Raw genomic sequence first — 115,343 nt, forward strand, 5'->3', positions numbered from 1 at the left:
CTGCGGGCCCGGCACGGCGGCGCCTGGAGCCGCGGCCGGGCTTGCAGCAGTACCCTCCCGCGGTGACGCCGGGAGGCCGTCGCAGGCGGTGAGCCACAGCGGAAGCGCCAGGGCGGCAGCGACCGCCACCCACCCAATCCGCCGCCCCCCGGTTGCCGTTTCTCTTGGCATGCTGCACCGCAATTCCATCCGGTTATTCCAGTGGATTAACGTTACGGCGGCCCTCCCCGGCGGAGATGTCCGTGCGGTACCGGTTGGGACAAGAGTTGGTCACGGCGGAGTGCGCCAGCAGGGCTTCGGCCCGGCGCCACCCGGACACAGCTGCGCCCGGCACACGAGGATGCGTGCCGGGCGCGGCCGGAGTTGCGCGGATGGCCCGCGCAGAAGGCTAGGCTGCCGGGGCTGCTGCTGACAGTGCGTCGAAGACGCCCTTGATCTGCTCCACAACTTCAGCGTCGTCCTTGGGGTGGATCTCGGCGAAGCGCACCATGGAGCCGGGGACGGCCAGCTTGACGTCCTCAATGACCTGCGCGCCGGCAATGCCGGCGGCCTTGCGGGCCTCGTCCTGCGCCCAGACTCCGCCGAACTGGCCAAAGGCGGTGCCGACGACGGCGGTGGGCTTGCCGGCAAGGGCGCCGGCGCCGAAGGGACGGGACAGCCAGTCGATGGCGTTCTTCAGCGGAGCGGGGACGGTGCCGTTGTACTCCGGGGTGACCAGCAGGATGGTGTCGGCTTCGCCGGCGGCGGCGCGCAGTGCGGCGGCAGCGGCGGGAACCTGGCCCTCGACGTCGATGTCCTCGTTGTAGAACGGGATGTTGCCCAGGCTGTCGTGGATCACGACGTCCACCTGGTCGGGGGCGTTGAGCTGGATGGCCTCGGCCAGCTGCTGGTTGGTGGACCCGGCACGCAGGCTGCCAACGAGGGTAAGGATGGTGCTCTTCGTCATAAAAACTCCTTGGTAGGGGCCGCGGGAGGGCCGCAGGCCTTGTCAAAGCTGGGGCATGTGATGCCTTCACCAGACTAAACGGACCATGGTCCGTTTATTATTCCCGGGGTCTAAACTGGGTCCTGTGACCTCCATCCCACTGCGCCCCGAGCCGACTCCCGCAGCGGCCGAACGCAGCGATGCCGCGCGGAACCGGGAGCGGCTCCTGCTCGCTGCAAGGGAGCTGATTGCCGACTGCGGCACCGAGGGGCTCACCATGGACCGCCTCGCGGAGCGGGCCGGGGTGGGCAAGGGGACGGTATTCCGCCGCTTCGGCAGCCGGGCCGGCCTGATGCTGACACTGCTCAACGACTCCGAGGCGGACTTCCAGGCGCGGTTCATGTTCGGCCCGCCGCCCCTTGGGCCCGGAGCTTCGGGCCTGGAGCGGCTCATCGCCTTCGGTGCTGAACGCATTGCCTACGTGGTGGAGTTCGGCGACTTGGTCCTGGCCGCCGAAAATGCCTCGCGGGGGAGGTTTGAAGTGCCCGCCGCGGCGCTTTGGCTCCGGCACATCGAGGTGCTGCTGAGGGATGAGGGGTTCGACGCCGACCCTTGGCTCATGGCGGGGTCGCTCAGCGCCGCCCTGGACCCCGAGCGCCTCCTCGACCTGGTCCGCCGGCACGGCGTTCCGCCGGAGCGGCTGGTGGATTCCTGGCGGGATCTTGTCACACGCGTGGTGGCGGCCGCCTAGGTTAGCGTCCGGGGCGGGATCAGTCCAGTCAAATCAACTTCACAGAGTTATTCATAACGATCTGATACGGGCGTGTCCTTTTCCGGGCATTGGCGGGCATCTTGCGTTTACGGCTGTGATAGTTTCCTCTGGAATGTGACCCGCAACATAGTCCATCAGGACCAGCCTGCAAGGGCTGCGGGAGCCAGCTACCCGCTGGCAACGAACTCCGGCGACGCGGCACAACCCCCGCCCAGCCGGGGAAGACGGAAGGACCATCGCGTGATTGTTGTTTTGCCCCGCATTCCGGCACACCGGCGGGCCTGGCTGTGTCCGCCGCAGCAGCACGTGGCGGCGAAGCAAAAGTAGCCGTCCCATGCTCAAGTACCTTGCCAAGCGCGGCATCACGTATGTGGTGATGATCTTCCTGACCACGTCCGCCGGATATTTCCTGGCCGTCAGCTCCCTCAAGCCGGCGCTGCTGGAGCAGGAACGCATCCCCCGGCCCACGCCTGAACAGGTGGCCAACTCGATGCGCCTGAAGGGCCTCGACCCGGACCTCAACGCCTGGGAGCGTTACGTCCAGTGGCTTACCGGCGTAGTCACCCGCTGGGACTGGGGCAGGAGCCCCAACGGCGCATTCATCAACGCCGAATTTGGTGACCGAGTGTGGATTTCCACCCGACTCTTCCTGGCCTCCATCATCCTCACGCTCGTTATTGGCGTTGCCCTCGGTGTGTACTCGGCCGCCCGGCAGTACAAATTCCAGGACCGCGTCATCACGTCCTACAGCTACCTCGCCTACATCGTCCCTGCGCCCATCGCCTACTTCCTGGTGCAGCTGGGGGCCATCAACATCAACGAGACGGTGGGCCAGCGCATCTTCTTCGTCACCGGCATCTCCACCCCGGGGATGGAGCCTGGCTGGGCGCAGATAGTGGACATGGCGGCCCACTATGCCGTCCCCACGGTGGCCATCACGCTGGTGGGCTGGGGCGCGTACCAGATTGCCCAGCGCCAATACCTCCTGGACAACGTCAACGCCGACTTCGTCCGGACCGCCCGCGCCAAGGGGCTCAGCAGGAACCAGGCCATTGCCCGGCACGCCCTCCGTGTCTCGTTCATCCCGGTGGCCCAGAGCATCGCCTTCACCATCCCGGCCATCTTCGCCGGCGGTTTCTTTGCCGAAAAGATCTTCGCCTGGCCCGGCGTCGGTTCCTGGAGCATTGACGCCATTTCCCTCCAGGACGTCAACGCCGCCACCGCCACCCTGGCGTACGGCTCGGTCATCTTCGCCCTGGGCGCCATCCTGGCCGACTTCGCAACCACCCTGGTTGACCCGAGAGTGCGGGTGCAGTAACCATGACAAACCTCAACGCAGTGGACCCAGCCGCAGTAGCGCAGGACGCGCACCTGGAGAGCGCCGACGTCGTCATCGGCAAGTCCACCATCATCTTCCGGCGCTTCATGCGGAACAAGACCGCCGTGGCCGGCCTGGTCATCTTCGTCGCGCTCACCGTTTTTTCCTTCGTGGGTGGCTTCTTTACCACCTGGGACAAGGAAACCATCGACCCCTTCAACATCGGCATGCCGCCATCGGCCGAGCACTTCCTGGGCACCTCACAGGCGGGAATCGACCTGTATGCGATGACCGTTGAAGGCACCCGCATCTCCATCCTGATCGGCCTGATCGTGGGACTGGTCTCGGTGCTGATCGCCGCGGTCTACGGCTGCACCATGGCCTACTTCGGGGGCAAGGTGGACAAGGTGATGCTCTTCATCCTCGAAGCGCTCATCATGATGCCGGCACTGCTCGTGGTTGCAGTCGCCACCAGCGGGGGCGGAGCCGGCCTCAAGCGCGACCTGCCGTCCTGGCTGCTGCTGATCATCGTCCTGCTCGTCTTCAGCTGGATGGGAACCGCCAGGCTGATCCGGTCCCTGTCCATGTCCCTGATGCAGCGCGACTTCGTGAAGGCGGCCCAGTACATGGGGGTCCCGCCGCGGCGGATCGTCTGGCGGCACCTGGTCCCCAACATCGGCTCCCTGCTGGTACTGGACATCACCCGCGGCGTCACCGGCGCCATCCTCGCCGAGGTGGCCTTCTCGTTCATCGGCATCGGCATCAAGGTTCCGGACGTCAGCCTGGGTGTCCTGATCGGCGGTGCCACCTCGCAGGTGCAGACCTTCCCGTGGATGTTCTGGGTGCCGCTGACGGTGATGTTCCTGCTCACCGGATCCCTGGCCATGATGAACGACGGCCTGCGGGACGCGTTCGACCCAAGTTCCAGTTCCACGGGCAAGGCCCGAAAGGCCAGGAAGATCCGTGCGGAGATGAGCAAATGAGCAGCGAAACCACTACCGGATCCGGAACCACCGCATCGGTCAACTCCACCGCAGACGCCGTCGAGCGGCTGCACATAGCTGGGCTCCACGCGCCCACTGACGCCGTGCTCTCCGTGCGGGACCTCAACGTCCGGTTCAACTCGGAGAACGGGGTGGTCCATGCCGTGCGTGGCGTGGACTTCGACCTGCTGCCGGGCAAGACGCTGGGCATCGTAGGCGAATCAGGCTCGGGGAAGTCCGTGACCTCGCTGGCTATCATGGGCCTGCTTCCGGAGACCGCCGAGGTCACCGGTTCGGTCCGGCTCAAGGGCCGCGAACTGCTGGGGCTCAGCGACAAGGCCATGTGCGAATACCGCGGCAATGAGCTGGCCATGGTCTTCCAGGACCCGCTGTCCTCCCTGACGCCCGTGTACACCGTGGGCACCCAGATCATCGAAGCGCTGACCATCCACAATCCCACCATGAGCAAGCAGGCCAAAGAAGCCCGCGCCGTCGAGCTCCTGGCCATGGTGGGGATCCCCAGCCCGAAGGACCGGCTGAAGGCCTTCCCGCACGAATTCTCCGGCGGCATGCGCCAGCGCGTAATGATCGCCATCGCCATTGCCAACAACCCCCGCGTGCTTATTGCGGATGAGCCGACGACGGCCCTGGACGTCACCATCCAGGCCCAGGTCCTCGAGGTGCTGCACACCGCGCAGGAGGAAACCGGTGCCGCCGTCGTGATGATCACGCACGACCTTGGCGTGGTGGCGGGCATGGCCGACGACATCATGGTGATGTACGCCGGAAAGCCCGTGGAAACCGGCGCGGTGGACGATATCTACTACAACCCCCGGATGCCCTACACGCTGGGCCTGCTCGGCGCCGTCCCCCGCGTGGACGTCTCGGAAAAGTCATCCCTGGTGCCCATCGACGGCATACCGCCGAACCTCCTGCACACCCCCACGGGATGCTCCTTCGCACCGCGCTGCCCGCTCGCCACAGAGGCCTGCCTGGAAGGGGAACCCGCCCTGGCGCCCGTCCCCGGCGTCGCCCTCCACCACGCCGCCTGCATCAAGTCGGAGGCCCTCGGCGGGGACGTGGACGTCCACGATATTTTCTCCGCTCCACCCGTTCCGGAATCCCGCTTCGACGCCATCCCGCGGGAAAACCGCTCAACAGTCCTCGAGCTCAAGGACGTGCGCAAGCACTTCCCGCTGACCAAGGGTGCGCTGCTCAAGAAGCGAATCGGCACCGTCAAGGCCGTGGACGGACTGAGCTTCGATGTCCGTGAAGGTGAATGCTTCTCCATCGTGGGCGAATCGGGTTCCGGAAAGACCACCACGCTGCTGGAAATCATGGAGTTCCACAAGGACCAGGACGGCGAGGTGGTGATCGGCGGCATCAGCAACAAGCAGGCCGCCGACACCAAGACCAAGAACGCCATGCGGCGCGAACTGCAGATGGTGTTCCAGGACCCCACCGGCGCCCTGGACCCGCGGTTCACCGTCTACGAGGTCCTCGCGGAACCGCTGCAGAACGCCGGCCTGGACCGCCAGGCCATCCGGAAACGGATCATGGAGCTGATGAAGCTCGTGGGCCTGCAGCCGGACCACGTGAACCGGTTCCCCAACCAGTTCTCCGGCGGCCAGCGCCAGCGCATCGGCATCGCCCGCGCGCTTGCGGTGAACCCCAAGCTGGTGGTGCTGGACGAGCCGGTCTCTGCGCTGGACGTTTCGGTACAGGCCGGGGTCATCAACCTGCTGGACAAGCTCCGCGCGGAACTGGGGCTGAGCTACCTCCTGGTGGCCCACGATCTCTCGGTTGTCCGGCACATCTCCAACCGCGTGGCGGTAATGTACCTGGGCAAGATCGTGGAGATCGGCGAGGTGGACCGCGTGTTCGACAACCCGCGGCACCCGTACACCCGCGCACTGCTCTCCGCCATCCCGGTGCCGGACCCCCACGTGGAACGCACCCGGGAACGCATCATCCTCAAGGGCGACCTCCCCTCGCCGCTGGATGCCCCCAAGGGCTGCAACTTTGCCACCCGCTGCCCGGTGTTTGCCGCCCTCCCCGCCGCGAAACAGGAAAAGTGCCTCACCCTGGAACCGCCGCTGGAAGCCGTGGCCCCGTCGTCGGCGGCCCAGGCGCTGGAACCTGCGGCACCTTCGCCGGATCAGCGTTTCGCCTGCTTCTTCCCTGACGGAGAACTGGACGAAGACATGCTGGTGAGCCACGACCAGGCGGAACACCATGCACCCTAGATTTAGCCGACCCACCCGCACCACTCGCATCAACGAAGGGAAAACCATGAGGAATCTGAACAGGATCGGCGGAGCTGCAGCCATTGCTGCTGCTCTGGCGCTGACGGCCTGCGGCAGTGGCGGCTCCACGGGGCCGGAGACAGCCAAGGGGCAGGAGGCGGGCAGCGACCTGTCCAAGCTGATCAGCATCAACGAAAAGCCGGCAGCAGATCTTGAGCAGGGCGGCAAGGTCACCCTTCCGCTGGGCAACATCGGCCCGGACTTCAACGGCTTCTCCAACAACGGCAACAGCGCGGACAACTCCGCCCTGCAGGTCCCCATCAACCCGGTTGCCATGAACAGCGGCGGCATGGGTGGCTGCTGGAAGGTCGACTTCACCGGAAAGGTCACGCCCAACACGGACTTCTGCGAGTCCGTAGAGAGCGAGGTCAAGGACGGCAAGCAGACCATCACCATCAAGGTCAATGACAAGGCCACTTACAACGACGGCACCCCCATCGATGTGAAGGCTTTCCAGAACACCTGGAACATCCTCAAGAGCCCGGACAACGGCTACGACATCGTCAGCTCCGGCGCCTACCAGTTCGTCGAGTCGGTAGAGGCCGGCAGCAGCGACAAGGAAGTCATCGTCAAGACCACGCAGCCGGTCTACCCCATTGACTCGCTCTTCTTCGGCCTGATCCACCCGGCCGTGAACACCCCGGAGATCTTCAACGAAGGCTTCAACGGCAACATGCACGCCGAGTGGATGGCCGGCCCGTTCAAGCTTGACCAGTACGACTCCGCTGCCAAGACGGTGACCCTTGTGCCCAACGACAAGTGGTGGGGCAAGAAGCCGGTCCTGGCCAACGTCACCTTCCGCCAGCTGGAGAGCAGCGCCCAGATCGCCGCCTTCAAGAACGGTGAAATCGACGCCGTCTCGGCCAACACCATCACGCCCTACAAGCAGCTGGAAGGCACCAAGGACGCAGACATCCGCCGCGGCCAGCGCCTGTTCGCCGGCGGCATGAACATCAATGCCCAGAAGGTCACCGACGTCGCCATCCGCGAAGCCATCTTCGCCGCCGTGGACCGCGAAGCCCTCCGCAAGGTCCGCTTCAACGGCCTCAACTGGGAAGAGCCCAGCTCCGGCTCCATGATGCTCCTGCCGTTCTCCGAGTACTACCAGGACAACTACCCCGTGAAGGAAACAGGTCCGGACGCTGCCAAGAAGGTCCTGACTGATGCCGGCTACACGGCCAACGCCAACGGCATCATGGAGAAGGACGGCAAGCCTGCCGCCTTCAAGATCAGCAACTTCGGTGACGATCCCACCACCCTGGCCTTCACCCAGACCCTGCAGAAGCAGCTGCAGGCCGGCGGCATGGACGTCGGAATCGACCAGCGTGCTTCCGCCGACTTCGGCAAGGTCATCGGCGGCCGCGACTTCGACATGAGCGTCTCGGGCTACACCGTAGGCCCGGACGCCACCGACGCCGTGAAGCAGTACTACGATTCCAAGACCAACGAGAACCAGCTGGGCGACGCCGAGCTGGACAAGAAGATCGCCGACCTCGCCTCCATCGAGGACAACGCCGAGCGCAACAAGGCGGCCATGGAGGTCGAAAAGGAGCACATGGCGAAGTACTTCTCCATGGGCGTGGTCATGAACGGCCCACAGATCTCCTTCGTCCGCACGGGCCTCGCCAACTACGGCCCGTCGCTGTTCCAGAGCCTGTCCCAGGTTCCGGACTGGACCACCCTGGGCTGGGAAAAGAAGTAATCCCGCCCGCCGCTTAGCCGCAGCCGGGGCCGGCGCCTCCCGAAAGGGGGACGCCGGCCCCGGCCGTTTAACCGACAGCGTTTAACCGATAGCCGGATTGCCGGTAGGCGGCGGTGCAGGACCCCGCAGCGGTGACACGCGCGCCGGAGTAGCGTTGGTGGCATGAGCGGAACTGAAGCTGAGCCACGCACCATCCGTACCGCCGTCGTCGGCTTTGGACTCTCCGGCAGCGTCTTTCACGCCCCCCTGCTGGACGCGGACAAGAGGTATTCGCTGGACATCGTGGCCACCTCAAACGCCGACCGCCAGGAGGCGGCGAAAGGCCGCTACCCGGGGGTCAAGACCGTCCGCGACGGCGAGGCGGTCCTGGAGCTGTCCGACGCCCTGGACCTGGTGGTGCTGGGAACCCCGCCGGCCACGCATTACCCGCTGGCCAAAGCGGCGCTGGAGGCCGGGCTGGACGTGGTGGTGGACAAACCGTTCGCCATCTCCAGCGAAGAAGGGCAGGAGTTGACCGGGCTGGCCCGCAAACTCGGGAGGGTCCTCACCGTCTTCCACAACCGGCGCTGGGACGGCGACTTCCTGACCCTGCGGAAACTGCTCGCCGCTGAGGCTGTGGGCGAAGTGACTCGGTTCGAATCACGTTTCGAGCGGTGGTCGCCCAACATCGCGAAGGCCTGGAAGGCGCGGGCCACGGCTGCCGAAGGCGGCGGTGCCCTGTTCGACCTTGGCAGCCACCTGATCGACCAGGCGCTGCAGCTCTTCGGCCCGGCCGACGTAGCCCACGCCGATCTGCAGGCCCGCCGCTCCGACGAGCGGGCCGACGACGACGTCTTCCTGGTGCTCCGCCACCACTCGGGGGTGGCCAGCCACCTCAGCATGAACATGCTCTGCGCGCAGCAGGCCCCGCGGTTCCGTGTGCTGGGCTCGGTGGGCGGCTTCACCAAGCACGGCGTGGACCCGCAGGAACCATTCATCGTGGCCGGCGGCAGCCCCCTGGACCAGGAGTACGGCGTGGAGGCACCCGAGTGGGCGGGCCTCCTGGGGCGCGACGGCCACCTGGACCGGCTTCCCACCGAACGCGGCAACTACCCCGGGTTCTACCGCCTCCTGGCAGACAAGATCCTCGACGGCGGAGCAGAGTCATCCCTGCCCCTCCCTGTAGACCCGGAGGACGCGTTGGAGGTCCTCAAAATCATCGAGAGCGCGAGGAAAGTGGCCGCGCCCAAGGCTTAACCACGAAAGCTGGGCGACAGACATCCGGCAGCGTGCGTCAGAGCGACGAAGGAGCAGCACGCAGAGGATGTGTGTCGCCCAGTGCAGCGGGCGAGGAGACTTAGGCCGAGACGAGCTCGTGCCAGTCGGAAACCAGGGGCAGGTTGTGTGCCTCGGACACGGAGTGGTGGGCCACGTGTCCGGCGGCGATGTTGAGGCCGGCCGCGAGGGCGGGATCGCGGTCGAAGGCTGCCTTGACGCCCAGGTTCGCGAGGGACACGGCGTAGCGCAGCGTGACGTTGGTCAGCGCGTAGGTGGAGGTGTTCGGGACGGCACCGGGCATGTTGGCCACGCAGTAGAAGATCGTGTTGTGGACCTTGTACGTGGGTTCCTGGTGCGTGGTGGGGTGGGTGTCCTCGAAGCAGCCGCCCTGGTCCACGGCGATGTCCACCAGGACCGAGCCGGGCTTCATGCGGGCAACGAGGTCGTTCGTGACCAGCTTGGGGGCCTTGGCGCCGGGGATCAGCACGGAGCCGATCACCAGGTCGGCGTCCACTACGGACTTTTCGATCTCGTAGGCGTTGGAGGCCACGGTCTTCAGCCGGCCCTGGTACTGGGCGTCCAGTTCGCGGAGGCGGTTGATGTTGATGTCCAGGATAGTGACATCGGCACCCAGGCCCAGGGCCATGGCGGCGGCGTTGGTGCCGGCCACACCTGCGCCGAGGACAACAACCTTGGCGGGGCGGACGCCGGGAACGCCGCCCAGCAGGACGCCCTTGCCGCCGGCGGGAGCCATCAGGGAGGAGGCGCCCACCTGGACGGACAGCCGGCCGGCAACCTCGGACATGGGGGCGAGCAGCGGGAGGGTGCGGCCCTCCTGGACGGTCTCGTAGGCAATGGCGGTGACGCCGGAGTTGATCAGCTCCTGGGTGAGCTCGGGCTCGGCGGCCAGGTGCAGGTACGTGAAGAGGATCAGGCCCTTGCGGAACCGGTGGTACTCAGCCTTGACGGGCTCCTTGACCTTCATCACCATGTCCGCGCGGGACCAGACGTCATCGGCTTCGGTGACGATCTCGGCGCCGGCGATGGCGTATTCCTCATCGGTGATGCCGGAGCCCAGGCCCGCGCCGCGCTCCACCAGCACCGAGTGGCCGTGGGTGCGGAATTCGTGCACGCCGGCTGCGGTGATGGCGACGCGGAACTCGTTGTTCTTGATTTCTTTCGGGACACCGATGATCATCGTGGGCTCCAGGTTCTCGGCGGGTAAGCCGGAAAGTGCGGAAGGTTTTCGTGTTTCCACGATAAATCCGCTGTGAGCCAGCCGACATTGGCCGCGGTAGGGCCTGGTGGCGGGATCCCCGGAATTCCGGGAAATCCGCTCCTCTGAGATAGACATTTGTCGAGGGTGGGAGCGTCAGGTGTCGCCTGTTGTCCGTTCGTGCCCACGGGCTGGCGGGCAGTAATGTTGGCGCATGCAGCAGCAGGGTGTGGAACAGCTCGTGGAGCAGGTGGCGCAGAAGCTGGGCCGCGGCCTTTCGCTGGAGGACCTGGACGGCCTGCTCCTCGCGTACAGCTCCAACCAGTCCCATGCGGACCGGGTTCGCGTGAACTTCCTGCTCAGCAAAAAGGTGCCGGCGGACGTGAGCGCATGGCAGCTCTCGCAGGGCATCGCCACTGCCGTGCGGCCGGTGGTGGTGCCGGCTAATCCGGACCTGGGCATGCTGGGCCGCGTCTGCGTCCCCCTGATGGTGCGCGGCTTCCGCGTGGGCTATTTGTGGGTGCAGCAGGATTCGGCGGAGGAGAGCCCGACGGCGATCCTCACCCAGCTGCCGGCGGTGAACCATGAGCTGGAGCTGCTGTCCGGGCTCCTGCTGGACTCCAACACGGCCGAGTCCGAGTTCCGGCGCAGCCGTGAACGCGAGTTCCTGTCCGCCTGCTCCGGCGAACCGAATGCCGTGGCCGCAGTCGCCGGCTGGAAGGAAGTCCAGGGCCGCGGGCCGTGGCAGATGGTCACCGTGCTGGACGCCGATGGCTGGGCCAGCGGCCCGGACCCCATCGCCTCCACCCTGATCCACCGGTCCACTGCACTGCAGGCCACCGTGGGCGTGGACGCAGCACTGTTCAGTGCCGGCACGGAGACCCATTCGGTGGTGCTGTTCCGCGAGCTGTCCGGCCGGGCCAACCATGCGCAGGTCCTGGTGCACTACCAGCTGGAGCTGGCCAAGCGGTCCGGCCGGCCGGTGCACCGCATCATCCTTGGCATCAGTGAAGGGTTCACCCGGACCCGCCAGCTGGGCGAGGCGTACCGGCAGTCGAAGCTCGCAGCCCAGGCGGCCGCCGTCGACCCCCAACTGGGTGAGCTGGTGGACTGCCGGTCCACCGGCGTTTACCAGCTGCTGGCCTCCGCCGGAGGCGGGGTGGGTGCCTGGGCCGATTCGGGGTCCGTGTACTTCCGGATGCTCGAAGACCATGACCGGAACAGCGAACTCATTCCGGTGCTGGAACTCCTTTACGACAACGATGGTTCCGTCCAGGACGTGGCCACGAAGCTCCATCTGCACCGGAGCAGCATCTACAACCGGCTGGGCAGGATCCGCCAACTCCTGGGCGTGGACCCGCTAAGGGGGCTGCCCCGGTTGGAGCTGCACGCCGCCCTGAAGATGCGCCGGTGGGCTGCCCGGCCCAGGATCTAGCGGCGGGCCCGCCCGGAGGTCGCCGCCACGAAGGAGGTGATCGCCTCTGCCACCTGCCGGGACCGGAGGTGCTGGACCACATGGCCCGCTCCCGGGATTTCCACGAAGTGCCCATGCGGCGCCGCAGCAGACAACCGGCGTGACCATTCAGGGCCGGCAACCTGGTCCTGCCCGCCGCGCAGCACCAGGACGGGAATGTCGATGCCGGCCACGCACTTCTCGGTGGGGTAGTCCATCATCACCGGAACTTCGGTGAAGTACCAGCGCGGGCCGCAGCGGAAGTAGTCAGACATAACTGTCCAGTTGGACGCCGCCGATTCGCGCAGGAGCGCATCCAGCAGCAGGGCGACACCCTGGCGTGTGACAGTCCTGTGGCGTTCGTCGACCACGGGGCCCATCAGCACCAGCTGCCGCACCCGGTCCGGCGCGTGACGGGCCGCCTCAATGCTGAACTGAACGCCCATTGAATGGCCCACCAGGATGTAGGATTCGATGCCGCTGGATTCGAGGGTTTCGGCAATGAAGGCGCCGTAGTCCTCCACGGGCAGCTGCCGCGCGGGCCGGGGCGTTCCGCCGAACCCGGGCAGATCCATGGAATACGTGGGCGCGGTGGCGGCCAGCAGATGGTGCAACCGCCGAAGGTAGCGGTGCGAAGCGCCGATTCCGTGGATCAGGATATATGCCGGCCCTCCGTTGGCCGGCACTGCGCCGTGCGAGGGCGGCGGCGTGCCGTCCGCCCAGAAGATCCGGCCGGACAGGCCGCGTGCTTCAACTGCCGAGGACCGCAGGGGGACCGTCATCGGTGCCCTGCGCTGCCGTCGGCAACACCGGACGCGCCGGAACCGCCGGCGCTGCCTGTGGCCACGCTGTCCGGCGCCGGGCCGTCCGCACGTGCACTGTTGGTGCCGGCGGCATGTGTGCCGCCGTCCGCCGCGGCCTCGCGTTCCTTCCGCCGCTGGGTCTCCAGCCAGGCCAGGATGGCGCTCTGCCGGATCCGCCGGTGGGTACCCCGGTATTCCACGGGGATTTCGCCGCGGTCCGTCATGTTGCGCAGGTACGTGTGGGAAATGCCGGCCAGTTCAGCGGCCCGGGAGGTGGTCAGCATTTCCTCCACGCTGCTGACGGTCACCGCCTCGCCGCGGCTGAGCCGTGCCAGGAGGTCCACGACGGCGTCCCTTGCCTGGGCGGGCAGACGGTGGACGGTGCCGTCCACAAAGACGGTGATGTCGTCGCTGTCCCGCAGGGCGCGGGCGAGGCCGCCGGCATCTTCTGCGGGCAGTCCGGCTGTCACGCGGGGGGCTATCAGTGCCATACAGGAAGCCTAACGCTCCGTTGCAGCGGTTCCCTGCCGGGCACAGGGCCGGCCTCGCGGGGTTGGGTGTGGAACCCATCGAAAAAGGAAGTGGGGGGCGGCCAAAAGAAAGCGTTGACACGGCGTTAGTAACGCGCGTAACCTCAATCACACGATCCAAGTAACGCGCGTTACCCACAAGGTGGCCGCGGTACAGGAAACACCTCACCACGCAGAAGCTGGCACGGCCCAGTCGACGAAGACCCGGAGCATTCAATGGCGAAAAGCACCACACCCCAGCAGTCCGCCGCCGTGCGGCAGCGGGGCGTCACCATGAATGACGTCGCCAAGCACGCCGGCGTTTCCCGGACAGCCGTTTCGTTCGTCCTGAGCAACCGCGAAAACGCCAGCATTTCCGAGGAAACCCGCACCCGGATCAACGAGGCCGTCCAGGAACTGGGTTACCGGCCCAACGCCGGCGCCCGTGCACTGGCATCCCAGCGCAGCGGCTGGTACGGCATTGTCACCGAGATCGTCACGGCCCCGTTCGCCGTCGACATCATCAAAGGTGCCCAGGACCAGGCCTGGCTTGACCGCCGGTTCCTGCTCATCGCGCCCTCCGACCAGGCCGATGCCGTAGGACCCAACCAGGGCCTGGAAGATGCTGCGACGGAGAAGCTGTTGGAACAACGAGTGGAGGGACTTCTGTACGCAGCCACCTTCCACCGGGGCGTCCACGTTCCGGAAAGCGCCAATGAAGTACCCACTGTCCTGATCAACTGTTTCGACGCTGATGGAAAGCTGCCCTCGATCGTCCCTGACGAGCGTGCGGGTGGCCGGGTGGCCGTCGAACGGTTGCTCAAGGCCGGCCACACGCGGATAGGAGTTATCAACCTTGACCCGGTGATTCCTGCTGCAGTGGGGCGGTTGGAAGGTGCACGCGAAGCACTGGCCGCCGCCGGACTGGACCTGGATCCGGAACTGGTGGTGTCCGGATACGCGACGGCCGACGGCGGCTACGAGGCCGCCGGCCGGATCCTGGACCGGTACCAGGGGGAGCGCAGGCCAACGGCACTGTTCTGCCTCAACGACCGCATGGCGATGGGCGCCTATGACGCCATCAAGGAACGGGGCCTGACCATCCCCGGAGACATCGCCGTGATCGGCTTCGACAACCAGGAACTGATTGCGGCCTACCTGCGGCCCAAACTGACCACCGTTGCGTTGCCGTTCGAAAAAATGGGAGCCCTGGGAGTCCAGACGCTCGCCGCCCTTACAGCAGGACAGCCGATCATTGCCGACCAGCAACTGGTCGACTGTCCGCTGCTAGAACGCTCTTCGGTCTGACCGCGAAATCAAGTTCCGAAGAGCAAAACCCCTAACCCACCCTTCACCTCGCTGATGAAGACAGGAAAGAGACATCCATCATGACACAACCCCGATTCTTCCGGGCTGCCCGGATCACGGCTGCTGGCCTGGCCGTGGGAGCGATGCTGCTGACCGGCTGCGCGGCCAACACCAACAAGGCAAACAGCACCGACGCCGGCTCCAACGCGAGTGCGCTGCTCACCATCCCGCGTGAGGACATGGGCACGTTCGTGCAGAACTTCAACCCCTTCGCCCCCACCGTGAACCCCATGGTCCAGCAGTCCATCTACGAATCGCTGCTGATCTTCAACCCGGCCAACGGGGACACGGTGCCGTGGCTCGCCACCGAGTGGAAAGCCGCCGACGACGGCAAGTCCGTCACGTTCACGCTGCGCGACGGCGTGAAGTGGTCCGACGGGCAGCCCCTGGTGGCCCACGACGTGGCCTACACGTTCGAGCTGCAGAAGAAGATCAAGGGCGGGTTCGAATACCTCGACGGCGTCACCGCCGAAGGCAACAAGGTCACGTTCAACTTCAACAAGCCGTGGTCCCCGGCGCTTTACGACGTCGGCCAGCTCACCATCCTGCCCAAGCACATCTGGTCCACGCTCGCCGACCCCGAAAAGGAGGCGAACGCCAAGCCCGTGGGAACCGGTCCCTACACCGAGGTGGACAGCTTCCAGGCGCAGTCCTTCGTGCTGAAGAAGAACCCCAACTACTGGCAGCCGGAGAAACAGAAGATCGCCGGCATCAAGATGCTCGCCTTCGCCGGCAACGACGGCGCCAACCTTGCCGCGGCCAACGGCGATGTGGACTGGGCACCGCAGTACATCCCGAACATTGAAAAGACGTTCGTCTCCAAGGACAAGGACCACCGCCAGTACTGGTTCCCGCCCACGGGCGCCATGATCAACTGGCAGCTCAACACCACCAAGGCACCGTTCAACGACGTTGACGTCCGCAAGGCACTGAGCATGGCCGTGGACCGGGACCAGGTCACCAAGATCGGCATGAGCGGCTACGCCCAGCCGGCCGACTGCACGGGCCTGTCCGGCAACTACGAGACCTGGAAGAGCAGCGAGGTCAAGGACAACTGCACCTGGACCAACCACGACGTGCAAAAGGCCAACGAGCTGCTGGACAAGGCCGGCTACGCCAAGGGCGCGGACGGCAAGCGCACCCTCAAGGACGGCAAGCCGTTCGAGTTCAAGATCTCCGTGGGAGCCTCCTCCTCCGACTGGCTGTCCGTAGCCAACGTGATCGCCCAGAACCTTGCAGAGGTGGGGGTGACCGCCAAGGTGGATTCCCCTGACTGGGCCGCCGTGGTGGCAGGCTACGAAACGGGCACCTTCGATTCCGGCATCGTCTGGAGCGCCAACGATCCCAGCCCGTACAAGTACTTCAACACCGCCATGGGCTCGGCAACCGTGAAGCCGGTGGGCACCAAGACGTTCGACAACTACCACCGCTTCGGCGACGCGAAGGCCGACGCCCTGCTGGCCCAGTTCGCCGCGGAATCCGACGAGTCCAAGCAGAAGGACCTCGCCAACAAGCTCCAGGAAGAGTACAGCGACGCCGCTCCGCTGGTGCCGCTCTTCTCCGGCCCGGAGTGGGGCGCCTTCAACGACACCCGCTTCACCGGCTGGCCCACCCAGGACAACCCCTACGCCACCCTCTCGGTCCGCGCCCCCACCACGGTGCTGGTGCTGACCTCGCTGGAACCGCGTAAGTAGTCCCTACCGCCGCCCTAACCTCGCTTCGCTTCGGCCAGGGAACCCAGGCGGCGTGGGCCCATCCACCGCCCTAACCTCGCTTCGTGACACCGCTGGCCGCCGGAATCTCCGGCGGCCAGCCCCCCAAACCTTTCACCACTCCCGAATTGGAGGGAACCCGTGCGCTTCATCCTGCGCCGGCTGGGTTTCTACCTGGTCGCCTTCTGGGCATCCATCACCCTGAATTTCCTGCTCCCGCGCTTCATGCCGGGGGACCCCGTTTCCCGCATGTTCGCCCGCTCCCAGGACAGGATGCAGCCCGAGCAGATCGAAGCCCTGCGCCGGTTGCTGGGTGTGGATGACCGGCCCCTGTGGGAGCAGTACGCCGGCTACCTGCAGAACATCTTCACCGGCCAGATGGGCGTTTCCATCTCACGTTTCCCGGCGCCGGTCACGGAGGTCATCTCGTCCCAGATCGGCTGGACCCTCCTGCTGGGCGGAACCGCCCTGGTGATTGCCGCCGTCGTGGGTAACCTGCTGGGCATCGTGGCCGCGTGGCGCCGCGGCGGCGCGATCGATTCGGCGCTGCCTCCCGTGCTGGTGTTCATCGGATCGTTCCCCTACTTCTGGCTGGCGATGGGTGCCCTGTACCTGTTCGGCGTGGTGCTGGGCTGGTTCCCCATCCGGCATGCGTTCACGGACGGACTGGAGCCCGCGTTCACCTGGGAGTTCATCGGCGACGTCGGCGCGCACCTGGTGCTCCCGGCGCTGACCATCGTGCTGGTGTCCATCGGCGGCTGGATGCTGGGCATGCGCAACACCATGATCGCCACCAACTCCGAGGACTACATCACCATGGCCGAGGCCAAGGGCCTGCGCCCGGGACGCATCATGCTCCGCTACGCGGCACGCAACGCCATGCTGCCGTCCGTAACCAGCTTCGGCATGGGACTGGGCTTTGTGGTGGGTGGGGCACTGCTCACCGAAGTGGTGTTCGCCTACCCCGGTGTTGGCTACCAGCTCCTCAACGCCGTCCAGGGACTGGACTATCCGCTCATGCAGGGCCTGTTCCTCACCATCACCGCCGCCGTGCTGCTGGCGAACTTCCTGGTGGACATCCTGTACGTCCGCCTCGACCCGCGCGTGCGCAGCAACTGACCGGCCGCAGACAAAGGACCCACCATGGCAACCGCAATCCTCCAGCAACCCGGCACCACGGCAGGCAAAACCCCCGCCGCGAAACCCAAAACCAAACCCAACCGCAGCTTTATCCACGGGCTGCTGACCAACAGGAAGGCCCTGGTGGGCATGGCCGTGATGGCCCTGTTCATCGTGGTGGCGCTCCTGGCCCCGGTGCTGTTCCCCGGCGACCCCTCCCGGATCACCGCCATGGCGTCCCTGGAACCGGATGCCGAGCACTGGCTGGGCACCACGGCAAAAGGCCAGGACGTGCTGGCACTGACCGTGCACGGCGCCCGGAGTTCGCTGCTGGTGGGCCTCACGGTGGGTTTCGCCTCCACGTTCATCGGCATCCTCGTGGGCCTGGCTTCGGCCTACTTCGGCCGGTTCATCGACGAGGCTCTGTCCCTTGTCACCAACGTCTTCCTCCTCCTGCCCGGGCTGCCGCTCCTGGTCATCCTGGCCGCGTTCCTTCCGCCGGGGCTGGGAACCGTGATCCTGGTGCTCGTTGTCACCGGCTGGGCGGGCTCCGCCCGTGTCCTGCGCTCGCAGGCCCTCTCCATCCGGTCCAAGGATTTCGTGGCCGCCGCGGTGGTGTCCGGCGAACGGGCGGGCCGGATCATGTTCCGGGAAATCCTCCCCAACATGGCCTCGATCGTGATGGGCACCCTGCTGGCCTGCGTGATCTACGGAATCGGCGCCCAGGCGGGCCTTGAGTTCCTTGGACTAGGGGACGTCAGCACCGTCTCCTGGGGCAACAACCTCTTCTGGGCCGGCAACGAGGGCGCGCTGCTCACCGGAAGCTGGTGGGTCTTCGTGCCGTCGGGCGTGTGCATCGCACTGGTGGCGTTCGCTTTGGCCCTCATCAACTACGCCGTGGATGAGGTCACCAACCCCCGCCTGCGGAAGATCAAGACCCCCAAAACCGCCACGGCCGGAACGCCTGCACCCATTGAAAGGAGCGCCGCCAAATGACAGTTTCCCAGACCTCCTTCGGGTCCCACGAACCCATCCTGGACGTGCGGGACCTCACCGTGAAGTACATCGGGGATACCCGCTCCACCACCGCCGTGGACCGCGTCTCCTTCAGCATCGGCACCGGCGAGGTCTTCGGCCTGGCCGGGGAATCGGGCTGCGGCAAGTCCACCATCGCCAACTCGATCATGCGCCTGCTCAAGGACCCCGCGAAGATCGCCGGCGGCAGCATCTCCTTCGGCGGCAGGGATGTGCTGGCCATGAGCACGGAGGAACTGCGGCGCTTCCGCTGGCAGGACGTGGCCATGGTGTTCCAGTCGGCAATGAACTCGCTCAACCCGGTGCTGACCATCGGCGAGCAGATCGTGGACATCTTCACCACCCACGCCGGGCTGTCCCGCAAGGAATCGCTGCGGCGGGCCGGGGAGCTGCTGGAGCTGGTCCGGATCGACCCCGCCCGGCTGAAGTCCTACCCGCACCAGCTCTCCGGCGGCATGCGGCAGCGCGCCGTCATCGCCATGGCCGTGGCGCTCAAGCCCTCCCTCCTGATCCTGGATGAGCCCACCACCGCCCTGGACGTGGTGGTGCAGCAGGAGATCATGGCCCAGATCAAGGAACTCCAGCGCGAGCTGGGCTTCTCCGTCCTGTTCATCACCCACGACATGTCCCTCATGGTGGAACTGTCGCACCGGATGGCCGTGATGTACGGCGGGCGCATCGTGGAAACCGCCAGGGCCCACGACGTCTACGCCGATCCCCGCCACCCGTATACGCAGGCGCTGATGGGCGCGTTCCCGCCGCTCACCGGTCCGCGGGTTCCGCTTTCGGGATTGCCCGACGGCGTGAAGTTCCGGAACATCCCGGACCTCGCCGAGGTGTCGCCCGGCCACCTCGTGGCACCGTTCGGTGCCGACGACCTGTCCATCGCGCACGGAGCCGGCACCCTCGAGGGCGCGGCCGAATCGCTGCAAGGAGCTGTCAGATGAGCCATTCAACGCTTTCCACCCACACCGGTCCGGGCTCCGCCGGCCCAGGGCCCGCCCGGACGGACACCCCGGCCCTGGAGGTCCGCGGCCTCGGCAAATCGTTCCCCGTTGGCGGGCTGTTCTCGCGGGACTCTGTGCGTGCCCTCCACGGCGTGGACCTGGCCATCGGCCGCGGCGAAATTGTTGCGCTGGTGGGCGAATCCGGCTCCGGCAAGAGCACCCTGGCCCGCTGCGTTGCCCGGCTCGAACGGCCCAGCGAAGGCTCCATCCTGCTGGACGGCGCCGATGTGCTCAAGCGGGACCGCTTCCAGGCCTCGCGGGCGTTCCGCTCCCAGCTGCAGATGGTGTTCCAGGACCCCTTCGGGTCGCTGAACCCGGCACACAGGATCGGGCACTTCCTGCGGCGTTCCCTGGCGATCCACGGGAAGGGCGGCCGTTCGGAAACGGAAACCCAGGCCCGCCTCGAGCAGCTTATGGACACCGTGGGGCTGCAGGCGGACATGCTGGACTCGTACCCGCATGAACTCTCAGGCGGACAGCGCCAGCGCGTGGCAATCGCCCGTGCGCTCGCCGTGGAACCGCAGGTGATCCTGGCCGACGAGCCCACTTCAATGCTGGATGTGTCCGTCCGGATCGGCGTGCTGAACCTGATGCGCAGGCTCCGGGACGAGCAGGGCATCTCGATGCTCTACATCACCCACGACCTCGCCTCTGCCCGCTACCTCGCGGACCGCACGGCCGTGATGTTCGCCGGCGAGCTCGTGGAAGAGGGCGAGTCGCTGGACCTGCTGGCCAACCCGGCCCACCCCTACACGCAACTCCTGGTCTCCGCCGTGCCGGATCCGGCCCGGGCAGGTTCCTACGATCCCGTCCGGCGGGCGGAACTGCGGCAGGCCGTCATGGCCTCCACCGGCTGCGCGTTCGACGGCGACCCGGACCAGGCCTGCTCCGCGGACCGTCCCGTCCGGCACCAGGTAGGCGCCCCCGAAAACCGGCACTGGGTCCGCTGCCACCTCTACCGGCCCCGTGCCGGCGCAGGCGGCCACGCCCTCGCTGCAGACCCCGCAGCCGGCGCCCCCGCACCCGCGGGCCCGCCGGCGTCGAACATTTCCCGGAAGGCCTCCGCATGACTGAACTGACCCACCCGCTCGCCACCGTCCCGCGCGGTGAGCTGGTTGCCCGCGCCGAAGCCGATCCCCTGCGGCCCCGCTTCCATTTCGTCTCTCCCGCCGGCTGGCTCAACGATCCCAACGGTGTGGCCCAATGGGACGGCACCTACCACCTCTTCTACCAGTACAACCCCGAGGGTGCCTTCCACCACCGCATCCAATGGGGCCACGCCACCAGCACGGACCTCGTGACCTGGACGGACCAGCCCGTGGCGCTGGAACCTTCGGCCGGACCGGATGCGGACGGCTGCTGGTCCGGCGTCCTGGTGAACGATGGCGGCACGCCCACCCTGGTCTACTCAGGCCGCCTCGGGGAGCGCGAACTACCCTGCGTCGCCGTGGGCTCCCCGGACCTGTCCACCTGGACCAAGGCCCCGGAGAACCCCGTCATCGCAGCCCCGCCGGCCGGCGTCGACATCACCGCCTACCGCGACCACTGCGTGTGGCGCGAAGGCAAGAGGTGGCGGCAACTGGTGGGCTCCGGCGTGCGCGGCCGCGGCGGAACGGCCTTTCTGTACGAGTCGGCGGACCTTCGCTCCTGGGACTACGTGGGGCCGCTCTTCATCGGCGACGCCTCGCAGGGTGACCCCGCCGGGACGGACTGGACCGGCACCATGTGGGAATGCGTGGACCTGTTCCGGGCAGGCACCGGGACCCTGGGTACGGAACCGGCGGACGGTTCACCGGACGTGCTGGTCTTCTCCGCCTGGAACGACGGCGACACGCGCCACCCGCTGTACTGGATGGGCCGGTACTCCGGCGACTCGTTCGAACCGGCTGCGCTGCACCGCCTGGACTACGGCGGCAGGTACTTCTACGCGCCGCAGTCCTTCCTGGACGACACCGGCCGGCGCATCATGTTCGGCTGGCTGCAGGAAGGCCGCACGGACGCCGCGATGGTGGAAGCCGGCTGGTCCGGCGTGATGAGCCTGCCGCGCGTCACCACCCTGGCGGAGGACGGGACGCTGCGGTTCGCTCCGGTCCCCGAACTGGAGAAGCTTCGCGGCAACCACACCAGCTTGCCGGCGCGGGAGCTGGCGGCGACGCTGGATACTGGCGTCCACGGCAACCAGCTGGACCTCGAACTGGACCTCCACCTGGCACCGGGGGCCGTGCTGCGGCTGGGCGTGCTGGGATCAGGCGACGGCGCGGAGGACACCGTCATCGAAGTGGGTCGCCCTGCACGTAATGCCGGTGGCACCGAGGGAATCCTCCGCCTCGACCGCACCCGCAGCTCCCTGGACTCGTCCGTGGACGCGGAGGACCGGTCCGGGCCCGTCCCGATGACCGGCGGGCACGTGCACCTGCGCGTCCTGGTGGACCGGTCCGCCGTCGAGGTCTTCGCCAACGGCAAGCCGCTCACCGCCCGCGTCTACCCCACCCGCGGAGGCGGCAACGTCACCCTCTCCGGGGTGGGAGCCGTGCACCTGGACGCCTTCGATGCGTGGACCATGGCCGACATCCGGGGAGGTGGCCGCACCCTCTTCCCGTAGCGCCAATCCCAAACCTCCGAGATCAAAGGCGATCTGCATGCATAAGAGATTAGCCGCGGGCCTCACGGCAGCGGTCCTTGGTGCCGGCCTCGCAGGAACGGGGGCCGCCGTTCCGGCGGCGGCCCTCGGCACCGCACCCGCCACCCTCAACAGCACCACCAGCCCCATCCCGGACGTTGCCGGCACCAGCGGCACCTGGACCCGGACGGCCCAGGGCGGGTACACCGCCGTCGCGCCCCCAGGCCAGAACGCCGCGGCTACCAGCGAGCAGGTCATTGCGGGCACTGCCCGCTACACGGCCAGCGTGACGGTCGATTCCGGAAGCCCCTACGGTGTGGGCGCCCTGGTGTTCCGGGCAACCCCGGACGCCGGCGCCGGCTATGCAGCCACCATCGACCCCAACCTGGACCGGGTGCGGCTGTTCGACCTCGCCACTGGCCAGGACGTGGTGGCCCCGGTGTCACTCGCGCTGAACACGGGACAGCCATACAACATGGAAGTCCACGTTGACGGACCGCGGATCTACGTCGCCGTAGACGGCACCTCCCGCATTGACGCCACGGACTACCGCTACGAATCCGGCCGCGTGGGGCTGCACGCGTTCAACGGAACCGTGGCCTTTGGAACCCCCGGCGTCCGCATCATCGATGCGAACGTCTCAGGCTGGAGCACCGGCGCCGGCTGGTCCGCCACAGCCACCGGGTTCCGCGGCACCGCCCCGGCAAACGCCAACAGCCGCGCCATCGCCACCGGGCAGCAACCCACCGACGTCGATTTCTCCACCGACATCCAGGTGGCATCCCCCTTCGGCGTAGGAACTGTCCTTTTCCGGACCAATGCCGCCGGGACCGCCGGGTACGCCGCCGAAGTGGACCCCAACGCCGGCAGGCTGCGGCTCTACCGGGTGTCCGATAACGCCACGCTCGGCACGTTCCCCGCAACCATCACGCTCAACCAGGTCTACCGCCTCCGGGTCACAGCCCTTGGCAGCGCACTTGCCGTCTACTGGCAAACGGACTTCCTGGACCCCAACGGTGCCACGCCCGCTATCACGGCCACCGACTCGACGGCCGGTTCAGGGCATATTGGCCTTGGCTCATACAACGGCACCGCCGTGTTCCAAAGCATGACCCTCCGGGGCCTGGAGAGTTCCCTGCAGGGCTGGCGCACGGCGTCCGGCTCCTGGGAGCCGGACGCTGCCGGCCTGCGCGCAACACCGGCAGGCGGCACCGCGGCGAGGTTCATCCCGGCGGTGGCGTCCGACGTCGTCGCCTCCCTGGACCTGACCGCCACCGCACCGGCAACAGCCTCGGTGGTGGTCCGCAGCGGTGCAGACGGTTCCGGTGGCCTCGAACTGAGGATCGATCCCGGCGCCGGCACGGCGAACCTGTACAACCGGTCCGCGTCCACTCTGCTGCACAGCGGCACCCTGCCCGCCACCGGCTTCAAGGCCGGGCAGCTCAACCGCGTCCAGTTCACGGTGCGGGGCACGGAAGCGTCCGTCCTGGTCAACGGCACGCCGGTCCTGAACGGCACCGTACCCGCCGCCACCGGACCCGGGTTCGCCCTCCTTGCCACCGGCACGGCCTGGTTCCAGAACGTCCGGGCGGACAGCGTGGACCAGTACATGAATGGCACCTACCAGCCCGGCTATCACTACACGCAGAACTCGGGGAACAGCTCGGACCCCAACGGCCTGGTGTTCTACGACGGCGAGTACCACCTCTTCCACCAGGACCGCGGCTGCTGGGCGCACGCCGTCAGCACCGACCTGCTGCACTGGAAGCAACTGCCCATCGCCCTGCCGCACATGGCCGCGGGGGAGTCATGGTCCGGCTCGGCGGTGGTGGACGCCACCAACGCCAGCGGACTGTTCCCCGGCGGCTCCGGGCTGATCGCGTACTACACCAGCTTCAACCATGACGCCCCGAACGGAAACCAGTCCGTCCGGGCGGCGTACAGCAAGGATAAGGGCCGCAGCTGGCAGACCGTGCAAGCCGCTCCTGTGGTGGAAAACCCCGGCGGCCCGGACGGCGGCTGGGACTTCCGCGACCCCAAAGTCACCCGGGACGCCGGTTCCGGCAAGTGGACCATGGTGGTGGCGGGTGGAGACCATCTCCGCTTCTACACCTCCGCGGACCTCCTGCACTGGACGTTCGCCAGCACCTTCGGCTACGGGAGCTGGGTCCGCGGCGGGGTGTGGGAGTGCCCGGACTTCTTCGAGCTGCCCGTCGAGGGGCAGCCCGGGGTGAAACGCTGGGTGCTGTGGTGGAGCACCGGAGCCGTGCGCGCCACCAACGGTTCGGCGGCGCAGTACGTCACGGGCACCTGGAACGGCACCTCGTTCACCCCCGATACGCCCGCCTCAACGGTGCTGCAGGCGGACCACGGGCGCGACTACTACGCGGCCATGAGCTTCTACGGCACCCCGGACGGCCGGCGGATCATGCTTGGCTGGATGAGCAACTGGGATTACGCCTTCAGCCCGCCCACCGGCCGGTGGAACGGCCAGCTGTCGGTGCCCCGCGAGATCAAGCTCATTGACGTTCCGGGTGCCGGGCTGAGGCTGACGCAGGCCCCGGTGGTGGAGGCAGAATCACTACGGACCTCCACATGGCAGGCCTCGGACGTCCCGGTTTCGCCAACCTCCGGCAACCCGCTGGCCTCAGTCTCGGGGCGCTCGTTCGAGCTGGAAGCAGAGGTGGGGATTCCGTCGTCGGGCGGGGCTTCCTCCTTCGCTTTCGGGGTACGGAAAGGGAACGGCTCCACCGGCGCGCAGCAGACACTTGTGAAGTACGACGCCGGTGCTGCCGCGCTCACGGTGGACCGGGGCGCCGCCGGGCGCAGGGACTTCACCCGCTACTTCGCCGGTTCAGCCGCGGACAATGCCACGGCTCCGTGGAGTTCCACCGTGGCGGGCACTGAGCGGCGCGTGAAGGTCCGGATCCTGGTGGATGCGTCCTCGGTGGAGGTATTCGGGGGCGACGGGACGGCCGCCATCACCTCACTGGTCTTCCCGGACCACTCCTCCACGGGGCTGTCCTTCACGGCCGCCGGAGGAACTGCCCGGCTGGTGTCCGTCAAAGTACACCAGCTCGGCGACACCGCTCGCCTGACCGGCGCTCCGCCGTCGGCCGTCCTTCCGCCGGCGGCCGGCACCGCCAGGCACAATTTGGGCGGCTTCGCGGTGGTTCCGGGCGGACGCTGGGAGGGCACGGGCGCAGGCCTGGCTGGCACGTTCGACAAGGACTCCACCGCCATGGGGCCCGCCACCTACGGCAACGTCCGGCTGCAGGCCACCGTGCGGTTCGGCGGCGAGCCCTTCGCGGGTGAGCTCCTGAACCGGGACCTGGCGCCCGAAAAGGGGTACGGCGGCGCCGGCTCGGTGCTGCTGAGGTCCTCGGCCGACGGTTCAACCGCCTACTACGTGAACCTGGACCCGAACCTGCGGGTGGTGCGGGTGTTCAAGTTGTCCGGAGGCGCATTCACCGTCCTGGCCAGTGTGCCCTCGAACCTGGGCCACGGGGTCGGCTATGCCCTGGACGCCGCCGTCAGCGGCAGCCGGATCACGGTAGCGGTGGACGGGACGCAGCTGATAGATGTGGCCGACAGTGCGCCCCTGGCCGCCGGGCGGGTGGGCGTCAACGTGTTCGACGGCAGGGCCGCGTACCAGGATGTGCTGGTGACGGCCCTGCCGTAGGGCTAGTTTGCCGGACTGGCGGGGCTGGTTACAGGCCCAGTTCCGCCAGGACCGGCAGCTTCTCCCGCACCCGGTCCCGGGCCTCCGTAGCGCTCGGGGCGGAGAGCGCCAGCTTGGCCAGTTCCTGGGCTTCCTGGAGGGTCACGGTCTTCAGGACAGCGGCGACGGCGGCGAGTGAGCGGGCGGTCATGGACAGCGTGTTCACACCCAGGCCGGTCAGGACGACGGCAAGGGCGGGATCCGCCGCAGCCTCGCCGCACACGCCCACGGGCTTGCTGTTGCCTTCCGCCCGGGAGCCCTCCACCGTCAGGCCCACCAGGCGCAGGACGGCCGGCTGCCACGGGGTGTTCAGGTTTGCCAGCGGGCCGAGCTGGCGGTCCGCCGCCATGGCGTACTGGGTGAGGTCGTTAGTGCCGAGGCTGGCGAAGCCCACCTCGCGGAGGATGGCCTCGGCGGTCAGGGCAGCCGACGGGACTTCCACCATCACGCCCGGCGTCTGCAGGCCGGCGTCCGCACACATTGAGGCGAACCGGGCGGCCTCTTCGGCCGTGGAAATCATCGGTGCCATCACCCAGACGTCCGCCTCGGACTGGTTGGCGGCCAGGGCGATGGCTTCCAGCTGCCGGTCCAGTACCCCCGGGGTGGTGAAGTCGGTGCGGTACCCGCGGACGCCGAGGGCCGGGTTGGGCTCGGTGGAGTCGGTGAGGAACGGCAGCGGCTTGTCGGCGCCGGCATCCAGCGTGCGGAGCACCACCTTCTTGCCGGGGAAGGCATCGAAGACGCTCTTGTACGCGGCGGCCTGCTCTTCCACGGAGGGCTCGGTGTCGCGTTCCAGGAAGCAGAACTCGGTGCGGAACAGTCCCACGCCCTGGGCGCCCAGCTTCGCGGCAGCAGCCGCGTCCTTGCCGCCGCCCACGTTGGCGAGCAGCGGCACCTGGTGGCCGTCCGCCGTCGCGCCCGTGCCGGTGAATTCTGCCAGCAGCGAGGCCGTTGCGGCCCAGCCTTCCGCAGCCTCGCGCAGGGACCCGTCAGGTTCGGACGTGACAGAGCCTGCGGCGCCGTCCACGTAGACCTCGGTTCCGTCTGCGATGTGGTCCACCCCGACGGCGGCCACGACGGCTGGAAGGCCGAGCGAGCGGGCGATGATGGCGGTGTGCGACTGCGGGCCGCCGCCGGACGTCACCAGGGCGAGGACCTTGTTCGGGTCCAGCGTGGCGGTATCGGCGGGGGCGAGGTCATCGGCCACCAGGACGAAGGGATTCTCGGATGCGGGGATGCCGGGCGCGGCCACGCCGCGGAGCTCGGCCACGATGCGGGCGCGTACGTCCAGGACATCGGTGGCCCGCTCTGCCATGTAGCCGCCCAGGTTGTGGAGCATCTCCGAAACAGAGGAGCCCGATTCCCAAATGGCCCGCTCGGCGGACGTACCGCGGGCCACCAGCTTGGCTGCACCCTTGATCAGCATGGTGTCCTTGGCCATCAGCGCTGTGGCCTCCAGGACGGCCTTGCCATCGCCGCTGGCGTGGGCCGCGCGCGCCTTAAGTTCGTCATGCACGGCCTGCGACGCCGCCTTCAGTGCTGCGGTGGCTTCCTCGGCAGTGGTGCCCGGCGCCAGCTGGTCACCGGCAGGAGGTTCGCTGATCGGTTTGGGCATCTGCCGTACGGTGCCGATGACGCGGCCTGGACTGACGCCTACTCCTGGGAAGTTCTGCACTGAAGGTCCTCGTTCTCTGCCGGTAGCCAGGCCCGCCAAACAATCCCGGCGCCATGCCGGGACATCCCCGCACCGCCGCAACACGTCACGTCAGGAGATGGAAACGAGCCTGAAAAAATTGTATGTGATTCAGTTCATATAGCAACGCTATAGGTGCTAGGGTAGCGGTTATGAGTTTGGATGGCCAGCTTCCCCCCAAAATGCGGCTGCTCCGTGCAGCGGCGGAGCTGCTGGCAAAATCCGCGGGAGCGCCGGTTTCCACCCGCCAGATCACGCAGCTGGCAGGGGTTTCTGCACCCACCCTGTACCACCACTTCGGCGACAAGGAAGGTCTTTTCGACGCCGTGGTGGCTGCGGGATTCGAAGAATATGTCGCAGGCGAAAGGGATTTCGCCCCCTCCGGGCAGCCTCTCGAGGACATCCGGAGAATGTGGGACAACCACGTGCAGTTCGGGCTGAACCAGCCGGAGCTGTACCTGGTGATGTTCGGCAATATCCGCCCGGAAAGCCGCCCCGCCATCGTGGCCGATGCTGAGGCGCTGATGGAGGAGATGCTGAACAAGGCCGCGGCGGCGGGCCAGCTCAACGTCCAGCCCAGGGAGGCGGCCAGGTCCATCCTGGCGGCCAACGTTGGCGTGACGCTGATGCTGATCGCGGAACCCGCCCCGGACCGGAACCTCGAACTGTCCACCATGACCCGGGATGCCATGATCTTCGCGGTATCCGCCGAGCCCGCCAGTGGCGCGGCCCCGGGGAACGCCGGAAAGTCCTCGGTGGTGGTGGCAGCGATTGCCCTGAACGCCGCGCTTCAGGCCTCGCACTCAGACCAGCTCTCGAGCTCCGAGCTCAAGCTCTTCCTCGAGTGGCTGCACCGGATCTCCACCACCCCTGCCGGTTAGGCCGGCACCAACCTGCCCCACCCGGTTCCACCAGCAGTACGTCGTCGTCAGTATCGGACCATCCTGCGGAGCAGCAGGACGAACGGTTAGGAAATCACATGGCAACAGAAACAGTTGCAAAGCCCCGTACCAGCGCTCGGGTACATGTCCAGAAATTCGGGACGTTCCTGTCCGGAATGATCATGCCCAACATCGGTGCGTTCATTGCCTGGGGCCTCATCACAGCCCTCTTCATTGAAAAGGGCTGGCTGCCGGTTCCCCAGCTTGGCGGCTTCGGTGAGACCGACGGGAAGCCGAACATCGGCCTCGTCGGCCCGATGATCACCTACCTGCTGCCGCTGCTGATCGGTTACACCGGCGGCAAGATGGTCTACGACGTCCGCGGCGGCGTGGTGGGCGCCATCGGCACCATGGGCGTGATTGTGGGCGCCGGCATCCCGATGTTCATCGGCGCCATGATCATGGGCCCGCTGGGCGGCTGGACCATGAAGAAGATCGACTCACTCTGGGACGGCAAGATCCGGCCCGGCTTCGAGATGCTGGTCAACAACTTCTCCGCCGGTATCTGGGGCGCGCTGCTGGCCATGCTTGGCTTCTATGCTGTCGCTCCGGTGGTCTCAGGATTCAGCGCAGGCGCCGGCAACGTGGTGCAGTTCCTGGTCAACAACGGCCTCCTGCCGCTCACCAGCATCTTCATTGAGCCCGCCAAGATCCTCTTCCTGAACAATGCCATCAACCACGGCGTGCTCACCCCGCTGGGCGTCCAGCAGTCGCTGGAGCAGGGCAAGTCAATCCTCTTCCTGCTCGAAGCCAACCCCGGCCCGGGCCTGGGCATCCTGCTGGCCTACATGTTCTTCGGCAAGGGCGCGGCCAAGGCCTCCGCCCCGGGCGCCGCAATCATCCACTTCCTCGGCGGCATCCACGAGATCTACTTCCCGTACGTCCTGATGCGCCCGCTGCTCGTCCTGGCCGCCATTGCCGGCGGCATGACCGGCATCGCCACCCTCGCGGTCACCGGTGCCGGCCTTGTGGCACCGGCAGCTCCGGGTTCCATCTTTGCCGTACTCGCCCAGACCTCCCGTGACAGCTACCTCGGGGTGATCCTCGCGGTCCTGCTTGCCACGGCTGCATCCTTCCTGGTGGCTTCAATCATCATGAAGACCACCAAGCACAGCGACGAGGGCGACCTCAACGCCGCAACGTCACGCATGGAGGAGATGAAGGGCAAGAAGAGCTCCGTTTCTTCGACACTGACCGGCGCGGGCGCCGGCGTGGGCACCGCCGTCCTGGCCGGACCCATCCGGAACATTGTGTTCGCGTGCGATGCCGGGATGGGCTCGAGCGCCATGGGCGCATCAGTGCTCCGGAACAAGATCAAGGCGGCCGGGTTCCCGGACGTCAAGGTCACCAACTCGGCCATCGCCAACCTCAGCGACACGTACGACGTTGTGGTCACGCACCAGGACCTCACCGAGCGCGCCAAGCCCGTCACGTCCAGTGCCGCGCACTTCTCGGTGGACAACTTCATGAACAGCCCGCGCTACGACGAGATCGTTGACCTGGTCAGGGAAAGTAACACCGAAAGCGGAACGTCCGACGCCGGCGCCACGGCCGAGCCGGGTGCCGGAACCTCCGGAGGGGCCGCCGCAGCAGGAGCCGCGGGAGTTGGCGCCGCGGCTGGTACAACCGCAGGCCAGGGCGCTCACGCCGCCGACGCCCCAGCGCCGGGCCAGGCGGAGATCCTGTCCCGTGAGAGCGTGGTCCTGACCGGGACCGCCACGACGCGCGACGACGCCATCGACGAAGCCGGCCGGCTCCTGCTGGCCCGCGGTGCCGTTGACCAGGGCTACATCGACGCCATGCACGAGCGCGAAGAGTCCGTGTCCACCTACATGGGCAGCTTCCTGGCCATCCCGCACGGCACCAACGCGGCCAAGGACCACATCCGGAAGTCGGCAGTTTCGGTGATCCGCTACCCGCAGGGCATCGACTGGAACGGCAAGGAGGTCAAGTTCGTGGTGGGCGTCGCCGGCGTCAACAACGAACACCTGCACATCCTGTCCTCCATCGCCAAGGTCTTCACCAACAAGGAGCAGGTGGCCCGCCTTGAGGCGGCCAGCACCGTGGATGAAGTCCTGGAGCTCTTCGGGAAGGTCAACGCATAGTGAAGGCTGTACATTTTGGTGCCGGCAACATCGGCCGCGGCTTCGTGGGGCTGCTCCTGCACAACGCCGGCTACGAGGTGGTGTTCGCAGACGTCGCGGAAGGGCTGATCGCCCAGCTGGCGGACGCGGACAGCTACGCCGTCCATGAAGTGGGGGAAAACCCCGCCGTGCAAACCGTGGACAACTTCCGTGCCCTGAACTCCAACACCCAGGAAGCGGAACTGATCACGGAAATCGCGACCGCGGACATCGTCACCACCGCGGTGGGCCCGCACATCTTGAAGTTCGTGGCACCGGTGATCGCCCGAGGCATTGCCGCGCGCGGGGCCGGAATGGCGCCGCTGCAGGTCATGGCCTGCGAGAACGCCATCAACGCCACGGACGTCCTGGCCCGGGAGGTGGCCTCCCGCCCGGAGGCCGCCGGCGGGGCGCTGGACGGCCAGGCGGTGTTCGCCAACACCGCCGTAGACCGGATCGTGCCCAACCAGGAGGCCGGGCAGGGCCTGGACGTCACCGTGGAATCCTTCTATGAGTGGGTCATCGACCGGACGGCGTTCGCCGGATCGGAACCGGAGATCCCCGGTGCCACCTTCGTGGACGAGCTCGCGCCCTACATCGAGCGCAAGCTGTTCACGGTGAACACCGGCCATGCCTCTGCCGCCTATTTCGGGTTTGAAGCCGGGCTGGAGAAGATCTCCGACGCCATGGCGGACCAGGATGTAGCGGAAGACGTCCGGGCAGTGCTGGAGGAAACCAAGCAGCTCCTGGTGGCCAAGCACGGGTTCAGCAACGAGGCGCAGGAAGCCTACGTGCAGAAGATCCTGGTCCGGTTCACCAACCCGCACCTGCCGGACACCGTGAACCGGGTAGGGCGCGCCCCGCTGCGCAAGCTCAGCCGGCACGAGCGGTTCATCGGACCTGCGGCCGAGCTGGCCGAGCGCGGCGTGGTGCCCGAGGCTCTGCTCGGAGCCATCTCAGCGGCCCTGCGTTTCACTGATCCCGCCGACGCCGAGGCCACCGAACTGGCCGGCATCCTCGCGTCGGGCAGTGCGGCGGACGCCACCGCCAGGATCACCGGCCTGGACCCGGACCACCCGCTCTTCAGCGCGGTCTCTACCCTTGTGGAGGAACGGCAGGCAGAATTGGCCACCACCTCCGCCTGATGTCCGCAGCGGCTCCACCGCCGCACCATCCGACGTATGACTGCACCGACGTAATGCACAAGGACGACGCCGGCACTGGACCCCAGTGCCGGCGTCGTTCTTCTGTGATGTCGCACACAAACTGCCCGAAAGTGCATTGGTTAGCCTGCCCTTACTTATAGGCTCGGCTCTATTAGGCAACGAAGTTGTGACGTTATTACCGAGTGGAGTAGATCGTGAAGAAGAGGCTGTCGAGCTATCTGGGGGCACTGGCGGCAGGGGCGGCCCTCTTAACCGTGTCAGCGTGCGGCGGGAACGCTACCGCCACACCCGCCGCGGAAACCTCCACCATTACCGTCGAGCACGCCCAGGGGAGCACCGCCAACGTCCCGGTCAACCCCGAAAAGGTCTTCACGTTCGATCTCGGCGTCCTGGACACCATGGATGCCCTGGGCGTCGAACCTGCCGGCGTGCCCGAGGCCGCCTACCCCGACGCGCTGAAGAAGTACGCCGACGCCAAATACACCAAGATCGGTTCCCTGAAGGAGCCCGACTTCGAAGCCGTCAGCGCGGGCGATCCGGACCTCATCATCGTCTCCGGCCGCACCGCCGGCGCTTACGAAGAGCTGAGCAAGATCGCCCCCACCATCGATCTCTCCATTGATGCCGCCAAGCCCATGGACAGCTTCAAGGAGCAGGCCGGAAAGCTGGGGACCATCTTCAACAAGTCAGCCGAGGTTGAGGAGAAGCTCGCCGCCGTGGACACCACCGTGGCCGATACCAAGGCCAAGGCTGCTACGGCCGGCAAGGGCCTGATCGTCCTCACCTCTGGCGGCGAAGTCACCGCCTACGGCGCAGGATCCCGCTTCGGCATCATCCACGACGTCCTGGGCGTCCCCACGGCGGCGGATGTGAAGGCCGAGGGATCCCATGGCGAGGCCATCTCCTTCGAGTACATCAAGCAGGCCAACCCGGACCTCCTCTACGTGATCAACCGCGATACCGCCATCGGAACCGAAGGCACCGCCAACGCCATCCTGGACAACGAGCTGGTCCAGTCCACCAATGCCGCCAAGACCGGCAAGGTCATCAATCTGGACCCCGCCGGCTGGTACATCGTTGGATACGGCCTGAACAACGTCAAGGCCATGGTGGACGCCGTGGCCGGCTCCGTCGCCTAAACCCCCGCCGGGCTACAGCATGACCATCACCGCCGCGCGCCCCCAGGCGCCGGCAACCCGCAGCCAGGCCCGCCACTACGCGGGCCTGGCTGCGGCCGCAGTTGCCGTCCTGGTCCTCGCCGCAGGAAGCATGTTCGTGGGCGTCAGCGACGTCTCGCTCCCGGCGCTTCTCGCGGGAGACGCTGACACCGTGGACATCTTCTGGATCTCCCGGGTGCCCCGCACCCTGGCGGTGCTCCTGGCAGGCATGGCGGTGGCCGTGGCCGGGCTGATCATGCAGCTCATGGCACGGAACCGCTTCGTGGAACCCTCCACCGTGGGTACCGTCGAATCCGCCACGCTGGGCATCCTGGTGGTCACGGTCCTGGCCCCGGGCGCACCCATTTTGGCCAAGATGCTGGTGGCCAGCGCTTTCGCGATGCTGGGCACCGCCCTGTTCCTGGCCATCCTGCGGCGGCTGCCCGCCAGGAACACCCTGCTCATCCCGCTGGTGGGCATCATGCTGGGCGGCATAATCGCCGCCGTCACCACCTTCTTCGCCTACCGGTACGACCTGCTGCAGACGCTCAGCAACTGGATGATCGGCGACTTCTCGGGCGTCCTCCGAGGCCGGTACGAGCTGCTGTGGATCGTCGCCGCACTCATGCTGGTGGGCCTGCTCGCCGCGGACCGGTTCACCGTCGCCGGGATGGGGCAGGACTTCACCACCAACCTGGGCCTGAACTATGCCCGCACCATGAGGCTGGGATTGCTGATCGTCTCGCTGATCTCCGCCGTGGTGGTCACCACAGTGGGTGCCGTACCGTTCCTGGGCCTGGTGGTGCCCAACATCGTCTCCCTCATCTTCGGCGACAACCTCCGCCGCGCCGTCCCCTGGACTGCCCTGTTCGGTGCCGCGTTCGTGCTGGTGTGCGACATCATCGGCCGGACCATCCGGTACCCCTACGAGGTTCCCGTGGGGATGGTGATGTCCGTGCTGGGCGCCATCCTCTTCCTCGCCCTGATCCTGAGGAAACGCAATGCCTAAGGCCCCCGCCCTGACCTCCCCGGCTCCTGCGGCGTCCGCCGAAGCCCCGTCCCGCGGCCCCGCCCGGCGGCGGCTCCGGAACGCCCCACCCCAACTCGTGCTCGGCGTCCTGCTCGCGGCGGCAGCCGCCGCGGTCCTCTTCTTCCTGTTCTTCGAGCTCAAGGGCAACGTGGGCTACATCCTGCCCCGCCGCGCCATCAAGGTGGCCGCCATGCTGCTGGTGGCCGTCGCCGTGGGCGTGTCCACGCTCCTGTTCCAGACCGTGACGGCCAACCGCATCCTGACGCCGTCCATCATGGGCTTCGACTCGCTGTACATCCTGGTGCAGACCGTCATGGCCTTCGCCTTGGGCGCCGCCGCGGTGTTGACCGCTCCGCCCACGCTGCAGTTCGGCGTCGAGGTGGTGCTGATGGTGGCCTTCAGTGCACTGCTCTACCGCTGGATGTTCACCGGCGCCACCCGCTCGCTGCACCTGCTCCTGCTGGTTGGCGTCATCCTGGGCGGCCTGTTCCGTGGATTCTCCTCACTGCTGCAGCGGCTGATGGAACCCAGCGAGTTCATCATCCTGCAGGACCTGTTCTTCGCGTCCTTCAACAATGTGGATCCTGCCCTGCTGGGCGTCGCCGCGGTCATTGTCGCAGCCGTCTGCGCTGCCGTCTGGCGGGCCCGGCACACCCTTGACGTCCTGGCGCTGGGCCGGGACGTGGCCATCAACGTGGGCGTGGACCACCGGAAGGTGGTGATGCGCGTGCTGCTGGCGTGCTCGCTGCTGGTGGCCGTCTCCACCGCCCTGGTGGGCCCGGTGACCTTCTTCGGACTCCTGGTGGTGAGCCTTGGCTACCAGCTGTGCCGCGGGTTCAGCCACACCTGGTTGCTGCCCATCGTTGTGCTGATCGGTGCCATCGCGCTGGTGGGCGGCCAGCTGGTCCTGGAGAAGGTCTTCGGCTTCGGCACGGCGCTCAGCGTGGTCATCGAGTTCACGGGCGGCATCCTCTTCCTCTACCTCCTGCTGAAAGGCTCGCTCAAATGACCATCGCGGTCCGCAACGTCTCCAAAAGCTACGGCGGCCAGACGGTCCTCGACGATGTCAGCTGCGAGATCCCGCAGGGTGGCATCACCTCGATCATCGGACCCAATGGCGCCGGCAAATCCACCCTGCTCTCCTTGATCAGCCGTCTGCAGCCGCTGGGCTCCGGAGACGTGTCAGTGGGTGGCCTGGACATCGCCTCCACGGACAGCCGGCAGCTGGCCCGGACCATGGCCATCCTCCGCCAGGAGAACCACCTCACCATGCGGCTCACAGTCCGCGACCTGGTGGCCTTCGGCCGGTTCCCGCACTCCGGCGGCCGGCCCACGGTGGAGGACCTGGCCAAGGTGGAGGAGGCCATCGCGCACCTGGACCTGGCGCCCATGGCGGACAAGTTCGTGGACGAGCTCTCCGGCGGCCAGCGGCAGCGGGCATTCATCGCCATGGTGCTGGCCCAGGACACGCAGTACCTGCTCCTGGACGAGCCCCTGAACAACCTGGACATGAAGCACTCCGTGGAGATGATGCGGCTCCTGCGCCGCCTGGCTGACGAATTCGGCAAGACCATCGTGATCGTGGTCCATGACATCAACTTCGCCTCCTGCTACTCGGACACCATCCTGGCCATGAAGGACGGCAGGCTCATCCACCAGGGCAGTCCGCGGCAGATCATGCAGCAGGCCATGCTCCGCGACGTCTACGACATCGATATCCGCATTGAGGAAATCGGCGCGCACCGCATTGGCGTCTACTTCACCTGACGCGTGCTCACTCGCGGTGGTTATTCCGGCAACGCGCGCTCACCCGTGAAAGGCTGGGCAGGTGAGTGAAACCGCTGGTGCCCCGGAACCTTTGCTGACCGCCGACGTCGAACGCGGGGCTTTCCGCCTCCGCCACGCCACGCGGGCGGACCTGCCCGCCGTCGTCCAGCTGCTCGCCGACGACGCCCTGGGCGCGGGCCGCGAGGCGGGCCAGGACATGGAACCTTACGAGCGGGCCTTTGACGCGATCGACGCCGACCCGCGGCACTTGCTGGTGGTCGGCGAGCTGGTGCCGCCCGGGGAAGCCAAAGGGCCGGTGGTTGCCACGTTCCAGCTGAGCTTCCTTCCCGGCATTTCGCGGCAGGGCGCCTGGCGCTCTCAGATCGAGGGCGTGCGCGTGGCTGACACCCTCAGGGGCCAGGGCATCGGCAACCTGATGATCCAGTGGGCCATTGACGAGTCCAGGCGGAGGGGGTGTTCGCTGGTACAGCTGACCACGCACAAGACGCGGACGGCGGCCCAGCGGTTCTACCAGCGGCTCGGGTTTGAGGGCTCGCACGAGGGCATGAAACTCACGCTTTGACGACATTTCTTTGACTGTTAGGTACCCTAAATGTTAGGGTACCTAATGATGAACGAGAACAAGCTCCAGGAACTCGCCGCAGGCTTCCGCGAAGCCCTGCGCCACAGCGTCTACCTGGTCCGCCGCCTCGACGCGGACGGAGACCTCAGCGCCGCCCAGCTCAGCACCCTGAAGATGCTGCTGGATGACGGCGTCCGGGTAGGTGAGATTGCCCGCAACCTCGGCGTCCGGGTACCCAGCGCCACCGAGCAGATCATCAAGCTCGAACGCGCCGGGCTGGCCCGCCGCGAACCCGACCCCGCTGACTCCCGCGCCGTCTGCGTCATCCTGACCGCCGAAGGCCGCGCCGCCGTCGAGTCCGCAAACCAGCGGCGCAACGCCGTCATGGCCGAACTCCTCGGCGAACTCACCGAGCAGGACCGGGAAGCACTGGCGGCGGCGCTGCCCGTCATCGACAAAATCAACGCGTCCCTCCAGAACTGACGCACCGCACCCCCTTAGGAGTACCCTCCATGAACCGCCCAGCAGACACCCTGCCGGCACCCGGGAACACCCTCCAGGCCGAAAAGGCCTCTTTCCTCAGACAGCCAAAAGCTGTGTGGGCTACCGCCCTGGCCGCGGTCTTCGCGTTCATGGGCATCGGCCTGGTGGACCCCATCCTCCCCGCGATCGCCACCAACCTGGACGCCAGCCCCAGCGAGGTTTCGCTGCTGTTCACCAGCTACTTCCTGGTCACCGCCCTGGCAATGCTGATCACCGGCTTCGTCTCGTCCCGGATCGGCGGCAAGAAAACCCTGCTGATCGGGTTGGCCATCATCGTGGTGTTCTCTTCGCTCTCCGGCCTGTCCGGCAGCGTCGGCGAACTGGTGGGCTTCCGCGCCGGCTGGGGCCTGGGCAACGCCCTCTTCGTCGCCACTGCCCTCGCGGTCATCGTGGGCGTGGCCAGCGGCGGCGCCGGCATCGCCATCATCCTCTATGAGGCCGCACTGGGCCTGGGCATCTCGCTTGGCCCGCTCCTGGGTGCCCTGCTGGGCGGCTGGCAGTGGCGCGCCCCGTTCTTCGGCACGGCCGTCCTGATGGCCGCCGCGTTCATCGCCCTGCTGACGCTGCTTCCCAAGACGCCGCTGCCTGAACGAAAGGTCCGCCTCCGCGACCCGCTGCTGGCGCTGGGACACAAGGGATTGCGCACGACGGCGGCCAGCGGCTTGTTCTACAACTACGGCTTCTTCACCATCCTGGCTTTCACCCCGTTCATCCTGGGCATGGACGCGTACGGAATCGGCGCCGTCTTCTTCGGCTGGGGCGTGGCGGTAGCCGTGTTCTCCGTGTTTGTCGCCCCGGTCCTGCAGCGCCGCTTCGGTGCCGTCAAGGTGCTGACCGGCACCCTGTTCGTCCTGCTGCTGGACCTCGCCGGGCTGGGACTGGCGGCCGGGCACTCGGTTCCTGCCGTCGTCGTACTGGTTATAGTGGCGGGCGCCCTGCTGGGCATCAACAACACCGTCTACACCGAGCTGGCCATGGGCGTCTCGGACTCCCCGCGGCCGGTGGCTTCCTCCGGCTACAACTTCGTCCGCTGGATGGGCGGCGCGCTGGCTCCGTTCCTGGCCGCGCAACTGGGTGAGCACTTCGGCCCCCAGGTGCCGTTCTACGCCGGTGCCGTTGCCATGGCAATCGCCATCCTGGTGGCGTTCAGCGGCCGGAAGTACCTCACGGCCCACGAGCCGCACCTGGTCTAGACGTTCAGCGTTGCCCGCGCCCCGTTCCGGCTGGGGCCAGCAGCACCGCCAGTACCGCCACCAGGCTCACCACGGCCTGCATCAGGACCAGCACCGGAACGGCCTGCCCCACAAAGAGGGCCAGTCCCACCGGCAGCATTGACAGGACAGTGACGTCGAGTCCACGCAACAACGCGGACAGCTGGGCCCGGGGAACCGGGCCCATTGGCGTATCCACCGGCGGCAAGGTCCAGTCCGCCGGGGGACGGGTTGCGCCGCGGAGGCAGCCCGCGCCCATTCCTGCTCCGGCGAGTATCCCCATCACGGGCAACATCGGCCCACCTGCCCCCAACACTGCGAGGGTTCCGGTCAGCAGGGCCATCCACAGGGCAAGGGCCGCGGCGGGCATGAGGAGCCGGCTGGTGCGGACGGACGCGGGGGAGAGCGGCAGCAACGTGTCCAGTTCCGGCAACAGCGCAGTCCGGCGGGCCACGGCGCCCATTCCGCTCGCCACAACGCAGCCAGCCAGCGCGATGAAGGCCAGTTGCATCCAGGCGGGGAGGCCGGCGTCGGACACCAGCACCGCCAGGCACGCAGCCAGCCACAGCAGCGGGACCACCACCGGCGGCTGGAGGCGCAGGAACGCCGCCACATCGGCTTTGACCAGGCCAGCAAAGGGGCTGCCGGCGGGCCGTGCGTAGAAACGGCGTGCCCTGGACGCGGCGACCGGGCGGGGCGGGCCGGCAAAAGACCGAAGCAGCTCGTTGGTGTCCAGGAAGAACACCGACGCTCCGGCGTGACCGGAAACATTGCCTCCACGGATGAGATCGGTGCCCGGGACCGCGCCCGCCCGGTGTAGCGCGCGGCGAAGAATGACGGCGGCGGCCAGGGCGGACACAGCCAGCGGCCACATCCTGCCGGCCAGCGCCGGCAGCGCAGCCAGCGGGGCCAGGGCCAGGAAGGCGCCGGCGAGGGCCCGCCGGGGCGTCCCGCCGCCAGGTTGGAGCAGCGCGGCGATACCCAGTACGGCGAGGCAGCAGGCTCCAAAAGTCACGGCCGCCAATGCATGTTCAACCGTAGCCAGGCCCAGGCCCGTCAGGATACTGAACGGAACGTAGGCGGCCGTGGACCCCAGGCCTACCCAGACAATCCTGCGCCGGAAGGTGGGCAGCACCATCGGTCCCCGGTCCAGAGGCAGCGGCAGCCACCAGGCACCTTGCGCTCCCGTCACCGCGACCGGGCCGAGCCGCCGGGCTGCCATCAGGATGCCGGTCAGGACACCGTAGGTGAGCAGCACCCACAGGAGCCCGGCCGGCATCGCCACCGGGCTATGCACCGCCACGCCCGAGCTCAGGGGATCGGCACGGACCATTTCGCCCCGCAGGGCAGCAACGAATGAAACGGCGATGGCGGCGGCGCATCCCAACGCCAGAACGGATGTGTAGACGTCAGCAAATGCATCACCAAATGACGTGAGGGAGCGGTTGTACGCCCTGGACTGGCGGCGGGTGAATGACACCAGCTGGCGTGACAGGTTCCTTCCTGCCACGGGAATTGTCCCCACGGACTGCTCAGAGGCCGGCAATGAACGCCGCTCCGTCCCCGGGTTCCACCAGCTCCACCTCGTCCTTGATCAGTAGGCAGGAGCCGGCCGTCTCGACGAGTAGTCCGGGATCATGGGTTACCAGTACGGCCGCTCCACCCGCCTCGGCGTGGTCCTTGATGCGCCTGGCCAGGGCGTCGCGCATCACCGGGTCCAGCCGCTGTTCCGGCTCATCGAGAATCAGCAGCGACGCCGGGCGGATAAAGCCGGCTGCCAGCAGGAGCCTGCGCCGCTGGCCTGAGGACAGGGCATCGGGAACGGCATCGGCCCGGCCGTCCAGGCCGAAGAACTCCAGTTCGGCCGCGACGCGCAACTCGGGGTTGGGCAGCGAGTGGCCTCGGGCTACCAGGAGCAGGTGCTCGGTGACGCTCAGCGACGGAAAGAAGAGGTCGTCGTCGAACACGGCGGCAACCTGTCGCCTGAACGGGACCGTATCCGGGTCCACCAGGAGGCCCTGGATCCGGGCTTCGCCGCTGATGGCGGGCTGCCGTCCGGCGAGCGTTTGCAGGACGGTGGACTTGCCGGCGCCGTTGACCCCGACAACACCCAGCACCTGGCCGGAATACACCGCTGCGGTCACTTCACCGCAAACGGCGGCACCGCCATAGCCCACCACAAGCTGCTCGGCCTCCAGGACCGCCCCCGTTTCAGTCACGGGTCCAATCTATGCGCTTGGCGGGCTTCCTAGGATTTTGCGGATCCCTTGGCCACGAACAGCGTCTCGGCCTGCTCCAGTGACATGCCGTTGGTTTCCGGCACCTTGAACATCACGAAGAAGAAGGACGCCGCGGCAAACAGCGCGTACATGGCGTAGGTCAGCGGCAGGGAACCGGCCGCCATGACCGGGAAGCTGAGCGTGATGGCGAAGTTGGCCACCCACTGCGCCGCGGCGGCCAGGCCCAGCGCCCGGGCGCGGATTTTGGACGGGAAGATCTCGCCCAGCAGCACCCACACCAGGGGACCCCAAGAGGCGCCGAAGCTGACCACGAACACATTGGCGGCCACCAGGGCAACCGGGCCCCAGGCGCCCGGAAGGGTGATGTCCTCGCCGGACCCCGTGGCCGAGGAAAACGCCAGGGCCATGGCTCCAAGGGAGACGGCCATGCCCACGGAGCCGGTCAGCAGGATGGGCCGGCGGCCCACCCGGTCCACGAGGGCGATGGCCACCAGGGTCACCAGGATGTTGGTAACCGCCGTGGCCACGGAGATGGTGAGCGAATCCTCCTCCCGGAAGCCCACGGCCTTCCACAGGGTGGTGGAGTAGTAGAAGATCACGTTGATGCCAACGAACTGCTGCAGGACGGACAGGATGATGCCGATCCAGACCACGGCCTGCAGGCCAAACGTGCCGCCGCGCAGCGAGCCCTTTTGCCCGGCAATCTTGTCTTCCTCGATGGCGTCCCGGATTTCGCGGATGTGGCGCTCGGTGTCGTCGGCCGGGGCAATGGTGTCGAAGATTTTCCGTGCTTCCTCTTCCTTGCCCTGGAACACCAGGAAGCGCGGGGATTCGGGCAGCGTGAAGGCAATCCAGCCGTACGCAACGGCGGGAACGGCGGCGGCCAGGAACATCCAGCGCCACGCCTCGATACCCAGCCAGAAGGACTGGTCCGCGCCACCGGCGCTGGTGGCGAGGAGCGCGTCCGACAGGAGGGCCGCGAAAATACCGGTGGTGATGGCCAGCTGCTGCAGGGACGCGAGCCGCCCGCGGACCTGCCGCGGCGAGATCTCGGAGATATAGGCGGGGGCAATCACGGAGGCGAGGCCGATGCCCAGCCCGCCTACCAGCCGCCAGAAAATCAGGTCCCACACGCTGAACGCGAAGCCCGTGCCGATGGCGCTGACCAGGAAGAGCAGCGCCCCGATTTTCATGGCGGGGATGCGGCCGTATTTGTCGGCTACCTTCCCGGCCAGGTAGGCGCCGGCAGCGCAGCCCAGCAGTGCAACGGCAACGGCGAACCCGGTCACTGCTTCGGAGAGCGCAAACTCGCCCTTCATGGCGTCCACGGCTCCGTTCACCACGGATGAGTCGAAGCCGAAGAGGAAGCCGCCAACCGCCCCTGCCAGCGCCAGCCAGATCACCCGCTGCGGTATCCGGTCCTTGGTCTGCTCCTGTGCAGTGGGCATGGTTCTCCCTGGGTTTGGGGTGTGGTTGATTCGCGCGGACGTCGTCGGCTGCGGACCGGCTGAATGGCCAGTGTACTTACGGTAGTGTTCCATGCCACGGCGAACCGTTCCAGTTGGACCGGGCTCCGCGCCGGCTCCCCTCCGCAGCGGACGCGGACGACGACGGCGCGCTCCGCCGTCGTACACCCCGCCCCGGCGCGCAGCACCTTGCGGGAGAAACGCCGAAACCCTCCCGCACGGTGTGCGAAAGGGTTCCGGTTAATGCCGCAACAGGTGAGCGCCCGTTTAGTGGGCGGGCACCTGCAGGGTGTCGTTGTCCTGCGGGGGAGTGGCGTTGGGATCCGTCAGCTTCTTCTTCGGCAGTGCGAGGCTGATCAGGAACGCGATTCCGGTGAGCACCGCAGCGGTCAGCATCACGGCGTCGATCGAGCCGGCGAAGCCTTCGGTGATGGGCCGGGTCAGGGTGCCGTTGGCCGTATGCAGCCAGCTGGTGTCGTTGAGCGAATCGTTTGACGCACCGTTCTTGAAGAAGTCGTACAGCTTGGTGTTGGCCGGGTCCGCCGCCACTGCCGGGTCTTTCAGGACGGCCAGGTACGCGGCGTCGGTGGTGGCGGCCTTCATGCCGTCGGCAATCTTGTCCGCGGCCAGGCTGAACAGCATGGAGATGAAGACGGCGGTTCCCACGGCGCCGCCCATGGAGCGGAAGAAGGCGGCCGAGGACGTTCCCACACCCATGTCACGCGGCGGCACGGAGGTCTGCATGGCCAGGGTGAGCGGCTGCATGCAGAAGCCCAGGCCCACGCCGAAGAACACCGCAATCACGCCCGGGACCCACAGGGCCGTGTCCACACGAAGCGACAACCCCATGACCAGTGCTGCGGCCGTGAGGATTCCGGTGCCCATGATGGGGAAGATCCGGAAAGTGCCGGAGGCGGAAATGGTCCGCCCGGCGGTGATGGACCCGAACAGGATGCCCACGGTGAAGGTGATCATCATCAGGCCGGCCTCGGTGGGAGTCAGGCCCTTCACGAGCTGGAGGTACATGGGAAGCATGGCAATGGCGCCGAACATGCCGATGCCGATGATGAAGTTCAGCAGCGAGGACAGCCCGAACGTGATGTTGCTGAAGAGCCGCAGCGGGATCAGGGCGTAGTCCCCGGCGCGCTTCTCGGCCAGCAGGAACCAGGCGATGCCCACCACGCCCAGGCCGTAGCAGAGGAAGGAGTTGGTGGACGTCCAGCCCCAGGAGCGGCCCTGCTCGGCCACCAGCAGCAGCGGGACGATGGCCACGGTGATGGCTGCAGCGCCCCAGTAGTCGATCTTCTGCTTCAGGTGCTTGGCGGGCAGGTGCAGGAACAGGAACACCACCACCAGGGCGGCGAGGCCGATAGGTACGTTGATGAAGAACACCCAGCGCCAGCCGTCGAAGCCCAGGATGTTGGACGTTCCGGCGAAGGCACCGCCCACCACGGGGCCCAGCACCGAGGAGATGCCGAACACGGACATGAAATAGCCCTGGTACTTGGCCCGGTCCTTGAGCGAGACAATGTCGCCAATGATGGTCAGCGCCAGGGCCAGCAGGCCGCCGGCGCCGAGGCCCTGGACGCCGCGGGCCAGGGCCAGTTCCGTCATGGAGTGGACGGAGCCGGCATAGATGGAGCCCGCCAGGAAGATCACGATGGCGCTCAGGTAGAGGGGGCGGCGGCCGAAAATGTCGCTCAGCTTGCCGTACAGCGGGGTGCTGACCGTGGATGTGATCAGGTACGCCGTGGTGGCCCACGCCTGGAGCGAGAGGCCGTCCAGGTCGTTGGCGATGGTGTAGATGGACGTGGACACGATGGTCTGGTCCAGCGAGGCCAGGAACATGCCCAGCATCAGGCCCACCATCACGGTGACGATCTGGCGCTGCGTCAGGGTATCTCCGGCGCCGGGCGCGGCAGTGGCTTTGGACATAGGTGCTCCAAGGGGAAGAAAAGGGAAGTAAGCATTTGATAGTTGCTTTCAGTAACTATCTTACCTGCACTTCCATTCCCGGCGCAGGAAACTTTTTTGTGGTGCCGGGTTACGGCTCCACGAGGATGCCGTCCGGGTCGCACCAGATCCGGGCGCCCGTGCGGATGGTCACGCCATCGATCACCACGTCAACGTCCACTTCGCCCGCCCCGGCCTTGGCACTCTTCCGGGGGTTGCTGCCCAGCGCCTTCACGCCGAGGTCGAGCTTGGCGATGGCCTCGCGGTCCCGGATGGCTCCATTGATCACGACGCCGGCCCAACCGTTCGCCACAGCGCTTTCGGCGATCATGTCCCCCATCAGGGCCGTCCCCAGCGAGCCGCCGCCGTCCACCACCAGCACACTGCCGTTGCCGGGGGTTGCCAGGGTGGACTTCACCAGCGCGTTGTCCTGGAAGCAGCGGATGGTCCGGGCCTGCCCGGAGAAATGCGTGCGGCCGCCCAGCGACTGGAACTGCAGGGCCACGGACGCCAGCTCATCGCCACGCTCGTCGTAGAGGTCCGCCGTGTTGATGGCAGGGGTGGAAGCAGCGTTCATGTGGTTCTCCTTCGAGCCTCGGATGCCGCGCGTCCACAAATGCTCCCGGCGTGCGGCACAGACGCCGGGCAAGGCCCACGATAGTCTGATTTCCAGCATCAGCACCTGCCCCGGGGGGAACCAGTAATGAGCATGTCCAACACACCGGTCCCGCCGGACGTTCCGCGGACGGCGACCGCGGCGCTCGCCGAACCCACGCAAAGGGTCACCGCGCGCTGGATCACCGGACTGGTGCTGGTCAATGTTGGTATCAACGCCGGGTTCTTCGGACCCATCAACGTCTTTATCGCCCAGCAGGCCACTGGCATCGACGAACCCAACAAGGAGGCCATAGCCTCGCTCGTCCTTGGGTGCGGGGCCGCCGTGTCCCTGGTTGCCAATCCGCTCTTCGGTGCGCTGTCCGACCGGACGGTCTCAGGGTTCGGCCGGCGTTCCCCTTGGGTCCTTGCCGGTGCCATCCTGGCCACGGCCGCGTTGCTGGCCATGTCCGGGGCAACGGCCGTCGCCCTGCTGGTTCTGTTCTGGTGCCTGGTCCAACTTGGCGCCAACGCGGCCTACGCGGCCATCACCGCCGCTATACCGGACCGGGTGCCGGTGCTGCAGCGCGGCGGCGTCGGGGGACTGGCCGCCCTTGGCCAGACGGCGGGGATCCTCCTCGGCGCGGTCTTCGGCGCTGTGGTTTCCGGCAACTTCATGGTGGGTTACTGGCTGTGCGCGGCCGCCCTGCTGGTCTCAGTGCTGCCGTACCTTTTCCACCGCAATGACCCGCCGCTGCCCAAAGAGCTCCGCCCGCCGTTCTCTCTGGGCAGCTTCCTCCGCGGCTTCTGGATCAGCCCGGCACGCCACCCGGACTTCGCATGGGCCTGGCTCACCCGCTTCCTGGTCAACGTCTGCAACCAGCTGACCATTGTGTACCTGATCTTCTTCCTTACGGACGTCATCAAGCATGAGAACCCCGCGCTGGGGGTCCTGACCCTTACCGGCATTTATGCGGTGCTGGTGATGGTTACTGCCGTGATCGCGGGGCCGTGGAGCGACAGGGTGGGCAAGCGCAAGCCATTCGTGATCGCTTCCTCCGCCATGATCGCCATGGCAGGGCTGACCATGGCCTTCTTCCCCGTGTGGACCGGCGCCCTGATTGGGGCAGCCATCCTGGGCATCGGCTTCGGCGCGTACCAGGCCGTCGATTTCGCGCTGCTGACGCAAGTGCTCCCGCAGGCCGCGGACCGTGGCAAGGATATGGGGGTCATTAACGTGGCCGCTTCGCTGCCGCAGGTCTTTGCAACCTACCTGGCTTATCTCGCGGTGACGCAGTTCGGCGGGTACGGCACCCTCTTCACCACAGCGGCGGTTATCGGGCTGCTGGGAGCTGTTTTCGTCGTCAAGATCAAGGGCGTGGACTGACCCTTCCGGCAGCCTTTTGCTAAGGCCACTGACGAGTTGCGCCGCTGGCTGGTGCCGTATAGTTGAGCCGGCTGCGGGGCTGTATGGATGGGGGAGCTCCGGCAGCAGCAACCCCAGAACACAACCCCGGAAAATGCTGATGACCGAGACTGTTTCAGACCATCCGCCCATGGCCCCCCGGCCCACCGCACCACGCCAGCGCCTTCGCTACGCACGCATGCTCGAAGCCGCTGCTTCCTTTGCCCGGAAGGGCCTGGACTCCGTGGACCTGTCCGAAATCGCCGCGAAGGCAGACGTTCCGCTGGGGACGGTGTACCGCTACTTTCCGTCCTCCACGCACCTGGTGCTGGCCCTGTACCGCCACCAGCTCGAAGAGCTGGAGGCCGCTGCCCGGCGCGGGCAGGACCGGTTCCGCGGCCGCGCCCTCCCCGGCGTCGTGATGGAAATCTTCCACATGCGGGTGATGCAGCCGGCCGTGGAACAGTGCCTGAGCCGCGGCGTCTACCTTCCCGACCGGGACACCACGGCCCTGCTGCGCGACATTGACGCCCTGGGTGAGAGGGCCGTGGAGGCAGCTGCCGGCGATGCCGTGGCCGCCAGGGTCCTGCTGCTGGCCGTCACTGGTCTGGTCCAGTCCGTCCGGAACCGCCGCCTGTCCCTCTTCGAGGCCGAAGAGGACTTGAAAAAGGCCTGCGCCCGGCTCTCCGCGGCGGCGGATTCACGGTTCACACTCCATCAGTCGGCGTAACCGGTCTAGACCAATTCGGCATTAAATACGCCTTTATAGCGTGGCGTGAGTCACACGACGCATTGAATAAACGATTTGGCATACGATTTCGCTGTCAAGAACGCCGTTTCGTGCTCAGCCGCTTGCCTACCATGGTTCCAGCGGAGCAGCAGGGAGCGAACATCCCCGGGGGCTCCTCCTACGGACCCGCCACCCCTGGGTTTCCTGTCGCACCATCTTCCCTGCCGGCCCGCACGGGTCCGGCCCAATGTGCCGTGCGTGCACGGCGAGCACCAGGAGACAACGACGTGTCCATTGACGCAGCCACAGCCACTGACAATTCCGCAGCCACCGCACTGACCGAAGCTGAGATCTTCGACGCCCACCAGGGCGGGAAGCTCTCCATCGCCAGCACCGTCCCGCTGTCCAACAAGCGCGACCTGTCCATCGCCTACACCCCCGGGGTGGCCGAGGTCAGCCGCGCCATCCACAAGCAGCCGGAGCTCGCCCGCACCCTGACCTGGGCCGAGCGCCTGGTGGTCGTGGTCAGCGACGGCACCGCAGTGCTGGGCCTGGGCAACATCGGTGCCAGCGCCTCCCTGCCCGTGATGGAGGGCAAGTCCGCACTCTTCAAAAGCTTCGGTGACCTTGACTCCATCCCCCTGGTCCTGAACACCAGCGACGTCGACGAAATCGTGGAGACCCTGGTCCGGCTGCGTCCCAGCTTCGGCGCCGTCAACCTCGAGGACATCGCCGCTCCGCGCTGCTTCGAGCTCGAGGAAAAGCTGATCGAGGCCCTGGACTGCCCGGTCATGCATGACGACCAGCACGGCACCGCCGTGGTGGCACTGGCCGCGCTGACCAACGCCGCCAAGGTCACCGGCCGCAGCCTGGACAGCCTGAAGGTTGTGGTTTCCGGTGCCGGCGCCGCGGGCATCGCCGTCGCAGAAATCCTGCTGGCAGCCGGCATCCCGGATGTTGTCCTGCTGGATTCCCGCGGCGTCATCAACAGCACCCGCGCCGATCTCGCCGCTGACGCGTCCAGCAAGAAGGCGGACATCGCCGGCCGCAGCAACCCCCGCGGTGTGGAAGGCGGCCCGGCCGAGGCCCTCGCCGGAGCCGACGTCTTCATCGGGGTTTCCTCCTCCAAGCTGGACGAAGCGCACCTTGCCCTGATGAACCAGGACGCCATCGTGTTCGCCCTCTCCAACCCGGACCCCGAGGTCCTGCCGGAGGTCGCCGTCAAGTACGCCGCCGTGGTGGCCACCGGCCGCAGCGACTTCCCCAACCAGATCAACAACGTCCTGGCATTCCCCGGCATCTTCCGGGGTGCCCTGGACGCCGGCGCCCGCCGGATCACCCCGGCCATGAAACTGGCGGCGGCCAACGCCATCGCCGAGCTCGCCGCCGAGGACCTGGCCGCCGACTACATCGTGCCCAGCCCGCTGGACCCCCGCGTTGCGCCGGCCGTGACCGCAGCCGTCGCCGCGGCGGTGGAAGCCGAGTAGTCAGCCTTCGCAGTTACGCACGACGGCGGTGCCTCCTTCCCCGAAAAGGAGGCACCGCCGTCGTGCGTTAAAGCGGTCCGGCGCGCCTGACGCGCCACCCTAGACTGGGTGCCATGACTTCCGAGACCGTGGTGACCATCCTGTGCGGCCTTGCGATCCTGGTGGGTGTGGCGGGGACCATCATCCCGGTCCTGCCCGGCAGCATCCTGATCGGGGCCAGCCTGCTGGCGTGGGCCATTTGGGGCGGCGCCGGACCCGCAGGGTGGGTGGTGTTCGCCATCGGCGTCGTCTTCGTGGCCGTCGGGATGGCCGCCAGCGCCATCCTTACCGGGCGCAAGCTCAAGGAGCATGCCATTCCCAGCCGCAGCATCGTGGTGGGCCTGGTAGCCGGTGTGGTGGGGATGTTCATCATCCCGGTAGTGGGATTGTTCGTCGGGTTCGCCGCAGGCCTGCTCCTTAGCGAAGTCCTGCGCACCCGCAACCTGCCCGCCGCTGCCCGGTCCAGCTGGGCCGCCCTCAAAGCCACCGGCATCGGCATGCTCGCCGAATTCGGGCTGGCCTGCCTGGCCGCCAGCGCCTGGGTGATCGGGGTGTGGATTGCGGCGGTGAACGGGTAGGTTCCCTTGCGCCGTCCGGCACGGACGCGTACAACGGTGGGATGACCGAGCCTTCGGAAGCAGCCGCCCACATCGACGCGTGGATGGAAAAGTACCAAACCGCGTGGGCCAGCAACCAGCCGGACGATATCCGTGTGCTCTTCACGGAAGATGCGCGGTATGAAACCCGGCCGCACGACCCCGATGCGTGGACGGGGCAGGACGGGATTGTGGACGGCTGGGTGGCGGCCCGTGACGAGCCGCAGGACTGGACCTTCAGCTGGGAGCTCCTCGGAACCGACGGACCAACGGCCTTCGTCCAGGGCGTCACCCTTTATGCGGGCGACCAGCCAAGCTACGACAACCTGTGGGTGATCCGTTTTGACGGCTCGGGCCGTGCCGCCTCCTTCACGGAATGGTTCATGGCCCGTCCCTGACCTGGCCGGCAGCGGAAAACCTGCCCCGCGTGGGCAGCGGCCGGTCTTTCGTTAGCATGGAAAGATGACTGCCGGGGACAGCGCACCGATCTACTGGGACAGCCGTGACCTGACGCCGTTCGGCCAGGCACACTTGCGCACGCCGGTCCACGACCTTGCCGGCGGAGTGGGCGGCCTGCTGACCGGAGTGCTGGGCGCCCGCAACCCGTCGCTGCTCGCGATCAACGGCGAGGTGCCGCGGCTCCGACGGATGCCCCGGCCGGCCAAGGAAGTGCACGACGCCGTCTTCTCCAGCCGGGAACCCGAGCGGCTGATCGCCCTCGCGCGCACCTACCCGGGCTGGGCGGGCCTGTGCTACCTGATGTCCGGGCTGCTGGTGTACCAGCACGGCGGCTACCTCCGCGCTTCGGAACTGCTGCAGCGCGGGCTCACCACCCGGAACGACGAGGACGCGAACCGCTACTCCGCCACCTACCTGCGGCGCATCGTCACCCGGATCGAACTGGCGGAACGGGTGGAGGTTCCCGTCCTGTTCAGCGAGGAATCAGTGTTCCTGGCCCTTGCCCACGCGCTTCGCGAGACCGGCCGCACCGAGGCGGCGCTGGACGCCCTCACCGGGCTGCCGCCGTCGCTCCCCATGGCCCTGGCACGGTGCTCGCTGGCGCTCAGCCTGGGCCGGAGCCGCACCGTGATCGACTGGACCGAGGGTCTCCTGAACGCCGACGACCTGTCCGCCGCGCTGCTGCTGGTCCGCGCCCGCGCCCTGCGCCGGGAAGGCCGGCTCGACGCCGCGCAGCAGGCCATCACCGAAGTGCTGCGGCGGCGCAAGACGCACCTCGCGCTCAGGAACGATGCCCTGACGGACAAGGCCCTGCTCCTGCTGGACTCCAGCCGGCGCTCGCTCAATCCGCGGGACTGGGGCAGGCGGCACGAGGACCCGGTGCCGCAGCGGGAGATCGCCGCGCCGGTTCCCATCCGCAAGGACGAGGAGATGCGCCGCATCTGGGAACAGGACTGGAAAAACCTCAGCGAGGACTAGGCGCGGCCCGCCACCAGGGGAACCAGTTGTTCACCGAGCAGCACGGTCCCCAGCAGGACCATGATGACTCCGCTGGCCAGGGTCACAGCCCGCGCCGCACCGGGCCTGCTTTGCAGCAGCGTGCGGGACAGCAGCGCCACGGCCGTGTAGACCAGCCCCGCCAGCGCCACGAAGGTCATGCCCAGCAGCCCGGACTGCACCGGCACCGGCAGTGAGGCGTCTGCGCTGACGAACTGCGGGATCAGGGCAACGTAGAACAGCAGGCCCTTCGGGTTGATGCCGCTGGTGCCCATGCCCTGCAGGAAGGTACGCAGCCGCGTTGCGCCGGGACGTCCGACGGCGCCTGCCGCACTGAAGGAGGCCCCGCGCCACGAGCGGAGCGTGCTGATGCCCAGCCACATCAGGTAGCCGGCGCCCACCAGCGTCAGCCAGCCCAGTACGCCGGGCATACCGGTCAGTACCGCAGCGAGGCCGGCCACCAGCAGGGCGGTGTGCAGGACGTACCCGCCGCACAGTCCGGCCACGGCGGGTACGAAACTGCGCTGACCAAGCCCGGCCGTGATGGAGTAGGCCCAGTCCACGCCGGGAGTGCAGGCTAGGGCCGCGGCCACCAGCATAAAGGCCAGGAACAGCTCCGGATTCATGGTTTCTCCTGTCAGGGGTCTTTCAGGAGTAACTGTAGGAACTTTCAGCCCGGAAGTGCTGTCCGGTTTTCGCGCGGCACGCTCGCAGGGCAGTAGGATTTTTGCGTGATAGACGCCATTGACAGGAATATCTTGCGCCACCTCAAAGAGGATGGTCGGATGACCGCCACGGCCCTTGCTGCCAAGGTGGGGCTGACGGTGGCCCCTTGCCACCGCCGGCTGCGCGACCTGGAGCAGTCAGGGGTCATCCGGGGCTACAAAGCGGACATCGATCCAGCGGCGGTGGGACTCGGGTTTGAGGCGATTGTCTTCGTCACGCTGCGGCAGGTGGACAGGCCCACCATGGAGATCTTCGAGAGCCGGGTGGGGGACAACCCGAACATCGTGGAGGCGCAGCGGCTGTTCGGTTCCCCGGACTACCTGCTGAAGGTCATCGCGGAGGACCTGCCCGCGTACCAGCGGTTTTACGATGCGGAGCTGACGTCCCTGCCGGGCGTGGAACGGCTGACGTCCACCCTGGTGATGAAGAACCTCAAATCGAACGCCGGGCCGCCGGTGTAGCGGCCGCCCGTTCCTTAGGCCGCTGGGCGGACGTGGACGATGATCACCTGGGTGTCCTTGCCGCCGTCGTACCTCAGGTCGTAGTTCACGTCCAGGCCGGTGGCCGTGCCGGAGGTGATGGAGAAATCACTCTTCCCGTCAGGGTCGCTTTCGGTGCTGCTGATCCACCGCTCGGCGGAGGCCTCATCGATGCCGTACCGCTGCACGCCTTCACGGATCAGGGCGAAGTACTCCTCGGCGGATTGTGCGGTGAGGAAGTAGGTGACCTCGCTGAAGTCCGGGCGCTTGTCAGTGGTGTTGAACCGGATGCGGTCCGTTTCGCCCGTGATTTCGCCGCTGGGCGCCACAATGGTCAGGTTGATCTTCCCGGCGCCGCGGGTGTTGATCTCGGGCCCATAGCTGTCCTGCGTGACCTGGACGGATTCCTTGGCCAGCGTGCCGGAGCTCATGTCCAGCCGTGCGGCACCGGTGCTGCGGATGGTCTCCACGCCGGCGGCATCAAGGGTGGAAAATTCGGAGGTTTTCACGGTGCTCCCTGCAGAAGGTGATGTGGCGGAGGACGGGGTGGCGGGTTCGGGGGTGGACAGCTGGCAGCCGCCCAGGGCCAGGCCGGCGGCCAGGACCGGCAGGAGGAGTACGACGCCGGACGGGCGCCGTTGCTTCCAGGCTGCGGCCGTGCGGGCGGGCGTCACTGGTGGACCTCCGCGTCGAAGCCGTCCAGGAAGCGGTCCATGATCTGGGGGATGTTGTTGGTGGGCCGGTACTGGTCCACCCGCGTGTCAAAGTCGGAGCCGATGATCTGGGCTGCCCGGTCCGGGTCCGATGCCAGCAGGTCCTGGTAGGCGGGCAGGGTGTCCTGGCGGATGAGTTCCCAGCGCTGGTCCGCGTTGGCAATGTTGCCGTCCGGGAAACCGGTGGTGAAGTCGGTGCGGAACTGAGTGGGGTTGTCCCAGTTGGTGAACGGGACGTTCTGCGGGCCGGGGCTCTCCACGCTGAAGGTGTAGGGGAACACCTCCGCGTAGCTCCTGGCTCCGGGAATGGAGGGCTCGCCGGCCAGGGTCACCATGTAGGTCACGGCTTCGCCGCCGGGGTGGCTGCGCATGTTGTCGTAATCGTCGGCGATGATTTCGTTCTGCTCGCGGTACAGGAGGGCGGTGTTGCCTTCCTGGACGCGGTCCGGGTCGCCGGAATCGATGTTGGCCCAGGCCTCCGCCGTTCCGGCATCGATGGCACCGGACTCATGGAGCCGGTTGATCTCGTCCAGGCCGCCGTTGAGGTACGCCTGGTGCTGGCGCGCCTGGTCCAGGAAGATCTCCTTGTTCATGTCCAGCATGCTGGTTTCGTAGAAGCGGATCTCGTCATCGGTCATGCCCGCCAGCTGTTCGATCTGGTCCAGGATGGGCAGTGGGATATTGGAGGCCGGATTATTGGCGATCTGCTGCGCGAGGTCCCGCATCATGGCCATGTCCCGGAAGCCGCCCGCGAACGACGGTCCGATCATGTTGGCCATGCCGGCCCACTGCAGGTCCGGGTTGGCGAGGTAGGCCTGTCCGTAGAAGTCGTAGACACTGCGGATGGTGTCCCAGTTGGCTTCGGTGCCGTTGGCGGTATCCCACGTGGCTGGATCAATGCTCATGTCCAGCATGGCCTGGTTGTTCCAGTAGTCGCTGAGGAAGTCGGCGTACTCGGGGGAATTCTTGTCGATCAGGCCGGAGTCCGCAGCCGCGTCCATGGCGGCCTTGGCGGCCTCGGGGTTGGCCAGGGCCCACTGCCTGAACTCCTCGCTCTGCAGGTAGTCCCGGCGCTCGTCCGGTGTCATCGAGTTGAGGGTATCGGTCAGGTCCTGGGCTGTTCCGCCGCCCCCGCCCGATTGGCCCGCGCCTCCGCCGCTGCCGCCGCCGGCGCCGCTGCTGGCCCGTTCCTGTTCGTCCGCGTTGGCCAGCAGCGCCTTGGACGCCGTTTCAAGCCCGGCCGTGGCGGACTTCAGCAGTTTGATGTGGGAGGAGGTCCATTCGCTGCGGAACCTGTCGCCGTCGTGCCCCTTCCATTGACCGGAGCTGATGGTGCTGCTCAGCTGCTGGCCCAGGGCGTTGAGCCGGTTGGCGCCGCCGGCGAGGTCCTTGGCGAGCTGCCGGAGCTGGGCGACGTCGCCGCCGTAAAAGGTACCCGCCATGATGATTCCCCCTGTGTGGATGTACCGTGCCAGCCTAGCCGGGAAGGTGCAGCGGGGCGATGGGGAGGGTTATCCGTCCAGCAGCCCCGTGGTGCGGTAGGGAATGACTTCGCGAAGGAACATGCTGGTGGAGGTGCGGACGATCCCCGGGCACAGCCGGATCTCTTCCGAGACCCGGTACAGGTCGTCCGGGCTGGTGGCCACCACCCGGATCAGGAGGTCCGTGTCGCCCGCGGGTGCATGGCATTCGAGGACCTCCGGAATGTTCCGCAGGGCGGCGATCGCTTCATTGAGGTGGCTTTGGTCCAGTTCTGCGCTTACCGACGCTGCAACGCCGCGGCCCAATGCTGCGGGAAGGACCCTGCTGCTGTTGGGGCGGAGGGCGCCGGCCGCCGTCATCCGCTCCAGGCGCGACTGCACCGTCCCGCGCGCCAGCCCCAGCCGCTGGGCCAGCACCATGATTGGGACCCTTGGGTCATCGTCCAGCGCCCGGAGGATCCGCCGGTCAGTGGCGTCAAGTTCCTGCAATTTGCACACTTTCTGCCGATGCGGCTCACATGGATTAGTCAGATTGACTAACGAACAGTTAGCCGGTTGCACCTACTGTATGGCTGGTGCTGAAATGTTGGCAACACGGCAGCGGCTACCGCCCCTGCCCGCAGGCCACCGGCCTCCGGCACACCACCCGGGCGCCGCGCACAGCTTCCCGCAAGGAGGCCGCCGCTGATTGACTCTTGTTCACGCATCGTCTTTCCGCACCCACTGACGAGAGCCCCTGGGCTACCGATCCGCCGGAATATCCGGCCATATCGGTGGCTGAGGGGCTCTTGTGCTGTTCCGCATAGGCTGGAGGCATGACTTCGGCCGGCCGCTTCGCCCCCAGTCCTTCCGGCGAACTGCACGTGGGCAACCTCCGCACCGCCATGCTTGCCTGGCTCTTCGCCCGCTCCACCGGCCGCAGTTTCCTCCTGCGCGTCGAGGACCTGGACCGGGCGCGTGCCGGAGCTGAAGCCGTCCAGCTGCGTGACCTCGCCGCGATAGGGGTGGAGTGGGACGGTGCGGTGGTCCGGCAGACCGACCGCAGATCCGTGTACGAGGACGCCATTGGGCGGCTGCAGTCGGCGGGCCTGACCTATGAGTGCTTCTGCACCCGCCGTGAAATCCAGGAAGCCCCCTCCGCCCCGCACGCGCCGCAGGGGGCCTATCCCGGCACCTGCAGGAACCTTGACCCCGCGGAGCTTGAGTACAAGCGGTCCACCCGGCCGGCGGCGATCCGGCTGCGAGCCTCCGTTGGTGAGTACTCCGTCCGGGATGCCCTGCATGGCAGCTACACCGGAGTGGTGGATGACTTTGTGCTCCGCCGCAACGACGGCGTCACCGCCTACAACCTGGCCGTGGTGGTGGACGATGCCGAGCAGGGCATCGACCAGGTGGTCCGCGGCGACGATCTGCTTCCTTCGACCCCCCGGCAGGCATATCTTGCCTCCCTTCTGAATATTCCGGTTCCGGAATATGCGCATGTCCCGTTGGTGGTGAATTCCGACGGCGTCCGGCTGGCCAAGCGGGACGGTGCGGTAACGCTCGCGGATCTTGATGCGGCGGGGATGCCTGTTGGTGAGGTCCGGGACCGGCTGCTGGCGTCTCTCGGCCTGCCGCCGGGGCCGCTTAGCCAAGCTCTTGCGGCGTTCCTCCCCGACGGACTGCCGCTGGCGCCGTGGGTTTGGCGCGGCAGCGTCAACAAGCGTTGACGACCGGCATTTCGTCAACTAATGTTGACGCTATGGAGGTGGACCGGATGAAGACACTCGTTGGTTCAATGGACGGTAAAGGCCCCGCCGAGGCCCTGCATGCCGTCGCCGAACTGCAGAAGGAAGTCAGCCGGGCGGAGGCAACCCTGGTCCGCGGAGCCAGGCAGGCCGGCCTGTCGTGGGAAGCCATTGCACTGTGCCTGGGCGTCACCAAGCAAGCGGTGCACCGGAAGTACGGCAAACAGTAAGGCTCTAGGCGGGCATTCCCGGCTCCGCGCCCGTCTCCAGCTTCGACAGGGCCGCGTGCACCCGGTCGCTGCCGCGCTTTTCGTCCATGACGATCGAGGCGGCCAGGGCGGCAACCATTACCAGCAAGCACGCAGGGACCGAGGCGCCTGCCGCCGCCAGGGCTACCGCGCCGCCCTGGACAGCGATGACGCCGGCCGCCACAGCGATGACCATGCGGTCGGCTCCCATCATCACGCTGTACAGCCAAGTCAGGGTCGCCTTGAAGACCGCCACCGGAATGGCAATGCTCGCCACCGCGGCCGCGGCGCTGATGTGGGCCTCGTGGTCGATGTAATAGGCGGCGACATGGAGGCCGGCGCCAGTGGCGGCGATGGCCGCGAAGATGAGGATGTGGCCGTAGCCGAACAGGTAGGACCGGTGCCGCCGCAGGTGCAGTGCCCGCCCTGCAGGGAGCATGAAATATACCCACCACATGCCGAAGGCCAGCGCCGTTCCACCGAAGCCCACCAGGGCTGCATCCATGGTCCAGCCGCTGTTGGCCACGAACGCACGCAGCGTCTCGATGGCACCGATCAGGCACTCGCCCAGCGCGATGATGGCGAGCAGCCCGTACCGTTCGGCGATGTGGTGGGCATGCCAAGGGGTGGCTGCCCTGCGCTCGGCGAAATAGGGCGTGGCCATCTCCAGCGCCACCAGCGGAACCACCATCAGGAGCGTGGCCACCACGCCGGTGTCGAGGATCAGCACTGCAACCCACCCCAGCTGGACGATGGCCAGGTACCGGGCGTAGCGCAGGCAGGTCTCGCGGCGGGACGGATCCTGGCGCGCGGCCCGCATCCACTGCGCCACCAGGGCCAGGCGCATCAGGATGTAACCGCCCACAATGACCCGGTTGTCCACGTGCTGCCCCTCGGCGATCGAGTGGAACATCGGTTCGATTCCCATGGTGAGGATCAGGACGCCCACGATCTGGACCATGGTGACCACGCGGAACACCCAATCGTCCGTGTCGTAGGCGCTGGCGAACCAGGTGAAGTTGATCCAGGCCCAGATCACGGCAAACATCGCGAACGCGAACCCGATCAGCCCGGGCAGCACGTGGGCCTCCGCGATTTCGTGGGCGAACTGGCTTCCCGCGACGCCGAAGGCAATGACGAACGTCAGGTCGAAGAAGAGTTCCAGCGGGGTGGCTGCCCGGTGTTTCTCATGCGGATCGCGGCCGCCCATGCGCGCGAACGCATGCCGGAGGGGGTTTGAGGACATGCCTCAAAGATAGCGGGACCGGACCCGCTCAGACCCTTCCCAGTGCGTCGATGTCTTCGAGGAAATCCTGGTGCACTTCGGCGCTGACGGTGGTGCGGGTTTCGGCGATCGCGGCGAGGTAGTCCTCGGTGGAGGGCCCCTTCCGCACCGCCTCGCGGACGGACGGCCGCGAATCCGAAGCCAGCCCGCCGTCGTCGTACACGGCTTTTTCCAGCGCACGCTGGGAGGCGCTGCGGGCCGCGTACTCGATGTCCGCCGGCGAGAAGCCCTCGGTCTTCTCCACGAGGAGCTCGACGTCCACGTCATCCACCACGGGGGCGGGGATAAACCGCTGCCACATGGCTTCGCGGGCCTGCCGGTCCGGCAGGCCGATGGGAATGACGTAATCGAACCGGCCGTGCCGGAGGAACGCGGTGTCCAGGGCGCGGATGAAGTTCGTGGCGCACACCAGGAGCCGGCCGGGCTGTTCGCGGAACGCCGGGATGATCTTCAGCAGCTCGTTGGTGACGCCCTGCAAGGGCGAGGGCGGGTCCCCGGCGCGCTGGGACGCGATCTCCTCCACCTCGTCGATGAAGACCACCGCGTGCTCGAGCTCCGCGATTTCGAGGAACGTTTCCCGCAGCGCCCCGGCCAGGCCCTGCGGATCCGCGGCGAGGCGGGACGGGAACACTTCAACGAACGGCCATTCCAGGCGTGAGGCGATGGCCTTGGCGAACGTGGTCTTGCCAGTTCCGGGCGGGCCGAAAAGGACGACGGCGCGCGGCGGCACCACGCCGAATTCGTCCGCAAGGTCCGCTTCAGCGAGCGGAAGCACCAGACGGCGTTCCAGGAGTTCCTTTTCCTTCCGCATGCCTGCGACGTTTTCCCAGAGGTCGCGGGCGAGGACACGGCCGCCCAGTTGGCCGAGCGCACCGAGCTCCTGCCGCTGCACAGGGATGGTGCGTTCGAAGTAGCGCAGGTTCTTCTTCAGTGCGAAGCCGCGGCCCAGGAACGCTTCCACCCGGGTTTCGGACTCCGGCATCAGGGCCGAGAGCTTGTTCAGCCCATGCGGTGCCATGCGGTTCTCGACGGCGGCCAGCAGCGAGGTGCCGATGCCCCGGCCGCGGTACTCCGGCAGGGTGGCCAGGAAGACAATCCAGCCCTGGTCGTGCGCGGCACGCCCCACCGCGGCGCCCACCACCAGGTCACCCAGCACCGCCACCACGGCGTGGTCCTTCTCGCACGAGGCCAGGACCTCGGACAGCGCGTAAACCGGCTCCACATTGGTTGCCTTCAGCGTCTCCCACAGGTGCAGGATTCCGTCCAGGTCCGCCGAGTGGAAATCCCTGATCCGCCAGTTGGTCATGCCGTCACTCCTGTTGGTTCCCCGTTGAACTGCCCATGGTCTCTCTTGCAGCGAGCATAAGGGATGGGACGCAGCGGGCCCGTTGCGGTTCCGTTGCATGACGTGCGGGAGGGTAGCCCTTCACCGTTGAGCCTGTCCGGCGCGAGGAGTAGCGTGTGATGCACATCACCCAAACCCCTAGGAGCAACCATGCCACATCTGGGACGCCGGGTAGGAGCCTTAACGGCTGCACTGGCGATGAGCGTGACGTCCGGAGCCATCATGAGCCCGGCCTCGGCCCACAAGTGGGACGACCAGCCCGAGAAGAAAGCCACCGCCACCGGATACGGGGGAGCGGTCAGCACGGTGGACGCCGACGCTTCCGCCGCCGCCATCAAGGTGCTCCGCAAGGGCGGCAACGCCGTGGACGCCGCCGTCGCAGCGGCAGCAACACTGGGGGTAACGGAGCCCTACTCAGCCGGCATCGGCGGAGGCGGCTACTTCGTGTACTACGACGCAAAGAGCGGCGAGGTCCACACACTGGACGGCCGCGAAACCGCACCTGCGGCAATGCCGAACGATGCATTCATCGATCCCAAGACCGGGAAGGCGTACAACTTCACCCCGGAGCTGGTCACCAGCGGCGTCTCCGTGGGCGTCCCCGGCACGGCGGCCACGTGGGAGCGGGCACTGGAGCGCTGGGGCAGCCTGAGCCTCGGCGATGCCCTGAAGCCTGCCATTGACGTCGCAGACAACGGGTTCACCGTGGACAGCACCTTCAACCTCCAGACCGCGGAAAACCAAGTCCGGTTTGAAGCCTTCCCGTCCACCAGCGAGCTCTACCTTCCAGGCGGCAAGGCGCCCGCCGTCGGATCTGTCCTGAAGAACCCCGACCTCGCCGCCACTTACCGTCTGCTGGGCGATGAGGGCACTGACGCCTTCTACGAGGGGCCGCTGGCCGAGGAAATCGCTGCGACGGTCCAGAACCCGCCCAAGACGGCAACCACCAAACTGCCCGTCCCCAAGGGGTTCATGACCGCCGAGGACCTGGCCAACTACGAGGTCCTGAACCAGGACCCCACCCATGTGGAATACCGGGGGTACGACGTCTACGGCATGGCACCGTCGAGCAGCGGCGGCACAACCGTAGGGGAGGCACTGAACATCCTGGCCCCGTTCGAACTGCCTGACCTGGTGAGGGGCAAGGGCAACTCCAAGAACCAGTCCGACGTCCTGCACCACTACCTGGAGGCGTCCGCGCTGGCCTTCGCTGACCGGGCCAAGTACGTGGGTGATCCGAAATTCGTGGACGTCCCCACAGAAGCCCTCCTTGACGACGTCTTCGGCAAGGAACGCGCCTGCAACATCGATCCCCGGAAAGCTGCAGTGAAGCCCGTGGCGGCGGGCTACGTTGAGAACTACGACGGCACCTGCGATGTTGCGCCGGCGGCTGGCGAGGACGCCAAGGACACCGAGAACATCAACACCACCAACCTCACCGTCTCGGACAAATGGGGCAACGTGGTGGAGTACACGCTCACCATCGAGCAGACCGGGGGATCGGGCATCGTGGTTCCCGGCCGTGGCTTCATCCTGAACAATGAACTCACGGACTTCTCCACCGTCTACGACGAAGCCGACCCCAACCGCATCCAGCCCGGCAAGCGGCCCCGGTCCTCGATGTCGCCCACCATCGTGCTGAAGGACGGCGACCCGTTCCTGGCCCTCGGTTCCCCCGGCGGCTCGACGATCATCACCACGGTGCTGCAGACGCTGGTTAACCGGATCGACCTCGGCATGAGCATTGAAGACGCCGTGGCAGCTCCCCGCGCCTCGCAGCGGAACACCGCCAACGTGACAGCGGAACAGGGCTTCATCGACTCGCCCTCCGGCAAGGTCCTGGCGGCCAAGTTCGGCCACAAGTTCGCAGCGGCCGGCAGTCCCGGCACATCGGCGGCCGAGATCGGCGCAGCAACGGCCATCGAGTTCAATCGCGACGGCGGTGTGACGGCGGTGGCTGAACCCGAAAGGCGCGGTGGCGGATCGGCCATGGTGGTCAAACCGGCCAGGTGATCCGGCGGCTGCCGACAGGCAGTTGCCCTTAAACCCTGACGGCGGCACCCGCGTTCTGTAGTTCCAGAACCCAGGTGCCGCCGTCGGACGTTAAGAAGCGCTACTTCTTGAAGGTGCCCGCCGGCGGGTTGGCAACCACCGGTGCGACGCCGGTGTGGCCTTCCCGGGTTGCGGCGATCTCGTGGATGCGCTTGCGGCAGGCGAACCAGCCGAACACCATCAGCACCGAGGCGATGGCTGTCACCATCATGGTGAGCGGCGAGTCGATGAACACCATCACCAGCACGCCCACCAGGAAGACCAGCGAGAGGTATCCGGTGAACGGGGCGCCGAACAGCCGGAACGAGGGCCGCTCCACCCATCCCTTGTCCGCCCAGCGCTTCAGCTGGATCTGGCACAGGACGATCGTGGCCCAGGTCATGATGATGCCCACGGAGGCAATGTTCAGCACGATCTCGAAGGCTTCGGCCGGGACCAGGTAGTTCAGCGGAACACCCAGCAGCGAAACGCCGGCGGTGATGGCGATGCCGCCGTAGGGGACGCCCGCCTTGTTCATGCGGGACGCGAACTTGGGCGCCGAGCCGTTGACGGACATGGAGCGCAGGATGCGGCCGGTGGAGTAGAGCCCGGCGTTCAGCGAGGACAGGGCGGCCGTGAGGACCACCAGGTTCATGATCACGTCCACGCCCTGCACACCGATCGAGCCGAAGAACGTCACGAACGGGCTGACGCCCTTCTCGTAGGAGGTGTACGGCAGCAGCAGGGCCAGCAGGATCACGGAGCCGACGTAGAACACGGCGATGCGGAAGACCACGGAGTTGATGGCCTTGGGCATGATCTTTTCCGGGTTCTCGGTTTCACCGGCCGCGGTGCCCACCAGTTCGATCGAGGCGTAGGCGAACAGGACGCCCTGCATGAGGATGATCATGGGCAGCAGGCCGTTGGGGAACACGCCGCCGTTGTCCGAGAGGAGGCTGAGGCCAACCTGCTGGCCGTCCACCGGGGTGCCGAAGATGACGAAGTAGGTGCCCACCAGGAGGAATGCCACCAGGGCTGCGACCTTGATGAGGGCGAACCAGAACTCCATCTCGCCGAAGACCTTTACGGACACGAGGTTCAGGCTCAGGACCACTACGAGGGCGGTGAGGGCCCATACCCACTGCGGGACGTCGGCCATCCAGGGGATGTAGTTGCCGAAGAAGTGCATGTAGAGCGCGGCGGCGGTGATGTCCACGATGGTGGTGGTGGCCCAGTTGATCCAGTAGAACCAGCCGGAGACGAACGCGGCTTTCTCGCCGAAGAACTCGCGGGCGTAGGAGACGAACGAGCCGGAGGAGGGGCGGTGGAGCACCAGTTCGCCGAGGGCCCGCAGGATCAGGAACGCGAAGAAGCCGCAGACGGCGTAGGCGATGACCAGCGACGGGCCGGCCGCGTTCAGGCGGCCGCCGGCGCCGAGGAACAGGCCGGTACCGATGGCGCCGCCAATGGCGATCATCTGGATCTGCCGCGGCTTCAGGCTCTTGTGATAGCCCTTGTCCTCGGCGTGCAGCGAGGTCTCGGTGGCGTGTGCGTGACCGCCGTCGATGACGTGGTCTGGGAGAGGGGACTGACTCATGGGTGTCCTTACAGACGGGGGATCTTGGGTGGGGACTACTTGCTGAGGTTGGCGAGCCGTTCGGGGCTCAGGAGTTCCTGCAGTTGGGTGGCGGTGAGCAGTCCGTGTTCCAGGACCAGCTCGGCCACGCCCTTGCCGGTGGCGAGGGCTTCCTGCGCGATGGCGGTGGCGGTGGCGTAGCCCAGGTGGGGGTTCAGGGCGGTGACCAGGCCGATGGATTGCTCCACCGTGAGCCGCAGGTGTTCGGTGTTGGCGGTGATTCCGCGGATGCAGCGGGCCGTCAGGGTGCGGCAGGCTGCTTCGAGGTGGGAGATGCTCTTGTGGAGGCTGTGGACAATCACGGGTTCGAACGCGTTGAGCTGAAGCTGCCCGGCTTCGGCGGCCATGGTGATGGTGACGTCGTTGCCGATCACTTCGTAGGCCACCTGGGAGACCACTTCCGGGATCACCGGGTTGATCTTGCCGGGCATGATGGAGGAGCCGGACTGGACGGCCGGCAGGTTGATTTCGCCCAGGCCGGCGCGCGGGCCGGAGGAGAGCAGGCGGAGGTCGTTGCAGATCTTGGACAGCTTGACCGCTACCCGCTTGAGCACGCCGGAGAGGTGGACGAACGCGCCCACGTCCTGGGTGGCCTCGATCAGGTCGACGGCGGTGACCAGCGGCAGGCCAGTGACCTCGGCCAGGTGCCGGCAGGCGGCGTCGGCGTAGCCAGCCGGGGCGTTCAGTCCGGTGCCGATGGCGGTGGCGCCGAGGTTGATCTCGTGGATCAGGAGTTCGGCCTCGGCCAGCCGCAGCCGGTCCTCGCCGATGGTGACGGCGTAGGTTCCGAATTCCTGGCCCAGGGTCATGGGGACGGCGTCCTGGAGCTGGGTGCGGCCCATCTTCACCACGGTGCGGAACTCCAGCGCTTTGGCGGCACAGGCTTCCTCCAGTTCGGCCAGGGCGTCCAGGAGTTCCCGGGCGGCGAAGATGGTGCCGAGTTTCACCGCGGTGGGGTAGACGTCGTTGGTGGACTGGCTGAGGTTGACGTGGTCGTTGGGGTGCAGCCGGGCGTAGTCACCCTTGGGGTGGCCGAGGATTTCCAGGGCGCGGTTGGCGATAACCTCGTTGGCGTTCATATTGGAGGACGTTCCGGCGCCGCCCTGGATGACGTCCACCACGAACTGCTCGGCGAGTTTGCCGTCCAGGATGTCCTGGCAGGCCTGCTCGATGGCTGCGGTGCGTTCGGCATCCAGCAGGCCAAGGTCCCGGTTGGTGCGGGCGGCGGCGAGCTTGACCGCTGCCAGGCCGCGGACCAGGTGCATGTTGGAGGAGAGCGGCTGGCCGGTGATGGGGAAGTTCTCCACAGCGCGCAGGGTGTGCACGCCCCAGTATGCCTCCGCGGGGACGTCGCGGTCACCCAGCAGGTCGTGTTCGGACCGGAAGTTTTCGGCGGTTGGTGTGATGGTCATGGGGGTCCTTACGGGCGTCGTTGTCTGGTTCGGACAGAAATCAGTTGAGGAAGTCGGTGGCCTGCAGCCGGCCCACTTCGTGGCCGCCGCCCAGCACGGGTGCGGTGGCGATGGCGGCCAGCGGGCCGGTATCAAGTCCCAGCGCCTCGAGGAGCCGGACGGTGGCCGGCATCCTGGCGCGGTCGCCGCCGTCGGAAATCTTGACGGCTGCTGCGCTGCCGTCGGCCAGGCCCACCAGCTGGACGCCTTCGAAACCGTCCTTGGCCACGGCGCCCGGCACCAGGCGCATGAGCTCCGTGACGTCGCGTCCCTCGCCCGCCACCATGTGGGGGTGCTGCTGCATGGCGAGCCCGACGGCGGCTTCCGCGCTTCGGGACGCCGGCCCGCCGTCGTCGGAGGTTCCGTCCGCCTGGCCGGCTGCGCGCGCGATGATGCCGAAGGCACGGGCCATGCCGCGAAGGGTGAGGGCGAACAGCGGGGTTCCGCAGCCGTCGGTGCTGATGGCGGCGGGTTCTTCGCCGGTCAGTTCGGTGACGGTGGCGGCGACGAGCTGCTGGAGCGGGTGGGACGGCTCAAGGTAGCCGCGGACCGGCCAGCCGTTGATGGCGCAGGTGGCGGCCATGGCGGCGTGTTTGCCCGAGCAGTTCTGGGTGAGCTGGGTGGTTTCGCCGCCGTTGCGCAGCCATTTTTCGCGTTCGGCCGTGCCGTAGGGGAGGTCAGTGCTGTTTTCGAGGTCCGCGGCGCTGAGGCCGTGCAGTTCCAGGATCCGGAGGGCGCCATCGCGGTGGCGGCTGTCGCCGGAGTGGCTGGCGGCGGCCAGGGCCAGGAGGTCCGCGGGGAGATCCAGGCCGGCCCGGACCATGGCCACGGCCTGGAGCGGCTTGAGCGAGGAGCGCGGGTAGAAGGGGGCTTCCGGGTTGCCGGCGGTGGCGGCGGTGGAGCCGTCCCTGCGCAGGGCTAGGGCCGATCCGTAGTGGACGCTTTCCACGAGGCCGCTGCGGACGGCCGCTACCAGGGGAGCGTGCTGCGGCAGGGCCAGGTGGTCCGGGGCAGGGGTGCGGGCAGCGGAAAACGCGGGGGAGGGCATGGTGTCCTTGGGGTTGCTGGCGGATTACTTGTTGAGGATGGAATCGAGGGCCTGGCCCACGGCTTCCAGGTGGCGGGCCATGGCGGTGCGCGCATTGTCCGCGGAACCTGACTCGATGGCGGCGAGGATGTGCTGGTGTTCAATGTCTGAGGCGTGCTGCCGGTCAGCCACCATGTTCAGGGTTTCCGACTGGTGGGCCAAAGCGTCCCGGATATCGGCCACAACGCTTTCGAAGACCTTGTTGCCGCTGGCACGGGCGATGGCAGCGTGGAAGGTGGAGTCCAGTGCCACCCAGGATTCGGGATCGGTTTCGGTGGCCATGGCGGCCATGATCTGGCGGAGGGTGTCCAGTTCTTCATCGGTGCGACGTTCGGCGGCCAGGCCGGCGGCAGGGATTTCGATGTGGGGGCGGGCCTCCGTCAGGTCGCGGGCGGAGTACTGCCCCAGCGTGAGGTCGTTGGCTACCTTGTTGGCCACCACGAACGTGCCCTTGCCGGTCTTGGTGACCGTCAGTCCCAACGCAGTGCAAGAGCGGAGCGCTTCCCGAATGACGGAACGGCTCACGCCGTATTGCTGGGCGAGGGTGGCCTCGGAGCTGAGTTTGCTGCCCACGGGAACCATGCCGGACTCGATGTCCACGCGGATGGCGTTGAAGACCGCCTCGGCGGCGCTGAGCCGCGCGAGGGGGAACGCAGGCTGTCCTGCTGTCCGGCTGTCTGACAGGTTCACATTTCAAATATGGCACCGGTCACACGGGGGTGTCAAGCCCCACTCCTTAGCCGCACGGGAAGAACCGGCACGAACGTGCCGTTAGATACAGACTTCCCCTACCGCAGCCAGGTCAACGCTGCTACATTGGCCTTAACCGGCACGATCGTGCCTCAGGAGGTTGGCATGACCACAGCAATGGACCTGGTTGCCGCCGAGGTCCGGGCCAGACGCGCAGCACTGCGGCTTACCCAGCGGGACCTTGCCGACATGGCAGGCGTATCGGAGCGGTTCGTGAGGTTCGTGGAGCGTGGGAAGCCAAGCGTGCAGCTGGATTCGCTGCTTGCAGTCCTGGATACCCTGGGCCTCGAACTGCGGATCGCTGACAGGGCCAGCCAGGCCGAGCGTTCCCTCGCCAGCCAGGTCCGTGCCGGGAGTGAAGCGCCGTGAGGCACCGCATCGCGGACGTCTACAAGGCAGGGATCCTCGCTGCGCGGCTGGAGCGGTACGACGGCGGAACGAGGTTCAGCTACCTGCCCGCCTACCTGGCCGGCGGAGGACCCGCCGTCGCGTCCTCCCTTCCCCTCACCGGCGAACCGGTCCTGTCCGCCGCCGGGGCCGCCCCGCCGTACTTCAGCGGCCTCCTGCCGGAAGGGCGGCGCCTGAATGCGCTGCGTCGGTCCATCAAAACCAGCGCTGACGACGACCTGTCCCTGCTGATCGCGGCTGGCGGGAACCCGGTGGGCGACGTCCAGATCATCGGCCACGGCGAACCGCTGGACCCGGACGAACATGCGGTGGAGCTGGACCCGCGGCAGCCGGTGGACTTCGATCAACTCCTGGGCGACCCGGACCTGATCGATCCCGTGGCGCTCGCCGGTGTGCAGGACAAGCTGTCCGCCGGGATGATTTCGCTGCCTGTGGCCGCCCAGGGGAAACGGTTCATCCTCAAGCTCAACGCGCCCGAGTTCCCGCACGTGGTGGAGAACGAGCTTGCTATGTTCCGTTACGCGGCCAAACTGCGGATTCCGCTAAGCCGCGTGGCGCTGATCCGGGACGTCGCCGGGCGGCCGGGCCTGCTGGTTGAACGCTTCGACCGCGTGCCGCCTCTTGACCGCACGGCCGGCGCCGGTTCCGACGGGGTCCTGCGGCTCGCCGTCGAGGACGGAGCCCAGGTTCTGGGGCTGTACCCGGCGGACAAGTACAACGTGGGGTACGGGCAGGTGTGCCGGGCTCTGGCGGAGCACTGCGCGGCTCCGCTGCCGGCCCTCCGCAACCTTGCCCTGCAGGGTGCGTTTGCCTGGCTGACCGGGAACGGCGACCTGCACGCGAAGAACGTGTCCATGGTGCAGGATCCCCGGGCCGGCTGGGTGGTCGCACCCGTCTACGACATTCCCTCCACGGTTGTTTACGGCGACAAGACGCTCGCGCTGGCCATCGACGGCAAGCGGACAGGTATCTCCCGCCGCCACTTCCTGGGCTGGACCGCGGGCCTCGGGCTTCCGGAGCGTGCCGCCGGCAAGGTCATCGACCTGGCCTTGGGGGCATCAGGACCACTGCTCGCCGACCTTGAGGCCGGCACCGCGTTTGTAGGGGCCGCTACGGCGGGGAAGAACGACGGCGGCGGGTCGCCGTTCCAGGACATCGTCACCAGGGCCTGGGTCAAGGAGTTGAAGCACCGCCGCCGGCTGTTCGAAGGGTAAGCCGCCGCGTCCTGTGGTCCCTTCAGGAGCCTTCGTACCAGCGCAGGACGCGAAAGGCGCGCAGGGTGTTCCAGCGGCTGGGTTTGCCGTCGCCGTCCTCGAGGGGGAAATGGGTTTTGCCGGCATGGGTGTCTTCCAGGAACCAGGTCCCGTCCGGCTGCTGCTTGGACCGCACCAGCTCCACTGCCTCGGCAAGGCGACCATCCGGCGCGGCTCCAGTGGCCCGGAAGTAGTCCAGCCCCCGGAGGACGTCGTAGAACCAGCGGGTGGGGTAGGAGAACTGCAGAAAGTCGGGGCTGACTACCTCGCCGGTTGATTTCCTGCGCATGAGCCGGCGGTCCAGGAGGTACTCCTCGCCGCGTTTCCTGGCAGCCCGGGATGCGGCAGTCCCGCCGCTTGCGTCTTCATACCCGAGAAGCCCTTCCAGGACGCAGATGGTGCTGTGGAACGAGGAGCGTGTGGAGCCGCGCTCGGCCTCGCAGTTCCAACCGCCGTCATCGAGCTGTTCGCCAGCGAGCCTTTCAACGATGCCGTCCACGCGTTCGCCGAAGTAGGCGCCCAGCGCCACCGCCATGCCGTTAATGCACGGTTCAGTCTCGCCCTTGAAGAACGGCTGGTTGCCCTCCTCCCAGCGGGAGTTGTCCCGGACCAGGGAGATGGCGCACCGCACCCGTTCATCGTGAGGGTCCACACCGAAGTCACGCAGGAGCAACAGGCTGTAAGTGGTGGCGGTCCAGGGTTGGCCGTCGGATTCGTGGGTGTGGCCGTCAGAGGTGTCCTCGGATGGCCAGTAAGTGCCGCCGTCCCACTGGCCGTCGGCTCCCTGCAGGGACAGCAGCCGGGCGCCCCATCCGCTGGCCGCCACCCGGCGGCGTTCCGCTTCCACGTCCTCCGCCGGCGCTCCGGCAAGGTCGCGGAGGACCTGCCAGCGGACAGCCGCGTCGGAGTCGAGGAGCCAGTCCAGCGTGCTGCCCGGCAGGGTGCGGCTCACAGGTGCTGGATGCCCGCCCGCTGCATGGCGTCCTTATAGATCTCCACGTTCTTGGTGAGGATCTCTTCCTGCTTCGTGTCCGAGACGGCGAAGGCGCGCCCGCCAAGTGCGGTGGCCTTGTAGATCTTGATGCCGTTGTTCTTCAGCGCCGCGTGGTAGGTCTTCTCGTAGAGCGTCAGGAAGGTGGACGCATCGGTTCCGTGGGCAATGATCGCCGAGACCCGGGAGTTGATCTTGAGGAACTGCCGGAACGGGCGGAGGCCGTCCGTCTTCTCCTGGACACTCAGTGCCGAGGGGCTGCCGGTGTCCCGCACCCACGGATAGGCGTTCCACGGCATGACGTAGCGGGGGTCCAGCTCGGCCAGTTCGTAAATCTGTGTTGCGCGGCGTGCCGCCTCATCATCGTTGTTGTGGGAAACGAATCCGGATTCGGTCCCCTTCCCCGGGCTGACCTGCAGGGTGACAATGCGGCATTCATCCTCGTCGTGCACCGGGTCGATGTAAGGGACCGTGGAGCCCGGCTTCTTCTCCATGAGTTCGTCGCAAAGCTGGGTTACTTGCGCGATGTTCGGTTCCTGTAGCAGGGCTTTCTTTTCGTCCCAATCAATCGTCACGATCTCTCCCTCAGCAGCACGGCGTCCAGAAACAGGCGTCTGATGCCACTCTACGCTTCCGGGGATGAGGGCGGGCAAGGCGATTTCGCGCGGGTGCCCGCGGGCTGTGGTGAAACCAGGGGCGTTTGCCCGTCCGCAGCTGCCCCGGACGGGCATGCTGTTCAATGGGGAACGTGCAGTTCACCAGGAAAGGCCTGAAAGCCGACGGTTTCTCGGGCTTCAGGCCCATCGACGATCTTGACGTCATGCGGATTCCGCAGGGAACCGGCCTCTTCGCAGTCGTCGCGCCGGCAGGATTCCTTCCGCGTTTCCTGAAGAGGAGCACGGCCGGCGTTTTCAAGAAGAGGAACCCAACCCTTACCGAACCGGAGCTCCGGGCCGAGTGGCTGGAGTCGGCAGCTGTCCTGTACATCGGCAAAGCGGGGCCGGGCAGCAAGGGAAACCGGGGACTCAGGCGCCAGATCCAGGAATTCGTTGATTTTGGGCAGGGGAAGCCACCCGGCCACTGGGACGGGAGGGCCATCTGGCAGTTGGCCGATGCGGGCCGGCTGGCCGTCGCGTGGAAGGAACTGCCGGCGGAACATCTCAACCAGGCAGAGGCCGCCTACCACGCCGGCTTCGTGGCTGACTTCGGCAGGCTGCCGTTCGCGAATCTCATCCAGGCGCGCGGCAACGCTGCCCGCTGACGGCGAAGGCAGCCCGGCAGGCCCCGCCGCCTAGCCCTGTGAAGCCGCCCATCCGCCGTCGTACGTGAAATGGCCGCCCACCAGCGTCGCCGCGACGGGCATCGCCGCCAGCCCGGAGTCCGGAACCGCCAGGGGATCGGCGTCAAGAAGCACCAGGTCCGCCGGGCTGCCCACCTGAACGGTGTCGCGGCCCCGGGTGGAGGCGGCCAGGGCCTGCTCGCGGGTGATGGCTTCCTGTGGCTGCCACGGGTCGCGGCCGTCGAAGGAAGAGCGCGTGGTGGCGGCCGACACCGCTGCCCAGGGGTCCAGCGCGGCAACCGGCGCATCCGATCCCAGCGCCAGCGTGGCACCTGCGTCGAGCAGCGACCGCAGCGGGAAAGCCCGGTCTGTCCGCCCGCTCCAGTTGGCCTCTGCGGCGTCCCGGTCGTCCAGCGCATGCGCCGGCTGCACGCTGGCCACCACGCCCAAGGCAGCGAAACGGGCAAAATCCTCCCGCCGGACAAACTGGGCATGCTCAATCCGGCCACCGATGCCCGCATGCTCGAACGCGTCCAAAGCCACCCGGTTGGCGGCATCACCGATGGCATGGACTGCCGGGACGAACCCGGTTTCCCGTGCCCGCCGCAGCAGGGCCCGCAGTTCATCTATCGGAACGGTCAGCAGGCCATGCCCGCCGAAAGGGTAGGGATCCACGCAATATGCGGTCCGGGTGTTCAGGGACCCGTCAATCAGGACTTTCAGCGGGCCGGTGCGGAGCAAACCGTTGCCTCCGGGTACCTCCCTGTCCGTCCGCAGGCCCTCTGCCGCAGCCCGCTCCAGGTCCGCCGGGTACACGCCGGCCTCCACGCGCAGGCTGTCGAAACCGGCGGCCATCCGCCGCAGCCACGGATCGCGGTTCCATGTCATCTCAAAATCAACTACGCCCACCACGCCCCTGGCGGCGGCATCCTTGGCGGCCTGGCTGATCCAGCCGTCCACCACGGCATCCGGCAGCCGGCCCAGCTCACGGGTCAGGAGGAAGGCGGGTTCTTCGCGGAGCAGGCCCGAGGCGTCCACCCGGAGCCCGTAGCGGCGGGCGGCAGCGGTGTTCACCCACACGCAGTGCAGGTCGTGGCTGATCAGCGCGGCCGGCCGTTTCCCGGCGGCGGCATCCAGCATGGCCAACGTGGGTGTGTCCGGCCAGAGGGCATCCCGGAAGCCCACCCCCACGGCGGTGATCGGGTGGCCGGGTCCGGTCCCTTCCGCGGGATCCGCGGCAATGAAGCGTCCGACGGCGGCGGCCGCCTCGTGCGCGGACGTCGCCGCGGAGAGGTCCAGCCGGTTCGCGTGCAGCGCCCACTGGGTGAAATGGACGTGTTCGTCCCACAGGCCCGGGATGATGAACCGGCCGGCGCAGTCGACGGTCCTGAGGGGCCGGGCCTTATGCGCCAGCGTCCCCGCCGGACTGATCCCTGCCACCACCCCGCCGCGGAGGTGCACGTCCAGGGGTGCCTTCGAACCGGGGCGGCGCACGGAGGCCAGGATCAGTTCCGCGGCAGCGTCCGTCATCGTGTTGCCGTCACCGGGGTGCTGTCACTGTGCTGCCGCCACGGGGAATCCGGTCGCTGCCCACAGCCCGTCATGCGGGCCCGCGGAGGCGGTCCATGTCCCGCCGGTCCTTCTTAGTGGGACGGCCGGTGCCCCGGTCCCGCTGGGGGATCCCCAGGGCGGGGGCCACGGGACGGGGCGGGGTGTGGTCGGTGAAGCAGTGTGACGCCACCTCCGCGCCGACGCGTTTAACGATCAGGCGGCGGACCTCAAGGATCCGCTCGTAGCCGGGCATCCGGACCGTCACCTTATCGCCGGTGACGAGGGTGGCGGATGCCTTGGCCGGTGTGCCGTTGAGGCGGACATGGCCGGCGCGGCAGGCTGCGGTGGCGGCCGAACGCGTCTTGTAGGCGCGGATGGCCCACAGCCACGCGTCAATGCGGGCGCTGGCGGGGGAGGAGGGAAGGCTCGTCATGGTTGGCACCGAGTATAGCCCCGGCGCCCGGACCCCAGCCTTAGGCCACTGTCACCCGGACCTGCTGAACCATGTTGTTGGCCATGCCCTGGTAGTTCCAGTTCTGCTCCAGGGGTTGGGTGGCGCCGGTGGCATCAGTGGCGCGGCAGGACAGCACGTGCTCGCCGGGCTCCGCCACCCACGGCAGCGTCCACTTCCGCCACGCAAATCCACCCAGCGGCTTCTCCAGCTGCGCCGGCAGCCAGGCCCCGTCAATGCCGACGTCCACTCCGGTCACCGCGCCCCCACCGGACCACGCCCGGCCCTGCAGCAGGACAGGCCCGGCGGCCAGGGTCCGTTTCCGTGTGAGGAAGTCCGGAATGCCCGGCGGAACCATCAGCGAACGCACCCTGATGCGCGAAACCGGTGTGCCGGCGTCGTCCGCGGAATCCTGGTAGCGGTAGGCGACGTGCTGCTGGTAGCCGGTGAAGGGGGCGGTGACCACCTCGATGGACTCCAGCCACTTCACGCTGGCCATGCCGTACCAGCCGGGCACTACGAGACGCAGTGGGTAGCCGTGCTGGGGCGGGAGTTCGTGGCCGTTCATCGCGTAGGCAAGCACCACGTCGGCCCGCAGCGCCTCGCGGATCGGCAGGCTGCGCGCGTACCGCTGGCGGACGCCGCCCTGGATGCCGGCGTCGGCACCGGTGAAGACGACTTCCCGTGCGCTGGGCAGGACGCCCGCCTTGCCCAGCAGGTAGGCGAGCGGAACACCCGTCCAGTACGCCGTCCCCACGGCTTCGAGGACCCAGGGCTGGCTGATGGGCCGGGGGCTGAGCAGGGACCGTCCGTTGCCGGCGCACTCGAGCGTCACGGGGACGGTGATGGCGGGGTCCTTGTGCAGGGCCGCCATGCTCAGTTCCAGGGACCGTTCCACCGCCCCGCCGATCAGCAGGTGCCAGGAGCTGGCATCAAGGTCCGGGATGTCGAAGTGCGTGAGGACATAGTGCAGGCCCGGTGGAGTGACATCGCGGCGCATCGCCTCCAGCGGCATGGAGTGGTTGCGGGCAGAGAGCTGGAGCTCCTCCGCGGTCAGCGGCCCAGTGGAAGGCCCGGCCGGCGCCGTGCCCTCCGGGGTTTCCGCCTGGGTGGACTGCAGGTTGTGATGGGTCTGCGTCATGGCGCTGCGATTCTGTGGGCGGACGGCGGGGCGGTGATACCTTGCCTCTGGTTTACGCCCGCCCCGCGCGCCCGTCAACGCCCCTGCACCGGAGTTTTTGGACAGATATGACGAGATAACGGCCCATAAACCCCTCATATCTGCCCAAAAACTCCGGGAGGTTAGAGGACCGGCCGGGTCAGGAACTCCGCCAGGCTGATGGGGTCCTGGCCCGTCAGGCCGTGCACGTCCGGGGAAACGCCGGCCATCTCGCCCGCCGCCATGGCGGTGTACGTGCTGACCCAGGCATCCACCTGCCACTGCGGCGCGTTGTAGGGTGCACGCGACGCGTAGGCCTCCTCCACCGTCTCCGCCTGGTAGCGCACGTTCCTGCCGGTACCTTCGCTGATGATCTGCGCGGCCCGTGCCATGGTGAGTTCTTCCGGACCCGTGAGGTGGTAGGTCTTTCCCTTGTGGATGGCGGGGTCACGCAGTACTGCCACCGCACTGCGTGCAATGTCCTCCCGCGCCACCCCGGAAAACACGCCGTCACCGGCCGGGCCTTTGATGACGCCTTGCTCATCGGTCATCAGCGGCAGGAAGTCCAGGTAGAAGTTGTCCCGCAGGAACGTGTAATCCATCCCGGAGGCCCGGATCCGCTCTTCGGTGGCGTAGTGGTCCCGGGCCAGCGTGAAGGTGGCATCCGGGGCCGCCCCGTAAAAGGACGTGTACACCACGTGCTCCACCCCGGCGGCGGCCGCGGCATCCACGAATGCAAAGTGCTGCTGCAACCGGTCCTCCGCCTCGGCGGCGGACACCATGAACAGCACCCGGACCCCTTCAAGGGCACTCCGGGCGGCCTCCGCGTCCCCGTAACTGCACACGGCGGTGGCCGCCTCCTCCAGGTCGGGTGCGCGGGACGGGTCCCGCACCAGGAGGCGCTGGGCGAAACCAGCGCCCGCGAGTTCCCGGGCCACCATGCCGCCCAGCCCGCCGGTGGAGCCAGTGACCGCAAGGTCCGGCAGGTCCGCCGCCATGTGCCTAGGCTTCCCGGGTAGCGGGTGACTTGGTCTGGGCGGGGTCGCGTTCCCCGAGGGCACCAATGGCGTCGTCGATCTTCTTCAGGACGTCCGGATCCAGCTTCACGCCGGCGGCAGCCACGCTGTCGGCGATCTGCTCGGGCCGTGAAGCGCCCACGATCGCGGAAGCCACGTTAGGGTTCTGCAGCACCCAGGCAACAGCAAGCTGCGGCATGGACAGGCCTGCCTCCTCCGCGATCGGCTTGAGGTCCTGCACGCCCTGCAGGACGTCGTCGCGCATCCACCGCGAGATCATCTTGGCGCCGCCCTTCTCGTCCGTGGCGCGGCTGCCTTCGGGCGCCGGCTGGCCGGGCAGGTACTTGCCGCTCAGGACACCCTGGGCCATCGGTGACCAGACGATCTGGGACACTCCCAGTTCCTCCGACGCCGGTACCACCTCGGCTTCGATGACACGCCAGAGCATGGAGTACTGGGGCTGGTTGGAGATGAGCTGGAAGCCCAGTTCCTTGGACAGTTTGTGGCCCTCGCGAAGCTGGTCCGCAGTCCATTCGCTGACGCCGATGTAAAGGGCCTTGCCCTGGCGGACAATGTCAGCGAACGCCTGCATGGTCTCCTCGAGCGGCGTCTCGAAGTCGTACCGGTGGGCCTGGTAGAGGTCGATGTAATCCGTCTGCAGCCGGCGCAGCGAGCCGTTGACGGAATCCATGATGTGCTTGCGGGACAGGCCAAGATCGTTCTTGCCCTTGGGGCCGGTGGGGCCGAAGACCTTAGTGAAGATTTCCAGCGATTCGCGGCGTTCGCCCTTCAGCGCCTCGCCCAGGACCGTCTCCGCCGCGGTGTTGGCGTACACGTCGGCAGTGTCGAAGGTGCTGATGCCGGCGTCGAGGGCGGCGCGCACGCATTGGGAAGCGACGTCGTTCTCCACCTGGGAGCCGTGGGTCAACCAGTTGCCGAAAGTGATTTCCGAGACTTTGAAACCGCTGTTTCCGAGGTATCTGAATTCCATGGGCTTCACGCTAGCGGAGATGGTTGCTCAGGGTAAGGGCCGTCCGCCGTTCCGTGCGGCGTCGGATTCCGTCCGCTTCTGCTCTTGGCCGTGCTTGAGCACCTGCTGCGCAGAGAGGGACACCAGCGATCCGGTGTCCAGGGGCGGCAGCACCTGCGGAGCCTGTGGCTTTTGGAAGGAATGCGGGACTTCGCGGACGGGGCGGTGGTTGTGCAGCGCTGATTCCACGAGCGGCGCCACGGACTCCACCTTCTCCGCCGGAACCGCAGGATCAGGGAGGTCCCGCACCGAGAGCTTGATTTCGGGTTTCGCGGCGCGCTCCCGGGCCGTGGCTCGGGCGTCGGCTTCGGCCACGGCGGAGGCCCAGTCCTCGGCAAGGACCGGTTGCTCGCGGCGTGTTCCGGATTTAGGGGCGACAGCGGTGCCCAGGGCCGATTTCGCCAGGGCGGACTTCGCGAAAGCGGACTTTACGCGCGCCGGCTTGAGTGCCGCAGCCCAGCCCCGCGATGGGCGCACGGATCCTGGCGCAGCGCCGGTGCCGGACTCGGGCTCGCCCAGGCGGGTCCCGTACAGCTGCACCAGGGGCATCCCGTCCTTCCGTTTGCCCTTTCCGAACAGCCGCATCAGGACGATGGCGGCCAGCCGGCCCACACCGGCGAGGAGCAGGGTGATGACGCCCAGGAGGAAGAGGACGAAGAAGATCAGGAAGGCGACGCCCACCGTGCCCAAAAAGGTCAGGTTGAGGACGAGCGTGTCCGGATTCTCCACGATTCATCTCTCCTCTCTGCCGGCAGCTTGGGCCCGCGGCGGCGCCCCCACACACGGCAGCAGCTTCGTATCCACCTTACGGATTTTTGCGCCGCAGTGCCCCAGGCGCGGGGGGCGTCCGCGGGGTTGTAGCAAAGCCGTTACCGGATGTGACAGCATCCCGGTATGACAAAAATCGGAGCACAGGACCGTTGCCCCTGCCTGTCCGGGGAACAGTACGCCTCCTGCTGCGGCCGGTTCCATTCAGGCGGGGCTGAAGCGGCCACCGCGGAGCAGCTGATGCGTTCCCGGTACACGGCCTTTGTCCTCTTGGACCGGGGCTACCTGCTCCGGACATGGCACCCGGACACAGCCCCGCGGGACCTGCAGCTGGACCCGGAAATGCAGTGGCGGCGCCTGGACATCGCGGCCACCGGCGGAGGCGGCCCTTTCGACACCGAGGGAACGGTGGAGTTCAAGGCACATTTTCGGCATACCGGAGAGCGCGGCGTGCTGCACGAAACCAGCCGGTTCGTCCGTTCGGAAGGCCGGTGGCTTTACGTGGACGGGGACATCCGGGACTGACTACTCGTCGTAGTCGTTGTCCGGCGTGAATCCGGCCCGGTCAACCTTCCGGTGGAAGTGCATCCCGGCCAGCCCGCCCAGTACTGCGCCCACCAGCGCAACCACGGCTACCACTACGGCGGCGATGATGCTGGTGGTGGTCAACTCACCCTCATTGATGGGGATCCGCGGGAAGCTGTTGAGGTTGGCCAGCACATTGAACTGCTGTCCGGCCACCAGGCCCAGGATGGCGATGACGATCGCGGCGATCAACGCCCAGACCCACACCATGAGGCCTTGCTTGGCACCGTTGAAGCGCGCCATCCGGCCGGCCACGTAGCCGCCGGAGTAGTAGGACACGAACAGGATCACCAGCAGCACAATGATGCCAACCAGGCCTACCGTGCCGCTGTTCCGGGTGGCCTGGTTCACGGCTTCGTTGACGTCCGTGTTGTTGGCCAGCCCCACGGCGGTACCGGCTGCGGCCACCAGCGCGGTGAGCAGGACTGCCATGCCGGTTGCGGTCAGCCAGCCAAAGAATGCGGAGCCCACCTTGATGCCGCCGAACTGTTCCTTCTGCCGGGCCACCGCAGTTTCGCGGTCGGCCAGGTTCGGGTCCACGGCCGCGGCCGGGACGGCTGCGGTCCGCGTGGTTGCCGCGGATCCGCTGCGGTCCGAGTAGTCCCGGTCCGGGTCGGTCCGCTCTGCGTAGACCTCCTGGCGGTAGTCGCGCTCCGCGGATGCGGCCGGCGCCTCAGAGTACGAACGCGTGGCATCGCCGGCGGACGTCCGGTCGATGGGACGCGTTGCATTATCAGCCGGAGTGCGGTCGATGGAGCGCGTGGCCTGGTTGTCCGCGTCACCGGGACGGCCGGTTTCGCCACGGCCGTCCTGCCGCGCTCGCCGGGGAGGAAGGTTCTCTGGGTCCGTGGAGCTGCTCATGAATCCACTCAACCACCGCCCCACCCCGATAGCAAGGATGCTTACGATTCCGTGACCTGCGGTTCTACCGGTATTTGCGGTGCAGGTTCTCCCTCGCCGACGGCCCGTGGGAGGCATCGGCAATCCACGGCCCGGTGCCCTCGGACTGGTCCAGGACCCCCTCCTCCAACCAGGCGTAATCCCCGGCGAGGACCTTGCGCGTAAGGCTGTGGTCGCCGTCGTCCGTGTTCCGCCAAAGCTGGTCGAAGTATTCGTCCACACGCACCCGCGCCTGCTCGCAGTAGGCTTCGGCGAGTTCGTAGGCGCTCGCGGCCCGCCCTGGATCGGTGCGCAGCAGCATCTCCGCGCGCGAGCAGCACGCGGTCATGGCGAACAGTTCGGCACCGATGTCCACGACGCGGCCCAGGAAGGCCTGTTTGCGCTCGAGCTTCGCCTGCCACCGGCCCATGGCGTAGAAAGTCTGGCGGGCCAGCCGGCGGGAGGAGCGTTCGACGAACCGCAACTGCCGGGCCAGCCGCCCGAACTCGCTGTAGGAGCGCGGGTCCATCCCCGCGCCGGCCACCAGCTTGGGCAGCCACTTGGCGTAGAAGCCGGAGGCGCCGACGGCGGCCTTGGCTTTGTCCGACAGGCTCGCGTCCATTGAGGCCAGGTCGCCCGCGGCGGCCAGGTGCGCGTCAACAGCTTCGCGCGCGATCAGCAGGCGCATGATCTCGGAGGACCCTTCGAAGATCCTGTTGATCCGCAGGTCCCGCAGCTGCTGCTCGGCGGGCACTGCACGCTCCCCGCGTGCGGCCAAGGACTCCGCGGTCTCAAAACCGCGTCCGCCGCGGATCTGGACCAGCTCGTCAGCGATTTGGCAGCTGATTTCCGTGGCCCACAACTTGGCCAGGGCCGCCTCGATCCGCACGTCCTTCTGGCCCGCGTCCGCAAGCTCGGCAGCGAGCTCGAATACGGCATCGAGAGCGAAGGCAGATGCCGCGATGAAGGCGATCTTCTTTCCCACCGCCTCGTGCTCGCCCACGGGCCGGCCCCACTGGGTACGGGCGTTGGACCATTCGCGGGCGATCTTCAGGCTCCAGCGCCCGGACGCGACGCACAGCGCAGGCAGGGCCAGGCGTCCGGTGTTAAGGGTGGTCAGGGCAATCTTCAGGCCCTGCCCTTCGCGTCCCAGCCGGTTGGCCGCGGGCACCCGGACCTGGTGGAAGCGGGTGACGCCATTTTCGATTCCGCGCAGGCCCATGAAGGCGTTCCGGTTCTCCACCGTGATCCCGGGCGAGTCCATCTCCACCACGAATGCGCTGATGCCGCCTTTATGGGCTGTCCCATCGGCGTCTGTATGCGCGGGGACCACGGCCATCACCACCACCAGTTCCGCGATCACCCCGTTGGTGGTCCACAGCTTCACGCCGTCCAAAAGGTAGGCGTCGCCGTCGTCCGTGGGTGTGGCAGTGCTGCCCAGCCTGGCGGGGTCGCTGCCCACATCCGGTTCGGTGAGGAGGAACGCGGTGATGGCGCCGGCCGCGCAGCGCGGCAGGTACTCCTTTTTCTGTGCCGGGGAGCCGAAGACCTTGACCGGCTCGGGCACGCCGATGGACTGGTGTGCCGAAAGGAGCGCGCCGAGGCTGGGGTGGACGCTGCCCAGCAGCGCAAGAGCACGGCCGTAGTACACCAGCGAGAGGCCCAGCCCGCCGTATTCCTCGGGAATTTTCATGCCAAAGACGCCCAGGTCCGCCAATCCGCGGATGTACTCGTCCGGAATCTGTGACGCGCGCTCGATCACCCGGCCATCCATGGTGCGGGCGAACGCGGTGAGCCTGGCCATGAATGCTTCGCCACGCTCAACATCGGCGGGATCGGGCGTGGGCCAGGGGTGGACCAGGCTGAGGTCGAAGTTGCCCAGGTAGATGCCCTTGGCGAAGCTGGGCCGGTCCCATCCGGTCTCCCGGGCGGCCTCGGCCACGGCGCGGGCTTCACCAGCGGTGACGCCGGAACCGATCTTGCCGGCGGGTACGGGCGTTTCTTCAGCCGGTGCGTCAGTGGACGGGGTGTGCGTGGCGGAGGTCATGGGTTATCTCCTTGGCCGGGATGGCCGGTGAAGCCATGGATCCGCCGGGTTGGAGAACCCTTCAGCTGTCCCTCAATATTACCCGCGGGTAAGTTCCGGTGCTAGGGGATGGCTGGGCCGGAAATTCCGCAGCCACGTCCACGCTTTTCGCGTGGTGCACCAGCCGGTCCCAGCCGGCGTTGATGCCGTGGACAACCGCCAGGAGCGTACTGGACACCAGCATCCATGTGAGCTTTCCCGTGCCAAGCAGCAGGAGCGCAACCAGCCCCGATGCCAGGACGAAGGCGGCCAGGAGCCCGCCGAAAGCCAGGGTCCCGATGAAGACCAACGTGGATGTGTCCAGAGCGCTCAAATCGAACTGCATGTGTCCCCCTGCGGCGTTGCTGTGGTGAAAGTCTGGTGAGGCCAAGCGGCGTAGGCCGGTAGCAGAAAGCGTAGGGGCGCCCTGCGCGGCGAGCCAGAGCGGGGCAGCAGGAAACTGCTGTTGATACGGGATCGATACCCTACCGCCAGGTAGGTCACGGACCGGTTGCGGCGGTCCCCCCGAACGTGCTGCGTTAACCTTGTAGTTGGCCGTTTTCCGGTCCGCCCCCGCCGCCCGCCCCGCCAACAGTCCAAGGAGAGTGTGTGCCCCGCTCAGCCAGGTCATCCGCTGACGCCATCAGCGCCCGGCTCCGGGACCTCGAACTCCTCACTAAGGGGCCCGCATGGGCCCTCACCCGCTCGGCGCCGTGGGTCATCGCGGTGCTGCAGGCATCCTTCACCCGCACCCGGCCGCAGCTTCCGCTCGAGGAGTTCCATGCCGACGTTGACTCCTTCCTTGAGGAGCTCCGCCGGCAGGATCCCGGCCTGGGCGGGGGCGCCAACGGCAAGTCGTTCGGTGACGAGTGGACGCGCCGGCAGTTCCTGACCCGCCGAAACCAGTCGGGCCAGATCGTGTACGAAGTCACCGAACCGGCCGCCCGTGTGCTCGCCTTCCTGGACAGCCTCTCCAGCGAACGGTCCACCCTGAACGGGTCCCGGCTGGGCACGCTGCTCGGCGACGTCGAAAAGCTCGCCAATGAGACCAACCCGGACCAGAGCGCGCGGCTGGAAGCCCTCGAAGAGGAAATCGGCGAGCGGCAGCAGCTGATCGAGGACATCAGCAGCGGCGAGTTCGACGGACTGCTCGATGACGACCAGGCCGTGGAGGCCGCGGGCAACATCCTGGACCTGGCCGCCAGCCTGCCCGCCGACTACAAGAAGATGCGCGACCGGATCGAAGAACTGGTGGGCGGCCTCCGCAACCAGATCATCGAGGAGTCGCTGACCAAGGGCGCCACCATGGCGCAGGTGCTGGAAGCGGACAAGCGCCTCCGCCAGAGCCCGGAGGGCAGGACATTCCGTTCCTTCACCGCGTTCCTGGAGGACCCGCAGCAGCAGCTTCGTTTCCGCTCGGCCATCGGCGAAGTGCTCGGCCGGCAGTTTGCGGACGACCTCTCGCCGGAGGACCGCGAAACGCTGAAGAACCTGGTGGCCGAACTCCGCCAGCAACACAGCCAGATCCAGCGCATTTACGGCAAGCTCAGCGAAAGCCTCAACACGTACGTACAGAGCGACGACTTCCGGCAGTCCGTCCGGTTGCGGCAGGTCCTGCGCGAGGCCGAGCACGCCATCCGTTCCCTGCCGTATGAGCGCGACCGGCCCGGGCTGGTGCCCGGACCGGTCCTGTACAACGCGGGTTTCGAGGCGCTGTCCATGGTGAAGCTGTTCGACCCCGACGAGTTCGCCGCACCGCCCAAACTGGCCGATCCCATCGCCTTCAGCGATTCGGACCGCGTGCGCTCGCCGAGGACCGGCAAAGCCAAGCCGGCGGTGGTCCGCGCGGCCATGGCAGGAGCCAAGACCCTGGGTGAGGCCTGGGAGCAGCTGCCGCCGGAAGAGCAGCACATCAACTCCATCCGTGCCCTGCTGTCGGAGGCCCTGCACGCCGGTGCCGACTTCAACCGCAGCGATTTCGAGGGCCTGGATTTCGAACAAATAGACGGCTCCACCCGCAGGGCCTACCTGCCGGTGGTCACGCTCGCAAAGGATTCAGATGACTGAAGAGATCACGACGCCGGCAGCTGAGCAGGTGGGGAGCGAAACCCCCGAGCCGGTGGTTGAGCCCGTCGAAACCGCGGACGCTCCGATGCCGGCCAGCCACGTCACCGCAGCAGTCTCCCCCCGCGACACCTTCGTGGACGGGGCCGCGTTGTTCCCTGGCGACACCGGCGTGCTAAACATGAAGGTCCGCCAGGCGCTGGTGAAGCTCCTCAAAGGCCCCTACATTGACGGCGGCCGGGACGAGAAGCTGTGGACGGTCCTCCTGGACAACCAGGTGATCCTGCGCAGCCGGCTTTCGGAACTGTTCCTCAGCATGCAGCTGGACCATGAGCGGAAAATTGCCGTTCTCCGCCCCGTGGACCCGGACGTGATCGGCGGCAGCGCCCGGTCCAGCATCCTGCGGCAACAACGGGCCCTCAGTCGGGTGGAAACCATTGTGCTGCTCCGGCTGCGGCTCCTGCTGGACCGGCACGTCACCGCCCAGACCGACCCCACCATCACCCGCGAGGAAATCACGGACCTGGTGGCGCACTACCAGCCGTCCGGCCAGCAGGATGCCCTCCGTGACTCGGACGTGGTCACCCGCGCGGTCACCAAGCTCCTGGCCCGCCAACTGCTGCTGCCCACCGGCCTTGAAGACGTGTACACCATCTCCAACGCCCTCCCGCTGGCCCTCCCGTTCGAGAATATCGGCGACATCCCGGCCCACATCGAAGCCCTAGTGGCCGCGTCAACGGACCAGTCCGGCACGGAACCGCTCCTGGACCTGGACGACACCGGTGACGATGACAACGACGACGATGGCGCTGCCGCCCAGGGAGTGGCATCTAAGGGGCCGGGCGAGGGGCCCGCTGCGAGCTTGCGAGCAGTGGGAAGCCCGGACACGCTGTCGGAGCCGGACGCATCGTCCGAAGGACGGATGCCGTCCGGCGAAGGGGCGGGGGCGGCAGCGCCGTCGTCGTACCCTGCCGGCACCAAGAAGGAGGCCGCCAAGTGACCATTCCGAGCATGCTCCCGCTGGGGGAAGAGACGAATCCCGGCCAAATGCGGCTGGCGCTGGTCCAGGTGGTCAACTGGGGCACGTTCCACGGCGCGCACACCATGCGTGTGGACCGGAACGGAACCCTGCTGACCGGTAACTCCGGGGTAGGAAAGTCCACCCTCTTCGACGCCATGCTGCGCGTTTTCGATGCCAGGCCGCGGTCCAACGAGGCTGCCGCCCAGCGGTCCGGCGGTGCGGTGGAGGACAAGCGCACCACGTTCACCTACATGCGCGGCAAGGTGGGAGACAAGGCCGTGGGTGAAGGCTCGGCGAGTGCCTTCCAGCGCCCCGGTGCCACCTGGTCCGCCGTCGGGCTGACGTTCGACAACGCTGCGGGCACCAGGGTGACCGTCTCGGCGCTGTTCGACCTGCCGAAGAACGGCACGGAATCGAGCGTGGGCCGGTTCTACCTGATCGACAATGTTCCGCTGGATCTCGACGCGCTTGAGGGCATCGCGGACAAGCGGTTCACCAAGGGTGCGCTGGAAACGATCTTCCCGCACGCCCAGGTGTTCGACGTCCACAAAGCCTTCGCCGAGCGGTTCCGGCGGCTGCTGGGCATCAGCTCTGACCAGGCGCTTCCGCTGCTGCGGGTCATCCAGGCCGGCAAAGGACTGGGCGGCAGCGTCAACACGTTCTTCCGCGACCAGGTGCTGGATGCCCCCGCAACGCTGACGGCCGCTGACGACGTGGTGGAAGAGTTCAGCAACCTCATGTCCATCCGCCAGCGCCTCGAAGACGTCCGTCAGCAGCGCGACCAGCTGGCGCCGGTTCCGGGGCTGAACCGTGAGTATGCCCAGGCGCTCCTTGACGCCAACCGGCTCCGGGAGCTGGCCGGCGGCGAATTCGAGTCCTACAGGCAGCGCCTTGCCGTCACCGTCCAGCAAAAGATCCTGGTCCGGTTCAAGGAACTGGCGCAGGCCAAAGCCAAGGAACTCGGCGCCGAGCGCTCGGTCCGTGATGGGCTGGCCAAAGACCTGCGGCAGCTGGAAACCGACTACAACAGCCAGGGCGGCAACGCGATTTCCGCCATTGAGCAGTCGCTGGAGAACGCCAAGGTGGGACTGCGCCTCCGCCGCCAGGTGGAGCAGGCCGCCCAGCAGGCACTGTCCGACGCCGGGCTGCAGCTTGAGTGGACGGCCGCCGGCTGGGAGCAGGCGCACGAGCAGGCGGCCGCCCGGTCCGCGGAACTGAAGGACGATTCGCAGGCGCTGCAGGAGCTGCGGTTCGAGGCGTTCGACGCCCACGCCAGCCGCAAGCGCGAACTTGCCGCGGCTGAGCAGGAACTCGTGTCGCTGAAGACGCGCAAATCCCTGCTGCCGCCGTCGAGCATTGAAAACCGTGCCGCCATCGCCGCGGCCACCGGCATCCCGGAGGACAGGATGCCGTTCGCCGGTGAGCTGATGGACCTGGCCGAAGGGGAGGAGCGGTGGCGCCCGGCGGCCGAGCGTGCGCTCCGCAACCTGGCCACCACGCTGCTGGTCCCCGGCGAACATTTTGGTGCCGTCACCCGCTACCTCAATGACCATAACGTCCGGGGTGCGCTGCGGGCCGTGGACGTCTCCAAGCCCCTCGCCGGCGGTGCGCTGGCAGTGGAGGACGCGCACGACGGCGACCTGCTCACCAAGCTGGACATTCTCGCCAGCGGTGCGGCTTCCGAAGCCGGGGAATGGGTGCGGGAACGCATCGCCCTGGACTTCGCCTACCCCTGCGTGGAAGACCCGGACCAGCTCGCCGCGCTGGATAAGGGCCTGAGCCTGGGCGGCGTGGTCAAGCGGAACCGCCACACGGTGGAAAAGGACGACCGGTTCACCAGCCGCCAGGACTACGTGCTCGGGTTCGACAACGCCGCCAAGCTGGAACTTGTGGCCGGCCAGGTGGAGGACCTCCGGCAGGAAGTGGCGAAGGCAGCCGAGCTGGCCCAGAGCCGGGAAGATTCCCACCAGGGGATGAGCCGCCAGCTCGAAGCGCTCCGCCGGATCGCTGAGGACGACAGGCCCTGGGACCAGGTCTCGGCGGCCGTCGCAGCCGATGAACTGGCGGGCTTCGAGCAGCGGCTCAAGGATGCCCTGGCCGCCCAGGCGGACCTGGAGCCGCTGCGCGCCACCATCGAGGAGGTCCGGCAGAAGCACCAGTCCAGCACCGAGTCCGCGGCCGTGCTGCAGAGCGAGTACAAGGCACTCGACCGGCAACTGACCGCTGCCGATTCCCTGCTGGAAGCCGCGCGCCACCGCCTGGCCGAGGCGCCGCCGTCGGACGCCACGGTGACGGCGCTGGAACCGTACTTCGCCGACTTCGGCGACGTGACGGAGATGCACGAGCTGGACAACCTGGCCAACAGGGTGCGGACCGCGCTTCAGGGCGAGCTGCATACGGCCGAATCCCGGGGACAGGCCACCGCGGAGCGGCTCACCCGTATTTTCGAGGGGTTCGTGCGGGAATGGGGCAGCGCCATCTCCGCCGACCACGGCACCAGCATTGGCGCGGCAAGCGAATTCGAAGCCCGCTACCACGCGATCGTCAATGACGGCCTGCCGGCGCAGGAAGCGGAATTCCGGCAGTTCTTCAACCAGCGCACGCACGAGTCCTTCAGCACCCTGCTGCATCTCCTGGATGAGGAACGCCGCTCCATCTCCAGCCGGATCCTGCCCCTGAACGGCATCCTGTCGCAGGTGAACTTCCACGAGGGCAGCTTCCTGGAACTGGACATCAAACAGACACTTCCGCCCACCGCGAAGCAGTTCAAGGACGCCATCCAGAACGCGCTGAAGGCCCGGCACACGCGGCCCGCGAAAACTGAGCCGGGTGCGGAACGGGACGACGACACCGAGCTCACGGCACGCTACAAGTCCCTGGAAACGCTGGTGAAGCGCCTGGGCTCGCAGGCTCCGGAGGACCGGCGCTGGCGGGCCGAGGTGCTGGACGTCCGCGGTCATCTGTTCATCCAGTGCAAGGAGCACCGCGAGGTCACCGCCCCCTCGGGCAAGGGAAAGAAGGCCGGCAAGAAGACCGAGGTGTTCATGCACGCGGACACCGGTTCCATGTCCGGTGGCGAGCGGCAGCGGTTCACGGCGTTCATCATGGCGGCTGCCCTCAGTTACCAGCTGGGCATCGCCGAGCAGGGTTTCACCACGTACGGCACCGTGATGATGGACGAGGCCTTCGTGCTCGCGTCCGAGGAGTTCGCCGGTGCAGGCATCAAGGCGCTGCACGAGTTCGGCTTCCAGTTGCTGCTGGCCGCCCCGGAGAACGTGATCGACCTGTCCCGGCACCTCGGCTCCGTAACCGAGATCCTCCGGGACCGACGTACCAACCGGTCCGGTGTGCTGACCGCGCCGGTGATCCGCCCGCGGCCGGGAGAGGAGGGCGCCTGGCGCTCCGAGGCGAATCCGGTGGACATAGTGCTGCGCTGAGATAACGCCGAATCACGGGGTATAACAAATTGATGGATTTATCGCGGATGGACTATTGCGCGGACTTTTCAGTGTGCCACTCTGGGCCCTATCAACAAGCCTCGCCAGAGTAATTCCATGAGGTCCTGCGGAGTGCTGGGTCCGCAATGTCACCTAGAGAACGACGGCGTCCTCTTGAAAGGCAATCCAATGCGTTCCCAACACCCAGCACCCTTCCTGCTTGCCGCAATCGCCGCAGGAACCCTGTCTCTCGCAGGCTGTGCGGCGGGCCCCGCCCCGGACAGCGCAGGCGCGCCCGCCGCTTCCGGCCGCCCGGCTCCCGCCGTTCCGCCCACCAAGGCCGGAACCCCGACGGCCCAGGCAAACCCTGAGCCGTCCATCATTCCCGCCGCCACCTCCTCACCCCTCGCTCCGGGGCGGCAGGCCTTCACGTTCTCAGACGGCCGGCTGTCGTTTGCGTACCCGGAGGGGTGGCAGGTTAAGCACGAGCAGGTGTCAACCTCTCCCGCGGTGGAGACGGCCACCGTCCTGGACGCAGCCGGCAAGGAGCAGATCGCCATCTATTACAGCCAGATTGCGGACGCCACGGAGGGCAACGTCTCCAGGACTGTCATTGAGACGGATCCGGTGCCGGACCTGATCGGCGCTTCTGTTCCCACGCCGAGTTCGTCGTTCTACCTCGACCGCGCCAATGGGGCCAGCCATTACCGGATGGGGCTCACGCCAGGGGCGCCCATATCGCCCGACGGCCAGGTGCAGTACGGACTCGTCCGCTTGGGTGAACGCATTCTGACCGCGGACGTCTTGTTTGACGAGGCACGGTTTGATGGTGACGAAGCGGCGCAAGGCTGGTATTGGAGCGACGAAGGGCGCGCCCTCAAGTCCGTGCTCATGAGCTTCTCTTACCGCTGACATAACGGCGGCGGGAGCGGCGGTAACAACCTGGTGGATATGTCCCGGGACGCTGGTGCGCCGGCGTCCCGGTGTGCCACTCTGGGGGCATGCGCCGGGCAAGCCGCACGTCAGCCCTCCTCGCCGCGGCCACCGCGGTCACCCTCTTCCTGGGCGGCTGCACGCCCGCGGGCACGCCTGGACCGGGCGTGAGCACGTCAGCCAGTTCCCAGCCTCCGCCAACGGCCCCAGCGGCCGAATCGACGGCACCGGCCACCGTAGCCGTACCGCCCGCCACCCCGGCGCCGTCCAGTTCCGATCCTGCAGCGGCCGGGCTTGCCACCTTCACTTTCCCCGACGGCAGGCTCTCCTTCACCCGGCCGGCGGACTGGAAGGCCGAGGTCTTCGAGGCCTCTGCGTCCCCCTATGTGGGAACTGCCACCATCTATGACGCCAGTGACAAGCAACTGGTCAGCATCTACTACGGACAAATCGCCGACGGCGTTTCCGGACCCGTTACCAGGACCGTTTTTGAATCCGTTCCGGTGCCCGGGCTCCAGGGCCGGTCCACCCCGGAGGCGCATGTTTCGTTCTATGTGGACTGGGACGACGACGATGCCACCTACCACCTGCAGTTGACGGCGGGCGCTCCGGCAACTGGCCCCCGGGATGCCGTCAAGGGAATCATTCTCCTGGGCGACCGTGTGCTGACCGCGGAAGTACTGTTCGATGACCAACAGTTCCCTGACGACAAAGCCGCCCGGGCGTGGTTTGCCGGCAGCCAGGGGCAGGCGCTGAAAGCCATCCTGGCCAGCTTCACCTTCCGCTGACCGGACCCGGGAAGGCCCTGCCTTGATGCAGGCAGGGCTTGCCCGGGTGTGGCCTCCGGGCCGCTAGTTGGACTGCACCCTGCCCAGGAACTGCGAGGTGCGGTCCTCAAGGCCCTGGATCTGGCGGACCACGACGGCGGCCGGGTCCGGGTTGATCTCGTTGGCCGGAGGTTCCTTGCGGACGTTGCCGGAACATAGGAAGTCTGCGCAGATCAGGGTGCCCACGGTGTTGCCGTTGCGGCCGGACTGGCCGGCACGGCGGGCCACCCAGAGCAGTACGTCCTCCTTGGAGAACACGTCGCGGCACAGTTCGCACAGGACAGAGCGGTTCTTCCGGGCGCCACCTTCGGGGGCCCGGAGCAGCACTCCGGTGAGGCCCTTGGGGCCGGGAACCACAAGGTAGCCGCGTAACGGCATTTTGGGGTCCCGCCAGCCGAGGAAGTCCAGGTTGTCCCAGTCCAGGCTGTCGAAGTGCTGGGGCAGGTTGAGTTTGGCGGCCTCTGAACGGCTGGCGTTGACGAAGGATGAGCGGATTTGCTGGGGCGTGACTGATTGCATGGCGGAACTTTCGCGAGAAGGGTGCCCGGGATCGGGCAGCAGCCCGGGAACAGGGCTCGATGAAAAGGGAGTCAGCAGTTGTCCGCAAGGCAGGCCAAAACGGCCACCCCGCATTCCGCGGCGGCGGCCGGGCTGACAGCCTCCGGCGTGCGCATTGCTCCTCGATATCCCGATCTCTTGAGAGTTTGTCCGGCCGTTCCACAGCGGACCCGGTCCATGCCATCCTCCCAAACCAAGGAAATCCTGTCCAAGATCGGCGCAGCTGTGTCCTTCGTCACCTTGGGGAATAAGATACGAAAAGCTTTCGTAATAGGGATGAGCATAGGCTAGCCTTACTTAAGTTCGCATCGCTCACTTAAGGAATTTCATGGCTTCCTCCCTGTTCACGGGCCCCAGCACCACCCGCCGCACGCTGCTTAGGTCAGCCGGGGCGTCGGCTATCCTGGCCGCCGCGGTGACGCTCTCCGCCTGCTCCACTGGCCAGGCAACGTCTACGTCCGATGCCAGCGCACCCTCTTCGAGCAGTGCACAGTTCCCGGTCACTATCGACCACGTGTTCGGCAAGACCACCATCGAGAAGCAGCCCACGCGGGTTGCCACGGTCTCCTGGGTCAATGACGATGTCGCCATTGCCCTGGGTGTTGTCCCCGTAGGTGTCCCCAAGAACGAATGGGGCGGCAACGACAAGGGGTCCACGCCGTGGAAGGATGCCGCCCTTGAAGAACTCGGTGCCGGATTCGGCACGGACAAGGCTCCGGTCCAGTACTCGGAAGCCGACGGCATCAACTTCACCGAGATCGCCAAGCTCACCCCGGATGTCATCCTGGCCGCCTACTCCGGCCTGACCGAGGAGGACTACAAGAAGCTCAGCGAAATCGCACCGGTGGTGGCGCACCCCGAGCTGGCCTACGGAACGTCCTGGCAGGATGCCACCACCATCGTGGGCAAGGCGCTGGGCAAGGACGCCGAAGCCGCCAAGCTGGTCTCCGACACGGAGGCCACTGTCAAGGAAGAGGCGGCGAAGTACCCGCAGATCAAGGACAAGACCTTCATCTACGGTTACGCCCTGCCGTCCGACCGCACCCAGACCGGCATCTACACGGCCAACGACAACCGGCCCAAGTTCCTGTCCTCCATCGGCATGAAGCTCGCCCCCGTTGCGGAGCAGGCATCGGCCGGCTCGAAGGAATTCTTCGTGCCGTGGTCCGCGGAGAAGGTCAACGAGCTTGATTCGGACATCTTCCTCAGCTCGGTGGAAGATGCCAGCGAGGCCGACGCGATCAAGAACGATCCCCTGCTCGGGCAGATCCCTGCCGTCAAGAGCGGCGCGTTCGTGGCAGACGCCAACAAGAGCCTGGTCCTCGCCATCTCCGCTTCCTCGCCGCTGAGCCTTCCCTGGGCGCTGGACACGTTCCTGCCCGAGTTGGCCACCGCAGCGGATGCAGTGAAGTAGCACCGGTTCCGTGACGCAGAGTTCGGCGACGGCGGCCCGCCAGGCCGCACGCCCCGGCACTTCGGTGCCGGGGGTGGCAGCCCGTGCCCCGGGGAGCGCACGCGCGTTCCCCGGCAAGCGCGCCGCGTGGCTGCTGGCCGCCGTCGTCGTACTCGCCGTCCTGGCAGGCGCCTCCCTCGCCGTGGGAGCAAGGGGCCTTCCGCTGGGCACCGTCTGGGACGCGCTCACGCAGTTCGATCCCGGCAACGGAGACCACGCTGTGGTCCACGCCCGTATTCCCCGCACCGTCCTCGGCCTGCTGGCCGGCGGTGCGCTGGGCCTGGCCGGCGCCGCCATGCAGGGCGTGGCACGCAACCCCCTCGCGGATCCGGGAATCATGGGCGTCAACGCGGGCGCCGCCCTGGCCGTGGTGACCGGCATCTATGTCTTTGGCATCGGTTCGCTGTCCGGCTACATCTGGTTCGCGTTCATCGGCGCTGCCGTAGCCGCCGTCGTGGTCTATTTCATTGCATCCCTGGGCCGGGACGGTGCCACCCCGGTCAAGCTTGCCCTGGCAGGTGCCGCACTCAACGCCGGCCTGTACTCGCTCATGAGCGTCATCCTGGTCTCCAGCCAGGACACCCTGGACAAGTTCCGTTTCTGGCAGGTGGGTGGGATTGCCGGCCGTGACTGGTCGGTGGTGCTGGCGGGGCTGCCCTTCCTGGCCGCAGGGGCCGTCATTGTGCTGTTGACCGGCCGGATCCTCAACAGCCTGGCGCTGGGTGATGACATTGCCCGCGGCCTGGGCCAGCGCGTTGGCCTCGCCCGGGGAGTCACGGCCCTGGGCATCGTGCTGCTGTGCGGATCGGCGACGGCGATGGCGGGCCCCATCGCTTTCGTTGGGTTGGTCATTCCGCACGCTGTCCGCTTCCTGACCGGCCCGGATTACCGCTGGATCCTGCCGTTCTCCCTGGTTCTGGCGCCCGTGCTGCTGCTCGGCGCCGACATTGTGGGACGCGTAGTGCTGCTTCCCGGTGAGGTTCCGGCCGGCATCATGACCGCACTCATCGGCGCACCGGTGTTCGTGTGGCTGGTCCGCCGCGGAAAGGGAGCCGGACTGTGAGCCCGAAAACAGCACACCCCACAACCCCGGTTGCCCCATCAGATAACGCTGCCAAAACCGGGTTCAAGGGACCAAAAGTGATAGGGCAACGCCGGGGACGGAACTTCATGAACCGGACCGCCTTCCTGGCCGCCGGCGTCGTAATCCTCTTCTTCGTTTCCGTGCTGCTGGGCAGCTACACGGTGACTATCCCCGACTTCTTCACCATCGTCGTCAACCACCTGACCGGCGGTCCCAGAATCCCTGGTGCCAGCTTCATCGTCATGGAGAACAAGCTCCCGCGGGCCGTTATCGGAACCATGATCGGACTGGCCTTCGGGTTGGCCGGTGCGCTCTTCCAGACGATGCTCCGCAACCCGCTGGCCAGCCCGGACATCATCGGCATCAGCTATGGCGCCAGTGCCGCCGCTGTGGTGGCCATCGTGATTTTCGGCGCGTCAGGTGCAGTGGTGTCCGGCGCCGCGTTGGTGGGGGCCCTGGCCGTGGCGGGCCTGATCTACGCGATTTCCAGCGGCGGGATCCGCGGTGGCGGCCGGGGAAATGCCGCGGGCAACCGGCTGGTACTGGCAGGCGTCGGAATCGCCGCCGCCCTGCACGCCGTGGTCAACTTCCTGATGACGCGCGCTGACATCCGCACCGCCGCCGACGCCCTGGTGTGGCTCAACGGTTCGCTGAACTCCGCCAACTGGGACCGTGCCGGGATCCTGTTCCTGGCACTCGCCGTGCTCCTTCCCGCGGTGGGCATCATCGCCGGGCCGCTGCGCATCCTCGAACTGGGCGACGACACCGCGGCGGGCCTGGGCATCCGGGTCAATGCCGCCCGCCTCGCCCTGGTCATCATCGCCGTCACCCTCGCGGCGGTGGCGACGGCGGCAGCCGGGCCGGTCTCGTTCGTCGCCTTCCTCGCCGGTCCCATCGCCCGGCGCTTCACCCGTAAAGCCAGCCTGCCGGCGTCGGCCCTGGTGGGCGCCCTAATCGTCCTGGCGGCGGACTTCCTCGCCGCCAACCTTGCCCCGCTGGTGCTGGACGGAACAGTCCTGCCGGTGGGCGTCATCACCGGCGCGCTCGGTGCCCCGTTCCTGCTGTGGCTCCTGGTCACGAACAACCGAAAGGATGCCTGACGTGGCAGTTCTGAACGCCAAGGACCTGACGCTGAAATACGATCAGCGCTGCGTGGTGGACGGCCTCAGTGTCGAAATCCCCGAAGGCAGGGTGACCATGATCGTGGGTGCCAACGCCTGCGGAAAGTCCACCCTGCTCCGCGGACTGTCCCGGCTCCTTAAACCTGCCGGCGGCGCTGTCACGCTGGACGGCAAGGACATCCACACCCGCCCTGCCCGCGAACTGGCCCGCACCCTCGGCCTGCTGCCGCAGCATCCCACCGCGCCGGACGGCATCACCGTCCGCGACCTGGTGGGCCGCGGCCGGTACCCGCACCAGGGCTTCTTCCGCAGCTGGAGCGCCGGGGACTTGTCCACACATGATCTCGCCGTGCAGCGTGCGCTCGAGGCCACCGAAACGCTGGCCCTCGCTGAGCGGAACGTGGATGAACTCTCCGGTGGACAGCGCCAGCGGGTCTGGATCGCCATGGCCCTGGCGCAGGAGACCGAGGTCCTGCTGCTGGACGAACCCACCACCTACCTCGACCTCGCCCACCAGGTGGAAGTCCTTGACCTCGTCACGGACCTGAACCGCCGGCGCGGCACCACCGTGGCCATCGTCCTGCACGACCTCAACCTTGCCGCACGCTACGCGGACAACGTCATCGCCATGAAGGCTGGTGCCGTGGTGGCCGAAGGTACCCCGCGTGAAGTGGTCACCGAAGAGCTGGTTCGCAGCGTCTTCAACCTGGAATCCCGCGTCATCCCGGATCCCGTGACCGGAACGCCCCTGATCATTCCCATCGGCCGCCACCACGTCCCCACCGAACTGGAGCTTGTTTCATGAAGACCCGCGACGCCGCAGCCACCACGCCACTGAACACCAAGCCCCTAAACACTGAACCGATGACGCTGGCCTTCGAAGTCACGGTCTCGTCCGTGCAGGAGCTCAGCCCCAACTTCCGCCGAATCACGTTTGGCGGCTACTGCCTCCGCGACTTCGGTGTCCACGGGGACACCCTGGACCTCCGGATCAAGCTGATGATCCCGTCCGTGGCTGCCGACGGCAGCCAGATTCCGCTGCCGGTCTTCGAGATGGGCGAATCAGGCTGGTACCGCGAATGGCTGGCCATGGACCCCGCCGTGAAGGGCTCAATGCGCACCTACACCGTGCGCGACGCCCGGCTGGACGAGGTGTACTCGGAAATCGACGTGGACTTCGTCATGCACTTTGACGACCACGGAAACGGCGGGCCCGCCGCCAACTGGGCACTGAACGCCAAGCCCGGCGACGCCATCACCATCATCGGCCCCAACAACCGCGCCGCGCACTGCGTCACTGCCGAAATCTACTCCGGCATCGAATGGCGGCCAGGCCTGGCCCAGCGCGTCCTGCTGGCAGGTGACGAAACCGCCATCCCTGCCATCTCCGCCATCCTGGAGAGCCTCCCGTCCTACATGACCGGCCACGCCTTCCTCGAAGTCCCGGAAGCCGGCGACTTCCAGCAGCTCAGCTCGCCGGCGGACATCGAAATCACCTGGCTGGCCCGCGGTGCGGCCATCGGCCGGTCCCGCCCCCACGGCCAGCTGCTGCAGGACGCCGTGCGCAAGGCCGTCCCCGTGCCGGGCTGGGTGGGCATCAAAGCCTCCGACGCCGGCGCAGGCCCCGAGCCCGAAGACGTCAACGTGGACGAGGACATCCTGTGGGAGACACCGTCCCGGATGGAAACCGCCGCCATCAGCGCCACCAAGAACCCGGACATGCCCGCCGGTGCCATGCCGTTCTACGCCTGGATCGCAGGAGAAGCAGCCGTCATCAAGGACATGCGCCGCTACCTGGTACGGGACGTGGGCATGGACCGGAAGCAGGTGGCGTTCATGGGTTACTGGAGGCAGGGCAAAGCCGAGGGCTAGGCCTTTTGCGACTCGCCTTGGTGCGACGGCAACGCCATTTCGCCGTCGCTTAGCGGTTGGACCCTTCCCAAACTTCGCAAGCTCAGTTCGGGGCCCTCGGGTCCGCCCTTCCTCCCGGCGCTTCGTTCGGCCGCGGGCGGCCTCTCTTCGCTCTGGTCGGCGATGCGCTCCTACGCGAAACAGCGTCGCCGTCGCCACAGCAGGTCACCTTAGCTTCACCTCGGCTTTTCCTGCGTTTTCCTTGGTGGGGCTAGGTTGGGCGGGTGGTGCCCTTTGAATCTTTGCTTCCCAGTTCCGGGCGGCGGGTGTTTGTTGCCCTGGGTGATTCGTTTACCGAGGGTGTGGGGGACCGGGACGAGCGGCTGCCCAACGGGGTCCGCGGCTGGGCGGACCGGGTGGCTGAGAGGCTCGCCAAGGCCCAGCCGGGCTGGAAGTATGCCAACCTCGCCATCAGAAGCAAGCGGCTCCGGCACATCATCGACGAACAACTGGAACCGGCCCTGCGGATGCGGCCGGCTCTGGTCACGCTGTACGCGGGCGGCAACGATATCCTCGACCTGAAAACGGACATGTCCACGCTCATGGCGGACTACGAGCAACTGGTGGCCCGGCTGGCCGGTACCGGGGCCACGCTGGTCCTCTTCACGGGGTTCGACGTGAAAGTGTCCGCCCTGCTGGAGCCGCTGAAGAAGCGGAACACCCTTTATAACCAGCAGGTGCGGGCCATCGCGCAGAAATACGGCGCGGTGCTGGTGGACTACTGGTGCCTGGACGCCTTCCACGACAGGCGCATGTGGGACTCGGACCGGCTGCACATGTCCAAGGCCGGCCATAAGTACCTCGCCGGGCAGGTCCTGGACCAGCTGGGTGTGCCGCACAAAATCAGGCCCAAGGACTGGGAGCCGCCCACTCCGCTGACGTTGCGGGAATGGGAACGGCGGCAAAGGCGGTGGGTTCACGACTGGGTCCTGCCCCTGTTCGGCCGCAAGCTGCGCGGCGTCACTCTGGGGGACACGCTCACGCCCCGCTGGCCCGAGCCCGTCAAAGTGCCGCGCAAAGGCGGCCTGAAGAAGCTCGCCGCAGGGGCGCCCGACGTCGGCAACGCGCCTTAGCGGCCAGGGGCCGCCTCAGCCGGGGGTGCGGGCGGGGCGTCCAGCAGGATCTCGTAGCCGGGGGCCACGCGTCCGGCATGGAACTCCACCACCTCGAAGTCAGCCACGCCGTTCGAATAGAACGGGTCCTGTTGCAGGCTCGCGTCCAGGACTGACCGGTCGGCCTGGGAGAGCAGCAGCCCGCCGGTCCGGGGGACTTTGCGGCCGGCGGCGATGAAGACGCCGTCGTCGAAGGCCTTCTGCAGCCAGGCGATGTGGGCGTCGTTGTGGAAGTCCACAATGTCCTGCGGAACCCGGTAGGTCAGGGAGACAACATACATGCGCCCAGATTACCGGCTTGCCGGACACCGGGCCCCCGGGCCGAGGACCGGTTGCGCCGGCCTGTCCGTCGGTTGAAGGATCAATCGTAGAATGGGTGCATGACCGAACCGCGCTGGCTGAGTGCCGACGAACGCCGTGCCTGGCTGGCCCTGGTAAGCATCAACACCCTGCTGCCGGCCGCGCTGGACACCAAGCTCCATGCCGCAGGCAAGCTATCCCTGTTCGACTACACCGTGCTGGCCATGCTGTCGGAATCGGACCAGCGGTTCCTGCCCATGAGTGAACTCGCGGCCCGCACCAGCGCCTCCCTGTCCCGGCTCTCGCACGTCGTGACGAAGCTGCAGAAACGCGGCTGGGTGGAACGCCGTCCGCACCCGCGGGACGCCCGGGTCACCATTGCCCACCTCACAGAGGAAGGCATGTCCACAATCGTGGGCCTCGCGCCCGGGCACGTGGAAGACGTCCGGAACCTCTTCCTCGATGCCCTCACGGAAGAAGACGTCGAGGACCTGGCCCGGATCGGCGAAAAAGTGGTGGGCCGCCTGGACTCAGACCACTGGATCCTGCGCGAAACCCAGCCCTGACCCCGGAACCAGGCCCGGGATTGGTTGCTTCCGGCAACGGGTGGCAAACTAACCGGATGGACTTCACATCCCGGTTTGTTGCCCTCGGCGATTCCTTTACGGAGGGCGTGGGCGATGACGACCCGGCCCGCCCCAATGGCGTCCGGGGCTGGGCTGACCGCGTGGCCGAGCAGCTCGGCGCGGGGGACCCCGGCTTCGGCTACGCCAACCTCGCCATCCGCGGCAGGAAACTCCGGCAAATCCTCGCTGAGCAGGTGGACGCCGCCGTCGAGCTCAAACCCACCCTGGTGAGCATCTACGCCGGCGCCAACGACATCCTGCGCCCGAGGATCGACATCGATGACCTGCTGGCCGAATACGACGACGGCGTCCGCAGGCTGAGTGCCACAGGCGCCACCGTGATGATGTTCACCGGGTTCGATGCCCGCGGCTCCAAGGTATTCGGCACGATGCGCGGGCGCACCGCCATCTACAACGAGCTGGTCCGTGGGATCGCGGGGGACCACGGCGCCCTGCTGGTGGACTACTGGCGCTTCAGCGAGTACTACGACTGGGGCATGTGGGCGCGGGACCGGATGCACATGTCCGCCGCGGGGCACGCCAACATGGCCAAGCGGGTGCTGGAGGTCCTCAAGTACGAGCACTCCATCGACGTTCCGCCGATGACCCCGGTTCCCCAGCTCAGCGGCACGGATGCCCTGCGCGCCAACGCCCAGTGGTTCCGCGAATACGCCGCGCCCTGGGTGGCCCGGCGGGTTACCGGCAAGTCTTCGGGCGACAACCTGGCCCCCAAGTACCCGCGGCTCACCAGGCTCCCGCAGAAGGCCTAGCAAGCAGCCTCGGCAGTTAGATCTGTCGGCGGAACGCAGGGGTGGCCAGCAGTGAGCCGTCGGCGTGGACGGCCAGGACCGCAACATCCCACTGTTCCGTGGCGAGATTGAGCATCGCCATCCCGCCGGAGACGATCGCCGTGGCCAGGATGTCCGCCGTCACCACGTCCGCGGCAGCAACAGTGACTTGGGCGAAGTCGGAACCACCGTCCACCCGCCAGATGTGTTCGCCGCGCTCGGCCGAGCCGGATGTGGCCAGGGCTGCGTGCCCTCCAACTCCACCCAGTGCATAGCCGCTGATCAAGGAATGCCGGTCGGCCGGATCGACGATGCCGGCTTTCCACGCTGCGCCGGAGCCCGGAACAGGTGAGCCGCTGACCAAAATGTCGCCGCCGGCATTGAGGCACCAGTCGCGGCGGCCCAGGGCAAGCAGGGACCGCCCCGCCTCGCGGATCGCGTGGCCCTTGATGAGCCCCGAGAGGTCCAGCACGCCGTCCGGCCGCTCGGGCGAAAAAGCCCCGGCGGTCAGGAGCCGCCACTCATGTGCCTCCGCATACCGTGCCCGCATCTCCGGTGACGCGCTGCGGAGCGTCAGTTCGCCGCGGGCCAGGCGGCTGGCTTCCGACGCCGGGCGGTACAGGCTGAACGTCTCGTCCAGTTCCCGGAACAGGCGTTCGACGACGGCGGTGGCGGCGGCGAGCTCGTCCTGGGTTTCCTGCCCTGCCGCAGGGGAGTCCGCGAAGGTCACGCTGACGACGGTTCCCATGCACTCAAAGGTCCGTGCCGAGAGCTTTGTACCCGTTTCCGGTAACCGGAGGGGATCAGAGGTTCGCGGCATCGATGGCTGCCTGGAGTGAGGTGAGGTAGGCGTTGCTGGTGACGGTGGCGCCGCTGATGGTCTGCACGTCCGCCGACTGCGCGGCCAACACCTCGGTCCGCAGGAGCGGCGCCGCACGGTTGCTGATCTGGATGGACTTGCGGTCGTCATCGGTCAGGTGCAGGGCAGTCACGTCCGTGATCTTCCCTGAGGCCACCGTGATCTGGACCTGAACTGCACCGAACCTGGTCTGGACTGCCGCGCCCTGGTAGGTGCCCGCCGTTGCCGTGCCACTGCTTGCGGAGCCGGAGCTGCCTGAACTGCCGGAGGAGCTGGACCCGCCCGAAGAACCTGAAGAACCCGAGGAACCCGAGGACCCGGAACTGCCCGACGACCCCGACCCCGACGAACCTGCCCCGGACGTGCCCGTCCCTGACGACCCTGTGGATCCCGCCGTCGTCGTATTTGAACCAGACGCGAGGGTGCTGGCGCCCCCGGCCTGCGTGCCGGCCTGCCAGCCGGCCAGGAGGATGCCGGCGGACGCCACCGCTGCGGCGAGTGTTCCGCGTGCTTTCACCAGTCGAACCTTTCGTGATGGATCTGTTCTTCGGGGACTCCGGCCTGCCGGACGTCGGAAATGACGCTGTCCGCCCAGCCTGCGGGGCCGCAGACGTAGACGTCGGATTCCGCGACGTCGGGGACGAAAGCCGTGAGCCCGTAACCGCCCCGGACTGCTTCCTGGGGCAACCAGCTGGAGCGGATGCGTGACCGCGGGCCCGGAAGGTGGAACAGGCGCACGCCGCGGGAGCGGCACAGGTCCAGGATTTCGCTGCTCAGGTACAGTTCCTGCTCCGTATGGCCCCTCAGCAGGACACTCGCGTCCCCGGGTGCGAACGGGGTGGTTTCCAGCAGTGCGCGTAACGGCGTGATGCCGATACCGGCGCCGATCATCACCACCTTCTTCCTGGTGCGGGCTGCGGTGCTGAGGAGGCCGTACGGGCCTTCGATGGCAACCTTTGTACCCTTCCGCAACCGCACCAGCTGCGCGGAACCGGCGCCAAGGTTGCCCACCGTCACCCGCAGGGTCCCCTCCCCGTCCGGTCCGGTGACGGCGGGCTCGGCGGACAGGCTGAACGGATGCGGGTGCCACCACAATCCAGGCGCCAGGAACCGCCAGATGAAGAAGCGTCCCCCCGTCTCCGCCAGCCGGTCCAGCTGCCGGCCCGCCATGAAGATGTTGATCACGCCCGGCGCCTCCACCTCCACCCGCGATACCGTGAGCTGGTGCCGTGACGTCGCCAGGATGGGCTGCAGCACCCGGAAGTACACCAGCGCCGCCCCGGTGGCGATGCAGATGGCCAGCCAGTACCAACGCTGCCAGGTTCCTTCCGCAAACAGCCCGCCCACGCTGAACTGGTGGGGCAGGGACGTGCCCACCGCGGCGTAAGTGAGGAGGTGGACCACGTACCAGAACTCGTATGGGAAGCGGCGCCGGACCGCCACCAGGGAGGTCACCACCACAGCAATGAAGAGCGCCATGGATACGAACGCAAGCCACATGTCCGGGACCTGCTGCCAGAGGGAAACGGACTCGCTGACCGGGTCAAGCCCTTCCGCCATGCCGTATCCCACTGCCAGCAGGAAGCCGTGCGCCAACAGCAGGTACAGCGAGGGCTTCCCGAGTTTGCGGTGGAACTCCAGAGCCCGGTCATGGCCGATAGTGCGGTCGATGTACGGAATCCGGGCTGCCAGCAGCAGCATCAGCAGGACCAGGTCCATACCGGCCAAACCTGCCACGATCCCGGCTGCAGTGAACGCGGCGGCCACGGAACTGACTCCGGCCACACCGCCGTCGGCAAGCCAAAGGGCGACGGCGGCCGCTACGGAACCCCAGGCAATAACAGTCAGGAGGTCGGCCCTCAGCAGCCGCTGCCGGCGCTGGCGGCCGAACCATCCGCTGCTGTACTGGGCGGGCGGAGTGACGGAACCGGACCGGAGTGAAGGCCCCGGCCTTACGGGGCTGTTGTGCGCCGGAGGTGCCGGCAGGGACTGCGTTCTCATGTACCTAAGATGCGCCGCCAAGCTTTCATTAAGCTGTGAAAACGGGTGTCCGCAACCTGAGGCATCGCGGGCCTTGCATGGGGGGTTCGCAGTAAGCCCTTATACACCCAAACGCCGCGGATTGGTCTTTAATTGCGCAACCTCGTAGACTTGGGAGGCGCTAAGTGCGCGGAGCGTGCGCAATTGCTCCGGTGGCCCGGTAATTTTCTCCAGGGTAGCCGGTAGTTAGGGGCTCAAGTTGCGTGACTAACCGTTCACCCTGATCACTTTGGGTCGCTCTTAGACGCATGATCCTGCAGCAGATATGCGGATCATTACTTTCAATTCTTGAGGAGAAGTCATGGCAGCACACTGCCAAGTGACCGGAGCCGAGCCGGGCTTTGGGCACAGCATTTCGCACTCGCACCGCCGCAACAAGCGTCGGTTCGATCCGAACATTCAGAAGAAGCGCTACTGGGTTCCGTCCCTGCGCCGTAACGTCACGCTGCAGGTTTCTGCCCGTGGCATCAAGACCATCGACGTACGCGGCATCGACGCAGTCGTCGCCTCGATCCTGGCTCGTGGGGTGAAGCTCTAGTGGCTAAGGACAAGGACGTACGTCCGATCATCAAGCTCAAGTCGACCGCGGGCACGGGTTACACCTACGTAACCCGCAAGAACCGTCGTAACGATCCGGACCGCATGGTTCTGAAGAAGTACGACCCCAAGATCCGCCAGCACGTCGAATTCCGAGAGGAGCGCTAAACATGGCTAAGAAGTCCAAGATTGCTCGCAACGAGCAGCGCAAGGTCATCGTTGAGCGTTACGCTGCGAAGCGCCTCGAACTGAAGAAGACCCTGGTTGACGAAAACGCAACCGACGAAGCACGCGAAGCAGCCCGCCTGGGCCTGCAGAAGCTGCCCCGCAACGCGTCCCCGATCCGTCTGCGTAACCGCGACATCATCGACGGCCGTCCCCGCGGTACCTTCCAGAAGTTCGGTATCTCCCGTGTTCGCTTCCGCGACATGGCTCACCGCGGTGAGCTCCCGGGCATCACCAAGTCTTCCTGGTAATCCAGCACCGCTGATTCCAGCTGCTTGAGAAGGGCCGGCAACCATTTGGTTGCCGGCCCTTCTGCGATTAACCCACCCGCCGGCGGCTGGCGGGTGAGCTTGTCGATCGGTGGTTGAGCTTGTCGATCGGTGGTTGAGCTTGTCGGAACCTGTGCGGCAGCACACATTGGCCGAATTACGGCGGCGGGACGCGGCTTGCGCGCCCGATGGCCGTTTCGCCGCGGAATCCCGCGGATGTTCTGCGCTGCGAGGGCCGGTTTGCGGTGATGCCGCAGGGCGTGTAATGTTTTCTAAGTCGCCGCGAGGGAGACAGCGAAGAGCTGGTAACCGCGGGCGGCCAAACTCCCAAAAACCAAGACCAAATTTAGTTGCTCTTCAGGGCGCTGAAAACTGGTGGGAGCGGTCATCTTCCGCTTCAAATCCTGAAATACGGATTTGCATCGGACCGGGTGATCGGGTAAGTTTGGAAAGTTGCTCCGGAGCGATCCTGAACGTGTGTTTGGGTGGTGCCGGGTGTGTCTGTTGTTTGAGAACTCAATAGTGTGCCAAGTTTGTTGATACCGATTATGTAATGTGATTGGTTGAATTTGCTGTGTTGTCCACCCCGTGGATGGCATGGTTTTTACAGCTGGTTTCAAATTTTGTGCAGCCGATGATTGCCGTTATTTCCGGTGGTTTTGGTTGTGTCTGTTTTTCTTCAACGGAGAGTTTGATCCTGGCTCAGGATGAACGCTGGCGGCGTGCTTAACACATGCAAGTCGAACGATGAAGGGAGCTTGCTCCTGGATTAGTGGCGAACGGGTGAGTAACACGTGAGTAACCTGCCCTTGACTCTGGGATAAGCCTGGGAAACTGGGTCTAATACCGGATATGACTGATCATCGCATGGTGGTTGGTGGAAAGCTTTTGCGGTTTTGGATGGACTCGCGGCCTATCAGCTTGTTGGTGGGGTAATGGCCTACCAAGGCGACGACGGGTAGCCGGCCTGAGAGGGTGACCGGCCACACTGGGACTGAGACACGGCCCAGACTCCTACGGGAGGCAGCAGTGGGGAATATTGCACAATGGGCGAAAGCCTGATGCAGCGACGCCGCGTGAGGGATGACGGCCTTCGGGTTGTAAACCTCTTTCAGTAGGGAAGAAGCGTAAGTGACGGTACCTGCAGAAGAAGCGCCGGCTAACTACGTGCCAGCAGCCGCGGTAATACGTAGGGCGCAAGCGTTATCCGGAATTATTGGGCGTAAAGAGCTCGTAGGCGGTTTGTCGCGTCTGCCGTGAAAGTCCGGGGCTCAACTCCGGATCTGCGGTGGGTACGGGCAGACTAGAGTGATGTAGGGGAGACTGGAATTCCTGGTGTAGCGGTGAAATGCGCAGATATCAGGAGGAACACCGATGGCGAAGGCAGGTCTCTGGGCATTAACTGACGCTGAGGAGCGAAAGCATGGGGAGCGAACAGGATTAGATACCCTGGTAGTCCATGCCGTAAACGTTGGGCACTAGGTGTGGGGGACATTCCACGTTTTCCGCGCCGTAGCTAACGCATTAAGTGCCCCGCCTGGGGAGTACGGCCGCAAGGCTAAAACTCAAAGGAATTGACGGGGGCCCGCACAAGCGGCGGAGCATGCGGATTAATTCGATGCAACGCGAAGAACCTTACCAAGGCTTGACATGAACCGGAAACGCCTGGAAACAGGTGCCCCACTTGTGGTCGGTTTACAGGTGGTGCATGGTTGTCGTCAGCTCGTGTCGTGAGATGTTGGGTTAAGTCCCGCAACGAGCGCAACCCTCGTTCTATGTTGCCAGCACGTGATGGTGGGGACTCATAGGAGACTGCCGGGGTCAACTCGGAGGAAGGTGGGGACGACGTCAAATCATCATGCCCCTTATGTCTTGGGCTTCACGCATGCTACAATGGCCGGTACAAAGGGTTGCGATACTGTGAGGTGGAGCTAATCCCAAAAAGCCGGTCTCAGTTCGGATTGGGGTCTGCAACTCGACCCCATGAAGTCGGAGTCGCTAGTAATCGCAGATCAGCAACGCTGCGGTGAATACGTTCCCGGGCCTTGTACACACCGCCCGTCAAGTCACGAAAGTTGGTAACACCCGAAGCCGGTGGCCTAACCCTTGTGGGGGGAGCCGTCGAAGGTGGGACTGGCGATTGGGACTAAGTCGTAACAAGGTAGCCGTACCGGAAGGTGCGGCTGGATCACCTCCTTTCTAAGGAGCACCTACAACCACTCATGCCGACGCTTGTTGGTGGTGGGGGTTGTCAGGAAGAAAGCCCGTTGCACGGACGAATGTTTCGTGGCGGGTGCTCATGGGTGGAATATCAACAAATAGCGGCCGCGTGTTCTTCAGTCCTGTTCAGTACGGATCCTTCGGGGTCCTGGAACGGCGGGGTGGGGGATGGGTGGTTTAGTGTTTGGCACACTGTTGGGTCCTGAGGCAACAGGACCGGGGCTTTTTGGGTTCCGGGACGTGTTTGTTTCTGGTTTCCCTGCTGCACCGATCATGCATGGTGATCCCTTTGGGGGTTGTGTGTGGGGTGTGTGGTGTGGGGTTGTTGTTTGAGAACTACATAGTGGACGCGAGCATCTTGTATAAGAAGCAATTTCCAAGATAAGTGAACCTGGATCTGGCTGCACTTTTGGGTGTGGTTGGTTTCCATGGTTTTCTCGAAAATGTTTTTGATCTTTGTGGTCAAGTTTTTAAGAGCACACGGTGGATGCCTTGGCATTAGGAGCCGAAGAAGGACGTAGGAATCTGCGATAAGCCTGGGGGAGTCGATAACCGGACTGTGATCCCAGGGTGTCCGAATGGGGAAACCCCGCCAGGCGCGCGAGTGACCTGGTGACCCGCATCTGAACACATAGGGTGCGTGGAGGGAACGCGGGGAAGTGAAACATCTCAGTACCCGCAGGAAGAGAAAACAATAGTGATTCCGTTAGTAGTGGCGAGCGAACGCGGATCAGGCTAAACCGTTCCATGTGTGATAGCCGGCGGGCGTTGCATGGTCGGGGTTGTGGGACATTGCGTGTCAGTTCTGCCGGGCTGACGGGGTGTGGGTGTGCGTATAGGTGAACGGTTTTGAAAGGCCGGCCAGAGAGGGTGTTAGTCCCGTAACTGTAATGCGTTGCACCGCCTTGTTGATGTATCCCAAGTAGTACGGGGCCCGAGAAATCCCGTGCGAATCTGTCAGGACCACCTGATAAGCCTAAATACTCCCTAATGACCGATAGCGGACCAGTACCGTGAGGGAAAGGTGAAAAGTACCCCGGGAGGGGAGTGAAACAGTACCTGAAACCGTGTGCTTACAATCCGTCGGAGCAGCCTTGTAGTTGTGACGGCGTGCCTTTTGAAGAATGAGCCTGCGAGTTAGTGTTACGTCGCGAGGTTAACCCGTGTGGGGCAGCCGTAGCGAAAGCGAGTCTGAATAGGGCGAGTGAGTGGCGTGATCTAGACCCGAAGCGAAGTGATCTACCCATGGCCAGGTTGAAGCGACGGTAAGACGTCGTGGAGGACCGAACCCACTTCAGTTGAAAATGGAGGGGATGAGCTGTGGGTAGGGGTGAAAGGCCAATCAAACTTCGTGATAGCTGGTTCTCCCCGAAATGCATTTAGGTGCAGCGTTGCGTGTTTCTTACCGGAGGTAGAGCTACTGGATGGCTAATGGGCCCTACAAGGTTACTGACGTCAGCCAAACTCCGAATGCCGGTAAGTGAGAGCGTAGCAGTGAGACTGTGGGGGATAAGCTTCATAGTCGAGAGGGAAACAGCCCAGACCACCAACTAAGGCCCCTAAGCGTGTGCTAAGTGGGAAAGGATGTGGAGTTGCGAAGACAACCAGGAGGTTGGCTTAGAAGCAGCCATCCTTAAAAGAGTGCGTAATAGCTCACTGGTCAAGTGATTCCGCGCCGACAATGTAGCGGGGCTCAAGTACACCGCCGAAGTTGTGGCATTCAAATATTAGCTAAGCCCTTGTGGTTCAGGCGTTTGGATGGGTAGGGGAGCGTCGTGTGGGCAGTGAAGTCGCGGTGGAAACCAGCGGTGGAGCCTACACGAGTGAGAATGCAGGCATGAGTAGCGAAAGACGGGTGAGAAACCCGTCCGCCGAATGATCAAGGGTTCCAGGGTCAAGCTAATCTGCCCTGGGTAAGTCGGGACCTAAGGCGAGGCCGACAGGCGTAGTCGATGGACAACGGGTTGATATTCCCGTACCGGCGAAAAACCGCCCATGTTGAACAGGGGATACTAACTGCCCGAGACCTGCCCGACCGTCCTTTGGACGGAAGGGTTTTGGTGGAGCGCAGGACCTGATCCTGGGAGGCAAGCGTATTAACAGGTGTGACGCAGGAAGGTAGCCGAGCCGGGCGATGGTTGTCCCGGTCTAAGGATGTAGGGCGAGTGGTAGGCAAATCCGCCACTCATGATGCCTGAGATCTGATGGGACCCCCGTTTGGGGGGATTCGGTGATCCTATGCTGCCGAGAAAAGCATCGACGCGAGGTTTTAGCCGCCCGTACCCCAAACCGACACAGGTGATCAGGTAGAGAATACTAAGGCGATCGAGAGAATTATGGTTAAGGAACTCGGCAAAATGCCCCCGTAACTTCGGGAGAAGGGGGGCCCCAACCTTGAACGGACTGCGCGTCCGGGAGGGGATCGGGGCCGCAGAGACCAGGGGGAAGCGACTGTTTACTAAAAACACAGGTCCGTGCGAAGTCGCAAGACGATGTATACGGACTGACTCCTGCCCGGTGCTGGAAGGTTAAGAGGACCGGTTAGCCGTAAGGCGAAGCTGAGAATTTAAGCCCCAGTAAACGGCGGTGGTAACTATAACCATCCTAAGGTAGCGAAATTCCTTGTCGGGTAAGTTCCGACCTGCACGAATGGAGTAACGACTTCCCCGCTGTCTCAACCATAAACTCGGCGAAATTGCAGTACGAGTAAAGATGCTCGTTACGCGCAGCAGGACGGAAAGACCCCGAGACCTTTACTATAGTTTGGTATTGGTGTTCGGAGTGGCTTGTGTAGGATAGGTGGGAGACGTTGAAGCCCGGACGCCAGTTCGGGTGGAGTCATCGTTGAAATACCACTCTGGTCACTTTGGACATCTAACTTCGGCCCGTAATCCGGGTCAGGGACAGTGCCTGATGGGTAGTTTAACTGGGGCGGTTGCCTCCTAAAAAGTAACGGAGGCGCCCAAAGGTTCCCTCAGCCTGGTTGGCAATCAGGTGTCGAGTGTAAGTGCACAAGGGAGCTTGACTGTGAGAGAGACATCTCGAGCAGGGACGAAAGTCGGGACTAGTGATCCGGCGGTACATTGTGGAATGGCCGTCGCTCAACGGATAAAAGGTACCTCGGGGATAACAGGCTGATCTTGCCCAAGAGTCCATATCGACGGCATGGTTTGGCACCTCGATGTCGGCTCGTCGCATCCTGGGGCTGGAGTAGGTCCCAAGGGTTGGGCTGTTCGCCCATTAAAGCGGTACGCGAGCTGGGTTTAGAACGTCGTGAGACAGTTCGGTCCCTATCCGCTGCGCGCGCAGGAAATTTGAGAAGGGCTGTCCTTAGTACGAGAGGACCGGGACGGACGAACCTCTGGTGTGTCAGTTGTACTGCCAAGTGCACCGCTGATTAGCTACGTTCGGATGGGATAACCGCTGAAAGCATCTAAGCGGGAAGCTCGCTTCGAGATGAGATTTCCATACACCATGTGTGTGAGAGGCCCCCAGCCAGACCACTGGGTTGATAGGCCGGATGTGGAAGCGAGGACTAACGACTCGTGAAGCTGACCGGTACTAATAGGCCAACAACTTACACCACACAGAAACATACAAAACTCTGCTTGCGTCCACTATGTGGTTCCCAACCAACAACCCAACACGTTGCTGGCCGGAACCACACGATAATTGAATACAACACCACCATGTTGTAACCACACAGATTTCCCAACCCCCCCACCGGGGTTCGGGTATGAGGGTTACGGCGGTCATAGCGTGGGGGAAACGCCCGGTCCCATTCCGAACCCGGAAGCTAAGACCCACAGCGCCGATGGTACTGCACCCGGGAGGGTGTGGGAGAGTAGGACACCGCCGGACAAACATTCGGTCGAGGCCCCAACCAGCAACGGTTGGGGCCTCCCACATTTAACACACCAACCCCGCCCCCGGATGCCCCAGTCCAGGGACACCCCCCGGATGCCCCATCACATAACGCACCTAACACCCCCTGTTAGGAACCAAAACTGATAGAGCAACAGCGGTGATCATGGCGTGCGGCGGGCCGAGGCCGGAAGGTGCCTGCCGGCGTCGTACGTATCCCAACGACCCAGCGCGACCTGTCAGGCTCCGCTGAGGGCGAAAAACCCCCCAATATGCGGTGATTAACCTCAAAAAGTCGCGGAAACACGCGGAATTTGCGGCCCCGAGGGGTGGTAGCTGGTAAGTTTTCGAACAGTGGCCTGCGCGCACACCGCGTGCGGGCTCCGTAACCAGACCGTCCAGGAGGACATCAATGGCTAAGAACCGTAGTGAACTTGTTGCAGAGGTAGCGGGCAAGGCCGGCACCAGCCAGGCAGCCGTCAACACCGTCCTTGACGCACTGTTCGAGGTTTTCGAGACTTCTGTCGCCGCTGGCGAGAAGATCACCATCCCGGGCTGGCTGGCAGTGGAGCGCACCGACCGTGCAGCTCGCACCGGCCGCAACCCGCAGACGGGTGAGACCATCCAGATCGCAGCAGGCCACAGCGTGAAGCTGACTGCCGGCTCCAAGCTGAAGGCTGCTGTCTCCAACAAGAAGTAGGCTTCTTGGCCCGGCACAACGCCGGAGCAGCTCTGGGAGCGGTGACCTGCGGGTCACCGCTCCTTTTGCTTTAAGCACCGTCCCGGACCCACCAGCCGATTCGCCGCACAGCCCGGCGTGGCGGACAATGTAGTGGTGTCTTCTGCCGCAAAACCACGTTCCGCAACGCCTCAGCCCGCTCCCGGGAACGGAGCGAAGGGGACGGGCGGCACTGCCCTCGGAATTCCGAAAGGCTGGCAGCTCGCGGGCCTCGCTGCGGTGTTCCTGGCCCTCGTCGCAGCGCTGATCTTCTCCGGCGCTGCAGTGACCCGCGGCGTATCCGACCCCGGCGCTTTGGTGCGCTGGGGGCTTCCGATCAGCAAGGCGCTGCACAACGTGGCCCTGGCCTCTGTCATCGGTGGCTTGATCTTCGCCGTCGGGATTCTGCCCAGGAGCCTGTCAGCGCGCAGCCGGGACAAAGGCGCTTCCGGAGACAGCCCGGAACATCCAGCCTTCAGCCGTGCCCTCGCCGTAGCCGCCGCCGCTGGTGCAGTGTGGACCCTCTCCGCTATTGCAGTGCTGGTCCTGACCTATGCGGACGTGGCGGGACAACCGCTTTCGGGTGACGCCGAATTCACCCAGGCGCTCGTCTACTTCATGACAGACATCGAGACCGGGCGGGCCTGGCTGGCGGTAACGATCATCGCGGCCGTTGTCACCACGGCGCTGTTCGGGGTCCGGTCCCTGGGCGGCCTGGCCCTCACCCTGATCCTGGCGCTGATCGGCTTGGTTCCCACCGCGCTGATCGGCCACTCGTCCAGTTCCTCGGACCATGAAGGCGCCATCAATTCACTCGGACTCCACCTGGTGGGTGTGAGCACCTGGGTGGGCGGCATCATCCTGCTGGCGCTCCTGTCCGGCATCCTCACCGGCCCCAAAGCCGGTGCGACAACAGACATCACCGAGCCCACGCTGCGCCGGTTCTCCACCTTGGCCGGATTCGCGTTCGTCCTGGTTTTCGCTTCCGGTGTCATCAATGCCAGCATCCGGATCACCAGCTGGGGAGACCTTTTCGGCTCGGCCTACGGACAGCTGATCCTGGCCAAGTCCGCCGCTACCCTGGTTCTTGGCGGCATCGGCTTCATGCACCGGCAGTGGGTCATCCCGCAGTTGGGCCGCAAGGGATCCACCATGTCTTCCCGTCGCGTGCTCTGGCAGCTGCTCCTCGCCGAACTGCTGCTGATGGGCGCAACCTCAGGCATCGCCGTCGCGCTGGGCCGTTCCGCGCCCCCGCAGCCCACCACGTTCGCGCCGGACGCCTCCCCGGCCTTCATCCTGACCGGCTACGAGCTCCCCCCGGAACTGACCCCCACCCGCTGGTTTACCGAATGGCGCCTGGACTGGCTGTGGATCGCGGTAGCCCTGTTCGGCCTCGTGACCTACATCCTCGGCGTCGCCAAGGTCCACCGCCGCGGCGACAAGTGGCACTGGTTCCGTACCGCCAACTGGATCATCGGCCTTGTAGTCCTCACGTACATCACGTCAGGGCCGCCGGCAGTGTACGGCCGCATCCTCTTCTCGGCACACATGGTGGACCACATGGCCCTGACCATGGTGGCGCCCATCTTCCTGGTGCTCGGAGCCCCGGTGACGCTGGCCCTGCGCGCGCTTCCCGCCCGCGGTGACGGCTCGCGGGGCGCCCGCGAATGGATCCTGGTGTTCGTGCACTCGAAGTTCTCCCAGCTGGTCACGCATCCGCTGTTCGCCGCCGCCAACTTCGCCGGCTCAATCGTGATCTTCTACTTCTCCCCCCTGTTCGGCTACGCCATGCGCGAGCACGTGGGCCACGAACTCATGAATCTGCACTTCGCCCTCACCGGGTACATCTTCGTGCTCACCATGATCGGCACCGATCCCCTGCCGCGGCGGGCCCCGTACCCCATGCGGCTGCTGCTGCTGCTCGCCACCATGGGCTTCCACGCGTTCTTTGGCGTCTCCATCATGGGCGGCACCGGGCTGCTCGCAGCGGACTACTTCGGTAACCTGGGCCGCACCTGGGGACAGTCCGCCCTGGCAGACCAGCAGACCGGCGGCGCTGTGGCTTGGGGCATCGGCGAGGTGCCCACGCTCCTGGTGGCAATCGGCGTCGCAATAATGTGGTCCCGCTCAGATCAGCGGGAGACCAAACGGGTGGACCGCGCGGCGGACAGGAATAACGACGCCGATCTGGCCGCTTACAACGATATGTTTGCCAAATTGGCTGAACGCGATGCCAGGCTGGCTAACCGCAACAAGCTGGAAGGACGCTGATGAGCGAAACCGTACGCACCCATGCCCGGGTCCGGGCCTCCGAACTGGTGGGCCGCAACTGGCTGAACACCGGCGGCAAAACCCTGGACCTTGAAGCCCTCCGCGGCAAGATCGTGCTGCTCGATTTCTGGACCTTCTGCTGCATCAACTGCCTGCACGTCCTGGACGAGCTGCGGCCCCTGGAGGAGCAGTACTCCGACGTCCTGGTCACGGTGGGTGTGCACTCGCCCAAGTTCGAGCACGAGGCCGATCCCGTGGCCCTCGCCGCGGCCGTGGAGCGCTACGAGATCCACCACCCCGTCCTGGACGATCCCGAACTGGACACGTGGAAGGCCTACACCGCCCGCGCCTGGCCCACACTGGTGGTCATCGACCCCGAGGGCTACATCGTGGCGCACCTGTCCGGTGAGGGCCACGCAGACGGCCTGGCCGTGCTGATCCCCGAGCTCATCGCCGAACATGAGGCCAAGGGCACGCTGCACCGCGGCTCCGGCCCGTACGTGGCCCCCGAAGCCACCTCCGGCACCCTGCGCTTCCCGGGAAAGGCGCTCTTCCTGCCGGCCGGCCGTGGGTCCACGGCTGCGGAGGAAGCGTCCGACGGCGGCGCGGCAGCGGGTGCCGCAGCCAGCGGCTCGGACGGCAAGGGTTCCTGGCTGGTCACCGACACCGGCCACCACCGCCTGGTGGAACTCGGCACCGACTTTGAGACCGTCCTGGCCACCTACGGCTCGGGCGCCAAGGGCTACGCTGATGGTCCTGCCGCTGGGGAAGACGCCACCGCACAGTTCAATGAGCCCCAAGGCCTGGTCCTGCTCCCGGAAGACGTGGCAACCAAGGCGGGCTACGACGTCGTTATCGCCGACTCGGTCAACCACCGCCTCCGCGGCCTGTCCCTGACGGACGGCAAGGCACTGACCCTTGCCGGCAACGGTGTGCAGCGGCTCCTGGAAACCGGGCCTGCGCGTGTGGACGAGGACGGCGCCGGCTTCAGCGGTTCCCTGGGCAATGATCCGCTGGACGTCTCGCTGAGCTCGCCCTGGGACGTTGTGTGGTCGCGCAAGCTGAAGGCAGTGGTGGTGGCCATGGCAGGCACGCACCAGATCTTCAGCTTCGACCCCCTCACCGGCGGCGTCGCCATCGTGGCCGGCAACGGGCTGGAAGGGCTCCTGGATGGTCCGGCCCACGAGTCCTGGTTCGCCCAGTCCTCAGGCCTTGCCGAGGACTCCGACGGGAACATCTGGGTTGCCGATTCCGAGACGTCGGCCCTGCGCACGCTGGTCATCGATGATGCAGGGACGGTCACCGTGAAGACCGCCGTGGGCAAGGGCCTGTTCGATTTCGGCTTCCGCGACGGTACTGCTGCCGAGGCCAGGCTGCAGCACCCGCTGGGCGTCACGGTCCTCCCGGATGGCTCAGTGGCGATCGCCGACACCTACAACGGCGCCGTCCGCCGGTATGACCCCGCCAACGGCACAGTGTCCACCCTGGCCCGCGGCCTCGCCGAGCCGTCCGACGTGATTGTGGACGCCACCGGGGCTGCCGGTGAAGAGCCGCTGCTGGTAGTGGTGGAGGCCAACAAGCACCAGCTGGTGTACGTGCCCATTCCCAAGGAAGCCCAGCAGGTGGACGAGGGAGCGTCGCAGACACAGCGTCCCAAGAGCCCCGTGGCTCCCGGTCCGCTGGAACTGGCTGTCCGCTTCACCGCCCCCACCGGTCAGAAGCTTGATGACCGCTGGGGTGACCCCACCCAGCTGAAGATCTCCTCCACCCCGCCTGAGCTGCTGGTGTCCGGCGGCGGAACCTCCGTGGGGCTGCTGCGGACGCTGGAGCTATCCCCGGACGTTCCTGAGGGAGTTCTGCACATTACCGCCCGCGCTGCCGCCTGCGACGGGCCGGAGACCGAGGACGGCGAAATCCCGGACCACGCCGCCTGCCACCTGTACCAGCAGGACTGGGGCATCCCGGTGCTGCTGCAGGCCGACGGCGACACCGAGCTGGTCCTGGACCTCCGCGGCATGGACTGACGTGCCGCCGTCCCTTGCCAAAGTGGCCCGGCTTTCGCTCCTGAGGAGCGTAAGCCGGGCCCTTTCAGTTGGACTGGGCTCTGATAGCTGGGCCACTTTGGGAGGGTCGATTGTCCACATAGCCGTGGCAGTACCTCGCCCGGTGCCGCGGAAGCGGACACCGTTGCCTCATGGATCCTGCGGAAATCATTCGATCAGGTGGCGGAGTGCTTTTGAGGCGTGACGTGCTGGCGGCCGGTGCCACGGATGTGGACCTGCGCAGGGCGGTGCGTGCGGGCCAGGTGCTCCGGCTTGAACGCAGTTTGCTGGCTGTGCCCGGTGCTGACAGTGAGCTGGTTTTGGCCGGCCGTGCCCACGGGCTCCTGACATGCGTTTCCGCAGCGCCGATTTACGGACTCTGGCAGCTCCGGGCTCCCGCGCGGCCGCATTATTGGCACAGCAATGGCCGGAGCACGGCGCGGTGCATCAGCCACAGGACAGCCCTGACGCAGGAACCGCGGCATCGGACGCTGGCAGCCCTTCCCGACGTCCTGCTCCATGCATTGCTCTGTCTGCCTGAGCTGGAGTCGCTGGTGATGGTGGAGTGCGCCTACAACCGGGGGGAGATCGATTTAGCGGCCCTGTACCGCCATATGGCTGGCAACCGCTTCGGCAAGGCACGAAACGTTTTGGGCAAGGTGGAAAGAGGCGCCGATTCCCTCCTGGAAACCTTGGCGAGGGTGCTGTTCAGGGAAGCTGGGATAGTCACCGAAACCCAAGTGTGGATCAACAGCGTCGGACGCGTCGATTTCCTGCTGGAGGGTTTCCTTATTGTTGAAATCGACGGAATCGCCTTCCATCTGGAGTCACGGCAATTCAAGAAGGACCGCCGCCGGGATAACTCCGCCATCGTTCAGGGCCTGCCCGTGCTCAGGTTCTTCTACGATGACGTGGTTTTTGCGCCCGATTCCGTTCTGGCGCAGGTCCGGGAGGTGCTGTCACGGGGTTCGCTGCGGTGGTCCCAGCCAAACCAGCCCAGCTTTCGGCGGGATTGGGTTTAGGAGGACAGACAAACTGTGGAGGCCGGCTTCAAAGCTGGGCCACTTTGGCTGGTGCTCGGCAGTTCGCGAGCCCAGGCGCCCTAGAAGCTCAGCTGGGGGGTGACCTTGACGGTGTCGCCGGAGACGTCCAGGCGGGTGGTGAAGCTGAAGTCCACCTCTTCGTCCAGCGGGTACCAGACGCCCGTGAAGGAGTTCTGCTGCAGGGCCTCCACCTTGGCTTTTCCGTCCAGCGGCGAGACCACCCAGCGGCCGTCAAACGGTTCGATGGAAACGTTGGGGTACTCGGTCACGGACCACTTGATGCTGCCGTCCTGGACCCTGTTGTTGCTGGCGTAGTAGAAGGGGCAGTCGGGCTGCAGCCGCTGCTCCTTCTGGGCTTCGGCGGCGCAGCCATCCAGGAATTCCCGGACCTTGGCGGACACGTCCTCCTTGAGCTTGCCGGTGGCCTGGGTCAGCAGGTTCAGCGGAGCCACGGGGGTGTCGCGCCCGGTCACCGTGGCGCGGCTGGCGGGGGCGGAGAAGTATTGTCCATCCAGCGACGCCTCGTATTCGCCGGGATAGAAGACGGCAAAGGAGTTCCGGCCGTTGGGCATGTTCACGGGGACCCCGTTGATGTTGGCTTCGCTGCCGTTCACCACGGTGATGTCCACCGTGGGGAGCCGGGACGGTACAAAGGCCCAGGTGTTGAAGAAGATCCATTCGGTGCCGGTCTTCTGCAGCACGAATTCGGTGCTGAGCCGGCTGCCGTCAATGGTGTAGTCCATCGGCACTGCCACGCGGTTGTCCGGACGTTCTTCCGGTTCGCCGATCTGGACGTTGGAGAGCCTGGACGCAGCTGTCTGCAGGGCCGTGCCATCCAGCATCGCTGCGTTGCTTGGTGGAACGGTGGCCCGCAGGAGGCCCAGCGCCTTGCCGCCGTCCCCGCTCTGCAGGGCGTCAATGTACTCGCGCACCGGCTGCTGCGGGCTGGCCACTGTGCTGTTGACCAGGTTGATGGCCACAATGGCTCCGGCCACGGCAAGCATGAGGCCCAGCAGCCATCCGGCCGCTATCCTCACCAACGCTTGACTCATCTGCACGTTTCTTACAGTAACGTCAGTACGTTGGCACACTAAAGTCGGCGCCTCCCCTAATTCCCGCAGCAGTCCGTCGTTGCCTGCAGGGACAGCGCCCGACGACGCCGGCACGGAGAGTGCCCGGCCGCACCTTTGGAACCGGCCCGGCCCGGCCCTGGCGGGGTCCGCGGGTCCCCGCGCCTGGGGCCCCCGGGTCAGCGGCGGCGCCGCCGCGAGGAGGTGCCGAACATGCCGCGCAGCAGCTCACGGCCCAGCTGGGTGCCGACGGACCGGGCCATGCTTTTCAGCCCGCCGCCCAGGGCGCCGCCGAGCACGCCGCCCAGATCGCCCATGATGCCACCCCCCGGCTGGGATTGGCGTTGGGGCTCCGGGGCACGTGGTGCCCGCGGCGCCGGGACGCTGGCAGGCCGTTCAGCAGCGTCGCCGCTGCCGGAGCTGTTACGTGACGGCCTGCTGCTTGGCCGGCCCAGGATCTCTTCCTCGATGCGCCTTGCTTCGGCGTCGACGTCGGCCTCCCCGGAAGTACCGGAAGGAACAGGCGCCCCGGCGGAAGCCGCGGGACCGGTAGGTGCTGCCGTCTTGCCGGTGAGCTTCTCGTACGCGGAGGGGTTGTCCACCGCTGTGCCGTATTTCTCCAGCAGCGCGGACCCGGCCACGGTGCTCCGGACCAGGGCCTCGTCGCTGGGGCCCATGACCGATTCGGGCGCCCGCAGCCGGGTGAGGGCCACCGGGGTGGGAGCGCCTTTGTCGTTCATGACGGTGATGACCGCTTCACCGATGCCGGCCGAGGTGAGCGTCTCCTCGAGGTCGTAGTCGCTGAGGGGGAACGTGGACACTGTTGCTTTGAGGGCCTTGGCATCCTCCGGCGTGAACGCGCGCAGCGCGTGCTGCACACGGTTGGCCAGCTGGCCCAGGACGTCGGCGGGAACATCCTTGGGGGTCTGGGTGACGAAGAAGATGCCCACGCCCTTGGACCGGATCAGCCGCACGGTGGAGGTGATGGCGTCCAGGAACGCCTTGGAGGCGCCGTTGAACAGCAGGTGTGCCTCATCGAGGAAGAAGACCAGCTTGGGCTTGTCCAGGTCGCCGGCTTCCGGGAGGTCCTCGAAGAGGTCGGCAAGCAGCCACATCAGGAACGTGGAGAACAGCATTGGCTTGTTCTGCAGCGTGGGCAGCTCCAGGCAGGTGACCACGCCCCGGCCATCCGGAGCGGTGCGCAGCAGCTCGGCGGTATCGAACTCCGGCTCACCGAAGAACTTCTCCAGTCCCTGGGCTTCGAGGGTGACCAGTTCACGCAGGATCACCCCGGCGGTGGCCTTCGAAAGGCCGCCGAGCTGCTCGAGCTCGTCCTTGCCTTCCTCGGACGTGAGGAACTGGATGACCGCACGGAGGTCCTTGAGGTCAATCAGTTCCAGGCCGTTCTTGTCGGCGAAGTAGAAGACCAGCTGCAGGCTGGATTCCTGGGTGTCGTTGAGCTCCATGATCCGCGAGAGCAGGATGGGCCCGAACGAGGTCACCGTGGCCCGGACGGGAATACCGTTGCCGTCGCCGCCCAGCGCGAGGAACTCCACCGGGAAGGTCTTGCCGTGCCAGTCCTGGCCAATGCTCTGGGTGCGGGCCAGGAGCTTCTCGCTGCCCGCGGCGGCAGTGGCCAGCCCGGAGAGGTCGCCCTTGATGTCCGCCAGGAAGACAGGCACACCGGCGGCAGAGAGCTGTTCGGCCATCATGTGCAGGGTGACGGTCTTGCCGGTACCGGTGGCTCCGGCCACCAGGCCGTGCCGGTTCATCATGGCCAGCGGCAGCCGCACCGGCGCGTCCTTGTGGAGTTCACCATCGATCAGGGCGGCCCCCAGCTCGATGGTGGCGCCTTCCAGGGCGTAACCCTTCTGGATGGTGGCAAGCTTCTCTGCTGTGGTTTTGTTCGCCATGGCGCTAGCTTAGCGGCGGGCGGTGCATCTGCCGAGGTATCGGGAAGGTCAGTTCTGCCCTGGCCTGGCGCCCGCGGCCGGGAGGTCCTTGGTGAACGCCAGCGCCCCGATGGTCTCGGGGTCCGCGGCCAGGTCGAACTGCGCCTGGTAACCGGTGCGCAGATAAAGGTATTTGGCTTCGGGCTGCCGCGGACCGGTGGTCAGGTACAGGCTGGTGTAGCCGCGGGCAGCTGCCAGGGCTTCCAGCTCGGCGAGCACCAGGCGGGCCAGGCCGCGACGGCGGTGGGCTGAGTGGGTCCAGATCCGCTTCAGTTCCGCCGTGGTGGGGTCGTACCGGCGGAACGCTCCGCCGGCGATGGACTCGCCGTTCTCCTGGATGATCAGCAGGGCGCCGGAGGGGCCTTCAAACTCGGCCGCCGGGTACCGGTTCAGTTCCTCGGCAGCAGCACCATCCCCAAACAGGTCCCCGTAGCGGGTGTCGTATTCGACGGCGAGCTCATCCAGGAGCGGCCTGACCCGGGGATCCTGCATGGGCAGGATGAGGACCTCCAGGGCGGCGGGGTCCAGGGGGCGCGGCTGGACTTCTGGTTCTGCTGTCACCGGTGGTTCCTTGTCAGGGTCTGGTTCCGGCCGGCGGC

At 66.5% G+C, this 115,343-nt stretch carries 97 protein-coding genes, 3 rRNA genes and 3 pseudogenes (1 of these 103 running past the window's edge); 63 read left to right on the plus strand and 40 right to left on the minus strand.

All coding sequences use genetic code 11. From position 1 onward, the window contains the following. Window positions 1–388 precede the first annotated feature (388 nt). Window positions 389–946 carry an NAD(P)H-dependent oxidoreductase gene (locus tag UC32_RS13475; protein WP_045731716.1) on the minus strand — a complete coding sequence of 186 codons (558 nt, stop codon included), beginning with the start codon at window positions 944–946 and terminating at the stop codon, window positions 389–391. Window positions 947–1,070: 124 nt separating this feature from the next. Between UC32_RS13475 and UC32_RS13480 the strand changes: the two genes are divergently transcribed. From UC32_RS13480 to UC32_RS13505, 6 genes are all read left to right on the plus strand, one after another. Then, window positions 1,071–1,676: a TetR/AcrR family transcriptional regulator gene (locus UC32_RS13480; RefSeq protein WP_045731717.1), complete on the plus strand. Its 606-nt coding sequence runs from the start codon at window positions 1,071–1,073 to the stop codon at window positions 1,674–1,676. Between the two features lie 355 nt (window positions 1,677–2,031). Then, window positions 2,032–3,015 (plus strand): ABC transporter permease, encoded by a 984-nt coding sequence (locus UC32_RS13485; RefSeq protein ID WP_045731718.1) that lies wholly within the window; start codon window positions 2,032–2,034, stop codon window positions 3,013–3,015. 2 nt (window positions 3,016–3,017) lie between these two features. Next, the gene (locus tag UC32_RS13490) at window positions 3,018–3,998 is read left to right on the plus strand and encodes an ABC transporter permease (protein ID WP_045731719.1); all 981 of its coding nucleotides are present in this window, start codon (window positions 3,018–3,020) and stop codon (window positions 3,996–3,998) included. Continuing rightward, window positions 3,995–6,244 (plus strand): ABC transporter ATP-binding protein, encoded by a 2,250-nt coding sequence (locus UC32_RS13495; RefSeq protein WP_045731720.1) that lies wholly within the window; start codon window positions 3,995–3,997, stop codon window positions 6,242–6,244. The genes UC32_RS13490 and UC32_RS13495 overlap by 4 nt, the downstream gene beginning before the upstream one ends. A gap of 46 nt (window positions 6,245–6,290) precedes the next feature. After that, window positions 6,291–8,006, plus strand: coding sequence for an ABC transporter family substrate-binding protein (locus UC32_RS13500; protein WP_045731721.1), 1,716 nt, complete (start codon window positions 6,291–6,293; stop codon window positions 8,004–8,006). A 162-nt stretch (window positions 8,007–8,168) separates the two neighbouring features. Continuing rightward, a complete protein-coding gene (locus tag UC32_RS13505; RefSeq protein ID WP_045731722.1) occupies window positions 8,169–9,242 on the plus strand; it encodes a Gfo/Idh/MocA family protein in 1,074 nt (357 codons plus the stop codon). 100 nt (window positions 9,243–9,342) lie between these two features. Here the strand turns inward: UC32_RS13505 and ald are convergent, their stop codons facing one another. Continuing rightward, complete coding sequence (gene ald / locus UC32_RS13510) at window positions 9,343–10,461, minus strand: alanine dehydrogenase (protein ID WP_015938949.1); 1,119 nt, start codon at window positions 10,459–10,461, stop codon at window positions 9,343–9,345. Between the two features lie 232 nt (window positions 10,462–10,693). On the opposite strand from ald, the gene UC32_RS13515 reads away from it, so the two are divergent. Beyond that, the gene (locus tag UC32_RS13515) at window positions 10,694–11,914 is read left to right on the plus strand and encodes a PucR family transcriptional regulator (protein WP_045731723.1); all 1,221 of its coding nucleotides are present in this window, start codon (window positions 10,694–10,696) and stop codon (window positions 11,912–11,914) included. On the opposite strand, the gene UC32_RS13520 is transcribed toward UC32_RS13515, so the two are convergent. Beyond that, window positions 11,911–12,714 carry an alpha/beta fold hydrolase gene (locus UC32_RS13520; RefSeq protein WP_045731724.1) on the minus strand — a complete coding sequence of 268 codons (804 nt, stop codon included), beginning with the start codon at window positions 12,712–12,714 and terminating at the stop codon, window positions 11,911–11,913. The genes UC32_RS13515 and UC32_RS13520 overlap by 4 nt on opposite strands. A gap of 119 nt (window positions 12,715–12,833) precedes the next feature. Beyond that, window positions 12,834–13,226, minus strand: a pseudogene (locus UC32_RS13525) (helix-turn-helix domain-containing protein); the annotation flags it as partial. Between the two features lie 255 nt (window positions 13,227–13,481). Between UC32_RS13525 and UC32_RS13530 the strand changes: the two are divergent. From UC32_RS13530 to UC32_RS13565, 8 genes are all read left to right on the plus strand, one after another. Then, window positions 13,482–14,552 carry a LacI family DNA-binding transcriptional regulator gene (locus UC32_RS13530; RefSeq protein ID WP_045731725.1) on the plus strand — a complete coding sequence of 357 codons (1,071 nt, stop codon included), beginning with the start codon at window positions 13,482–13,484 and terminating at the stop codon, window positions 14,550–14,552. Window positions 14,553–14,632: 80 nt separating this feature from the next. Beyond that, window positions 14,633–16,306, plus strand: coding sequence for an ABC transporter substrate-binding protein (locus UC32_RS13535; protein WP_045731726.1), 1,674 nt, complete (start codon window positions 14,633–14,635; stop codon window positions 16,304–16,306). Between the two features lie 159 nt (window positions 16,307–16,465). Then, on the plus strand, window positions 16,466–17,443 hold the full coding sequence (locus UC32_RS13540; protein ID WP_045731727.1) for an ABC transporter permease: 978 nt from the start codon (window positions 16,466–16,468) through the stop codon (window positions 17,441–17,443). Window positions 17,444–17,467: 24 nt separating this feature from the next. After that, window positions 17,468–18,439, plus strand: a complete 972-nt coding sequence (locus UC32_RS13545) for an ABC transporter permease (protein ID WP_045731728.1) — start codon at window positions 17,468–17,470, stop codon at window positions 18,437–18,439. Then, window positions 18,436–19,425, plus strand: a complete 990-nt coding sequence (locus UC32_RS13550; RefSeq protein ID WP_045731729.1) for an ABC transporter ATP-binding protein — start codon at window positions 18,436–18,438, stop codon at window positions 19,423–19,425. Before UC32_RS13545 ends, UC32_RS13550 begins: the two co-directional genes overlap by 4 nt. Beyond that, window positions 19,422–20,555 carry an ATP-binding cassette domain-containing protein gene (locus UC32_RS13555; RefSeq protein WP_045731730.1) on the plus strand — a complete coding sequence of 378 codons (1,134 nt, stop codon included), beginning with the start codon at window positions 19,422–19,424 and terminating at the stop codon, window positions 20,553–20,555. The genes UC32_RS13550 and UC32_RS13555 overlap by 4 nt, the downstream gene beginning before the upstream one ends. Further along, a complete protein-coding gene (locus UC32_RS13560) occupies window positions 20,552–22,087 on the plus strand; it encodes a glycoside hydrolase family 32 protein (protein WP_045731731.1) in 1,536 nt (511 codons plus the stop codon). The genes UC32_RS13555 and UC32_RS13560 overlap by 4 nt, the downstream gene beginning before the upstream one ends. A 37-nt stretch (window positions 22,088–22,124) precedes the next feature. Continuing rightward, the gene (locus UC32_RS13565; RefSeq protein ID WP_045731732.1) at window positions 22,125–25,787 is read left to right on the plus strand and encodes a GH32 C-terminal domain-containing protein; all 3,663 of its coding nucleotides are present in this window, start codon (window positions 22,125–22,127) and stop codon (window positions 25,785–25,787) included. Between the two features lie 28 nt (window positions 25,788–25,815). Here UC32_RS13565 and ptsP read toward each other — a convergent pair whose 3' ends face one another. Beyond that, window positions 25,816–27,501, minus strand: coding sequence for a phosphoenolpyruvate--protein phosphotransferase (ptsP, locus tag UC32_RS13570; protein WP_045731733.1), 1,686 nt, complete (start codon window positions 27,499–27,501; stop codon window positions 25,816–25,818). A gap of 170 nt (window positions 27,502–27,671) precedes the next feature. Between ptsP and UC32_RS13575 the strand changes: the two genes are divergently transcribed. The 10 genes from UC32_RS13575 (at window position 27,672) to UC32_RS13620 (ending at window position 38,022) form a co-directional block, all read left to right on the plus strand. Beyond that, a complete protein-coding gene (locus tag UC32_RS13575; protein ID WP_015938937.1) occupies window positions 27,672–28,400 on the plus strand; it encodes a TetR/AcrR family transcriptional regulator in 729 nt (242 codons plus the stop codon). 98 nt (window positions 28,401–28,498) lie between these two features. Beyond that, window positions 28,499–30,565: a PTS mannitol transporter subunit IICBA gene (locus UC32_RS13580; RefSeq protein ID WP_045731734.1), complete on the plus strand. Its 2,067-nt coding sequence runs from the start codon at window positions 28,499–28,501 to the stop codon at window positions 30,563–30,565. Next, window positions 30,565–31,728 (plus strand): mannitol-1-phosphate 5-dehydrogenase, encoded by a 1,164-nt coding sequence (locus UC32_RS13585; RefSeq protein WP_045731735.1) that lies wholly within the window; start codon window positions 30,565–30,567, stop codon window positions 31,726–31,728. Before UC32_RS13580 ends, UC32_RS13585 begins: the two co-directional genes overlap by 1 nt. A gap of 215 nt (window positions 31,729–31,943) precedes the next feature. Next, window positions 31,944–32,888: a siderophore ABC transporter substrate-binding protein gene (locus UC32_RS13590; protein ID WP_045731736.1), complete on the plus strand. Its 945-nt coding sequence runs from the start codon at window positions 31,944–31,946 to the stop codon at window positions 32,886–32,888. Between the two features lie 19 nt (window positions 32,889–32,907). Next, entirely contained in the window at window positions 32,908–33,915 is a 1,008-nt protein-coding gene (locus UC32_RS13595) for an ABC transporter permease (RefSeq protein WP_082072119.1), read from the plus strand. Continuing rightward, window positions 33,908–34,945, plus strand: a complete 1,038-nt coding sequence (locus tag UC32_RS13600; protein ID WP_235423667.1) for an iron chelate uptake ABC transporter family permease subunit — start codon at window positions 33,908–33,910, stop codon at window positions 34,943–34,945. Before UC32_RS13595 ends, UC32_RS13600 begins: the two co-directional genes overlap by 8 nt. Continuing rightward, the gene (locus UC32_RS13605) at window positions 34,942–35,703 is read left to right on the plus strand and encodes an iron ABC transporter ATP-binding protein (RefSeq protein WP_045731737.1); all 762 of its coding nucleotides are present in this window, start codon (window positions 34,942–34,944) and stop codon (window positions 35,701–35,703) included. Before UC32_RS13600 ends, UC32_RS13605 begins: the two co-directional genes overlap by 4 nt. 91 nt (window positions 35,704–35,794) lie before the next feature. Continuing rightward, window positions 35,795–36,286, plus strand: coding sequence for a GNAT family N-acetyltransferase (locus UC32_RS13610; RefSeq protein ID WP_082072126.1), 492 nt, complete (start codon window positions 35,795–35,797; stop codon window positions 36,284–36,286). Between the two features lie 45 nt (window positions 36,287–36,331). Further along, window positions 36,332–36,769, plus strand: coding sequence for a MarR family winged helix-turn-helix transcriptional regulator (locus UC32_RS13615; protein WP_082072121.1), 438 nt, complete (start codon window positions 36,332–36,334; stop codon window positions 36,767–36,769). Window positions 36,770–36,798: 29 nt separating this feature from the next. Continuing rightward, window positions 36,799–38,022, plus strand: a complete 1,224-nt coding sequence (locus UC32_RS13620; protein ID WP_045731739.1) for an MFS transporter — start codon at window positions 36,799–36,801, stop codon at window positions 38,020–38,022. Window positions 38,023–38,026: 4 nt separating this feature from the next. On the opposite strand, the gene UC32_RS13625 is transcribed toward UC32_RS13620, so the two are convergent. From UC32_RS13625 to rraA, 5 genes are all read right to left on the minus strand, one after another. Beyond that, window positions 38,027–39,550, minus strand: a complete 1,524-nt coding sequence (locus UC32_RS13625) for a DUF6297 family protein (RefSeq protein WP_152642621.1) — start codon at window positions 39,548–39,550, stop codon at window positions 38,027–38,029. A 22-nt stretch (window positions 39,551–39,572) separates the two neighbouring features. Next, a complete protein-coding gene (locus UC32_RS13630) occupies window positions 39,573–40,259 on the minus strand; it encodes an ABC transporter ATP-binding protein (protein WP_045731740.1) in 687 nt (228 codons plus the stop codon). 29 nt (window positions 40,260–40,288) lie between these two features. Beyond that, the gene (locus UC32_RS13635; protein WP_045731741.1) at window positions 40,289–41,728 is read right to left on the minus strand and encodes a sugar porter family MFS transporter; all 1,440 of its coding nucleotides are present in this window, start codon (window positions 41,726–41,728) and stop codon (window positions 40,289–40,291) included. Window positions 41,729–42,013: 285 nt separating this feature from the next. Next, the gene (locus tag UC32_RS13640; protein WP_045731742.1) at window positions 42,014–43,681 is read right to left on the minus strand and encodes an MDR family MFS transporter; all 1,668 of its coding nucleotides are present in this window, start codon (window positions 43,679–43,681) and stop codon (window positions 42,014–42,016) included. A 109-nt stretch (window positions 43,682–43,790) separates the two neighbouring features. Next, window positions 43,791–44,276, minus strand: a complete 486-nt coding sequence (rraA, locus tag UC32_RS13645; RefSeq protein WP_045731743.1) for a ribonuclease E activity regulator RraA — start codon at window positions 44,274–44,276, stop codon at window positions 43,791–43,793. A gap of 126 nt (window positions 44,277–44,402) precedes the next feature. On the opposite strand from rraA, the gene UC32_RS13650 reads away from it, so the two are divergent. The 6 genes from UC32_RS13650 to UC32_RS13675 all read left to right on the plus strand — a co-directional run bounded on the left by UC32_RS13650 (window position 44,403) and on the right by UC32_RS13675 (window position 49,987). Further along, complete coding sequence (locus UC32_RS13650; protein WP_045731744.1) at window positions 44,403–45,680, plus strand: MFS transporter; 1,278 nt, start codon at window positions 44,403–44,405, stop codon at window positions 45,678–45,680. Window positions 45,681–45,819: 139 nt separating this feature from the next. Beyond that, on the plus strand, window positions 45,820–46,428 hold the full coding sequence (locus UC32_RS13655) for a TetR/AcrR family transcriptional regulator (RefSeq protein ID WP_045731745.1): 609 nt from the start codon (window positions 45,820–45,822) through the stop codon (window positions 46,426–46,428). 287 nt (window positions 46,429–46,715) lie between these two features. Next, window positions 46,716–47,915: an NAD(P)-dependent malic enzyme gene (locus tag UC32_RS13660; protein ID WP_045731746.1), complete on the plus strand. Its 1,200-nt coding sequence runs from the start codon at window positions 46,716–46,718 to the stop codon at window positions 47,913–47,915. Window positions 47,916–48,028: 113 nt separating this feature from the next. Further along, window positions 48,029–48,532, plus strand: coding sequence for a DUF456 domain-containing protein (locus UC32_RS13665; RefSeq protein WP_045731747.1), 504 nt, complete (start codon window positions 48,029–48,031; stop codon window positions 48,530–48,532). 41 nt (window positions 48,533–48,573) lie between these two features. Next, a complete protein-coding gene (locus UC32_RS13670) occupies window positions 48,574–48,948 on the plus strand; it encodes a nuclear transport factor 2 family protein (protein WP_045731820.1) in 375 nt (124 codons plus the stop codon). A gap of 64 nt (window positions 48,949–49,012) precedes the next feature. Beyond that, a complete protein-coding gene (locus tag UC32_RS13675; protein WP_045731748.1) occupies window positions 49,013–49,987 on the plus strand; it encodes a hypothetical protein in 975 nt (324 codons plus the stop codon). On the opposite strand, the gene UC32_RS13680 is transcribed toward UC32_RS13675, so the two are convergent. Further along, a complete protein-coding gene (locus tag UC32_RS13680) occupies window positions 49,984–50,631 on the minus strand; it encodes a LysE family translocator (RefSeq protein WP_045731749.1) in 648 nt (215 codons plus the stop codon). The two genes, UC32_RS13675 and UC32_RS13680, sit on opposite strands and share 4 nt — an antisense overlap. Before the next feature lie 105 nt (window positions 50,632–50,736). Between UC32_RS13680 and UC32_RS13685 the strand changes: the two genes are divergently transcribed. After that, window positions 50,737–51,192 carry an Lrp/AsnC family transcriptional regulator gene (locus UC32_RS13685; RefSeq protein WP_082072122.1) on the plus strand — a complete coding sequence of 152 codons (456 nt, stop codon included), beginning with the start codon at window positions 50,737–50,739 and terminating at the stop codon, window positions 51,190–51,192. A 14-nt stretch (window positions 51,193–51,206) separates the two neighbouring features. Here the strand turns inward: UC32_RS13685 and UC32_RS13690 are convergent, their stop codons facing one another. The 3 genes from UC32_RS13690 to UC32_RS13700 form a co-directional block, all read right to left on the minus strand. Next, complete coding sequence (locus UC32_RS13690; RefSeq protein WP_045731751.1) at window positions 51,207–51,884, minus strand: hypothetical protein; 678 nt, start codon at window positions 51,882–51,884, stop codon at window positions 51,207–51,209. Then, window positions 51,881–53,365, minus strand: a complete 1,485-nt coding sequence (locus UC32_RS13695; protein WP_045731752.1) for a WXG100 family type VII secretion target — start codon at window positions 53,363–53,365, stop codon at window positions 51,881–51,883. Before UC32_RS13695 ends, UC32_RS13690 begins: the two co-directional genes overlap by 4 nt. A gap of 69 nt (window positions 53,366–53,434) precedes the next feature. Continuing rightward, window positions 53,435–53,893, minus strand: coding sequence for an Lrp/AsnC family transcriptional regulator (locus UC32_RS13700; protein WP_045731753.1), 459 nt, complete (start codon window positions 53,891–53,893; stop codon window positions 53,435–53,437). Window positions 53,894–54,219: 326 nt separating this feature from the next. Here UC32_RS13700 and gluQRS point away from each other — a divergent pair, with 326 nt between their 5' ends. Together gluQRS and UC32_RS13710 are read left to right on the plus strand one after the other, a co-directional pair. Further along, window positions 54,220–55,113 (plus strand): tRNA glutamyl-Q(34) synthetase GluQRS, encoded by an 894-nt coding sequence (gene gluQRS / locus UC32_RS13705; protein WP_045731754.1) that lies wholly within the window; start codon window positions 54,220–54,222, stop codon window positions 55,111–55,113. A gap of 47 nt (window positions 55,114–55,160) precedes the next feature. Next, entirely contained in the window at window positions 55,161–55,361 is a 201-nt protein-coding gene (locus tag UC32_RS13710; protein ID WP_082072123.1) for a transcriptional regulator, read from the plus strand. Window positions 55,362–55,365: 4 nt separating this feature from the next. Here UC32_RS13710 and UC32_RS13715 read toward each other — a convergent pair whose 3' ends face one another. Together UC32_RS13715 and UC32_RS13720 are read right to left on the minus strand one after the other, a co-directional pair. Beyond that, the gene (locus UC32_RS13715; protein ID WP_045731756.1) at window positions 55,366–56,625 is read right to left on the minus strand and encodes a low temperature requirement protein A; all 1,260 of its coding nucleotides are present in this window, start codon (window positions 56,623–56,625) and stop codon (window positions 55,366–55,368) included. 28 nt (window positions 56,626–56,653) lie between these two features. Further along, window positions 56,654–57,970 carry an ATP-binding protein gene (locus UC32_RS13720; RefSeq protein ID WP_045731757.1) on the minus strand — a complete coding sequence of 439 codons (1,317 nt, stop codon included), beginning with the start codon at window positions 57,968–57,970 and terminating at the stop codon, window positions 56,654–56,656. Window positions 57,971–58,159: 189 nt separating this feature from the next. Here UC32_RS13720 and ggt point away from each other — a divergent pair, with 189 nt between their 5' ends. Further along, on the plus strand, window positions 58,160–60,022 hold the full coding sequence (ggt, locus tag UC32_RS13725; RefSeq protein ID WP_045731758.1) for a gamma-glutamyltransferase: 1,863 nt from the start codon (window positions 58,160–58,162) through the stop codon (window positions 60,020–60,022). Between the two features lie 100 nt (window positions 60,023–60,122). Here ggt and UC32_RS13730 read toward each other — a convergent pair whose 3' ends face one another. From UC32_RS13730 to UC32_RS13745, 4 genes are read right to left on the minus strand one after another with little or no spacing between them, the layout of a single operon-like run. Beyond that, the gene (locus UC32_RS13730; RefSeq protein WP_045731759.1) at window positions 60,123–61,637 is read right to left on the minus strand and encodes an amino acid permease; all 1,515 of its coding nucleotides are present in this window, start codon (window positions 61,635–61,637) and stop codon (window positions 60,123–60,125) included. Window positions 61,638–61,672: 35 nt separating this feature from the next. Beyond that, window positions 61,673–63,088, minus strand: a complete 1,416-nt coding sequence (locus tag UC32_RS13735) for an aspartate ammonia-lyase (protein ID WP_045731760.1) — start codon at window positions 63,086–63,088, stop codon at window positions 61,673–61,675. 40 nt (window positions 63,089–63,128) lie between these two features. Then, a complete protein-coding gene (locus tag UC32_RS13740; RefSeq protein WP_045731761.1) occupies window positions 63,129–64,175 on the minus strand; it encodes an asparaginase in 1,047 nt (348 codons plus the stop codon). Between the two features lie 24 nt (window positions 64,176–64,199). Next, entirely contained in the window at window positions 64,200–64,904 is a 705-nt protein-coding gene (locus tag UC32_RS13745; RefSeq protein ID WP_045731762.1) for a FadR/GntR family transcriptional regulator, read from the minus strand. 165 nt (window positions 64,905–65,069) lie between these two features. Here UC32_RS13745 and UC32_RS13750 point away from each other — a divergent pair, with 165 nt between their 5' ends. Both UC32_RS13750 and UC32_RS13755 read left to right on the plus strand, forming a co-directional pair. Next, window positions 65,070–65,333 carry a type II toxin-antitoxin system Y4mF family antitoxin gene (locus UC32_RS13750; RefSeq protein ID WP_015938902.1) on the plus strand — a complete coding sequence of 88 codons (264 nt, stop codon included), beginning with the start codon at window positions 65,070–65,072 and terminating at the stop codon, window positions 65,331–65,333. Next, window positions 65,330–66,586 carry a type II toxin-antitoxin system HipA family toxin gene (locus UC32_RS13755; protein ID WP_045731763.1) on the plus strand — a complete coding sequence of 419 codons (1,257 nt, stop codon included), beginning with the start codon at window positions 65,330–65,332 and terminating at the stop codon, window positions 66,584–66,586. The genes UC32_RS13750 and UC32_RS13755 overlap by 4 nt, the downstream gene beginning before the upstream one ends. A gap of 22 nt (window positions 66,587–66,608) precedes the next feature. Here UC32_RS13755 and UC32_RS13760 read toward each other — a convergent pair whose 3' ends face one another. Together UC32_RS13760 and UC32_RS13765 are read right to left on the minus strand one after the other, a co-directional pair. Then, on the minus strand, window positions 66,609–67,577 hold the full coding sequence (locus tag UC32_RS13760) for a prenyltransferase/squalene oxidase repeat-containing protein (protein WP_045731764.1): 969 nt from the start codon (window positions 67,575–67,577) through the stop codon (window positions 66,609–66,611). Next, complete coding sequence (locus UC32_RS13765) at window positions 67,574–68,191, minus strand: uracil-DNA glycosylase family protein (protein WP_015938899.1); 618 nt, start codon at window positions 68,189–68,191, stop codon at window positions 67,574–67,576. The genes UC32_RS13760 and UC32_RS13765 overlap by 4 nt, the downstream gene beginning before the upstream one ends. Window positions 68,192–68,355: 164 nt before the next feature. Here UC32_RS13765 and UC32_RS13770 point away from each other — a divergent pair, with 164 nt between their 5' ends. Further along, complete coding sequence (locus UC32_RS13770; protein WP_045731765.1) at window positions 68,356–68,877, plus strand: hypothetical protein; 522 nt, start codon at window positions 68,356–68,358, stop codon at window positions 68,875–68,877. Window positions 68,878–68,907: 30 nt separating this feature from the next. On the opposite strand, the gene UC32_RS13775 is transcribed toward UC32_RS13770, so the two are convergent. The 6 genes from UC32_RS13775 to UC32_RS13800 all read right to left on the minus strand — a co-directional run bounded on the left by UC32_RS13775 (window position 68,908) and on the right by UC32_RS13800 (window position 74,831). Beyond that, entirely contained in the window at window positions 68,908–70,425 is a 1,518-nt protein-coding gene (locus tag UC32_RS13775; protein ID WP_045731766.1) for an amidohydrolase, read from the minus strand. Between the two features lie 70 nt (window positions 70,426–70,495). Next, a complete protein-coding gene (locus tag UC32_RS13780) occupies window positions 70,496–70,879 on the minus strand; it encodes an RNA-binding S4 domain-containing protein (RefSeq protein WP_045731767.1) in 384 nt (127 codons plus the stop codon). A 40-nt stretch (window positions 70,880–70,919) separates the two neighbouring features. Next, complete coding sequence (locus tag UC32_RS13785; protein WP_045731768.1) at window positions 70,920–72,038, minus strand: sulfite oxidase; 1,119 nt, start codon at window positions 72,036–72,038, stop codon at window positions 70,920–70,922. A 161-nt stretch (window positions 72,039–72,199) separates the two neighbouring features. Beyond that, window positions 72,200–73,054, minus strand: coding sequence for an SDR family oxidoreductase (locus UC32_RS13790; protein ID WP_045731769.1), 855 nt, complete (start codon window positions 73,052–73,054; stop codon window positions 72,200–72,202). Between the two features lie 4 nt (window positions 73,055–73,058). Further along, entirely contained in the window at window positions 73,059–74,063 is a 1,005-nt protein-coding gene (locus UC32_RS13795) for an aldo/keto reductase family protein (protein WP_045731770.1), read from the minus strand. Between the two features lie 27 nt (window positions 74,064–74,090). Next, window positions 74,091–74,831, minus strand: a complete 741-nt coding sequence (locus UC32_RS13800; protein ID WP_045731771.1) for a hypothetical protein — start codon at window positions 74,829–74,831, stop codon at window positions 74,091–74,093. A 165-nt stretch (window positions 74,832–74,996) separates the two neighbouring features. Here UC32_RS13800 and UC32_RS13805 point away from each other — a divergent pair, with 165 nt between their 5' ends. Further along, complete coding sequence (locus tag UC32_RS13805) at window positions 74,997–75,395, plus strand: YchJ family protein (RefSeq protein WP_045731772.1); 399 nt, start codon at window positions 74,997–74,999, stop codon at window positions 75,393–75,395. Here UC32_RS13805 and UC32_RS13810 read toward each other — a convergent pair whose 3' ends face one another. The 3 genes from UC32_RS13810 to UC32_RS13820 form a co-directional block, all read right to left on the minus strand. Then, complete coding sequence (locus UC32_RS13810) at window positions 75,396–76,316, minus strand: TIGR04086 family membrane protein (RefSeq protein WP_045731773.1); 921 nt, start codon at window positions 76,314–76,316, stop codon at window positions 75,396–75,398. Between the two features lie 64 nt (window positions 76,317–76,380). After that, window positions 76,381–78,381 carry an acyl-CoA dehydrogenase family protein gene (locus UC32_RS13815; protein WP_045731774.1) on the minus strand — a complete coding sequence of 667 codons (2,001 nt, stop codon included), beginning with the start codon at window positions 78,379–78,381 and terminating at the stop codon, window positions 76,381–76,383. 61 nt (window positions 78,382–78,442) lie between these two features. Then, on the minus strand, window positions 78,443–78,745 hold the full coding sequence (locus UC32_RS13820; RefSeq protein WP_045731775.1) for a hypothetical protein: 303 nt from the start codon (window positions 78,743–78,745) through the stop codon (window positions 78,443–78,445). Window positions 78,746–79,008: 263 nt separating this feature from the next. Here UC32_RS13820 and UC32_RS13825 point away from each other — a divergent pair, with 263 nt between their 5' ends. The 5 genes and pseudogenes from UC32_RS13825 to UC32_RS13845 all read left to right on the plus strand — a co-directional run bounded on the left by UC32_RS13825 (window position 79,009) and on the right by UC32_RS13845 (window position 86,642). Further along, window positions 79,009–80,466: a DUF3375 family protein gene (locus tag UC32_RS13825; protein ID WP_045731776.1), complete on the plus strand. Its 1,458-nt coding sequence runs from the start codon at window positions 79,009–79,011 to the stop codon at window positions 80,464–80,466. Beyond that, window positions 80,459–81,277: pseudogene (locus UC32_RS13830) on the plus strand (DUF4194 domain-containing protein); the annotation flags it as partial. The gene UC32_RS13825 and the pseudogene UC32_RS13830, both read left to right, overlap by 8 nt. A 182-nt stretch (window positions 81,278–81,459) precedes the next feature. Beyond that, window positions 81,460–84,921: an ATP-binding protein gene (locus UC32_RS13835; protein WP_045731777.1), complete on the plus strand. Its 3,462-nt coding sequence runs from the start codon at window positions 81,460–81,462 to the stop codon at window positions 84,919–84,921. A 189-nt stretch (window positions 84,922–85,110) separates the two neighbouring features. Beyond that, entirely contained in the window at window positions 85,111–85,833 is a 723-nt protein-coding gene (locus UC32_RS13840) for a hypothetical protein (protein ID WP_045731778.1), read from the plus strand. 89 nt (window positions 85,834–85,922) lie between these two features. After that, a complete protein-coding gene (locus tag UC32_RS13845) occupies window positions 85,923–86,642 on the plus strand; it encodes a hypothetical protein (protein WP_052690590.1) in 720 nt (239 codons plus the stop codon). Window positions 86,643–86,705: 63 nt separating this feature from the next. Here the strand turns inward: UC32_RS13845 and UC32_RS13850 are convergent, their stop codons facing one another. Beyond that, complete coding sequence (locus UC32_RS13850) at window positions 86,706–87,200, minus strand: FBP domain-containing protein (protein ID WP_045731779.1); 495 nt, start codon at window positions 87,198–87,200, stop codon at window positions 86,706–86,708. A 367-nt stretch (window positions 87,201–87,567) separates the two neighbouring features. Here UC32_RS13850 and UC32_RS13855 point away from each other — a divergent pair, with 367 nt between their 5' ends. The 6 genes from UC32_RS13855 (at window position 87,568) to UC32_RS13880 (ending at window position 93,881) form a co-directional block, all read left to right on the plus strand. Beyond that, window positions 87,568–88,653 carry an iron-siderophore ABC transporter substrate-binding protein gene (locus UC32_RS13855; RefSeq protein ID WP_045731780.1) on the plus strand — a complete coding sequence of 362 codons (1,086 nt, stop codon included), beginning with the start codon at window positions 87,568–87,570 and terminating at the stop codon, window positions 88,651–88,653. A 10-nt stretch (window positions 88,654–88,663) separates the two neighbouring features. After that, on the plus strand, window positions 88,664–89,755 hold the full coding sequence (locus UC32_RS13860) for a FecCD family ABC transporter permease (RefSeq protein WP_045731781.1): 1,092 nt from the start codon (window positions 88,664–88,666) through the stop codon (window positions 89,753–89,755). A 107-nt stretch (window positions 89,756–89,862) separates the two neighbouring features. Further along, window positions 89,863–90,876, plus strand: a complete 1,014-nt coding sequence (locus tag UC32_RS13865) for a FecCD family ABC transporter permease (RefSeq protein WP_152642623.1) — start codon at window positions 89,863–89,865, stop codon at window positions 90,874–90,876. A 1-nt stretch (window position 90,877) separates the two neighbouring features. Further along, complete coding sequence (locus UC32_RS13870) at window positions 90,878–91,702, plus strand: ABC transporter ATP-binding protein (RefSeq protein ID WP_045731783.1); 825 nt, start codon at window positions 90,878–90,880, stop codon at window positions 91,700–91,702. Further along, window positions 91,699–92,769 (plus strand): siderophore-interacting protein, encoded by a 1,071-nt coding sequence (locus tag UC32_RS13875; protein WP_045731784.1) that lies wholly within the window; start codon window positions 91,699–91,701, stop codon window positions 92,767–92,769. Before UC32_RS13870 ends, UC32_RS13875 begins: the two co-directional genes overlap by 4 nt. Window positions 92,770–93,032: 263 nt before the next feature. Continuing rightward, a complete protein-coding gene (locus UC32_RS13880; RefSeq protein ID WP_412178024.1) occupies window positions 93,033–93,881 on the plus strand; it encodes an SGNH/GDSL hydrolase family protein in 849 nt (282 codons plus the stop codon). Here the strand turns inward: UC32_RS13880 and UC32_RS13885 are convergent. Next, on the minus strand, window positions 93,878–94,201 hold the full coding sequence (locus UC32_RS13885; RefSeq protein WP_045731785.1) for a YciI family protein: 324 nt from the start codon (window positions 94,199–94,201) through the stop codon (window positions 93,878–93,880). The genes UC32_RS13880 and UC32_RS13885 overlap by 4 nt on opposite strands. Window positions 94,202–94,300: 99 nt before the next feature. Between UC32_RS13885 and UC32_RS13890 the strand changes: the two genes are divergently transcribed. Together UC32_RS13890 and UC32_RS13895 are read left to right on the plus strand one after the other, a co-directional pair. After that, on the plus strand, window positions 94,301–94,786 hold the full coding sequence (locus UC32_RS13890; RefSeq protein ID WP_045731786.1) for a MarR family winged helix-turn-helix transcriptional regulator: 486 nt from the start codon (window positions 94,301–94,303) through the stop codon (window positions 94,784–94,786). A 56-nt stretch (window positions 94,787–94,842) separates the two neighbouring features. Beyond that, entirely contained in the window at window positions 94,843–95,616 is a 774-nt protein-coding gene (locus UC32_RS13895) for an SGNH/GDSL hydrolase family protein (RefSeq protein WP_045731787.1), read from the plus strand. 16 nt (window positions 95,617–95,632) lie between these two features. On the opposite strand, the gene UC32_RS13900 is transcribed toward UC32_RS13895, so the two are convergent. Genes UC32_RS13900 through UC32_RS13910 form a run of 3 tightly spaced genes read right to left on the minus strand, consistent with a single transcriptional unit; the run spans window position 95,633 to window position 98,494 of the window. Further along, on the minus strand, window positions 95,633–96,382 hold the full coding sequence (locus UC32_RS13900; RefSeq protein WP_045731788.1) for an FAD:protein FMN transferase: 750 nt from the start codon (window positions 96,380–96,382) through the stop codon (window positions 95,633–95,635). 55 nt (window positions 96,383–96,437) lie between these two features. Next, window positions 96,438–97,010: an FMN-binding protein gene (locus UC32_RS13905; protein ID WP_045731789.1), complete on the minus strand. Its 573-nt coding sequence runs from the start codon at window positions 97,008–97,010 to the stop codon at window positions 96,438–96,440. Continuing rightward, window positions 97,007–98,494, minus strand: a complete 1,488-nt coding sequence (locus UC32_RS13910) for a ferredoxin reductase family protein (protein ID WP_045731790.1) — start codon at window positions 98,492–98,494, stop codon at window positions 97,007–97,009. Before UC32_RS13910 ends, UC32_RS13905 begins: the two co-directional genes overlap by 4 nt. Before the next feature lie 340 nt (window positions 98,495–98,834). Here UC32_RS13910 and rpmB point away from each other — a divergent pair, with 340 nt between their 5' ends. From rpmB to UC32_RS20990, 11 genes and pseudogenes are all read left to right on the plus strand, one after another. Continuing rightward, window positions 98,835–99,071, plus strand: a complete 237-nt coding sequence (gene rpmB, locus UC32_RS13915) for a 50S ribosomal protein L28 (protein ID WP_015938871.1) — start codon at window positions 98,835–98,837, stop codon at window positions 99,069–99,071. Next, entirely contained in the window at window positions 99,071–99,238 is a 168-nt protein-coding gene (rpmG, locus tag UC32_RS13920; protein ID WP_013602737.1) for a 50S ribosomal protein L33, read from the plus strand. The genes rpmB and rpmG overlap by 1 nt, the downstream gene beginning before the upstream one ends. A gap of 2 nt (window positions 99,239–99,240) precedes the next feature. Further along, window positions 99,241–99,546, plus strand: coding sequence for a 30S ribosomal protein S14 (gene rpsN / locus UC32_RS13925; RefSeq protein WP_015938870.1), 306 nt, complete (start codon window positions 99,241–99,243; stop codon window positions 99,544–99,546). A 697-nt stretch (window positions 99,547–100,243) separates the two neighbouring features. Beyond that, a 16S ribosomal RNA gene (locus UC32_RS13930) occupies window positions 100,244–101,763 on the plus strand. 481 nt (window positions 101,764–102,244) lie between these two features. Continuing rightward, window positions 102,245–105,370 (plus strand): 23S ribosomal RNA (locus UC32_RS13935). 158 nt (window positions 105,371–105,528) lie between these two features. Beyond that, window positions 105,529–105,645 (plus strand): 5S ribosomal RNA (gene rrf, locus UC32_RS13940). Together the 16S, 23S and 5S rRNA genes form the textbook arrangement of a ribosomal RNA operon. Before the next feature lie 415 nt (window positions 105,646–106,060). Beyond that, window positions 106,061–106,348, plus strand: coding sequence for an HU family DNA-binding protein (locus UC32_RS13945; RefSeq protein ID WP_015938867.1), 288 nt, complete (start codon window positions 106,061–106,063; stop codon window positions 106,346–106,348). A 132-nt stretch (window positions 106,349–106,480) separates the two neighbouring features. Next, a complete protein-coding gene (locus tag UC32_RS13950) occupies window positions 106,481–108,637 on the plus strand; it encodes a cytochrome c oxidase assembly protein (RefSeq protein WP_045731791.1) in 2,157 nt (718 codons plus the stop codon). After that, a complete protein-coding gene (locus tag UC32_RS13955; RefSeq protein WP_045731792.1) occupies window positions 108,637–110,661 on the plus strand; it encodes an NHL domain-containing thioredoxin family protein in 2,025 nt (674 codons plus the stop codon). The genes UC32_RS13950 and UC32_RS13955 overlap by 1 nt, the downstream gene beginning before the upstream one ends. 170 nt (window positions 110,662–110,831) lie before the next feature. Next, window positions 110,832–110,918: pseudogene (locus UC32_RS21115) on the plus strand (type IV toxin-antitoxin system AbiEi family antitoxin domain-containing protein); the annotation flags it as partial. 318 nt (window positions 110,919–111,236) lie between these two features. Then, window positions 111,237–111,701: an endonuclease domain-containing protein gene (locus tag UC32_RS20990; RefSeq protein ID WP_235423670.1), complete on the plus strand. Its 465-nt coding sequence runs from the start codon at window positions 111,237–111,239 to the stop codon at window positions 111,699–111,701. 80 nt (window positions 111,702–111,781) lie between these two features. On the opposite strand, the gene UC32_RS13965 is transcribed toward UC32_RS20990, so the two are convergent. The 4 genes from UC32_RS13965 to UC32_RS13980 form a co-directional block, all read right to left on the minus strand. Next, a complete protein-coding gene (locus UC32_RS13965; protein WP_200896389.1) occupies window positions 111,782–112,774 on the minus strand; it encodes a hypothetical protein in 993 nt (330 codons plus the stop codon). 197 nt (window positions 112,775–112,971) lie between these two features. Next, window positions 112,972–114,705 carry a helicase HerA-like domain-containing protein gene (locus UC32_RS13970; RefSeq protein WP_045731795.1) on the minus strand — a complete coding sequence of 578 codons (1,734 nt, stop codon included), beginning with the start codon at window positions 114,703–114,705 and terminating at the stop codon, window positions 112,972–112,974. A 48-nt stretch (window positions 114,706–114,753) separates the two neighbouring features. Beyond that, a complete protein-coding gene (locus UC32_RS13975; protein WP_045731796.1) occupies window positions 114,754–115,305 on the minus strand; it encodes a GNAT family N-acetyltransferase in 552 nt (183 codons plus the stop codon). Beyond that, window positions 115,302–115,343, minus strand: the 3' end of a protein-coding gene (locus tag UC32_RS13980) for an FAD/NAD(P)-binding protein (protein ID WP_045731797.1). It continues 1,923 nt past the right edge of the window; the window shows 42 of its 1,965 coding nt (coding positions 1,924–1,965); its start codon lies beyond the right edge, outside the window; its stop codon occupies window positions 115,302–115,304. Before UC32_RS13980 ends, UC32_RS13975 begins: the two co-directional genes overlap by 4 nt.

Source organism: Pseudarthrobacter chlorophenolicus (assembly GCF_000962805.1).
GTDB classification, from domain to species: Bacteria; Actinomycetota; Actinomycetes; order Actinomycetales; family Micrococcaceae; genus Arthrobacter; species Arthrobacter chlorophenolicus_A.

Excerpts from the sequence above, each read along its gene's own strand:
- UC32_RS13970 (WP_045731795.1), bottom strand. The coding sequence starts at position 114,705 with ATGGCGAACAAAACCACAGCAGAGAAGCTTGCCACCATCCAGAAGGGT.
- UC32_RS13640 (WP_045731742.1), bottom strand. The coding sequence starts at position 43,681 with ATGTCCAAAGCCACTGCCGCGCCCGGCGCCGGAGATACCCTGACGCAG.
- UC32_RS13945 (WP_015938867.1), top strand. The coding sequence starts at position 106,061 with ATGGCTAAGAACCGTAGTGAACTTGTTGCAGAGGTAGCGGGCAAGGCC.
- UC32_RS13735 (WP_045731760.1), bottom strand. The coding sequence starts at position 63,088 with ATGACCATCACACCAACCGCCGAAAACTTCCGGTCCGAACACGACCTG.
- UC32_RS13910 (WP_045731790.1), bottom strand. The coding sequence starts at position 98,494 with ATGAGAACGCAGTCCCTGCCGGCACCTCCGGCGCACAACAGCCCCGTA.
- UC32_RS13895 (WP_045731787.1), top strand. The coding sequence starts at position 94,843 with ATGGACTTCACATCCCGGTTTGTTGCCCTCGGCGATTCCTTTACGGAG.
- UC32_RS13580 (WP_045731734.1), top strand. The coding sequence starts at position 28,499 with ATGGCAACAGAAACAGTTGCAAAGCCCCGTACCAGCGCTCGGGTACAT.
- ald (WP_015938949.1), bottom strand. The coding sequence starts at position 10,461 with ATGATCATCGGTGTCCCGAAAGAAATCAAGAACAACGAGTTCCGCGTC.
- UC32_RS13615 (WP_082072121.1), top strand. The coding sequence starts at position 36,332 with ATGATGAACGAGAACAAGCTCCAGGAACTCGCCGCAGGCTTCCGCGAA.
- UC32_RS13815 (WP_045731774.1), bottom strand. The coding sequence starts at position 78,381 with ATGACCTCCGCCACGCACACCCCGTCCACTGACGCACCGGCTGAAGAA.
- UC32_RS13785 (WP_045731768.1), bottom strand. The coding sequence starts at position 72,038 with ATGACGCAGACCCATCACAACCTGCAGTCCACCCAGGCGGAAACCCCG.
- UC32_RS13575 (WP_015938937.1), top strand. The coding sequence starts at position 27,672 with ATGAGTTTGGATGGCCAGCTTCCCCCCAAAATGCGGCTGCTCCGTGCA.
- UC32_RS13795 (WP_045731770.1), bottom strand. The coding sequence starts at position 74,063 with ATGGAATTCAGATACCTCGGAAACAGCGGTTTCAAAGTCTCGGAAATC.
- UC32_RS13475 (WP_045731716.1), bottom strand. The coding sequence starts at position 946 with ATGACGAAGAGCACCATCCTTACCCTCGTTGGCAGCCTGCGTGCCGGG.
- UC32_RS13650 (WP_045731744.1), top strand. The coding sequence starts at position 44,403 with ATGAGCATGTCCAACACACCGGTCCCGCCGGACGTTCCGCGGACGGCG.
- UC32_RS13560 (WP_045731731.1), top strand. The coding sequence starts at position 20,552 with ATGACTGAACTGACCCACCCGCTCGCCACCGTCCCGCGCGGTGAGCTG.
- UC32_RS13890 (WP_045731786.1), top strand. The coding sequence starts at position 94,301 with ATGACCGAACCGCGCTGGCTGAGTGCCGACGAACGCCGTGCCTGGCTG.
- UC32_RS13770 (WP_045731765.1), top strand. The coding sequence starts at position 68,356 with ATGGGGAACGTGCAGTTCACCAGGAAAGGCCTGAAAGCCGACGGTTTC.
- UC32_RS13855 (WP_045731780.1), top strand. The coding sequence starts at position 87,568 with ATGGCTTCCTCCCTGTTCACGGGCCCCAGCACCACCCGCCGCACGCTG.
- UC32_RS13675 (WP_045731748.1), top strand. The coding sequence starts at position 49,013 with ATGACTGCCGGGGACAGCGCACCGATCTACTGGGACAGCCGTGACCTG.
- UC32_RS13885 (WP_045731785.1), bottom strand. The coding sequence starts at position 94,201 with ATGTATGTTGTCTCCCTGACCTACCGGGTTCCGCAGGACATTGTGGAC.
- UC32_RS13845 (WP_052690590.1), top strand. The coding sequence starts at position 85,923 with ATGCGCCGGGCAAGCCGCACGTCAGCCCTCCTCGCCGCGGCCACCGCG.
- UC32_RS20990 (WP_235423670.1), top strand. The coding sequence starts at position 111,237 with ATGGTGGAGTGCGCCTACAACCGGGGGGAGATCGATTTAGCGGCCCTG.
- UC32_RS13515 (WP_045731723.1), top strand. The coding sequence starts at position 10,694 with ATGCAGCAGCAGGGTGTGGAACAGCTCGTGGAGCAGGTGGCGCAGAAG.
- UC32_RS13720 (WP_045731757.1), bottom strand. The coding sequence starts at position 57,970 with ATGACCAACTGGCGGATCAGGGATTTCCACTCGGCGGACCTGGACGGA.
- rpsN (WP_015938870.1), top strand. The coding sequence starts at position 99,241 with ATGGCTAAGAAGTCCAAGATTGCTCGCAACGAGCAGCGCAAGGTCATC.
- UC32_RS13595 (WP_082072119.1), top strand. The coding sequence starts at position 32,908 with ATGACCATCACCGCCGCGCGCCCCCAGGCGCCGGCAACCCGCAGCCAG.
- ggt (WP_045731758.1), top strand. The coding sequence starts at position 58,160 with ATGCCACATCTGGGACGCCGGGTAGGAGCCTTAACGGCTGCACTGGCG.
- UC32_RS13965 (WP_200896389.1), bottom strand. The coding sequence starts at position 112,774 with ATGAGTCAAGCGTTGGTGAGGATAGCGGCCGGATGGCTGCTGGGCCTC.
- UC32_RS13535 (WP_045731726.1), top strand. The coding sequence starts at position 14,633 with ATGACACAACCCCGATTCTTCCGGGCTGCCCGGATCACGGCTGCTGGC.
- UC32_RS13555 (WP_045731730.1), top strand. The coding sequence starts at position 19,422 with ATGAGCCATTCAACGCTTTCCACCCACACCGGTCCGGGCTCCGCCGGC.
- UC32_RS13850 (WP_045731779.1), bottom strand. The coding sequence starts at position 87,200 with ATGCAATCAGTCACGCCCCAGCAAATCCGCTCATCCTTCGTCAACGCC.
- UC32_RS13600 (WP_235423667.1), top strand. The coding sequence starts at position 33,908 with ATGCCTAAGGCCCCCGCCCTGACCTCCCCGGCTCCTGCGGCGTCCGCC.
- UC32_RS13820 (WP_045731775.1), bottom strand. The coding sequence starts at position 78,745 with ATGCAGTTCGATTTGAGCGCTCTGGACACATCCACGTTGGTCTTCATC.
- UC32_RS13485 (WP_045731718.1), top strand. The coding sequence starts at position 2,032 with ATGCTCAAGTACCTTGCCAAGCGCGGCATCACGTATGTGGTGATGATC.
- UC32_RS13635 (WP_045731741.1), bottom strand. The coding sequence starts at position 41,728 with ATGCCCACTGCACAGGAGCAGACCAAGGACCGGATACCGCAGCGGGTG.
- UC32_RS13805 (WP_045731772.1), top strand. The coding sequence starts at position 74,997 with ATGACAAAAATCGGAGCACAGGACCGTTGCCCCTGCCTGTCCGGGGAA.
- UC32_RS13695 (WP_045731752.1), bottom strand. The coding sequence starts at position 53,365 with ATGGCGGGTACCTTTTACGGCGGCGACGTCGCCCAGCTCCGGCAGCTC.
- UC32_RS13900 (WP_045731788.1), bottom strand. The coding sequence starts at position 96,382 with ATGGGAACCGTCGTCAGCGTGACCTTCGCGGACTCCCCTGCGGCAGGG.
- UC32_RS13840 (WP_045731778.1), top strand. The coding sequence starts at position 85,111 with ATGCGTTCCCAACACCCAGCACCCTTCCTGCTTGCCGCAATCGCCGCA.
- UC32_RS13955 (WP_045731792.1), top strand. The coding sequence starts at position 108,637 with ATGAGCGAAACCGTACGCACCCATGCCCGGGTCCGGGCCTCCGAACTG.
- UC32_RS13655 (WP_045731745.1), top strand. The coding sequence starts at position 45,820 with ATGACCGAGACTGTTTCAGACCATCCGCCCATGGCCCCCCGGCCCACC.
- UC32_RS13605 (WP_045731737.1), top strand. The coding sequence starts at position 34,942 with ATGACCATCGCGGTCCGCAACGTCTCCAAAAGCTACGGCGGCCAGACG.
- UC32_RS13670 (WP_045731820.1), top strand. The coding sequence starts at position 48,574 with ATGACCGAGCCTTCGGAAGCAGCCGCCCACATCGACGCGTGGATGGAA.
- UC32_RS13520 (WP_045731724.1), bottom strand. The coding sequence starts at position 12,714 with ATGACGGTCCCCCTGCGGTCCTCGGCAGTTGAAGCACGCGGCCTGTCC.
- UC32_RS13875 (WP_045731784.1), top strand. The coding sequence starts at position 91,699 with ATGAAGACCCGCGACGCCGCAGCCACCACGCCACTGAACACCAAGCCC.
- UC32_RS13865 (WP_152642623.1), top strand. The coding sequence starts at position 89,863 with ATGAACCGGACCGCCTTCCTGGCCGCCGGCGTCGTAATCCTCTTCTTC.
- UC32_RS13550 (WP_045731729.1), top strand. The coding sequence starts at position 18,436 with ATGACAGTTTCCCAGACCTCCTTCGGGTCCCACGAACCCATCCTGGAC.
- UC32_RS13750 (WP_015938902.1), top strand. The coding sequence starts at position 65,070 with ATGACCACAGCAATGGACCTGGTTGCCGCCGAGGTCCGGGCCAGACGC.
- UC32_RS13680 (WP_045731749.1), bottom strand. The coding sequence starts at position 50,631 with ATGAATCCGGAGCTGTTCCTGGCCTTTATGCTGGTGGCCGCGGCCCTA.
- UC32_RS13620 (WP_045731739.1), top strand. The coding sequence starts at position 36,799 with ATGAACCGCCCAGCAGACACCCTGCCGGCACCCGGGAACACCCTCCAG.
- UC32_RS13545 (WP_045731728.1), top strand. The coding sequence starts at position 17,468 with ATGGCAACCGCAATCCTCCAGCAACCCGGCACCACGGCAGGCAAAACC.
- gluQRS (WP_045731754.1), top strand. The coding sequence starts at position 54,220 with ATGACTTCGGCCGGCCGCTTCGCCCCCAGTCCTTCCGGCGAACTGCAC.
- UC32_RS13495 (WP_045731720.1), top strand. The coding sequence starts at position 3,995 with ATGAGCAGCGAAACCACTACCGGATCCGGAACCACCGCATCGGTCAAC.
- rraA (WP_045731743.1), bottom strand. The coding sequence starts at position 44,276 with ATGAACGCTGCTTCCACCCCTGCCATCAACACGGCGGACCTCTACGAC.
- UC32_RS13775 (WP_045731766.1), bottom strand. The coding sequence starts at position 70,425 with ATGACGGACGCTGCCGCGGAACTGATCCTGGCCTCCGTGCGCCGCCCC.
- UC32_RS13665 (WP_045731747.1), top strand. The coding sequence starts at position 48,029 with ATGACTTCCGAGACCGTGGTGACCATCCTGTGCGGCCTTGCGATCCTG.
- UC32_RS13790 (WP_045731769.1), bottom strand. The coding sequence starts at position 73,054 with ATGGCGGCGGACCTGCCGGACCTTGCGGTCACTGGCTCCACCGGCGGG.
- UC32_RS13730 (WP_045731759.1), bottom strand. The coding sequence starts at position 61,637 with ATGAGTCAGTCCCCTCTCCCAGACCACGTCATCGACGGCGGTCACGCA.
- UC32_RS13500 (WP_045731721.1), top strand. The coding sequence starts at position 6,291 with ATGAGGAATCTGAACAGGATCGGCGGAGCTGCAGCCATTGCTGCTGCT.
- rpmB (WP_015938871.1), top strand. The coding sequence starts at position 98,835 with ATGGCAGCACACTGCCAAGTGACCGGAGCCGAGCCGGGCTTTGGGCAC.
- UC32_RS13530 (WP_045731725.1), top strand. The coding sequence starts at position 13,482 with ATGGCGAAAAGCACCACACCCCAGCAGTCCGCCGCCGTGCGGCAGCGG.
- UC32_RS13565 (WP_045731732.1), top strand. The coding sequence starts at position 22,125 with ATGCATAAGAGATTAGCCGCGGGCCTCACGGCAGCGGTCCTTGGTGCC.
- UC32_RS13780 (WP_045731767.1), bottom strand. The coding sequence starts at position 70,879 with ATGACGAGCCTTCCCTCCTCCCCCGCCAGCGCCCGCATTGACGCGTGG.
- UC32_RS13710 (WP_082072123.1), top strand. The coding sequence starts at position 55,161 with ATGAAGACACTCGTTGGTTCAATGGACGGTAAAGGCCCCGCCGAGGCC.
- UC32_RS13810 (WP_045731773.1), bottom strand. The coding sequence starts at position 76,316 with ATGAGCAGCTCCACGGACCCAGAGAACCTTCCTCCCCGGCGAGCGCGG.
- UC32_RS13740 (WP_045731761.1), bottom strand. The coding sequence starts at position 64,175 with ATGCCCTCCCCCGCGTTTTCCGCTGCCCGCACCCCTGCCCCGGACCAC.
- UC32_RS13715 (WP_045731756.1), bottom strand. The coding sequence starts at position 56,625 with ATGTCCTCAAACCCCCTCCGGCATGCGTTCGCGCGCATGGGCGGCCGC.
- UC32_RS13490 (WP_045731719.1), top strand. The coding sequence starts at position 3,018 with ATGACAAACCTCAACGCAGTGGACCCAGCCGCAGTAGCGCAGGACGCG.
- UC32_RS13505 (WP_045731722.1), top strand. The coding sequence starts at position 8,169 with ATGAGCGGAACTGAAGCTGAGCCACGCACCATCCGTACCGCCGTCGTC.